The organism is Streptomyces sp. B1I3 (assembly GCF_030816615.1).
GTDB lineage: Bacteria > Actinomycetota > Actinomycetes > Streptomycetales > Streptomycetaceae > Streptomyces.
Window position 1 is genome coordinate 111,650 of sequence record NZ_JAUSYD010000001.1, and the last position, 114,183, is coordinate 225,832.

Annotated in this window: 93 protein-coding genes and 17 pseudogenes (1 of these 110 running past the window's edge); 53 read left to right on the forward strand and 57 right to left on the reverse strand. The window is 69.0% G+C overall.

The window, feature by feature from the left end; all coding sequences use genetic code 11:
• Both QFZ58_RS00625 and QFZ58_RS00630 read right to left on the reverse strand, forming a co-directional pair.
• On the reverse strand, positions 1 to 524 hold the 5' end (the start) of the coding sequence (locus QFZ58_RS00625; protein WP_307122891.1) for a Cmx/CmrA family chloramphenicol efflux MFS transporter. Its footprint begins 655 nt before the window's first position; the window shows 524 of its 1,179 coding nt (coding positions 1–524); the start codon lies at positions 522 to 524; its stop codon lies off the left edge, out of view.
• 367 nt (positions 525 to 891) lie between these two features.
• A complete protein-coding gene (locus QFZ58_RS00630; protein ID WP_307122892.1) occupies positions 892 to 1,428 on the reverse strand; it encodes a class I SAM-dependent methyltransferase in 537 nt (178 codons plus the stop codon).
• A gap of 73 nt (positions 1,429 to 1,501) precedes the next feature.
• Between QFZ58_RS00630 and QFZ58_RS34350 the strand changes: the two are divergent.
• Positions 1,502 to 1,606: pseudogene (locus QFZ58_RS34350) on the forward strand (transposase); the annotation flags it as partial.
• 24 nt (positions 1,607 to 1,630) lie between these two features.
• On the opposite strand, the gene QFZ58_RS00635 reads toward QFZ58_RS34350, so the two are convergent.
• Together QFZ58_RS00635 and QFZ58_RS00640 are read right to left on the reverse strand one after the other, a co-directional pair.
• Entirely contained in the window at positions 1,631 to 2,005 is a 375-nt protein-coding gene (locus QFZ58_RS00635) for an STAS domain-containing protein (RefSeq protein ID WP_307122893.1), read from the reverse strand.
• Positions 2,002 to 3,489 (reverse strand): PP2C family protein-serine/threonine phosphatase, encoded by a 1,488-nt coding sequence (locus QFZ58_RS00640; protein WP_307122894.1) that lies wholly within the window; start codon positions 3,487 to 3,489, stop codon positions 2,002 to 2,004. Before QFZ58_RS00640 ends, QFZ58_RS00635 begins: the two co-directional genes overlap by 4 nt.
• 449 nt (positions 3,490 to 3,938) lie before the next feature.
• Here QFZ58_RS00640 and QFZ58_RS34355 point away from each other — a divergent pair.
• A pseudogene (locus tag QFZ58_RS34355) lies at positions 3,939 to 4,123 on the forward strand (LysE family transporter); the annotation flags it as partial.
• A gap of 145 nt (positions 4,124 to 4,268) precedes the next feature.
• Here QFZ58_RS34355 and QFZ58_RS00645 read toward each other — a convergent pair.
• Positions 4,269 to 5,192, reverse strand: a complete 924-nt coding sequence (locus tag QFZ58_RS00645) for a hypothetical protein (RefSeq protein WP_307122895.1) — start codon at positions 5,190 to 5,192, stop codon at positions 4,269 to 4,271.
• A 399-nt stretch (positions 5,193 to 5,591) separates the two neighbouring features.
• Between QFZ58_RS00645 and QFZ58_RS34360 the strand changes: the two genes are divergently transcribed.
• Positions 5,592 to 5,990: a hypothetical protein gene (locus QFZ58_RS34360; RefSeq protein ID WP_373428501.1), complete on the forward strand. Its 399-nt coding sequence runs from the start codon at positions 5,592 to 5,594 to the stop codon at positions 5,988 to 5,990.
• Positions 5,991 to 6,395: 405 nt separating this feature from the next.
• Here the strand turns inward: QFZ58_RS34360 and QFZ58_RS00655 are convergent, their stop codons facing one another.
• The 10 genes from QFZ58_RS00655 to QFZ58_RS00700 are packed head-to-tail and all read right to left on the reverse strand — an operon-like array spanning position 6,396 to position 15,998.
• Positions 6,396 to 7,664: a sulfate adenylyltransferase subunit 1 gene (locus QFZ58_RS00655; protein ID WP_307122896.1), complete on the reverse strand. Its 1,269-nt coding sequence runs from the start codon at positions 7,662 to 7,664 to the stop codon at positions 6,396 to 6,398.
• On the reverse strand, positions 7,664 to 8,572 hold the full coding sequence (gene cysD, locus QFZ58_RS00660) for a sulfate adenylyltransferase subunit CysD (protein WP_307122897.1): 909 nt from the start codon (positions 8,570 to 8,572) through the stop codon (positions 7,664 to 7,666). Before cysD ends, QFZ58_RS00655 begins: the two co-directional genes overlap by 1 nt.
• Complete coding sequence (locus QFZ58_RS00665) at positions 8,569 to 9,084, reverse strand: adenylyl-sulfate kinase (RefSeq protein ID WP_307122898.1); 516 nt, start codon at positions 9,082 to 9,084, stop codon at positions 8,569 to 8,571. Before QFZ58_RS00665 ends, cysD begins: the two co-directional genes overlap by 4 nt.
• Positions 9,081 to 10,181: a [LysW]-lysine hydrolase gene (locus QFZ58_RS00670; RefSeq protein WP_307122899.1), complete on the reverse strand. Its 1,101-nt coding sequence runs from the start codon at positions 10,179 to 10,181 to the stop codon at positions 9,081 to 9,083. The genes QFZ58_RS00665 and QFZ58_RS00670 overlap by 4 nt, the downstream gene beginning before the upstream one ends.
• On the reverse strand, positions 10,178 to 11,110 hold the full coding sequence (locus tag QFZ58_RS00675; protein ID WP_307122900.1) for a [LysW]-aminoadipate kinase: 933 nt from the start codon (positions 11,108 to 11,110) through the stop codon (positions 10,178 to 10,180). The genes QFZ58_RS00670 and QFZ58_RS00675 overlap by 4 nt, the downstream gene beginning before the upstream one ends.
• A gap of 20 nt (positions 11,111 to 11,130) precedes the next feature.
• A complete protein-coding gene (gene argC / locus QFZ58_RS00680) occupies positions 11,131 to 12,153 on the reverse strand; it encodes an N-acetyl-gamma-glutamyl-phosphate reductase (RefSeq protein ID WP_307128733.1) in 1,023 nt (340 codons plus the stop codon).
• Positions 12,150 to 13,007, reverse strand: coding sequence for a RimK family alpha-L-glutamate ligase (locus tag QFZ58_RS00685; protein WP_307122901.1), 858 nt, complete (start codon positions 13,005 to 13,007; stop codon positions 12,150 to 12,152). The genes argC and QFZ58_RS00685 overlap by 4 nt, the downstream gene beginning before the upstream one ends.
• Entirely contained in the window at positions 13,004 to 14,335 is a 1,332-nt protein-coding gene (locus tag QFZ58_RS00690) for a DegT/DnrJ/EryC1/StrS aminotransferase family protein (RefSeq protein WP_307122902.1), read from the reverse strand. Before QFZ58_RS00690 ends, QFZ58_RS00685 begins: the two co-directional genes overlap by 4 nt.
• Positions 14,332 to 15,363 carry a BtrH N-terminal domain-containing protein gene (locus tag QFZ58_RS00695; protein ID WP_307122903.1) on the reverse strand — a complete coding sequence of 344 codons (1,032 nt, stop codon included), beginning with the start codon at positions 15,361 to 15,363 and terminating at the stop codon, positions 14,332 to 14,334. Before QFZ58_RS00695 ends, QFZ58_RS00690 begins: the two co-directional genes overlap by 4 nt.
• A complete protein-coding gene (locus QFZ58_RS00700; RefSeq protein WP_307122904.1) occupies positions 15,360 to 15,998 on the reverse strand; it encodes a hypothetical protein in 639 nt (212 codons plus the stop codon). The genes QFZ58_RS00695 and QFZ58_RS00700 overlap by 4 nt, the downstream gene beginning before the upstream one ends.
• A 305-nt stretch (positions 15,999 to 16,303) precedes the next feature.
• Here QFZ58_RS00700 and QFZ58_RS00705 point away from each other — a divergent pair, with 305 nt between their 5' ends.
• Both QFZ58_RS00705 and QFZ58_RS00710 read left to right on the forward strand, forming a co-directional pair.
• Complete coding sequence (locus QFZ58_RS00705; RefSeq protein WP_307122905.1) at positions 16,304 to 17,050, forward strand: sulfotransferase family protein; 747 nt, start codon at positions 16,304 to 16,306, stop codon at positions 17,048 to 17,050.
• A gap of 21 nt (positions 17,051 to 17,071) precedes the next feature.
• Positions 17,072 to 18,001, forward strand: a complete 930-nt coding sequence (locus tag QFZ58_RS00710; RefSeq protein WP_307122906.1) for an arginase family protein — start codon at positions 17,072 to 17,074, stop codon at positions 17,999 to 18,001.
• Between the two features lie 3 nt (positions 18,002 to 18,004).
• Here QFZ58_RS00710 and QFZ58_RS00715 read toward each other — a convergent pair whose 3' ends face one another.
• The 10 genes from QFZ58_RS00715 to QFZ58_RS00760 form a co-directional block, all read right to left on the reverse strand.
• Complete coding sequence (locus tag QFZ58_RS00715; protein ID WP_307122907.1) at positions 18,005 to 18,601, reverse strand: GNAT family N-acetyltransferase; 597 nt, start codon at positions 18,599 to 18,601, stop codon at positions 18,005 to 18,007.
• Positions 18,602 to 18,703: 102 nt separating this feature from the next.
• Positions 18,704 to 19,678, reverse strand: a complete 975-nt coding sequence (locus QFZ58_RS00720; protein WP_307122908.1) for an aspartyl/asparaginyl beta-hydroxylase domain-containing protein — start codon at positions 19,676 to 19,678, stop codon at positions 18,704 to 18,706.
• Complete coding sequence (locus tag QFZ58_RS00725) at positions 19,675 to 20,640, reverse strand: transketolase family protein (RefSeq protein WP_307122909.1); 966 nt, start codon at positions 20,638 to 20,640, stop codon at positions 19,675 to 19,677. The genes QFZ58_RS00720 and QFZ58_RS00725 overlap by 4 nt, the downstream gene beginning before the upstream one ends.
• Positions 20,637 to 21,470 (reverse strand): transketolase, encoded by an 834-nt coding sequence (locus QFZ58_RS00730; RefSeq protein WP_307122910.1) that lies wholly within the window; start codon positions 21,468 to 21,470, stop codon positions 20,637 to 20,639. Before QFZ58_RS00730 ends, QFZ58_RS00725 begins: the two co-directional genes overlap by 4 nt.
• A 17-nt stretch (positions 21,471 to 21,487) precedes the next feature.
• Positions 21,488 to 25,456, reverse strand: coding sequence for an amino acid adenylation domain-containing protein (locus QFZ58_RS00735; RefSeq protein ID WP_307122911.1), 3,969 nt, complete (start codon positions 25,454 to 25,456; stop codon positions 21,488 to 21,490).
• Positions 25,446 to 28,718, reverse strand: coding sequence for an amino acid adenylation domain-containing protein (locus QFZ58_RS00740; RefSeq protein WP_307122912.1), 3,273 nt, complete (start codon positions 28,716 to 28,718; stop codon positions 25,446 to 25,448). The genes QFZ58_RS00735 and QFZ58_RS00740 overlap by 11 nt, the downstream gene beginning before the upstream one ends.
• The gene (locus tag QFZ58_RS00745) at positions 28,715 to 33,649 is read right to left on the reverse strand and encodes a non-ribosomal peptide synthetase (protein ID WP_307122913.1); all 4,935 of its coding nucleotides are present in this window, start codon (positions 33,647 to 33,649) and stop codon (positions 28,715 to 28,717) included. The genes QFZ58_RS00740 and QFZ58_RS00745 overlap by 4 nt, the downstream gene beginning before the upstream one ends.
• 21 nt (positions 33,650 to 33,670) lie before the next feature.
• Positions 33,671 to 34,999 carry an MFS transporter gene (locus QFZ58_RS00750; RefSeq protein ID WP_307122914.1) on the reverse strand — a complete coding sequence of 443 codons (1,329 nt, stop codon included), beginning with the start codon at positions 34,997 to 34,999 and terminating at the stop codon, positions 33,671 to 33,673.
• Positions 34,996 to 35,160 carry a lysine biosynthesis protein LysW gene (locus tag QFZ58_RS00755; protein ID WP_307122915.1) on the reverse strand — a complete coding sequence of 55 codons (165 nt, stop codon included), beginning with the start codon at positions 35,158 to 35,160 and terminating at the stop codon, positions 34,996 to 34,998. Before QFZ58_RS00755 ends, QFZ58_RS00750 begins: the two co-directional genes overlap by 4 nt.
• 451 nt (positions 35,161 to 35,611) lie before the next feature.
• Complete coding sequence (locus tag QFZ58_RS00760; protein WP_307122916.1) at positions 35,612 to 35,863, reverse strand: hypothetical protein; 252 nt, start codon at positions 35,861 to 35,863, stop codon at positions 35,612 to 35,614.
• A 657-nt stretch (positions 35,864 to 36,520) separates the two neighbouring features.
• Between QFZ58_RS00760 and QFZ58_RS00765 the strand changes: the two genes are divergently transcribed.
• Complete coding sequence (locus QFZ58_RS00765) at positions 36,521 to 37,186, forward strand: response regulator transcription factor (RefSeq protein WP_307122917.1); 666 nt, start codon at positions 36,521 to 36,523, stop codon at positions 37,184 to 37,186.
• A gap of 132 nt (positions 37,187 to 37,318) precedes the next feature.
• Here the strand turns inward: QFZ58_RS00765 and QFZ58_RS00770 are convergent, their stop codons facing one another.
• Positions 37,319 to 37,642, reverse strand: coding sequence for a lantibiotic dehydratase (locus tag QFZ58_RS00770; RefSeq protein ID WP_307122918.1), 324 nt, complete (start codon positions 37,640 to 37,642; stop codon positions 37,319 to 37,321).
• Positions 37,643 to 37,922: 280 nt separating this feature from the next.
• Here QFZ58_RS00770 and QFZ58_RS00775 point away from each other — a divergent pair, with 280 nt between their 5' ends.
• The 3 genes from QFZ58_RS00775 to QFZ58_RS00785 all read left to right on the forward strand — a co-directional run bounded on the left by QFZ58_RS00775 (position 37,923) and on the right by QFZ58_RS00785 (position 39,207).
• Complete coding sequence (locus QFZ58_RS00775; protein ID WP_307122919.1) at positions 37,923 to 38,348, forward strand: hypothetical protein; 426 nt, start codon at positions 37,923 to 37,925, stop codon at positions 38,346 to 38,348.
• 38 nt (positions 38,349 to 38,386) lie between these two features.
• Positions 38,387 to 38,881 (forward strand): DinB family protein, encoded by a 495-nt coding sequence (locus QFZ58_RS00780; protein ID WP_373428644.1) that lies wholly within the window; start codon positions 38,387 to 38,389, stop codon positions 38,879 to 38,881.
• A gap of 179 nt (positions 38,882 to 39,060) precedes the next feature.
• Positions 39,061 to 39,207: a hypothetical protein gene (locus QFZ58_RS00785; protein ID WP_307122921.1), complete on the forward strand. Its 147-nt coding sequence runs from the start codon at positions 39,061 to 39,063 to the stop codon at positions 39,205 to 39,207.
• A 452-nt stretch (positions 39,208 to 39,659) separates the two neighbouring features.
• Here QFZ58_RS00785 and QFZ58_RS00790 read toward each other — a convergent pair whose 3' ends face one another.
• Positions 39,660 to 40,052: a DUF6281 family protein gene (locus QFZ58_RS00790; RefSeq protein WP_307122922.1), complete on the reverse strand. Its 393-nt coding sequence runs from the start codon at positions 40,050 to 40,052 to the stop codon at positions 39,660 to 39,662.
• A gap of 606 nt (positions 40,053 to 40,658) precedes the next feature.
• Here QFZ58_RS00790 and QFZ58_RS00795 point away from each other — a divergent pair.
• Both QFZ58_RS00795 and QFZ58_RS00800 read left to right on the forward strand, forming a co-directional pair.
• Positions 40,659 to 41,030 (forward strand): annotated as a pseudogene (locus QFZ58_RS00795) (ISAzo13 family transposase); the annotation flags it as partial.
• A gap of 308 nt (positions 41,031 to 41,338) precedes the next feature.
• A complete protein-coding gene (locus tag QFZ58_RS00800) occupies positions 41,339 to 41,902 on the forward strand; it encodes a dihydrofolate reductase family protein (protein ID WP_307122923.1) in 564 nt (187 codons plus the stop codon).
• Between the two features lie 22 nt (positions 41,903 to 41,924).
• On the opposite strand, the pseudogene QFZ58_RS00805 reads toward QFZ58_RS00800, so the two are convergent.
• Positions 41,925 to 42,200 (reverse strand): annotated as a pseudogene (locus QFZ58_RS00805) (IS5/IS1182 family transposase); the annotation flags it as partial.
• 14 nt (positions 42,201 to 42,214) lie between these two features.
• On the opposite strand from QFZ58_RS00805, the gene QFZ58_RS00810 reads away from it, so the two are divergent.
• Complete coding sequence (locus tag QFZ58_RS00810) at positions 42,215 to 42,436, forward strand: terminal protein Tpg-like protein (protein WP_307122924.1); 222 nt, start codon at positions 42,215 to 42,217, stop codon at positions 42,434 to 42,436.
• A gap of 592 nt (positions 42,437 to 43,028) precedes the next feature.
• A pseudogene (locus tag QFZ58_RS00815) lies at positions 43,029 to 45,052 on the forward strand (phosphocholine-specific phospholipase C).
• 174 nt (positions 45,053 to 45,226) lie between these two features.
• Here the strand turns inward: QFZ58_RS00815 and QFZ58_RS00820 are convergent.
• Complete coding sequence (locus QFZ58_RS00820) at positions 45,227 to 45,559, reverse strand: hypothetical protein (protein WP_307122925.1); 333 nt, start codon at positions 45,557 to 45,559, stop codon at positions 45,227 to 45,229.
• 284 nt (positions 45,560 to 45,843) lie between these two features.
• On the opposite strand from QFZ58_RS00820, the gene QFZ58_RS00825 reads away from it, so the two are divergent.
• Positions 45,844 to 46,260: a hypothetical protein gene (locus QFZ58_RS00825; protein ID WP_307122926.1), complete on the forward strand. Its 417-nt coding sequence runs from the start codon at positions 45,844 to 45,846 to the stop codon at positions 46,258 to 46,260.
• Between the two features lie 622 nt (positions 46,261 to 46,882).
• Positions 46,883 to 47,209 carry a hypothetical protein gene (locus QFZ58_RS00830; protein WP_307122927.1) on the forward strand — a complete coding sequence of 109 codons (327 nt, stop codon included), beginning with the start codon at positions 46,883 to 46,885 and terminating at the stop codon, positions 47,207 to 47,209.
• Positions 47,210 to 47,235: 26 nt separating this feature from the next.
• Here QFZ58_RS00830 and QFZ58_RS00835 read toward each other — a convergent pair whose 3' ends face one another.
• Positions 47,236 to 47,601: a hypothetical protein gene (locus tag QFZ58_RS00835; protein ID WP_307122928.1), complete on the reverse strand. Its 366-nt coding sequence runs from the start codon at positions 47,599 to 47,601 to the stop codon at positions 47,236 to 47,238.
• Positions 47,602 to 47,743: 142 nt separating this feature from the next.
• Complete coding sequence (locus QFZ58_RS00840) at positions 47,744 to 48,046, reverse strand: alpha-amylase (RefSeq protein ID WP_307122929.1); 303 nt, start codon at positions 48,044 to 48,046, stop codon at positions 47,744 to 47,746.
• Positions 48,047 to 48,458: 412 nt separating this feature from the next.
• Here QFZ58_RS00840 and QFZ58_RS00845 point away from each other — a divergent pair.
• From QFZ58_RS00845 to QFZ58_RS00855, 3 genes and pseudogenes are all read left to right on the forward strand, one after another.
• Positions 48,459 to 48,707: pseudogene (locus QFZ58_RS00845) on the forward strand (helicase-related protein); the annotation flags it as partial.
• Positions 48,708 to 48,879: 172 nt separating this feature from the next.
• Positions 48,880 to 49,782: a hypothetical protein gene (locus tag QFZ58_RS00850; RefSeq protein WP_307122930.1), complete on the forward strand. Its 903-nt coding sequence runs from the start codon at positions 48,880 to 48,882 to the stop codon at positions 49,780 to 49,782.
• A gap of 845 nt (positions 49,783 to 50,627) precedes the next feature.
• Positions 50,628 to 52,493, forward strand: coding sequence for an ABC transporter ATP-binding protein (locus tag QFZ58_RS00855; RefSeq protein WP_307128734.1), 1,866 nt, complete (start codon positions 50,628 to 50,630; stop codon positions 52,491 to 52,493).
• 761 nt (positions 52,494 to 53,254) lie between these two features.
• Here the strand turns inward: QFZ58_RS00855 and QFZ58_RS00860 are convergent.
• Complete coding sequence (locus QFZ58_RS00860) at positions 53,255 to 53,674, reverse strand: hypothetical protein (protein ID WP_307122931.1); 420 nt, start codon at positions 53,672 to 53,674, stop codon at positions 53,255 to 53,257.
• A gap of 104 nt (positions 53,675 to 53,778) precedes the next feature.
• Between QFZ58_RS00860 and QFZ58_RS00865 the strand changes: the two genes are divergently transcribed.
• Both QFZ58_RS00865 and QFZ58_RS00870 read left to right on the forward strand, forming a co-directional pair.
• Entirely contained in the window at positions 53,779 to 54,573 is a 795-nt protein-coding gene (locus QFZ58_RS00865; protein ID WP_307122932.1) for a hypothetical protein, read from the forward strand.
• A gap of 118 nt (positions 54,574 to 54,691) precedes the next feature.
• Entirely contained in the window at positions 54,692 to 55,054 is a 363-nt protein-coding gene (locus tag QFZ58_RS00870) for a hypothetical protein (protein ID WP_307122933.1), read from the forward strand.
• A gap of 51 nt (positions 55,055 to 55,105) precedes the next feature.
• Here QFZ58_RS00870 and QFZ58_RS00875 read toward each other — a convergent pair whose 3' ends face one another.
• The gene (locus QFZ58_RS00875) at positions 55,106 to 56,632 is read right to left on the reverse strand and encodes an RICIN domain-containing protein (RefSeq protein WP_307122934.1); all 1,527 of its coding nucleotides are present in this window, start codon (positions 56,630 to 56,632) and stop codon (positions 55,106 to 55,108) included.
• 924 nt (positions 56,633 to 57,556) lie between these two features.
• Between QFZ58_RS00875 and QFZ58_RS00880 the strand changes: the two genes are divergently transcribed.
• Positions 57,557 to 57,766 (forward strand): cold-shock protein, encoded by a 210-nt coding sequence (locus QFZ58_RS00880; RefSeq protein WP_307122935.1) that lies wholly within the window; start codon positions 57,557 to 57,559, stop codon positions 57,764 to 57,766.
• Between the two features lie 110 nt (positions 57,767 to 57,876).
• Here QFZ58_RS00880 and QFZ58_RS00885 read toward each other — a convergent pair.
• From QFZ58_RS00885 to QFZ58_RS00895, 3 genes and pseudogenes are all read right to left on the reverse strand, one after another.
• Positions 57,877 to 58,095 (reverse strand): annotated as a pseudogene (locus QFZ58_RS00885) (Tn3 family transposase); the annotation flags it as partial.
• A 41-nt stretch (positions 58,096 to 58,136) separates the two neighbouring features.
• Positions 58,137 to 58,640: a hypothetical protein gene (locus tag QFZ58_RS00890; protein WP_307122936.1), complete on the reverse strand. Its 504-nt coding sequence runs from the start codon at positions 58,638 to 58,640 to the stop codon at positions 58,137 to 58,139.
• A 94-nt stretch (positions 58,641 to 58,734) separates the two neighbouring features.
• Positions 58,735 to 59,064 (reverse strand): annotated as a pseudogene (locus tag QFZ58_RS00895) (transposase family protein); the annotation flags it as partial.
• Between the two features lie 463 nt (positions 59,065 to 59,527).
• Between QFZ58_RS00895 and QFZ58_RS00900 the strand changes: the two are divergent.
• Together QFZ58_RS00900 and QFZ58_RS00905 are read left to right on the forward strand one after the other, a co-directional pair.
• On the forward strand, positions 59,528 to 60,019 hold the full coding sequence (locus tag QFZ58_RS00900; RefSeq protein WP_307122937.1) for an RICIN domain-containing protein: 492 nt from the start codon (positions 59,528 to 59,530) through the stop codon (positions 60,017 to 60,019).
• A gap of 742 nt (positions 60,020 to 60,761) precedes the next feature.
• Entirely contained in the window at positions 60,762 to 61,565 is an 804-nt protein-coding gene (locus QFZ58_RS00905) for an NUDIX domain-containing protein (RefSeq protein WP_307128736.1), read from the forward strand.
• A gap of 619 nt (positions 61,566 to 62,184) precedes the next feature.
• Here the strand turns inward: QFZ58_RS00905 and QFZ58_RS00910 are convergent.
• Both QFZ58_RS00910 and QFZ58_RS00915 read right to left on the reverse strand, forming a co-directional pair.
• Positions 62,185 to 63,308: pseudogene (locus QFZ58_RS00910) on the reverse strand (IS630 family transposase).
• Between the two features lie 54 nt (positions 63,309 to 63,362).
• Positions 63,363 to 64,688, reverse strand: coding sequence for a hypothetical protein (locus tag QFZ58_RS00915; protein ID WP_307122938.1), 1,326 nt, complete (start codon positions 64,686 to 64,688; stop codon positions 63,363 to 63,365).
• Between the two features lie 578 nt (positions 64,689 to 65,266).
• Between QFZ58_RS00915 and QFZ58_RS00920 the strand changes: the two genes are divergently transcribed.
• Positions 65,267 to 66,142, forward strand: coding sequence for an IS5 family transposase (locus tag QFZ58_RS00920; protein ID WP_307122939.1), 876 nt, complete (start codon positions 65,267 to 65,269; stop codon positions 66,140 to 66,142).
• Between the two features lie 134 nt (positions 66,143 to 66,276).
• Here QFZ58_RS00920 and QFZ58_RS00925 read toward each other — a convergent pair whose 3' ends face one another.
• Positions 66,277 to 66,609 carry a DUF4288 domain-containing protein gene (locus tag QFZ58_RS00925; RefSeq protein ID WP_307122940.1) on the reverse strand — a complete coding sequence of 111 codons (333 nt, stop codon included), beginning with the start codon at positions 66,607 to 66,609 and terminating at the stop codon, positions 66,277 to 66,279.
• 130 nt (positions 66,610 to 66,739) lie between these two features.
• On the opposite strand from QFZ58_RS00925, the gene QFZ58_RS00930 reads away from it, so the two are divergent.
• On the forward strand, positions 66,740 to 67,264 hold the full coding sequence (locus QFZ58_RS00930; RefSeq protein ID WP_307122941.1) for an O-acetyl-ADP-ribose deacetylase: 525 nt from the start codon (positions 66,740 to 66,742) through the stop codon (positions 67,262 to 67,264).
• A gap of 306 nt (positions 67,265 to 67,570) precedes the next feature.
• Positions 67,571 to 68,005: a cupin domain-containing protein gene (locus QFZ58_RS00935; RefSeq protein ID WP_307122942.1), complete on the forward strand. Its 435-nt coding sequence runs from the start codon at positions 67,571 to 67,573 to the stop codon at positions 68,003 to 68,005.
• 105 nt (positions 68,006 to 68,110) lie between these two features.
• On the opposite strand, the pseudogene QFZ58_RS00940 reads toward QFZ58_RS00935, so the two are convergent.
• Positions 68,111 to 68,410 (reverse strand): annotated as a pseudogene (locus QFZ58_RS00940) (LysR family transcriptional regulator); the annotation flags it as partial.
• A 9-nt stretch (positions 68,411 to 68,419) separates the two neighbouring features.
• On the opposite strand from QFZ58_RS00940, the pseudogene QFZ58_RS00945 reads away from it, so the two are divergent.
• Positions 68,420 to 68,710, forward strand: a pseudogene (locus tag QFZ58_RS00945) (integrase core domain-containing protein); the annotation flags it as partial.
• 167 nt (positions 68,711 to 68,877) lie between these two features.
• The gene (locus QFZ58_RS00950; RefSeq protein WP_307122943.1) at positions 68,878 to 69,021 is read left to right on the forward strand and encodes a hypothetical protein; all 144 of its coding nucleotides are present in this window, start codon (positions 68,878 to 68,880) and stop codon (positions 69,019 to 69,021) included.
• A 304-nt stretch (positions 69,022 to 69,325) separates the two neighbouring features.
• Here the strand turns inward: QFZ58_RS00950 and QFZ58_RS00955 are convergent, their stop codons facing one another.
• Both QFZ58_RS00955 and QFZ58_RS00960 read right to left on the reverse strand, forming a co-directional pair.
• The gene (locus tag QFZ58_RS00955; protein WP_307122944.1) at positions 69,326 to 69,526 is read right to left on the reverse strand and encodes a cold-shock protein; all 201 of its coding nucleotides are present in this window, start codon (positions 69,524 to 69,526) and stop codon (positions 69,326 to 69,328) included.
• A 471-nt stretch (positions 69,527 to 69,997) separates the two neighbouring features.
• Positions 69,998 to 70,141 carry a hypothetical protein gene (locus tag QFZ58_RS00960; protein WP_307122945.1) on the reverse strand — a complete coding sequence of 48 codons (144 nt, stop codon included), beginning with the start codon at positions 70,139 to 70,141 and terminating at the stop codon, positions 69,998 to 70,000.
• 1,250 nt (positions 70,142 to 71,391) lie between these two features.
• Here QFZ58_RS00960 and QFZ58_RS00970 point away from each other — a divergent pair.
• Positions 71,392 to 71,832 (forward strand): hypothetical protein, encoded by a 441-nt coding sequence (locus QFZ58_RS00970; protein WP_307122946.1) that lies wholly within the window; start codon positions 71,392 to 71,394, stop codon positions 71,830 to 71,832.
• A 1,159-nt stretch (positions 71,833 to 72,991) separates the two neighbouring features.
• Entirely contained in the window at positions 72,992 to 73,906 is a 915-nt protein-coding gene (locus QFZ58_RS00975) for a MerR family transcriptional regulator (protein WP_307122947.1), read from the forward strand.
• A 275-nt stretch (positions 73,907 to 74,181) separates the two neighbouring features.
• Here QFZ58_RS00975 and QFZ58_RS00980 read toward each other — a convergent pair whose 3' ends face one another.
• Complete coding sequence (locus tag QFZ58_RS00980; protein ID WP_307122948.1) at positions 74,182 to 75,072, reverse strand: LysR family transcriptional regulator; 891 nt, start codon at positions 75,070 to 75,072, stop codon at positions 74,182 to 74,184.
• 100 nt (positions 75,073 to 75,172) lie between these two features.
• On the opposite strand from QFZ58_RS00980, the gene QFZ58_RS00985 reads away from it, so the two are divergent.
• From QFZ58_RS00985 to QFZ58_RS00995, 3 genes and pseudogenes are all read left to right on the forward strand, one after another.
• Positions 75,173 to 75,538 (forward strand): nuclear transport factor 2 family protein, encoded by a 366-nt coding sequence (locus QFZ58_RS00985; protein WP_307122949.1) that lies wholly within the window; start codon positions 75,173 to 75,175, stop codon positions 75,536 to 75,538.
• Positions 75,539 to 75,547: 9 nt separating this feature from the next.
• Positions 75,548 to 76,328: pseudogene (locus QFZ58_RS34365) on the forward strand (DUF4158 domain-containing protein); the annotation flags it as partial.
• A gap of 446 nt (positions 76,329 to 76,774) precedes the next feature.
• Positions 76,775 to 77,102: pseudogene (locus tag QFZ58_RS00995) on the forward strand (LLM class flavin-dependent oxidoreductase); the annotation flags it as partial.
• 145 nt (positions 77,103 to 77,247) lie between these two features.
• On the opposite strand, the gene QFZ58_RS01000 reads toward QFZ58_RS00995, so the two are convergent.
• Positions 77,248 to 78,090 carry an alpha/beta fold hydrolase gene (locus QFZ58_RS01000; RefSeq protein WP_307122951.1) on the reverse strand — a complete coding sequence of 281 codons (843 nt, stop codon included), beginning with the start codon at positions 78,088 to 78,090 and terminating at the stop codon, positions 77,248 to 77,250.
• A gap of 4 nt (positions 78,091 to 78,094) precedes the next feature.
• On the reverse strand, positions 78,095 to 78,712 hold the full coding sequence (locus QFZ58_RS01005) for a dihydrofolate reductase family protein (protein ID WP_307122952.1): 618 nt from the start codon (positions 78,710 to 78,712) through the stop codon (positions 78,095 to 78,097).
• 666 nt (positions 78,713 to 79,378) lie between these two features.
• Between QFZ58_RS01005 and QFZ58_RS01010 the strand changes: the two genes are divergently transcribed.
• The gene (locus QFZ58_RS01010; RefSeq protein ID WP_307122953.1) at positions 79,379 to 80,092 is read left to right on the forward strand and encodes a hypothetical protein; all 714 of its coding nucleotides are present in this window, start codon (positions 79,379 to 79,381) and stop codon (positions 80,090 to 80,092) included.
• A gap of 209 nt (positions 80,093 to 80,301) precedes the next feature.
• On the opposite strand, the pseudogene QFZ58_RS34370 reads toward QFZ58_RS01010, so the two are convergent.
• The 3 genes and pseudogenes from QFZ58_RS34370 to QFZ58_RS01020 all read right to left on the reverse strand — a co-directional run.
• A pseudogene (locus QFZ58_RS34370) lies at positions 80,302 to 80,439 on the reverse strand (transposase); the annotation flags it as partial.
• A gap of 87 nt (positions 80,440 to 80,526) precedes the next feature.
• Positions 80,527 to 80,910 (reverse strand): hypothetical protein, encoded by a 384-nt coding sequence (locus tag QFZ58_RS01015; protein ID WP_307122954.1) that lies wholly within the window; start codon positions 80,908 to 80,910, stop codon positions 80,527 to 80,529.
• A 121-nt stretch (positions 80,911 to 81,031) separates the two neighbouring features.
• Positions 81,032 to 81,532 (reverse strand): GNAT family N-acetyltransferase, encoded by a 501-nt coding sequence (locus QFZ58_RS01020; RefSeq protein WP_307122955.1) that lies wholly within the window; start codon positions 81,530 to 81,532, stop codon positions 81,032 to 81,034.
• A 750-nt stretch (positions 81,533 to 82,282) separates the two neighbouring features.
• Here QFZ58_RS01020 and QFZ58_RS01025 point away from each other — a divergent pair.
• Positions 82,283 to 84,469 carry an SdrD B-like domain-containing protein gene (locus QFZ58_RS01025; protein ID WP_307122956.1) on the forward strand — a complete coding sequence of 729 codons (2,187 nt, stop codon included), beginning with the start codon at positions 82,283 to 82,285 and terminating at the stop codon, positions 84,467 to 84,469.
• Between the two features lie 119 nt (positions 84,470 to 84,588).
• Here the strand turns inward: QFZ58_RS01025 and QFZ58_RS01030 are convergent, their stop codons facing one another.
• On the reverse strand, positions 84,589 to 85,821 hold the full coding sequence (locus tag QFZ58_RS01030) for a Dyp-type peroxidase (protein ID WP_307122957.1): 1,233 nt from the start codon (positions 85,819 to 85,821) through the stop codon (positions 84,589 to 84,591).
• Positions 85,822 to 86,022: 201 nt separating this feature from the next.
• On the opposite strand from QFZ58_RS01030, the gene QFZ58_RS01035 reads away from it, so the two are divergent.
• From QFZ58_RS01035 to QFZ58_RS01045, 3 genes are all read left to right on the forward strand, one after another.
• The gene (locus QFZ58_RS01035; protein ID WP_307122958.1) at positions 86,023 to 87,240 is read left to right on the forward strand and encodes a nitrous oxide reductase family maturation protein NosD; all 1,218 of its coding nucleotides are present in this window, start codon (positions 86,023 to 86,025) and stop codon (positions 87,238 to 87,240) included.
• The gene (locus QFZ58_RS01040; protein ID WP_307122959.1) at positions 87,237 to 87,995 is read left to right on the forward strand and encodes a hypothetical protein; all 759 of its coding nucleotides are present in this window, start codon (positions 87,237 to 87,239) and stop codon (positions 87,993 to 87,995) included. Before QFZ58_RS01035 ends, QFZ58_RS01040 begins: the two co-directional genes overlap by 4 nt.
• 330 nt (positions 87,996 to 88,325) lie before the next feature.
• Positions 88,326 to 88,766 carry a VOC family protein gene (locus QFZ58_RS01045; RefSeq protein ID WP_307122960.1) on the forward strand — a complete coding sequence of 147 codons (441 nt, stop codon included), beginning with the start codon at positions 88,326 to 88,328 and terminating at the stop codon, positions 88,764 to 88,766.
• A 48-nt stretch (positions 88,767 to 88,814) separates the two neighbouring features.
• Here the strand turns inward: QFZ58_RS01045 and QFZ58_RS01050 are convergent, their stop codons facing one another.
• Positions 88,815 to 89,114: a DoxX family protein gene (locus QFZ58_RS01050; RefSeq protein WP_307122961.1), complete on the reverse strand. Its 300-nt coding sequence runs from the start codon at positions 89,112 to 89,114 to the stop codon at positions 88,815 to 88,817.
• Between the two features lie 319 nt (positions 89,115 to 89,433).
• On the opposite strand from QFZ58_RS01050, the gene map reads away from it, so the two are divergent.
• Positions 89,434 to 90,216, forward strand: a complete 783-nt coding sequence (map, locus tag QFZ58_RS01055) for a type I methionyl aminopeptidase (RefSeq protein ID WP_307122962.1) — start codon at positions 89,434 to 89,436, stop codon at positions 90,214 to 90,216.
• A gap of 100 nt (positions 90,217 to 90,316) precedes the next feature.
• Positions 90,317 to 90,679, forward strand: a pseudogene (locus QFZ58_RS01060) (helix-turn-helix domain-containing protein); the annotation flags it as partial.
• On the opposite strand, the gene QFZ58_RS01065 reads toward QFZ58_RS01060, so the two are convergent.
• On the reverse strand, positions 90,573 to 91,181 hold the full coding sequence (locus tag QFZ58_RS01065) for a TetR/AcrR family transcriptional regulator (protein ID WP_307122963.1): 609 nt from the start codon (positions 91,179 to 91,181) through the stop codon (positions 90,573 to 90,575). The pseudogene QFZ58_RS01060 and the gene QFZ58_RS01065 overlap by 107 nt on opposite strands.
• Positions 91,182 to 91,598: 417 nt before the next feature.
• Between QFZ58_RS01065 and QFZ58_RS01075 the strand changes: the two genes are divergently transcribed.
• From QFZ58_RS01075 to QFZ58_RS01095, 5 genes and pseudogenes are all read left to right on the forward strand, one after another.
• A complete protein-coding gene (locus tag QFZ58_RS01075) occupies positions 91,599 to 91,775 on the forward strand; it encodes an ester cyclase (protein ID WP_307128737.1) in 177 nt (58 codons plus the stop codon).
• A gap of 92 nt (positions 91,776 to 91,867) precedes the next feature.
• The gene (locus tag QFZ58_RS01080) at positions 91,868 to 92,554 is read left to right on the forward strand and encodes an SDR family NAD(P)-dependent oxidoreductase (RefSeq protein ID WP_307122964.1); all 687 of its coding nucleotides are present in this window, start codon (positions 91,868 to 91,870) and stop codon (positions 92,552 to 92,554) included.
• 271 nt (positions 92,555 to 92,825) lie between these two features.
• Complete coding sequence (locus QFZ58_RS01085; RefSeq protein WP_307122965.1) at positions 92,826 to 93,110, forward strand: hypothetical protein; 285 nt, start codon at positions 92,826 to 92,828, stop codon at positions 93,108 to 93,110.
• Positions 93,111 to 93,471: 361 nt separating this feature from the next.
• Positions 93,472 to 95,196, forward strand: coding sequence for a SpoIIE family protein phosphatase (locus QFZ58_RS01090; RefSeq protein WP_307122966.1), 1,725 nt, complete (start codon positions 93,472 to 93,474; stop codon positions 95,194 to 95,196).
• 151 nt (positions 95,197 to 95,347) lie between these two features.
• Positions 95,348 to 95,473 (forward strand): annotated as a pseudogene (locus tag QFZ58_RS01095) (LysE family translocator); the annotation flags it as partial.
• A 171-nt stretch (positions 95,474 to 95,644) separates the two neighbouring features.
• Here QFZ58_RS01095 and QFZ58_RS01100 read toward each other — a convergent pair.
• The 3 genes from QFZ58_RS01100 to QFZ58_RS01110 form a co-directional block, all read right to left on the reverse strand.
• Complete coding sequence (locus QFZ58_RS01100; protein ID WP_307122967.1) at positions 95,645 to 96,997, reverse strand: hypothetical protein; 1,353 nt, start codon at positions 96,995 to 96,997, stop codon at positions 95,645 to 95,647.
• A 568-nt stretch (positions 96,998 to 97,565) separates the two neighbouring features.
• Entirely contained in the window at positions 97,566 to 100,163 is a 2,598-nt protein-coding gene (rph, locus tag QFZ58_RS01105) for a rifamycin-inactivating phosphotransferase (protein ID WP_307128738.1), read from the reverse strand.
• Between the two features lie 1,326 nt (positions 100,164 to 101,489).
• Positions 101,490 to 102,296: an SDR family oxidoreductase gene (locus tag QFZ58_RS01110; protein WP_307122968.1), complete on the reverse strand. Its 807-nt coding sequence runs from the start codon at positions 102,294 to 102,296 to the stop codon at positions 101,490 to 101,492.
• Between the two features lie 141 nt (positions 102,297 to 102,437).
• Between QFZ58_RS01110 and QFZ58_RS01115 the strand changes: the two genes are divergently transcribed.
• Entirely contained in the window at positions 102,438 to 103,019 is a 582-nt protein-coding gene (locus QFZ58_RS01115; RefSeq protein ID WP_307122969.1) for a TetR/AcrR family transcriptional regulator, read from the forward strand.
• 618 nt (positions 103,020 to 103,637) lie between these two features.
• Here the strand turns inward: QFZ58_RS01115 and QFZ58_RS01120 are convergent.
• Positions 103,638 to 104,558, reverse strand: a complete 921-nt coding sequence (locus tag QFZ58_RS01120) for an NAD(P)-dependent oxidoreductase (protein WP_307122970.1) — start codon at positions 104,556 to 104,558, stop codon at positions 103,638 to 103,640.
• A gap of 83 nt (positions 104,559 to 104,641) precedes the next feature.
• Here QFZ58_RS01120 and QFZ58_RS01125 point away from each other — a divergent pair, with 83 nt between their 5' ends.
• Complete coding sequence (locus QFZ58_RS01125; RefSeq protein WP_307122971.1) at positions 104,642 to 105,013, forward strand: helix-turn-helix domain-containing protein; 372 nt, start codon at positions 104,642 to 104,644, stop codon at positions 105,011 to 105,013.
• 496 nt (positions 105,014 to 105,509) lie between these two features.
• Here QFZ58_RS01125 and QFZ58_RS01130 read toward each other — a convergent pair whose 3' ends face one another.
• Positions 105,510 to 105,797, reverse strand: a complete 288-nt coding sequence (locus tag QFZ58_RS01130) for a hypothetical protein (protein ID WP_307122972.1) — start codon at positions 105,795 to 105,797, stop codon at positions 105,510 to 105,512.
• Between the two features lie 515 nt (positions 105,798 to 106,312).
• On the opposite strand from QFZ58_RS01130, the gene QFZ58_RS01135 reads away from it, so the two are divergent.
• The 3 genes from QFZ58_RS01135 to QFZ58_RS01145 all read left to right on the forward strand — a co-directional run bounded on the left by QFZ58_RS01135 (position 106,313) and on the right by QFZ58_RS01145 (position 108,399).
• Positions 106,313 to 106,762: a subtilase-type protease inhibitor gene (locus QFZ58_RS01135; RefSeq protein ID WP_307122973.1), complete on the forward strand. Its 450-nt coding sequence runs from the start codon at positions 106,313 to 106,315 to the stop codon at positions 106,760 to 106,762.
• A 275-nt stretch (positions 106,763 to 107,037) separates the two neighbouring features.
• Positions 107,038 to 107,301, forward strand: coding sequence for a hypothetical protein (locus QFZ58_RS01140; protein ID WP_307122974.1), 264 nt, complete (start codon positions 107,038 to 107,040; stop codon positions 107,299 to 107,301).
• A gap of 108 nt (positions 107,302 to 107,409) precedes the next feature.
• Positions 107,410 to 108,399 carry an ornithine cyclodeaminase family protein gene (locus tag QFZ58_RS01145; protein ID WP_307122975.1) on the forward strand — a complete coding sequence of 330 codons (990 nt, stop codon included), beginning with the start codon at positions 107,410 to 107,412 and terminating at the stop codon, positions 108,397 to 108,399.
• 472 nt (positions 108,400 to 108,871) lie between these two features.
• On the opposite strand, the gene QFZ58_RS01150 is transcribed toward QFZ58_RS01145, so the two are convergent.
• The gene (locus QFZ58_RS01150) at positions 108,872 to 109,531 is read right to left on the reverse strand and encodes a formylglycine-generating enzyme family protein (protein WP_307128739.1); all 660 of its coding nucleotides are present in this window, start codon (positions 109,529 to 109,531) and stop codon (positions 108,872 to 108,874) included.
• 1,403 nt (positions 109,532 to 110,934) lie between these two features.
• Between QFZ58_RS01150 and QFZ58_RS01155 the strand changes: the two genes are divergently transcribed.
• From QFZ58_RS01155 to QFZ58_RS01165, 3 genes and pseudogenes are all read left to right on the forward strand, one after another.
• Positions 110,935 to 112,365, forward strand: coding sequence for a non-reducing end alpha-L-arabinofuranosidase family hydrolase (locus QFZ58_RS01155; RefSeq protein WP_307122976.1), 1,431 nt, complete (start codon positions 110,935 to 110,937; stop codon positions 112,363 to 112,365).
• A gap of 222 nt (positions 112,366 to 112,587) precedes the next feature.
• A pseudogene (locus QFZ58_RS01160) lies at positions 112,588 to 113,189 on the forward strand (GNAT family N-acetyltransferase); the annotation flags it as partial.
• 165 nt (positions 113,190 to 113,354) lie between these two features.
• On the forward strand, positions 113,355 to 114,104 hold the full coding sequence (locus QFZ58_RS01165; RefSeq protein WP_307122977.1) for a hypothetical protein: 750 nt from the start codon (positions 113,355 to 113,357) through the stop codon (positions 114,102 to 114,104).
• Positions 114,105 to 114,183 lie beyond the last annotated feature (79 nt).

Genomic DNA, 114,183 nt, shown 5'->3' on the forward strand with positions numbered 1-114,183 from the left:
AGAATACCGAGAGCTGCAGGCACGCAGAGCGCGGCAACAGCCCAGAACGTGGCCCGCCAGCCAAGCAATGCGCCGAGTACCGACCCACCAGGGACACCGGCGATCGTGGCCACCGTCGTGCCCGACAGCAGCACGGCCAGAGCACGTCCCTTCTTGTGGGGTGGGACGAGCGTGGCGGCAGCTGTCAGAGCGACGGCAAGGAACCCTGCGTTCGCCAGCGCGGCGACGACCCGGGTAGCGAACAGGACCGGGAAGCTCGTGGTGACGGCGCCCACGGCGTGAGCCGCCGCGAAAGTGACGATGAACCCAAGAAGACTGAGGCGCCGGGACCAGTTGCGGGCAAGCGCGGCCACGAGCGGGGCGCCAACGATCATGCCGATAGCGAAGGCGGAGGTAAGCACCCCCGCTGTCCCGACGGTGACATCGAGATCTGACGCGATGTCCGGCAAGAGGCCGGCGAGCATGAACTCCGAGGTGCCCATGGCGAAAACGGCCATGGCAAGCAGATACAGCGGGAGAGGCATCGAGTGGCTCCGAGGTGAGGAGAAGCAGGAGAAGGTCATCTCGTCACCGCGGCCAACCCCAAGAGCATCCCGTCCCACCACAGAATGCGGCGCGACGACAGGGCTATGAGCTCAGTGGTACAGGGGGCTGACGGCGTGACCGAAAGCTCCCACCGTGTCTGACTCAGGACTCGACATGCCCCGCACGCTACCCGACTGATGTCAGTCGAGGCACCTCGGGTTCATCGGCATTGCACGGCATTGCACTGTGTAAGCAACGTCATGTCCCGCAACATCGCGTGCGGCCATGGAACACACCCCGATGCCCGAGCCGATGCGCCGCGCGGTCACCAGCTCGTGTCCGAGGCAGTCAAGCGCTGCCAGGAAGTCATGAGTTACGCCGGATCGGACGTCGCCAGGGACCGGAAGCGGATGACGCTGTACCGGGCCACGGACCCAGCGGGCACCAGGGACTGCGTGTCCGTGCTGATCGCCGCGTACTGCGAACCCCTCGGCGTTGACCCGGAGACCCTGCGGATACCTCCAGCTCAGGCAGCAGCACAGCCGCGGCGACGGGCCACAGGACCACGGCCTTGCCGGGTTGCGGCCCGAGAAAGGTCAGGCGTCCGCCCGGCGTCAGCGCGTCGTGCAGGTGGGTGGACGCCGCGACCATGTCGCCGAAGAACATCACGCCGCCGCGGCTGATGATGATGTCGAAGCCGGGCCCGGAGAAGGGATGGACCTGTGCCTCGCCCTGCTCGAAGGCGATGTCGGTGAGGTCCTCGGTGGCAGCCTCGCGGCGTGCCTGCTCCATCACGGCCGCGGACAGGTCGACGCCGAGAACTCGGCCGCGGTGGGCGCGGCGGGCGGCCACAGGCCCGAAGCCCGACACGCTGAACTTGACGGAGAAGTCATCACCGGCCATCGCCCGGAACCTGTCGAAGCTCGAGGACCTGCGTGTCGGGCCCGGGTGCTCGCCCACGCGCTCTTGCCCGAGTCACAAGGAACAGGGCGGCATGATCCGTAACTACATCATCTGGCGAAACCGCCACGCCGACGACCGGCGCCTGCGCGCCGTCGTCGACAGGGCAAACGTTGCTTGATACGGAACCGGCACCAGTAGTCGTTCACCAGCTGGCGGAGGTAGGCGGGCTGTCGGCGACGTCGGCGGTGGTGGCATGGACAGGCAGGAATGAGTCGACGCCGGTCATGCTGAGCATGCGCAGCATGCGGTCGGGGACGGCGGCGAGGCTGAGTGAGCCGCCTGCGGCCTGGGCTGCGTGCCAGATGCCGATGATGACGCTGAGGCCGGCGGAGTCGCAGAAGCCGACCTGTGCCAGGTCCAGGGCCAAGCGCGGGTGTCCTTGCTGAATGATCTCCAGAACCCCGGAGCGCAGGGTGGGCGCGGTCTGCACGTCCACGTCCCCGACAATCGTGGCGATCGCGAAGCCGGGACGGGGGTGCTGGACGGTCAGGTGAAGGGTGGGGGTCACGTCGGTCATGACTCCTGGCCGATGTGTTCGGGTGCGGCGGTGGTGTGGGCGGTGGCGGCGAGGCCGGTGCCGGGTGTGCTTTCGGTGTCAGGCACGGACAGGGCCAACACGGCCACGTCGTCGCCGGCTCCGTCGGGCAGTGAGGCCAGCAACGTGACGGTGTCCTCGACCAGGGTGGTGGCGCTGAGGGGGCAGGTGCGCTGGTGGAGGAAGCCGGTCAGGCCGTCGTCGCCGAGCATGGTGCCCTGGGTGGTGCGGGCTTCGGTCAGCCCGTCGGTGTAGAGGAACAGGCTTTCCCCGGGGGCCAGGGAGAAGGTGGCCTGGGCGAAGTGTGCCTGGGGAAACGCTCCGACGAGCATGCCGCCCTTGGGCCGGACCGCCTTCACCCATACCGCGCCGCTGTCGTCGGGGCGTACGTGGTAGGCCGGCGGATGACCGCCGGCGGCCACCGTGACAGTGAAGCCGCCGTCCTCCTGTGGTGACAGGAGGCCGAAGAGGGCGGTGCAAAAGCGGCTTCCTGCGGTGACGTCGGTGAGCAGGACGGTGTTGAGCGTGCTCAGGACGCTGACCGGGTCCGGGTCGATCTGTGCCGCGGCGCGCAGGGTGTGGCGGGCCAGTGCGGTGACGGTCGCCGCCTCGGGGCCCTTGCCGCACACGTCACCGAGGAAGAACGTCCACCGGTTGCCGTCAACGGGGAAGACGTCGTAGAAGTCGCCGCCCACATCGTGGATGGAGGCGGTGCGGTAGTGGCAGGCCAGCTCCAGCCCGGGTACCACGGGAAGCACCGGCGGCAGCAGGGTGCGCTGGAGGGTGGAGGCGAACGCGGCGATGGCGGCCTTGTCCTTCTCCGCCTGTTCCCGCGCCGCCCGTTCCAGATCGGCACGCGCTCGCTCCGTCTCGGCTTGACGGCTTTCCGCCTCCCGCCGCTCCTGCTCGTTGCGCAGGGCGCGAAACGCCGACAGCCGCAGCTCCATCTCGTCCAGCACAATCGCGGCGAGATCGGCCAGTGTGGCGGTGTCGTCCTCGGTGATGGCGCGCGGTTTGGTGTCCAGGACGTTGACCGTGCCCAGCCGGTGGCCGTCGGGGGTGATGATCGGTGCGGCGGCGTAGAAGCGCACACCCATCTCTCCGGCGACCAGCGGATTGTCCGCCGCCACGGGATCACGAAGGGTGTCGGGAATGACCAGCGCGTCATCGCGCAGAATTGCCGAGCCGCACAGGCCCGGATCACGGCCGATCTCTTTGACACCCTCCAGGCCGTGCGCGGCCTTGAACCAGATGCGGTCGGTGTCCACGATCGTGACCGTGGCCACGGGGACGTCGAACAGGCGGGCCGCCATCGCCGCTACCCGGTCGAACGCACCGTCGGGCGGGGTGTCGAGGATGTCGTAGCGGCGTACCGCCGCTATACGGGTCGCCTCCACATCTGGGTCCGGGACCAGCTCGGGGCGGCGCCCGGGAGCCGGGTCGGTGGCCGAGGCCTGCTGGGTCATCGGCTTTCCTCTCCGTCGATGGGCCGCCGCGAGCGGCACGAACCGATGCAGCCTAGATCGAGTACACGTCCCAACACCAATGTCGCACTGGGCACCACATGTGCGGCTGGGCGTTTCGTCCCGCCGCTTCATCCTGAATTGCCGGGTTGCGTATAGTTCATGCGCCACGCTATGCCGGGCGGACTCGGTCGAAAGTCTGCGGGGCATGAAGCTGATCATCGCGATGTGGATCAAGGCTTGTGACCGGTGCGGGCAGGGTTCGTAGTCGCGGCCCAGGCGTCGGTGGTCCATGAGCCCCCCGGGAGCCCAAGAGTCCACTCGACGGTGAAGCGGTGGGGAAACACGGTCAAACCGGGTTCAGCCGGCAGTCGAGTCCTGCACGCGGCCGCGGTGACCAGCACCCCGGGGAACAGTCCGACGGCGTCGATGACGATGCCCCGCTTGCGGCCGTGCTCGGGCGGGCGCCGGCGCAGGGGCGTCGCGCTGCACTGAGCACGGTTGTGGGCACTGTGTTGGGTGGCTACGTGCTCATCGTGGCCGCGGCTCTCGGTGTCGGGACGATCGTGGAACGCCCGGTTCCGGTCTTCACGGTCCTGAAGCCGGCCGGTGCCGCTACTTGGTGCATCTGGGTGTCGGAGTTCACCTCCGGGCGCGCCTTCATCACTGGGAGTCGGCTCATCGACTCTCAGTGATGAAGGGGTCAGGGCGCGGCCGTCACATCCCGAGACCGCAGCAGGTGTCGTTGCGCCGGGATGGTGTGAGGCACCTGACGCGGTACGTCACGGTGTTCCGTTGGCTCCGTTCGCGCAAGGGCCTCCACCGCCGAAGGTTCCGCCGGTTCCGCCGGCGCCGCCGTGGCGGAAGAGACCTGCGGTGGCGTCGCCGCCCGCGCCTCCGATGCCGCAGGCGCCATCGGCGCTGGCGCCCGACTTGGCGCCGCCGTTGCCCCCGTTGCCGCCCTTGCCGCCGTAGTTGGCGATGCCTCCGGAACTCAGGCCGCCGGCCCCGCCGATGCCTGCGGCGCCGCCCGGGTAAGCACCGACGGAACTGCCGTTGCCACCGTTACCGGCCTTTCCGCCCTTGCCGCCGCTGCCATTGCTGTTGATGCCGCCGGCACCGCCGTTCCCGCCCGCGCCGCCGCCGTGGCCGGTGCCGCCGTTGCCCGCGTTGCCGCCCGCACCACCGGTGGAGCCCCCGGCGCCGCCGAGTCCACCGACTCCGCCGGCCCCGGCGTCGGCACCGGAGTTACCGCCGGTACCACCGGCCCCGCCCGCACCACCCCGGGTGCCCGCACCGCCCGCACCGCCCGCTCCGCCCGCACCGTCAGGGCCGCCGGTGGCACCGGTGCCACCGTTGCCGCCCGCCGCACCGTTGGGGCCGGCGTTGCCGCCGAGAGCACCCGCCCCGCCGGAGCCACCGCCGAGACCGGTCCCGCCGTCGCCGCCCGCACCGCCGAGCCCGCCCTGGACACCGTTTCCCCCCGGACCACCCGCACCGCCGGCGCAGTCCCCGGATCCGGTCGCGGGGCCGCCCGCAGTGCCGGGATAACCGTTGGGATGGGCGGAGTTGCCGTTGGCGCCGGCGGTGCCCGCGGTGCCGGCGGTGCAGGCGAGGGCGGAGGCACCGGCGGGAGCGCCGAGGAAGAGTGCTGCGCCGGCGAAAAGTGTGGGGAGGGCGAGGAATGCTGTCTGTTTCCTGCTCATGACGGGGTTCCTCTGGGTTCAGGTGAAGCGGGGTCGATCCGAGACGCGGAATCAGGCCGACACGACACCGAGAAGGGAATAATTACTCCCCGAACAGTCTTCCGTGCCGCTTGGCCGTCCACCGCATTCAGGCTCCTACTATTGGACACACAGGTCCGGGAATTTGCACCGGCATGAGGAGTGCGATCTTCATCAATATTTACCCGAGGAGCGATACATCATCTGCACCAGACAAACTCCCTCGGGTTGCATGTTTGACCTGGACTCGCCGATTCGACCGCCAAGCACGCCCAAAAGGTCGCCATTTCTCAAATTTGCGTATCTGTAGGCGCTGAGCTGCAGGTTCTGTCAGGTTGCAGCAGCCGGAGGATATTTCTGGTCACCCGGGTCCCGGGCCCGATGGGCGTGCCGCGGCAGGTACGGCTGGGTGGCAACGGCACATTGCGGCGACTGCGCGTCATTCTTTGTTCGAATCGAAGTAGCCGAATCCAGGGATTTTCGACATTTTCGGCCACCCGTGATCGGCTGAAAATTGCGGACCCATGTATTTCCTTCGCGATCCCGCCAGGGGGTACCGAGGGCGAGAGCCGGATCGTCAGCACCGGCGGCGAGGCCCCGGAGCGGGGCGACATCGACTTGGCCGCCGAGTCCGCACTGCTCCACTTCTCCAACTCGCGCGACGCCGCGGTCCTGCGCAAGCGGGTGACAGCGGCCGGAATCACTGGTGTGGCTGGCGGGCTACCAAGCCCTGCTCCGGTGGCCGAAGAAGAGCGAGACCACCAGGCCCGTGGCCGCTGAACCGGCAACGCCCCCACCGCCTCCTCACCGACCTGGACGACACCGACGGCCGGCCTCCCCGACATCGCCCCGGCGTGCCGATGGACGGTGACGACATCGGTCGGTAGCTGGAGCGGCAGGAGCAGCCGGGCACCTGGGCGCAGCTCTCGGCCGAGCAGCAGGATGACGGTCTGAGGGAAACGCTGCCGAAACTGGCGGCATCGCTCCGCGCGCCAGCCAGGCTCGCGTGGCGGCGGGATAGCTGGACGGTGCCCTATGACCGAACTGCCCTACCTGCACGCCACCCGGGTCGCCTACGACACCGTTGCTGTCGACTACGCCAAGCTCGAGGCACTGATATGCGGGATCTTGGACAGCGCGGCCTCGACCGAATCCACAGGGGTTTCCCCGACCCGCGTCGGCGGATCAGCGCGGCAGTCCCTCCCGGCGGGCCATCCCCGCGCAGAGGACGTCGCCCGACTGGTCGTCGATGAGCAGCATCGCGCCGCCGCCGCGGTTCTCCTCGTACGCGTCCGGGGCGACGGGCTGTGCCGTGCGGACCCGGACGGTGCCGATGTCGTTGGTCCGGAGTTCAGACGGTCCCGGAGTGGCCGCCAAGGTGCCGATGTCGGTGAGGTCCACCAACTCGGTGACCATCGCCCTGACCACCCGGGTGCCGTGCCGCAGCAGGACCCGGGCACCGACGCTCAGCGGGCGCTCGGCGAGGTAACAGGCTGTCAGGGTGATTTCGTCCACCGGGCGGGGTGCCGCCTCGGCCGGGGCGATCAGGTCGCCGCGCGCCACATCGAGCTCGTCGGCGAGCAGAACGGTGACCGAGTCCCCCGCAACAGCGGTGTCCACCGGCCGGCCGAGCCGGTCCAGCCCGGTGATCGTGGTCCGGTGCTCGGCGGGCAGCACCACCACCTGCTGGCCGACCGTGAGGGTGCCGGACTCCAGACGTCCGGCGTATCCGCGGTAGTCGGGATGCTCGGGGGTGCGGGGCCGGATCACGTACTGCACCGGGAACCGAGCGGGTTCCGCCGTCTCCACGACCGGCACCTCCTCCAGGTGGTGGAGCAGAGTCGGTCCGTCGTACCAGGGCATCCGGTCCGAGCGGTTCACCACGTTGTCGCCGTGGACCGCGGAGATCGGAATGGCAACGGCCGACGCAACCCCGAGGCGGACGCACAGTGCGTCGAACTCCTCGGCCAGGTTGCGGTGAATCCGCTCGTCGTAACCCACCAGGTCCATCTTGTTGACCGCGAGCACCACCTCGGGGACGCCGAGCAGAGCGGTGACCGCCAGATGGCGGCGGGTCTGCTCGACCAGGCCTTTGCGGGCATCGACCAGGATCATGGCGAGCTGGGCCGTGGAGGCGCCGGTGACCATGTTCCGGGTGTACTGCACGTGGCCGGGGGTGTCCGCGAGGATGAAGCGGCGGCGCGCGGTTGCGAAGTACCGGTACGCCACGTCGATGGTGATGCCCTGCTCCCTCTCGTCGCGCAGCCCGTCGGTGAGCAGGGCGAGATCGGCGCCGTCGTGGCCGCGCCGGTGGCTGGCCTGTTCGACCGCCGCCCACTGGTCGGCGAAGATCGCCCGGCAGTCGTACAGCAGCCGCCCGACCAGCGTGGACTTCCCGTCGTCCACACTGCCGGCGGTGGCGAGCCTGAGTAGTCCGCCCTTGACGGTCGTCATCAGAAGTACCCCTCGCGTTTGCGGTCCTCCATGGCGGCGTCCCCGGCCCGGTCATCGGCACGGGTGGCTCCGCGCTCGGTGAGTTCGGAGGCGGCCACCTCCACGATCACTTCGTCGACGGTGCGGGCCGTCGACTCGACCGCCCCGGTGCAGGACATGTCCCCGACGGTGCGGTACCGGACCGTCCGCTCGGTCAGTTCCTCGCCCGCCCGCGGGCCGCCCCAGTCGCCGGGGGTGAGCCACATGCCGTCCCGGCGGAACACCTTGCGGCGGTGCGCGTAGTAGAGCTCGGGCAGTTCGATGCCCTCGCGGCCGATGTACTGCCACACGTCCAGCTCGGTCCAGTTGGAGAGAGGGAAGACCCGGAAGTGTTCGCCCGGACGGTGGCGGCCGTTGTAGAGCGCCCAGAGTTCGGGGCGCTGGCGGCGAGGATCCCACTGGCCGAACGCATCGCGTAGGGAGAACACGCGCTCCTTGGCGCGGGCCTTCTCCTCGTCGCGGCGCCCGCCGCCGAACACGGCGTCGTACCGACCGGCGGCGATGGCGTCCAGCAGGGGGCGCGTCTGGACCTGGTTGCGTGAACCGTCCGGGCGTTCCTGGAGGCGGCCGTCGGCCAGGTACTCGGGTACGGACGCGACGGTCAGGCGTATCCCGTGCTTCTCCACCACGCGGTCGCGGTGGGCCAGCACCTCCGGGAAGTTGTGGCCGGTGTCGACGTGCAACAAGCCGAACGGCAGAGGAGCGGGGGCGAAGGCCCGAAGCGCCAGATGGAGCATGACGATCGAGTCCTTGCCCCCGGAGAACAGCAGCACCGGACGTTCGCACTGGCCGACGGCCTCACGGAAGATGTGAACGGCCTCGGCCTCCAGCAGGTCGAGCCCCGTGCGCTCCACGGCGGTCCCGGTCATGCGAGTCCCCTCTCCCTCGGCAGGGCGTGCACCTGCGCCGCGGACTCGGCAGGAGGGCGGACACGGGTGTCCAGTACCAACTCGGCTTCCTCCGGCGGTTCGTAGGAGTCGTCAGCGCTCGTCAGCCCACTCAGCCCGCCACCCGCCTGGCGCGCGTGGAGTCCCTTGACGTCGCGTTCCGCACAGGCGTCGAGGGGGGTGGCGACGTGCACCTCGAGACGAGGGGTGCCGGCGGTCTCGTGAGCGGCGCGGACCTGTCGGCGCGTATCGGCGTGCGGGGCGATGACCGGCACGACCGCCGGCACACCGTTTCGCGTCAGGACATGGGCGAGCCAGCCGGTGCGGCGTACGTTGTCGACCCGGTCCTCGCGGCTGAAGCCGAGGCCGGGCGACAGATGCGCGCGGACCTCGTCCAGGCGGCGGCCGGGGCGCAGTCGCTCGGCGAGGGCGCGGGCGATGGCCGGCTTCCCGGCACTGGGTGGACCCGTCAGCCAGACGGTGGCACCGTTCACCGGACCACCCGCATCCTGGCCTTGGCAGGGCCCGGGGCGAGTTCGCGCAGGGCGGCGGTGAGCACCGCGATCCCGCGCAGGTAGTCAGCGATCATGATGTGCTCGTCGTCCGCGTGGTCGAGCCGGCTGTCGCCGGGGCCATAGGTGGCCATCGGCACGTCCCACACCTCGGCCAGGGTGTTCATGTCCGAGGTCGCGGTCTTGAGTTTCATGGTGGGCCTCGCGTGCTGGTCGCGGATCGCCACGGACAACGCCCGGACCACCTCGCTGCCGCGTCCGGCGCGGCAGGCGGCGACCGAGTTGACCACGGTCAGCTGCCCCTCCGGCAGCCGGGAGCGCAACGCCTTCACCAGCCCCTCGGAGTCGAATCCGGGCGGGGTGCGGATGCTGAACTCGGCCTTCGCTGCGACCAGGTCGCCGCTGAAAGAGCAGAGGGTTGCCCCGGGCTGGTCGAAGGAGCCGTGGTTCGCCTCCGGGCCCAGCAGGTCCAGCAACTCGTGCCAGGTCGCGGCGGCGAGTTCGGACGCCTTGGGCTCGGGGTTGCTGGGGTGGGTCGCCGGACGCTCGACCCGGTAGCGGAGGTCGAGCTTGCCCTTGTAGCCGAGGACCACCGTCGACCAGCCGCTCGGCTCGCCGACCACCACGTAGTCCGGTTCCGGCATCTCGGACCTGATCCGCATGGCGCCGCGGGAGCAGGGAGTCTCCTCCTCGACCGCGCCGACGACCACGATCCGGCCGGGGTAGTCGGCCAGTGAGGCGGCGGCGCAGATCATCGTGGCCAGTGGTCCCTTGGCATCCACCGCCCCGCGCCCGTAGAGCCTGCCGTCCTCCGAGCGCACCGGTATTTCGCCGGGTACGGTATCCAGATGCGAGATGAGCATCACCACCGGCCCGTCACCCGCGCCGATCTCGCCGATCACATTGCCGACGCGGTCGATGTATGCCTGGAATCCGAGTTCCTCGAGGGCTTGCACCAGGTAGTCGGCGAGCGCGGCCTCGTGATACGAGGGTGACGGGATCTCCAGCATCCTGCGCAGCATGCCGAGGGCGGTGGTCTCGCTGACCGAACCGTCCTGGCTCTGGTGTACGCGCTTCATCGGTTCACCTCTTCGTTGCTCCGGGGGGCGTCCAGGTTGCTCCGGGAGGCCCCCAGAGTGATCCGGGTCCCGGCTCCGGCGATCGCGGCGGAGACCGGGCGGGCGGCACGGCCGTCGGCGATCCGCACCTCGGGAACCCCCGCCAGCAGTGCCTCCCGTGCGGCGGCCAGCTTGATCGCGATCCCACCGCCCGTGTACGGCACCGGGCCGGACGCGGCCAGGGCGCACTCGGTCAGCACCGAGTTCTCGTCGCCCGGGTCGTCGAGCACGCCCGGCGCGCCGGTCAGCAGCAGCAGCGAGTGAGCGCCGAGGGCGGCCGCCACCGCGGCGGCGGCCCGGTCGGCGTTGACGTTGACGGGGTGTCCGTCCTCGTCGAGTGCGGGCGGGGAGAACACCGGTACGGTGCCGTCGGCGAGCAGCCGGCCGAGCACCGTGGTGGACACCTCGGTGATCCGACCGCTGTGGTCGTCCCGCACCACCACGGAGCGACCGTCCACCAGAGCTCGGAGGGTCCTCTTCCGCCTGGCGAGCAGGGTGGCACCGTCGAGGCCGGTGAGGCCCACGGCAAGGGCACCGGCCCCGTTGATCCGGGAGACCAGCCGGGGCTTGACGGCGCCGGCCAGTGCGAGCAGGACCACTTCCAGGGTGGCCGGATCGGTGTGGCGGGTGGTCACCCCGCCGGGGAACTCCAGGGTGCGCAACGGCACGCCGAGACGCTCCGCGAGCCGTTCGATCTCAGCGGAACCGCCGTGCACGAGAACGACCGGACGGCCGGTGCGGGCGTACTCGGCGATGTCGTCGGCCACTGCGTCGAGGTCGACCGCGGCATTGCCGCCGACCTTCACCACCAGCGGCGCGGCCGGGCTCTCGGGAGCGGTCGCGGGCTCGGGTGCCGACGGGCTCCCGTGCGGGTCCACGGGGCCGGGCACGGGTGCTCTCCTCGCAGAAGTCACGGGTGCAGCCCCGGGAAGCCTAGTCCGGTCCGCTCCGGCCATCCCATGCGCACGTTCATGGCCTGCACCGCGCCCCCGCCGCCTCCCTTGACCAGGTTGTCCAGCGCGCCGATCAGCAGGGCGTGCCGGCTTTCGGGCTCGACCGCGAAACCGACGTCGCAGAAGTTGGAGCCGGAGAGCAGTTTGGGTTCCGGGTAGCGATACCGGCCCCGCTTGTGCGCCACCACTCGGACGAACGGCTCGTCCACGTAGTGGCGCCGGTAGGCGGCCCGCAACGCGCGTTCGTCCACCCCGTCGGCCAGCGTGACCCGGCACAGCACCTGAACGCCCCGCACCGCCTCGACCCCGGTCGCCGTCATCCGCACCGGCAGACCGGTCGCCTGGGCGATCTCGGCCTCGTGGCGGTGACCATGGGGTGCGAACACCCTCATGGCACCGCTTCGCTCGGCATGCAGGTTCTCGGTGCCCGCCGAGATTCCGGAACCGCTCGAACCGGTCCTGGCGTCCACCGTCACCTCACCGGTGATCAGGCCGTCCGCCGCGGCCGGATGGAGGGCCAGGATGGCGGCCGTCGCCATGCAACCGGGCACACTGATCCGGTCCGCGCCGGTCAGCTCCTTGCGGTGCAGCTCGGGAATTCCCGGCGTGAAGGAACCCAGCTCACCGGGGGCGGTGTGGGCCACTCCGTAGTACGCCTCGAAGACCTCGGGGTCACGCAGCCGGAAATCCCCGGAGAGGTCGATGAGCAGGTCCGTGAGACCGGCGAAGCGGCCCAGCTGCCCCATGCTCTCCCGGTGCGGCACGGCCGTGAACAGCACGTCGCACCGGCCGAGCCGGTCCGGCTCGACGAAGGTCAGGTCCGTAAGGCCGCGCAGATTGGGGTGCGCACCGTCGACCCTCCGTCCGGCCAGACTCCGCGAGGTGGCCGCCACCAGCTCCACCTCCGGATGACCCAGCAGGATGCGGATCAGATCACCCCCGATGTATCCGGCTGCGCCGGCCACCGCGACCCGGGTCACCACGTCTTCCTCCCCAGCACCACGTCGATGAGCGCGTCCGCGACCGACACCTTCTCCCCCAGCGCCCGCTGGAGTCCGGAGAACTCCAGCCCTGCGTTGACCTCCAGCACCTGCGGCCTCCCGTCAGCGTCCTCGATCAAGTCGACTCCCGCTATCCGTGCTCCGACCGCCTCCGCCGCGGCGAGCGCCATTGGCCCGAACTCCTCGTTGTCCTCGCAGAGTTCGACGTGCGCGCCCCGTGCCACATTGGTTCGCCAGCCGTCCGAGCGGCGGTACACCGCGCCGATCACCTCACCGCCCGCGACACCCACCCGGATGTCCCTGCCCGGCTTCTCGACCAGCTCCTGGAGGTACACCACATGCGACTGCGGCGAGGGCAGCGCCGCGACGTACTCCAGCACCGCCTCCGCCGTCGCGCGGTCCGGAACCCTGGTGACCAGCCGTCCCCAGGAACCGACCAGCGGCTTGATGACGGCGGGCCCGCCCAGTTCCTCCCACGCGTCCAGCGCTGCTTGGGGGGTGAGCGCCAGCACCGTGCGCGGGGTGGGCAGACCGGCCCGGGCCAGCGCGACGCTGGTGCGCCACTTGTCCCCGCACAGGGCCGTCGCGGCGCCCGAGTTCACCACCTCGTGTCCGGCGGCCTCCAGCAGTTCGGCGCCGTAGCAGGCCCGTGCGTACGAGATCTCCCGGTTCAGCACGACCGGTCGCGGGCGCTCCCGATCGGGGTGCGCGAAGCCGTGCAGGGTACGGGTGTCGAGTTGGACGTACGGCACCGAGCGGCGCTCCAACGCATCGAAGAGGCGCTTCTCGTCCGCCCGTACCCGGGAGGCCAGCACCACGACCTGCGGCGTCATGAGGCGCCCGCCATCCGGGCCACGACGTCCAGGTTCGCCCACACCTTCTCGATTCCGTCGGCGTACCGCTGCAGCGCCTCACCGGCATCCGGGTTGAGGTGACGCTTCTGCAGGGTGAGCGAGTCCTCGATGATCGCGCGGGTGACAGGCAGGTCGCCGCACTCCGTCGGCGGGCCGTCGAGTGCCGCCCAGGGGTGACCGGAACCGAAGCCGACGCGGTCCTGGAAGACCTTCTGTTCGGAGAGCGGCATCAACTGGTAGCGGGAGACCGGCACGCCCTCGGCACGAAGCAGCCGGTGCACCGCGGCCCGGAACGCGCCGGGGGTCACTTCCCCGGGCATGCCGGCCGCCCGTGGGTCGAGGCGGAAGCGCAGGATGTGCCAGGCGTGCGTGCTGCCTTCGGCGACGGTCGGGACGACCAGGCCGGGCAGTCCGGTGAGGCGTTCCAGGAACGCCTCGACATTGCGGGTCCTGATGGCCTCGTACTCGTCGAAGCGGTCCAACTGGCTGAGTGTGAAAGCGGCCTGCACGGAGCTGAGCTTGTGGTTCCAGCCCAGGTTGTACGAGATGTAGTCGCGCTCGACGCCCGGCTCCATCACCTCGCCGAACTGCCGGCCCATCCGCGCCGTACGGGCGACCTCCTCGTCGTCCGTCACCAGCAGTCCGCCCTCGCCGCAGGTGGGCAGGTTCTTGGTGACCTGGAGGCTGAACACCCCCGCATGTCCCAGTCCACCGACCGCGCGGCCCCGGTAACGGGCGCCGTGGGCCTGCGCCGCGTCCTCCAGGACGGCCAGACCGTGACGGTCGGCGAGCTCGCCGATGGCGTCCATGTCGGCCGGGTGGCCGTGCAGGTGGACGGGGAGGATGGCAGCGGTACGGGGACCGATGGCAGCCCGTACGGCCTCCGGGTCCAGGGTGAAGGTGACCGGGTCGACGTCCGCGAAGACCGGTACCGCCATCTGGTGGACGGGGGCGAGCGCGCTGGCGATGAAGCTGAGTCCCGGCACGATCACCTCGTTGCCGGGACCGATGCCGAGGGCGGCCAGACCGAGCTGGAGCGCGGTCGTACCGTTGGACGTGCCCACGCACCAGCGGGTGCCGCAGCGGTCGGCCCACGCCTGCTCCAGGCGGCTGACAGGAGTCTGCCCATCGGCGTTGGAGACCAGCGACTCGCCGTCCAGGGTGTCCAGGACGGCCTTCCGGTCGGCATCCGTCACCACGGGCCAGGGCAGGCTGCGCATACCGCGCGGAACAGCGGGGCGACCGCCGAGCGCGGCCAGCTGCAGCACCTTGGCATCTGCGGGGGATTTGTCGTCGACACTGGTCACAGAGCCCTCCAGGCATCGTGTACCGCGGCCACCCCTCGGTGGTACGCCTCCTCGAGCCGGGAGGCGTGCCCGCGTAGTTCGGGAAGCGCGGCGAGCGGGTCGGGGTGTCCGTGGGCGGCACACAGCCGGACGCCGGTCCAGGCATGTGCCACCGCCTCCACCCGGCGGCCGGCCTCGCGCAGCTCCGGGATGTCGTGTTCGGCGCCCAGGCGGCGCAGCAGTTCCCCGTGGAGACCGGCCTGGGCCTGCATGCCCCAGCCGAACGGATAGGCGTCACGCAGCGCACCGGGATCACCGGTGGCGGCGCGTTCCCGGAGGTCGTTCAGGAAGAGGCGCAGGCCCGGCAATCCGGTCCAGTCGCCCGACGGACCGCGCTCGTCTCCCTCGGCGAACCGCTTCCCGTCGGTCTTCAGGGATTGCTCGAGGAGTTCGGGGCCGAGGGGTGGCAGCTGGTCCACGGTGACCGTGAGGTACCGGCGATCGATCCGCGAGTCGCTGAAGAACGCGTCCTGCTCGTCGCTGGGGTTCGCGGACTCCCAGGAGCGGCGGAAGGCCCCGGCGTCGATCACCCCTGAGAAGGCCGGAGGCATGGCGTCCGAAACGGTGACGGTGCCCGCCGCCAGGTCCACGTCGTGGACGACGATCAGGTGTGCGGCGTGCACGTCCCCGTAAGCCGGCCGGAACGGCAGGTGGAAGTTGTCCACGGCCGCGACGGGAAGCACACCCCGTCCGGTCAGCTCGGCCAGTTCGGCCAGCGGGTTCTCGTCGTCGACCGCGCGGTGCCAGCGCGAGGAGATGCCGTGGTAAGGGGCGATGCTGCGGGCCACGTCGTCGGGGTAGGCCCCGGCGAAGTAGAACTCCTCCGAGCGCACGTCGCCCGGACGGAAGCGGAACCCCCAGTGCAGGCCCAGCACATCGAGGGGTTCGCCCCCGGCGCGGGCGATGTTCTCGGCGAGGGCGGCCCACAGGCAGCTGATCACATCGCGGTACCAGAGGCCGGCAGCGGTGGGCAGGTGGGATGTGATCATCGGTCACCGTCCAGGGGAGCCGGGCTCACCGACTCCAGGGTGAGCGCCAGCACGTGCAGGGCGATGTGCTGCGGGAGGCGGATGCCGCGCAGGACCGCGGTGCGGGTGACCGGCACCCTCTGCGACCACAGCATCGCCGGTACGCCTCGCTGGACGTGGTGCGGATAGTGCATCACCGGTGTGCGGGCGGCCTCCTGCTCGCCGAACTGGGCCGAAGCGGCCCAGAAGTCCGAGACGCGCACGGCCTCGAAGTCGACCTCACCGTTCGCGAAGTGCAGTGCCAGCTCGGTCTCCACCCGTCGTTCGCCCGAGGCCAGCAGGTGGATCCAGTCGTATCGCCCCTCGGACAGCCGCAGGTACTGGCCCGCGCAGCGGATGTTGTCACCGTCCGCAGTGGTCTTCGGGAAGCGGTACGGCACGTCGCCGACGACGAGTTCACCACCCGGAGCGGGCAGGTGCTCGGCGGGGAAGGAGTTGCGCCAGACGTTGAACCGGCCCGCGCCGGTCTCCCCCGCCGCGGAGACGGCCCGGTTGTTCCAGTGCTCTTCCAACCGGACCGGCAGAAAGCGCTTGACGGCGTGCATCGCCGTCTCCTCGCCCTCACCGGCCGGACGTTCGATGGCCGAGGCTGTCACCCGATCTCCGTCCACGGTCGTCCTCCGCGCCCGGCCGGCCGGATCCAACCGCGGCGCCCTGATGCCAGCACGCTACGGGCCGGCCATGACGACCACGTCCGCTCGAATGAGGATCGTTGCGGGTCTCCCGCGTTGACGTCCGAAGCAGCGGGATCAACGCCACGACTACAGCCGTTGACGGCCGCGTAACGAGGACGACGACGAGGCGGCGGAACAGGGCCGCGACACTCCCACGGCCCGGTCCGGACCGCACTCGATGCCCCTACGATCGGCCGCACCGTCATCCCCACCAGGAAGGGCAGCCGATGACCGACCGAGAAACCCCCCGCATTCTCGCCCTGTGGAGCGCCCCGCGATCCCGCTCGACCGCCTTCCTCCGAATGATGGCCGAGCGGGGTGACTACACGGTGGTGCATGAGCCGTTCTCGCACGTCGTCGACTTCGGCAAGGCCGACGTCGCGGGACGGACGGTGCGCAGCGAGTCCGAACTGATCACCGCCCTGCGCGAACTGTCCGCGCGCACGCCGGTGTTCTTCAAGGACACGACCGACTTCCCTTACCCGGGGCTGCTCGCCGACACGGAGTTCCTCGCCGAGGCCGAGCACACGTTCATCATCCGGCACCCCCGGGAGATAGTCGCCTCGCACTACGCGCTCAACCCCGACCTCACCCGGGACGAGATCGGCGTCGCCCGGCTCGGCGAGATCTACGACGCGGTGGCGGCACGCACCGGCCGGTCCCCGGTGGTGGTGGACTCGGACGATCTGCTCGCCTCACCCGAGCCGACCGTGCGCGCGTACTGCACGGCCGTCGGCATCGGTTTCCGCCCGGAAGCGCTGAACTGGCAGCCGGGGCTCCGGGAGGAGTGGCGGTCCACCCGTGCCTGGCACGAGTCGACCAGCCGTACCAGCGGCTTCACCAAGGTCGCGTCCTCGTACTCGGACACCGTGGACAACAACCCGCTGCTGGCCGAGTTCGCCAACTACCATCTGCCCTACTACCTGGCGCTCAAGGCCGGCCGGATGCCGGTCCCGGAGGCCGGGAGCAACTGACGAGCCGATGGGGAGAGGCACGTGGCCGGAGAGATCGCACTGCTCGGTGTCCCGTCCTGCGCCGGGACGCACGGTCCCGGCCAGGAAAAGGCCCCTGCGGCCCTGCGGGACGCTGGCCTGATCGAACGGCTGACGGCGGCCGGGTGGAAGGTGGCGGACCACGGGGACCTGCCCGTGGTCCCGTTCCGCACCGACCCGGCACACCGCACCAGCCAGAACCTCGACCGGGTGGCGGAGGTCGTCGAGGCGGTGGCCGTCGCGGTGGGCGACATCCTCGACGAGGGTGCTCTCCCGCTGGTCGTGGGCGGCGACTGCACCATCACCCTGGGCGTGGTCGCGGCCCAAATCGCCCGGCATCCGTGGACCGGACTGCTGTACTTCGACGGTGACCTGGACCTCTCCGTGCCGGAGACCACCCGCTCCGGCATCCTGGACACGATGGTCCTCTCCCACCTGCTCGGCGAGGGGGCGCCCGAACTGTACGGGCTGGGACCGCGCACCCCGCTCCTGCCCGCCTCGGGGATCGTGGCCTTCGGTCACGATCCGGCGGAGCTGAACGCCTCGGGCCGTGAGCGGATGACACGGCATGGGCTGCGCGCCCACCCGTGTACGGAAGTCACGGCCCCCGGAGCGGACCCGGTCTCCGCGGCACGAGCGGCTCGCGAGGAGCTGGCCGCGGACCACGACCGATTCGTACTGCACTTCGATGTCGACGTCATCGACTCGGTGGACTTCCCGTTGGCCAACTTCCCGCACTTCAACGAGGGGCTGCCGCTGAACGTCGCACGGGACTGCCTCACCGAGTTCTGCTCCGCCCCGCAACTCGCCGGGCTGGTCGTCACCGAGGTCAACCCGGACCGCGATCCCGACGGCGCCATGGTCCGCATCCTGGTCGACGCGTTGGCAGAGGCACTCGGCGGTGCCCTCGACGCACGGGGGCGCCACGCCTGACCGTCAGTCCGCGCCCCGGTCCGCCGGCTGCAGCCGCAGCCGCATCACCGGGCGCTTCGGGGTGCGCCGGGCGACTTCCTCGAAGCCCTCGGCCACGAGCAGTCCGACCAGCCCGTGATACGCGGCGTCCGTCGGCACTGGGCCCAATGCCTCGTCGACCGGATACGCCTCGACCACGGCGGCACCCTGTCTCCGGGCGTGTTCGACCGCCGCCCGCACCAGCTCGCGGGCCACGCCCGTGCCCCGGTGGTGGGGGTGCACGTACAGGCAGACCAGCGACCACACCGCCGTGTCGTCCACCGGCTTGGTGACCGGGGAGCGGTCCAGTCGGGGGTACTCCCCGCGCGGTGCGACCGAGCACCATCCGGCTGGTTCACCGTTGCGGTGGACGACGAGTCCGGGCGCGCGCCCGCCGTCCACCAGTTCCTTCAGAGCCCGCCGGTTGCCCTCGCCCCACTGGGTACGCCGCTCCTGGGGCGTTTGCCGGAAGAACATGCACCAGCAGCCCTTGACCGATCCGCGCTGGCCGAGCAGTGTCTCGACGTCCTCCCAGTCGGCGGGTCCGGCCACCGTCGCGACCGCCTTCACTGGTTCCTCCACGGCTGCCTCCGCGCTTGGTTCCGCTGCCCGCCGGGCAGGCTACCGGATCCCGGCAGGGCCGTGTTCCGCGGCGGTGGACACGCCTCCGGGGGCCACCGCCACTCAGGAGGCCGGCGTCGCCACCCGCTCCAGGGGGAAACGCTGCTCGGGGACGATCGGGCCGCGCTGGAAGCCGAGCTGGGCCGCATAGAGGTCCTCCGGCACACCCCGGACCACCACCGTGGGCGCTCCGGTGTCGCCGAACTCCCAGGTGACGCCGGGTGGCTGGCCCACCACCGAAAGGGTGCTCTCCCCCACCCGCTCCAGCGCGCAGGTCGGCTCGCCGTTCAGGCTGACGGCCAGGCGCCCGTCCCGCGGGGCGAGCTCGGCGACCGCTCCGCCGACCAGCGCATCCAGTCCCTTCCCTCCGCCGAACAGGGGCATCAGTTGGTTCGGCAGCATGAAGCCGCCGGCGAAACGCTTCAGCGCGTCGTCGTCCCTGGACAGCGGCGGCCGGTACATCGAGATCCCCGTGCCCTCCTCGCGCCAGCGTGCGACCAGTTCGGGAGGGAAGAGTTCCAGGACGAAGTCGTTGACGAGCACGTCGATCACCAGGTGCACCCGGGTGACCTCGCTGTCGTTGCGCAGCCAGTGGCGCTTGGAGAAGTCCCCCCACCACAGCTCGCCCGGCTGCCAGCGCATCCGCTCGCCGTCGACGACCATCACCACGTCCGGGTGGGTCTGGATCGGCACGTGCAGCCGCACGGAGCCGAACTGGGGATTGCAGCCGGCGTCGTTGTGCTCACCGATGTCGGCGCCCGGTGGCAGGGTGAGCAGCCGGACCATCAGCTTGGGCACCTCCAGGCCGGTCAGCAGCTCGGCGATGTAGGGAGCGTGGTCGAGTGCCGGGGTGGGCAGGAAGGGTTCGAGCTGTGGGGCGGGACCGCTGCCGCCGCCCTGGGCGTAGAGGTCGACGCCTGTCCATTCGCCGTCGTGGTACGGGCCGGGCTGCGGGGCCTGGGGAAGCGCGCGTAGCCGGTCCAGGTCCTCCGCCAGCCGGGTGGGGTCGTAGCTGCGGGGCAGCCGAGCGGAAATCACAGGTCGTCAACTCCCTTGTAGAGCGCGAGAGCGGTCCGGTACACCCGCTCGTCGGTGATGCCGAAGTAGGCGAGCAGTTCCTCGTGGCTGCCCACCCGGTCGCAGAACCGGTCGGGCACACCGATCCGGCGGAGCGGCACGGGCCGGTGTTCGGCGAGCGCCTCGGCGACGGCACTGCCGAGGCCGCCGATGATGCTGTGGTCCTCGACGGTGATCACCCGGTCGGTGCGTTCGGCGGCGGCCACCAGTGCCTGGACGTCGAGCGGCTTGATGGTCGCCATGTCCAGGACGGTCGCGCCGAGGCCGTCGGCGGCGAGCCGGTCCGCGGCACCGAGAGCGGCGAGCACCGGATGCGGTCCGCAGGCCACCAGGGTCACGTCCCCGCCCTCGCGGAGGACCTCTGCCCGGCCGAGGGCGAACGGGCGGTCGACCGGGCCGACGGGCGCGGTGACACGTCGTCCGAGCCGCACGTAGCTGGGGCCGGAAAGCTCGGCCAGCAGCGGGACCAGCCGGGCGGCGGTGGCCGGGTCGCTGGGGACGACCACCGTCATGTTGGGCAGGGCCCGCATCACGGCGATGTCCTCCAGGGACTGGTGGGTGGGCCCGAAGTGTCCGCCCGAGAGTCCGCCGTGGGTGGCCGCGATGTGCACGGGAAGGTTGTTGTACGCGATGTCCACCTTGACCTGCTCGCCCGCGCGGAGGGCGGCGAAGGAGGCCATGGTGTGGGCGAACGGGATCTTACCGGCGGCGGCGAGGGCCGCGGCCGTGGTCATCATGGTGGCTTCGGCGATGCCCAGGTCCACGTAACGGTCGGGGTGGGCGGCGCCGAAGTCCTGTGCGATGCCGCCCATGTCGGAATCGCAGCACCAGATCCGGTGGTCCTGTCCGGCGTGCTCGGTGAGGGCCTGGCGGAACGCGTCCCGGCCCGTCGTCCCGGCGAGGTCCGGCGCTTCGGCGGTCATCGGTCCTTCCCCGTCCTCGAGGCGGCGGCGAGGGCCTTGAGGGCCCGGTGCCGGAGAGTGGGAGAGAGCAGCGCGTAGTGGCTCTTGGCGCGGTTCTCCAGGAACGGCACACCGCGCCCCTTGACGGTGTCCGCGAGCAGCACGGTGGGGACACCGGGATCTGCCGGCGGCTCCCGCAGGGCGGCGCTCAGCGCGCCCAGGTCATGCCCGTCGATCTCCACGGCCCGCCACCCGAAGGCGCGCCAGCGGTCGGTCAGGGCGCCGCGGTGCGAACTACCGTTGATCTGGAGGCGGTTGCGGTCCACCACGGCGGTCAGGTTGTCCAGGCCGAGTCCGGCGACCGCGTCCGCGGCTTCCCAGACGCTGCCTTCCTGGAGCTCACCGTCGCCGAGTAGGACGTATGTCCGATTGTCCCTGCCGTCGCTCCGTGCGGCTAGAGCCAGCCCGAGCCCCAGAGCGAGTCCGTGGCCGAGGGAGCCGGTGGGGAACTCGACACCGGGCACCGTCCGCAGCGGGTGGCCGCCCAGGCGGCTGCCGTTGCGGGCGTAGGTGTCCAGCTCCTCGACGGGCAGGAAACCACGCTCGGCGAGCACCGCGTACAGGCTGACCGCGGCGTGGCCCTTGCTGAGCACGAAGTAGTCGCGTCCGGGCCAGTCGGGCTCCTCCGGCCGGACCCGCAGCACGTCGAAGTAGAGCGCGGTGAGGATGTCCGCGGCGGACAGTGCTCCGCCGATGTGCGCCCCCTCGGGGCTCGCCGCCATCGCGACGATGTGCTGCCGCACGCGCAGCGCCCGCTCGGCGAGTGGATGGGCGGCCTGATCGGTCGTCACGGCGGCTTCTTCGATGGTCACTGGTCACTACCAGGGGTGTCGGGGTCGGTCGCCCGGGCCAGCAGGTCGGCGAGCTCGGGCACGTGCGGGGGTCGCATCATGGTGTAGTGGTCTCCGGGAACGTCGTGGATCTCCAGCGGCCGGCCGACCAGCCGCTGCCAGCCCCCGACCGGGCTCTGCGGCTCCTCGGCCGCGCGTACGACCGTCAGCGGGCCGTCCCACGGTTCCAGCGGATACCCGCGAACCGCCCGGACGTTCGCGTTGAACACCGCCATCAGCCTGGAGAGCTGGCCCGTCGCGGTGTCCGGGGGCAATACGTCCGCGGCGGCCGCCCGGGCCAGCAGCTCCTCGGTGAGCCGTTCCGGCGGCAACCCGCGGAGCGCGGCCGGGTCGATCTCCAGGCGCCGGTCGGCGGCCCGTCCCAGTTCCCAGCCGAACCAGGCGGCCAGGTCTGCCTCGTCGGCCTGTTCCAGACCGTTGTCGAGATTCGGCGGACCGCCGTCGAGCATGGTGAGCGAGCCCACCTCGCGCCCGGTCCCGTGCAGCCGCTGGGCGACGGCGTACGCGACCACACTGCCGACGCAGAAGCCGACGAGGTGGTACGGGCCCTCCGGCTGCACGCCGACGATGGCGTCCAGATAGTGCTCCACCGCCTCTTCCAGCGTGTCCACCGGGTGCTGCCCGGTGTCCAGACCGTAGGACTGCAGGCCGTACACCGGCTGGTCGTCCGGGAGGTGGCGGGTCAGATCGAGGTAGCTGAGCGCGTTGCCGACCGCGGGCGGCAGGCAGAACAGCGGTGGCCGGGAGCCGGCGGCCCGTATGGGCACGATCGGCGACCAGGCACCGGACCGACCGTCCCGCAGTTCGGCGGCCATCCGTTCGATGGTCGCCCCACCGGCGAAGAGCGAGGAGAGCGGCAGCTCGCGGCCGTGCTCGGCGGTCACCCGGGACAGCAGGCGTACGGCACGCAGCGAGGTTCCGCCCAGATCGAAGAAGTCGTCGGTGACGCCGATGGGACGGCGTCCCAGGACGTCCTCCCAAAGGGCCACCAGCGCCAGCTCCAGACCGTCCCGCGCAGTCACCTGTTCACTCTCGTCGGTGAGCACGCCGGGGTCGGGCAGCGCCTTGCGGTCCACCTTGCCGTTGGGCGACAGCGGGACCTCGTCCAGCCACACCACGGTCTCCGGCACCATGTACTCGGGCAGGGTGCGCCCCATCGCCGCTCGCAGCCGCGCGGTGTCGACCAGCTCCCGGTCGCCGGCGACGTAGGCGACCAGCCGCTGGTCCCGGGCGGCAGCGACCGCGTTGCGGACTCCGTCCACGGCGCGGGCCGCCGCCTCCACCTCACCGAGTTCGATCCGGAAACCCCGCAGCTTCACCTGGTCGTCCAGACGGCCGAGAAAGTCCAGCGCACCGTCCGGCCGCCACCGTGCCAGGTCGCCGGTGCGGTACATCCGGCCGCGGTGGAAGGGGTCCGTGACGAAACGACTGGCGGTGAGCTCGGGACGGTTGAGGTAGCCCTCCGCCACCTGTACACCGGCGATGCACAGCTCGCCGGGGACGCCGACCGGGGCCGGAGCACCGCGCTCGTCCAGCACGTACAGCCGGGTGTTGGCGATCGGGCGCCCGATCGGGACGGTCGGGCCTGGCTCCCCGGGACGGCACTGCCAGTGGCTGACGTCGACGGCCGCCTCGGTGGGACCGTACAGGTTGTGCAGGCCGCAGTTCTCGGTCTCGGCAAGGAAGCGGCGGGCCAGAGCGGCGGGCAGCGCCTCACCGCTGCACACCACCCGGCGCAGTGAGGTGAGGTCCCCGACCACCTCCGCCTCCAGGAACACCTCCAGCATGGAGGGGACGAAGTGCAGGGTGGTGACCCGCTCGGCACTGATCAGGCCGGCCAGGTAGCCCGGGTCCTTGTGGCCGTCGGGACGGGCCACCACCAACCGGGCACCGGTCATCAGCGGCCAGAGGAATTCCCAGACCGAGACGTCGAAGCTGTACGGCGTCTTCTGCAGCACGCTGTCGTCACTGTGCAGGTCGAAGCACTCCTGCATCCACAGCAGCCGGTTGACGATGCCCCGATGGCTGTTGGCCACCCCCTTGGGCGTTCCGGTGGAGCCCGAGGTGTAGATGACGTACGCGCTGTCGTCCGGCTCGTTGACCGGCTCGGGTCTTCCCTCCGGGTACGCTTCGAGGGCAGCGTCGTCCGCGTCCAGGTCCACGACCAGCCGCGCGGCCGAAGGCACCCTGTCGCGGGCGGCGGCATGGGTGAGCACCACTTCCGTCCCGGCGTCCTCGCACAGGAACGCGCGTCGCTCCTCCGGGTGGCCCGGGTCGAGCGGTACATAAGCGGCGCCCGCCTTGAGCACCGCGAGCAGCGCGACCACCAGCTCCGTCGAGCGGTGCAGGCAGAGGCCCACGCGGCCGCCGCGCCCCACGCCGAGCGCGCGCAGATGGCGGGCCAGGCGGTTGGCGCGCCCGTCCAACTCCCGGTAGGTCAGCTCGCTGCCCTCGAAGGACAGCGCCACGGCCTCGGGGGTCAGGTCCACCTGCCGGTGGATCAGCTCGTGCACGGCGCCCACGGGCGGATAGTCGGTGCCGGTGGCGTTCCACTCGTGCAGCAGCAGGCGGCGTTCGGCCGCGGGCAGCAGCGGGAGGTCCCCGACGGGTCCGGCCGGGTCCTCCACCACGGCCTGGAGGAGGGTGCGGAGCTGTGCGAGGAACCGGTCCACCCATGCCTCGTCGAAGAGGTCGGTGCGGTACTCGACCGCGAGGTCGATCCCGGCGGGGGTGTACGCGGCCGACATGTTGAGGTCGTACTTCACCTCGCTGCGCCGGGCGGGCAGCGGTTCGAAGCGCAGCGGACCTCGTGGGGCGGCGGGCGGCGGAGTGTTGTTGACCGCGAACATCACCTGGAACAGCGGGGCGAGTCCGGCAGACCGGTCGGGGTGGACCATCTGGACCATCTCCTCGAAGGAGAGGGCCTGGTGGTCGTACGCGCCCAGCGCCACCTCGCGGACATCACCCAGCAGTTCTTCGAAGGTCCGCTGCGGATCCACCCGGACCCGCAGCGGCAGGGTGTTGATGAAACAGCCGATCATCGGCTCGACATCGGCGCTGAGGCGTCCGGCCACCGGAGTGCCGACCACCAGGTCGGTGCGGCCGGTGTAGCGGTGCAGCAGCACGTCGAAGGCGGTCAGCAGGGTCATGAAGAGCGTGCTGCCGTGCAGCTCCGCCAGCTCGACCAGGTCTTCGGTGAGTCCGGCCGAAAGCCGCGCCGACCGCAGTGCTCCGGCCCCGCTCCCCGTGGCGGCGGCGGTACGCGGGTGGACGGCCGGGAGCTCCAGCACCGGCGGAGCGCCCTCCAGCGCGGTGCGCCAGTAGGCGCGTTCACGCTCACCGGAACCCTCGCCGGCCCGGCTGCGCAGGCGGCGGGCGAAGTCACCGTACTGCAGCGGCAGCGGCGGCAGCGAAGCAGGGCGTCCGACGACGAAGTCCGTGTACAGGGCCTCCAGTTCGAAGAGCAGCCGGCCCAGCGACCAGCCGTCCACCACGATGTGGTGCGCGGCCAGCGACAGCACATGTTCCGTCGGGCCGAGCCGCAGCAGCTCGGCGGTGAACGGCGGTCTCGTCGCCAGGTCGAACACCTGTCGGGAGGCACGGTCGATCGCCTCGTCCACCAGCCGCTCGGTGCCTGGCTCCCCGGTCAGGTCGTGCACAGCCAGCGGCAGCGGCCGCCGTGCGGGATGCACCCGCTGCACCGGCTCGCCGTCGACCAGGTGGAAGGTGGTACGCAGCACCTCGTGCCGGACGACGATCTCGTCCAGGGCGGCCCGCAGCATCTCCTGGTCGAGCGCGCCGCGGATCCGTACCGCGAGCGGCACGGTGTACGCGCAGCCACCGGGAGCGAGCCTGTCCACGAACCAGAGCCGACGCTGGGCCGGCGACGTGGGGTGGTCCCGGGGGGCCGGGTGGTCAGTCGCCATCGGGACGCACCGCTTCCGCATCGACCAGCTCGGCGAGCCCGGCCACGGTCGGGCACTCGAACACCGCCTTGAGCGGCAACGTGACCCCGAAGGCGTCGGCTATGCGCGAGACCAACTGCATGGCGAGCAGCGAGTGGCCGCCGATGGCGAAGAAGCCACTGTGCGCGCCGACCCGGTCGACGCCGAGCAGGTCGGCCATCAGCGCAGCCAGCCGCTGTTCGGTGCCGCTGCGGGGCTGCACCCACTCCTCCTCGACCGGTGCCTCCGGCTTCGGGAGCGCCGCCCAGTCGGTCTTGCCGTTGGCGGTGACCGGAATGGCGTCCACGAAGAGGTAGACGGCGGGCACGGCGGCGGCGGGGAGCCGCTTGCCGAGGTAGCCGCGCAGTTGAGCGGGGGTCGGGGCGGGTTCGGTGGCGGCCACCGCGTAGGCGGTCAGCAGGACATCCCCCTCCCCTACCGACCTGGCCGCGACGACCGCCCGGCGGACGCCCGGGTGCTTGGCGAGTACGGCCGCCACCTCGTCGGGTTCGATCCGCACACCGCGGATCTTCACCTGGCGGTCCTTGCGGCCCAAAATCTCCAGTGTGCCGTCCAGCCGGTAACGGCCCAGGTCACCGGTGTGATAGAGCAGGTCCTCAGGGTCGCCGGTGGCCTGGTTGGGCTGCCAGGCGGTGCGTGCGCCGGTCTCTTCCTCCTCGGAGGCGAGGTAGCCGAGGCTGCGGTACGGCGTGCGGAGGACGATCTCTCCGACCTCACCGATGCCGCAGCGGGTTCCGGACCCGTTCATCACCAGAGCCTGACCTCCGGGCAACGGACTGCCGACCGGCTGTACCCCGGCCGCCGGCTGCTCCGGGACGGTCCAGGAGCAGGCGGCGAGGGTCGTCTCGGTCGGCCCGTACAGATTGACCACCGCACTGCCCGGGCAGACCGCCCGCCAGCGCTCCACCAGCGCGTCCGTGAGCGGCTCGCCCGCGAAGAAGACCAGCCGCACAGCGGTGGGCCGGGGGCTTTCGGCAGGGCGCTCCGCGAGCCAGGCGGTGGCGAGTGCGGGCACCGTGTGCAGCGCGGTGATCCGCTCCTCCGCCAGCCAGCCGAGCAGTTCGCCCGGCAGCAGTTCGTCGCCCCGCTCAGGAACGCACAGGGTGGCGCCGGAGACCAGGGGAAGCAGCAGGTCCCGCAGCACGACGTCGAAGGAGAGCCCGGTGAGGAAGGCGGTCCGGTCACCGGCACCGACACCGAACGTGTCCCGTTGCCAGGTCAGGAAGTGGGCGAGTCCACCCTCACGGCCGAGGACGCCCTTGGGTACACCGGTCGTGCCGGAGGTGAAGAACAGGTACCCGGCCTCGTTGCCGTACGTCCGGCCCGGTTCGTGCGGTCCGAGGGCGCCGAGCGGCAGTCCGGTTTCCCGGGACACCTCGACGACGCCCACCCCGTCGCGGCGCAGCGGCGAGTCCTCGCCGTCCTCCGGCGCAGTGACCAGGACCACCCGGGTGGCCCCGGACCGGCTCAGGACGCTCTGCTGCCGCAGCCGGGGCAGCAGCGGGTCGACCGTGACCAGCACACCGCCACCCGCGAGTACTGCGAGCATCGCCGCGGCCAGCGCCGGGCTGCGGTGCCCGCAGACCGCGACCACGGGCCGCTCGGCGCTGTCCGGGTCCAGGGCGAGGGAGGTGCGGATGGCCTCCGCCCGCTCCCACAGCTCGGCGTAGCTCCAGCGCTGCCCGCCGCACTCCACGGCCGCCGCCTCGGGGGTGCGCAGCAGCTGCGCGTAGACCAATTCACGCACGGTGGGCTGGCGCTCGGCCTTCTGCGGCTCCGCCGGATCGGGCAGTACCCCCTCGCTCTCGGGGAGAATCAGCGAGTAGCGCGAGACCGCCGTGTCGGGGGCGGCGATGGCCTGCTCCAGCAGGCGGACGAGCTGGCCGAGGAGGTGCGCGATGCGCTCCGGACGGTAGAGCGCGGTCTGGAAGACGGCCTCCAGCATCAGCTCCTCACCCGTCTCCCGCGCATAGAGGGTGATCGGGAACTTGGCCGGCGGGCGGGAGAGCTCCAGGAACTCCAGGGGCAGCGGACCCAGCCGGTCCGTCGCCTCCACCGTGTTGGTGTGGTTGAACATGACCTGGAAGAGGGGGGTGTGGGCGGCGCTACGCTCCGGTCGCAGCTCCTCCACCAGATGCTCGAAGGGCAGCTCCTGGTGCTCGTACGCGGCGAGGGTGGAGCGGCTGACCCGCTCCACCAGGCCGCGGAAGGTCGGCTCTCCGCCGAGATCCGCGCGCAGGGCCAGCGTGTTGAGGAAGCAGCCGACGGAGCCGACGAGTTCCGGGCGCGAGCGGCCCGCGGTGGGCACGCCGACCACCACGTCGCCGGTGCCGGTCACCCGGCCGAGCAGCAGTTGGAACGCGGCAAGCACGATCATGAACGCGGAGGCGCCGGAGGAGGCGCCCAGCGCGCGCAGTCCGGTCAGCGTCTCGGGGGCGATGCGGGCCGAGCGCACCTCTCCGGCGTAACGCTCGGCGTCCGGCACCGGGCCGTCTTGGGGCAGCGCAAGCACCGGGGGTGCCCCGTGCAGCGCCTCACGCCAGTACGCCAGGTCCCCCGTGTGCTCTCCACCGTCCAGGCGGCGGCGCTGCCAGGAGGCGAAGTCCGCGTACTGCACCGGCGGTTCGCCCGGCTCGGGCGTGCGGCCGACGCTCAACTCTGCATAGAACTCGCCGAGTTCGCGCATCACCACACCCATCGACCAGCCGTCGACCACCGCATGGTGAGCCACCAGCAGCAGCACGTGCGAGTCGGCCGCCTCACGCAGCACCGCCGCGCGCAGCAGCGGGCCCTCGGTCAGGTCGAAGACGCGGAGCGTCTCGGCGGTGATCCACTCGTCCACCGGCCCGGTCCGCTCCGGGTCCAGGACGGGCAGCTCGACCTCGCCCGGCTCGGCGATGACCTGCACCGGCTCGCCGTCGGCCTCGTGGAAGGTGGTGCGCAGCACGTCGTGCCGGTTCACCACCATCCGCAGCGCCGCGGCCAGCGCGTCCAGGTCGAGGTCACCACTGATCCGGACCGCCAGCGGCACGTTGTAGGCCGGGTTCCCGGGGTCGAAGCGGTCGACGAACCACAGGCGGCGCTGTGCGTACGAGGCCGGAGCGGGGCCTTCGCCCGCCACCACGGGTATCCGGTCGGACGGGGATTCGGCTGCTTCGTCCTGGAGCAGGTCGAGCAGCCGCTCGCGCTCCTCCGCGGAGAGGCCGGAGAGGTTCTCGGTCATCGGGCGCTGCCTTTCGGGTCCACGGCGGACGAGGTTCGGGCGGCGTGCGCGGCGAGCATCGCCGCCTCGATGCGGGGGGTGAGCGCGGCCACGGTGGGGTGGTCGAACACCTCACGGAGCGGAATCTCCACTCCGAAGCTGGTGTCGATGTTCCACACCAGTTGCACCGCGGCGATCGAATTGCCACCCAGCTCGAAGAAGTTGTCGTGTACACCGAGCTCCGGTACGTGCAGAAGCTCGCACCAGAGTTCGGCGAGCGTACGCTCGCGGCGGTTGCGTGGCTGCACGATGGCACGGGCCGCCGTGAGGTCCGCCGCGGCGGGGGCCGGCAGAGAGCGGCGGTCGATCTTGCCGCTGGGGCTGAGCGGCAGGCTCTCCAGCAGGACGAAGGCGTCCGGCACCATGTGCGCCGGAAGCCGGTCCGCCAGGTGTGCGCGCAGTTCCGCCGCGGTGAGGGCTTCGTCCGCAGGGACCGCGTACCCGACCAGCCTGGGGTGCCCCGGGTTGTCCTGGCGCAGCAGCACTGCGGCGGCGAAGATCCCGGGGTGCTCGGTCAGCACCGCTTCGACCTCTCCCAGCTCGATCCGGAAACCGCGCAGCTTCACCTGGTCGTCGACCCGGCCGAGGAAGTCCAGTCGCCCGTCGGGCAGCAGTCTCACCAGGTCGCCGGTGCGGTAGATCCGCGCGTTCTCATCGGGCACGAACGGGTCGGCCAGGAACCGCTCCTCGGTCAGCTCCGGGCGCCCCAGGTAGCCGCGGGCCAGTCCGGCGCCGCCGATCCACAGTTCCCCCGGGATCCCGGTCGGCAGTAGCTGCTGCCGCCGGTCCAGCACATAGGCCCGCATGTTGCCCATCGGCCGTCCGATCGGCGGCGACCCTTCGTACGCGCCGGGGCCGCATTCCTCGGCGATCACCGTCACGGTGCCCTCGGTGGGCCCGTATCCGTTGATGAACCGTCGGCCGGGAACCGACCAGTCGTCGACCAGCCCTCCGGAGAACGCCTCACCGCCGACGAAGGCGATGCGCAGCGCCGGGAACTCCTGCCCGGGCAGCAGCTTCATCACCGCGGGCGGCATATCCATCACGGTGATGCCCTGCTCGGTCATGAAGCGGCTCAGCGCGCGCACCGAGAGCAGGGTCTCCTGCCGGGCGAGGCAGATCCGGGCGCCGCTGGTCAACGCTCCGAAGATCTCGAACGCCGAGACATCGAAGCTCAGCGAGGCGAACTGGAGAATCCGGTCGTGCGGGCCGAGGCCGAACATCTGCTGGACGTTGGCCATGAAGTTGCAGACCGACCGGTGTTCGATCAGCACCCCCTTGGGCCGTCCCGTGGAACCGGACGTGTAGATCACGTATGCGAGCCCCTCCGGCCCGGAGACCGGCGCCGGCCTGGTGGTGGGCATCCCGTCCCCTACCGGGTCGGTGTCCAGCTGGACCACCGCGGCCGAGGTCTGCGGCAACCGCTTGCGCACCGCGGACTGGGTCACCACGACGGGAGCCGCGCTATCAGCCAGCATGAAGGCGAGCCGATCAGCCGGGTAGGCCGGATCCAGCGGCACGTACGCGCCACCGGCCTTGAGCACCGCGAGAACCGCGACCACCAGCTCCGGCGAGCGCTCCAGACAGAGCCCGACCCGGGTCTCCCGGCCGACACCGAGCGCGCGCAGCCGGTGCGCCAGCGCATTGGCGCGGCCGTCCAGCTCCCCGTACGTCAGCGCGGCGCGGTCCTCGAACACCACCGCGACGGCGTCCGGGTCGGCGTCCACCCTGCGCTCGACCAACTCGTGCACGGTCGCCCCGTCCTCGAAGGGCCGCGCGGTGTCGTTCCAGGTGTGCACCTGGTCGCGGTACTCGTCCGGGCCCAGCAGCGGCAGCAGCGTGAACGGCCGGTCCGGCTCCGCCAGCACGCCGCCGAGCAGCGTCCGGAGTGTTCCGAGCGTCCTGCGGACGGTGGCCGGGGCGAACAGGTCGGACCGGTACTCGGCGGTGAGCCGCAAGCCGTTCCGGTACGGCGTGGCGGAGAAACTGAGGTCCGCCCGTGAGGTGCCGGCGTCCAACTCGGTGACGGTGGCGCTCAACCCGCCAAGGTCGAATTCCGCGCGGTGGGCGTCCTCGAGGGCGAACACCACCTGGTAGACCGGGTTCTGGTCGGCGGAGCGCCCGGCCGCGGCCAGTTCCACGATCCGCTCGAACGGCGTGTCCTGGTGCTCGAACGCACCCAGCACAACGCTACGGACCCGGTGCAGCAGATCGCGGAAGCCGGGCTCACCGGTCAGATCGGTGCGCAACGGAAGTGTGTTGATGAAGCAGCCGACCAGCGGTTCGGTACCGGGCGCGTTGCGGCCCGCCACCGGGCTGCCGATCACCACGTCCTCGTTACCGGTGATCCGGCTCAGATACGCCTGGCAGAGCGCTGCCAGGGCCATGAACAGGGTGACCCCCTCGGCCCGGCACAGTGCCCGCAACGAGTCCAGCGTCTCCGACCCGATGTCGATGGTCTCCCGGCCGCCCAGGTTGGTCGGCCGGGACGGGCGGACGAAGTCGGTGGGCAGTCCGAGGTCCTGCGGCGCGCCCTTCAGCGTGCTGCGCCAGTACTCCGCGTGGGGGCCCTCGGACGCCTCGTCCGCCGCGCGCTGAAGCTGCTCCGCGATGTCCGCGGGCTGGACGGCCAGGGGCGGCGCGGGTGCGCGTCCGGCGAGTATCGCCTCGTAGCAGTCGGCGAGGTCGCGACTGAACACGCCGAGCGACCAGCCGTCGAAGGCGATGTGATGGACGACGGCCAGCAGGACGTGCCGCTGGTCCCCTCGGCGCAGCAGGTCGAAGCGGATCAGTGGACCGGTCGTGAGGTCGAAGCGGTGCCGGGCGATGCGCTCCGCGCACCGAAGCTGCTCCTCGTCGTTCCCGACCTCGACCACAGGAAGATCGATCTCCGGTACGGCGCCGACGACCTGGAGCAGTGTCCCCGCCTCGACGACGAACCCGGTGCGCAGCGCCTCGTGGCGCTCCACCACCGCGCGCAGAGTCTGCCGCAACGCCTCTTCGTCGAGCGGACCGCGCAACTCGAAGGCGAGTGGCACGTTGTAGGTGGTGCCGGAGTCGTCCAACCCGTTCATCAGCCACATCCGCCGCTGGGACGGCGAGAGCGGCAGCAGCCCGGAACGGTCCCGGGTCCGGGGCCCCGGCCGTTCGAAGTCGCGCCGGGGCGCGGCGGCCACCGCACCGGCCAGCCCCCGGACGGTGGGCTCGGCGAACACCGCGATGAGCGGCAGTTCGACGGCGTGACGTTCGCGCAACCGTCCCGCCACCCTGACCGCTGACAGCGAGTTGCCGCCCAGCACGAAGAAGTCGTCCAGCGCGCCGACCCGGTCGACGCCCAGCACCTCCTCCCACAACTGCGCCAGTTCGGTTTCGACGCCCTCCGCCGGGGCCACGTACGCCCCGGCCAGCGCGTCACGGTCCTGGGCGGGGGCCGGCAGGGCCGACCGGTCCACCTTGCCGTTGCGGGTGAGCGGCAGCGCGTCCAGCGCCGTGAACGAGGTGGGGACCAGGTGTCCGGGAAGCCGTTCGGCAAGCCAGGAACGCAGTTCGGCTGCGGAGAGGGAGGCTCCGGGCCGGAACACCGGGTAGGCGGCCAGCCTCGGGTCGCCGGGGACGTCCTCGCGCAGGGCGGCCGCCGCGCCGGTCACCTGCGGATGGGCGCACAGGGTGGATTCGATCTCACCGAGTTCGATCCGGAAGCCGCGCAGCTTCACCTGGCCGTCGGTCCGGCCCACGAACCGCAGGCTGCCGTCCGGGTTCCGGACGGCGAGGTCTCCGGTGCGGTAGTACCGGCAGCCGTCGGGCCTCAGTGTGACGAAGCGCTCCGCGGTGAGTTCCGGCCGATTCAGGTATCCGCGTGCCAGGCCGGTGCCGCTGAGGAACAGCTCGCCCTCGGTGCCGTCGGGCACGTCCGAGCCCTGGTCGTCGAGCAGCCGGACCTTGATACCGCGGATCGGCCACCCGATGGACGGCTCGCGGTCCTCCGCGCCCGCAGGCACCTCGCCCGCGGTGGCGACGACGGTGCACTCGGTCGGACCGTAGTGGTTGACCAGTGTGAACGGCAGCCCCGCGGGCGGGTGGCGGTGCAGCCGGTCGCCGCCGGTGAGCAGATACCGGAGCCGGGTGCCGGTCGGCCACTCCTCGGCGATCACCAGTTCGGCCAGGGGCGTGGGAAGGAAGGAGACGGTTATCCCCGCCCCGGTCAGCCACTCCACCAGCTCCGCCGCCGAGCTGTGCCCCTCGACGGCCAGGTGCAGCTCGGCGCCGGTGGTGAGTGTCGGCCAGATCTCCCACACCGAGGCGTCGAACGCGGTGCCCGCGATCTGGGTCGTGCGGTCCGCCGAGGTCAGCCCGTACGTCTCCCGGTGCCAGGCGACCAGGTTGGACAGCCCCTCGTGCGGGATCTCCACGCCCTTGGGCAGGCCGGTGGAGCCGGACGTGTAGATGCAGTACGCGAGATCGGACCCGTCCGTGGGGACGGGGACGGGCCGCTCCTCCCCACCGTCCTCGTCATGCGGGATGTCGGTGGCGGGGCAGTCGAGGCCGGGCAGACCGGAGCGTACCTCCGGCTCGGTGAGCACCAAGCGGGCGCCGGCGTCCCCGATCAGGAACTCCAGCCGCTCGGCCGGATAGCCGGGGTCGACCGGGATGTATGCCGCGCCCGCCTGGAGCACGGCCAGCATCCCGACCACCATCTCGGGCGACCGGGTCGTGGCCAGCACGACACGGTCGCCCCGGGACACCCCCAGCCCCTGGAGCCGGACCGCCAGCGACTCGGCCCGGCGCATCAGCGTCCGATAGCTGAGGCGCCGTGTCCCCTGGACGACGGCGATCGCCTCGGGGTGGGCCTGAGCGACCCTCGACACCATCTCCTGCACCGGCAACGTGTTCACGGATTCCGCCTCTCGGTCCGTTCAGTGGTCGACGACCGTTTCCGCGTTCGGGTCGCCGGTCTTCTCCTTGTCCTCGCCGTCCGAGCCGTCGTCCGCCGCCTCGTCATCGGCAGCCGGAGGAAGTTCACGCATCGCGCGGATCGGGGAGAACACGATCCAGAGCGCCGAGGCGAAGATTCCTGCCGCACCCACGAACATCGCCGGACGCAGCCCGATCGAGTCGCCGAGCCAGCCGCCCAGCAGCGCGCCCAGCGGCACCACGCCCCAGGACACGAAGCGGTAGCTGGCATTCATCCGGCCCAGCATCGCGTGGGGCGTGATGGTCTGCCGCAGGCTCACGACCTGGATGTTGGCGACCATGGTGCCCGCCCCGCCGACGAAGAAGGAGAGCAGGAGAAGTCCCAGGACCACGGGTCGCGGACCGTCCGCGAGGGGCACCAGCACCGGCGCGGCGCAACCCGTCACCATCGCGAGCGTGACGGTGTTGCCGAGCCCGAGGCGCTCGGAGATCCGCTTGGCGACGAGCGAACCGACCAGGGAGCCGACCGCGCCGCCGCCCAGGATCAGACCGACCGTTCCGGGCGAGATGCCCATGTTCCGCGTGGCGTAGAGCAGGAAGACGGTCTCCAGCACCAGCCAGAACATGTTGTATGTGGCGGCCTCCAGCACACAGGCGCGCAGGACCCGGTTTCCGAAAGTGAAACGCAGTCCCTCGGCGATCTGCCGTCGTACCGGGATGGGCTCGGCGGGCCGTTCCGGAGCGGGTTCCCGCTTCCGGACCAGGGCGAGCCCTCCGGCCGAGATCGCGAACGCGACCGCGCTGACCAGGATCGCCGTCTGCGGCGTCAGCCAGCCCGCCAGCCAGCCCGCCAGTGCCGGACCGCCGACCTGTGCCGTCGATGCGCTGACCTGGAGTTTGCTGTTGCCCTCCATCAGGTCCTCGCGGTCCACCAGCGAAGGCAGATAGGACTGGTACGTCACTTCGAACAGGACCGTGAACACACCGACGGCGATGGCGACCGCGACCAGATAGCCGAGATTCAGCCTGTCCAGAGCGAACAGCAGGGGAATGAGGGAGAGCAGGGCGGCGCGGCAGAGCGTGCTCGCCAGCATCACCGGTCGTCGCCGGTAGCGGTCGGCCCAGACCCCGGCGAACAGCGTCAGCACCAGAAACGGAAGATACGATGCGGCGTTCAGCACGCCCATCGCCTTCGCGTCCACGTGCAGCGTGACCGCGGCAGTCAGCGGTACAGCCAGGAGCGTGATCTGACTGCCGAACTGGGCAACCGTGTCTCCGGCCCAGAAGACCGTGAAGTCACGGTTGCCCCAGAGGGAGCGATGCGCAGTCACTCGCCCCAGTCCTCCTCGACCTCGGGCGCGAGGGCGACCAGGACGGGGCCGACGGCGAGGACCTCGAGCTCGCTGGAACAGCCGGCGCAGTCGAGGATCTCGCCCTTCCTGGGATCAGCCGGGAGAGTCAGCCCCTCCTCGCACTCGGGACAGACGACCATGGGGACCTCCTGAAGCCGGTTCGGATGCGATGGCGCAGGCGCCATCGATGGCCGAAGCTACCCACTACGACCCAAGCGGTCGTCCGCGCCGCATTGACCTGGGTCGTGAGGCTGTTCAACGCTGCGCTTACCCCGGCTCCCAGCAGCGCGGACGACACACAGTCGTCCTCCGGTGTTCCACCTCGTCGTGCCACACCCTCGCTGCACACCGACTGATGCCTTGCCAGGTCGACGGACGAGAGGACGGGACTCCTGACAGATCCCTGTGGGGTCGAGCCCGGAGACCGTCGCACCGGAGGCCCCGCGAAGGGAGTCGACCCGGATCATCGATCCGCAGCCGATGCACCCGTCACTCAAGGAGACCGGCGCGTGAACGCCCTGTACGGCTGCTCCCGGCACGGGTCGTGGTGTATTTCATGCTCGCCCTGGTCGCGCTCGAGAACTCGTCCTGTCAGTCGGTGTGGGACAAACGCACCACCGGTCTCGACGAGATCAGCACGGTCCGGCCCTCCGCCTGCTCGCTGTCGCGGGCGCCCGCTGTCGGCCGGGCGGCGCCCCGCTGCGCCGCCTGGTCGAGATCCTGGCCGGCCGGCCCGGCCGGCCCGGCCGCCACGCGCGTACGGAGTGGATCCTTCTTCCGCGGTTTGCGGTCCGCGGCCCGCGGTCCACGGGTGTCACGGTGGACGGCACCCACCTTGGGCATTCTCCGATGAGGAGGCTATGGTCTGGCACCACCCCAAGCACGGCGGGCAACGGCTGGAGTTCGGCCTTCCCCTGCTGCGGACGGTCGCCATGGTCGGGTGCGGCACCCGACCCAGGTCGACGCGACCTTCGGACCGGACCATCGGTGAACTCGGCTACGCACACCGGCTGCTGCCCCGCCTGAACGCCTCGATGCCGCTGCCGGCCGACGCCTCCGACGTGCCGGACGCGGTTACGGACACCGGTGCCGCCTCCCTGTCGCGCCCGACCTGCAAACAGCGGCCGACGGTGCGCCCCCCGCTGCCGGACGGCTCCCGCCTGACCACCGTCCGCGCCGGAAAATACCAGGCGGAACGCGGTTGCGGGCGCCTGCCGAAGACACCGCGCAGGTTGCTGAAGGCCCGCGTCCGCGAGCGCGACAACGAGTACACGTTCACCGTCGGAAAGCATTCGAAAACACATTCCGGGCGCGCACCCTCCACTACGAGTGAGTCAGGGAGTGTGGGTAATGACGGGGCCAACGCCCCTGCGGAGCCACGACGTTGCACGTCACGGGCGTCATTTCCACGCAATGAACGGTAGTTCATAGATCAGTTACTGGTAGCGTGACGCGGCTGGACGAATGAAGGTGTCGCCATCCCCAACATAAGGATGAAAAATGCCCCTTCGAGTATTGGTCTGCAATGACCTGCCGATCGTTCTTGACGGGCTTCGCAGCCTCATTGAGGCCGAGCCGGACATGCTGGTCGTTGGAACCACCGACAGCGGCATGGAAGCGATCATGATGGCTCGCACCCAGCGGCCTGACGTGATTGTGACCGGTATGGAGCTCCAGGGCATCAACGGTACGGAGATGATCCGAAGACTTCTCCGCGAGCCTGAAGACGTACCGCACCGCGTCGTCGCGCTGGCCATGACCGACGACGACGAGACCTTCGCCAGCTTGCTGGATCTCGGCGTCAACGGCGTACTGGTGCGCGGCACCACCGGTCAGGAGCTGAGCTCCGCCATACGGTCCGCCGCCAAGGGTCAGACGACACTCGCTCCGCAGATCACCACCAGGCTGGTCGACTGGTATCGACGCGACAACCGCACCCCCAATGAGGCGCTACGGATACCGGTCGGAGAGATCACCGCCCGCGAGCGCCAGGTACTGACGCTTCTGGCACAGGGTCTCTCCACGGAGGAGGTCGCCGAGCAACTATCGATAGGAGTGACCACTGTGCGCACCCATCTCTATCGGCTGCGCTGCAAGCTCGATGTACGCGACCGCGTCCAACTGGTCTCGCTCGCCTACCGGGCCGGACTGGTCCAGTCAGCCTGACCGATGGGCGACGGGCAGGACGAGCCGGTCGCCCCGCACTCGGCAGAGGTTGTCGGCGGCCACCTTGCCGCGGGTCATACCTAAGGGTTGTCCCGCAATCCCCGGCGGGCGCACGACGACAGCTACGGCACCTCACCGCGTTGTCGGAACGCCCGAATACATCCAGTATGCGGACGTCCCTCCGCCTTGCGATGCACCGCATCTGACGCCGCGCGCTGGTCCACCAGGGATTACGGGACACCCCTTAGCCACCGGTGGGCCTGTGCGTTGACCCAGCCGGCTTCGTGACGTACGTCCCTGGCCGTAGGAGGCGTCCGCCCGGGACCGGGCACCGGGCCCGGTCCGGAGCGGGGCCACGCCGGCGAGGAGTCCGAAGGGCGGCGGCCGGCCCGTGATGCGCAGCACGTACCGGGTCAGCGAGACGGCGGCTCCGAAGAGTTGCTTGCGGCCGGGCACCGTCCAGCCGTCCAGCCGTCCAGCCGGTCGATCATGTCGGCCAACGAGGTGCTTGAGACCTCAACCGCCCCCCCCCCCCCGGAGCCACCATGCTGTGCCGTCGCGTCGGCGGTGACGGCGTGCGGCGCTTCGCCAGCGGAGCAGGACCTGTCCGATTGCGGCCGCTCCAGAGAGACCGTCAAACCCGTTGTCCTGGCTGATGGGCGCAGTACGGCTACCGCGCCAGCCACACGCGCCACTTCTGGGGACCTCGGCTGCGCATGCCCTGCACACCGGGCGAATGCCGATCGCGTTCGCGCCGGCGTCGAGGAAGGCCGGCGCACGCGAGACGCTCCGTGACATCTTCGCCACCACCGAACCGACGCTGACCACCGCCCGGGCATGCGGCCGGACACTGATCAGCGACAAGATCTGCTTCGGCCGCGCACTCGAGTCGCAGCCGGCCAACTCGAACTTCGGGCTGCCGCGTCAGGCGGCAAGGGCGAGACCGAGCGGGCCCGGATCACGGCTGTTCGAGCCGTTGTGGCAGGTCATCGAGTCGATCAACGAGCCCTTCACGGACCGGCTCGACCCAGCATCATGGCTGAACCCTCAGGGTGTGATCGTCCGCGTGCTCCAGCGAGTACTCGCGCTGGCCGCCGCCAGCTGGCCAAACGAGTACACCGGGCAACCTGTCATGCCATCGCTTGCTCCATACGACCACTGACATCCTCAACGATCACCTACGGTTTTTTCATGACGCCTATGGAGCCCCGCCCCGATCTTCGGCCCCCGGGCCTGAACGCCGACGAAAAGACGACCCTGCTGACCTTCCTGGACTACCTTCGCGAGGCCGTCCTCGCCAAGGCGGCCGGCGCCCCGGAGCCGGCGGTCCGCACGGCCGGCGTCCCTTCCGGAACCAGCCTGCTCCAGTTACTCAAGCACCTGACTGCCGTCGAACTCAACTGGTTCGTCTGGGCCTACACAGGCGCCGGCCGCGAGCCCTGGGAGGACGAGGGGGCGGTGTCCGCCGACGACACCGCGGCGGACTTGACGAACGCTTATCGCGAGGCGATCGCCCGGGCCAACGAGGTCGCCCTCGCCTGCACCGACCTGGACCGCCCCGGCGCCCGCTCGCTGCGCGAGACCCCGCCGCCGTCGATGCGCTGGGTGCTGGTCCACATGATCGAGGAGACCGCCCGGCACGCTGGTCACGCGGACATCCTGCGCGAGCAGATCGACGGCTCGATCGGGCGATGAGGCGAGTGCAGTCGGCAACGTGTCCCTCTGTCACCATCCGTAGGAATGGGGTCTACAGTGCTCAACATTTCCCCAGACGGGAGGATAACTGTGCGGTACGGATACGACGGCCGCGACGAGGACTGCACAGCATCGTAATAGCTGGCCTTACCACGCTGCCCTCGGGGTCGAAGGAAATCGTGTACGACCCCGCTAATCCAAAGCGCGCCGCCGAATTCCTTTCCCGTATGCCGGAAAACGTGAAGGGCAGGCGCAACCTCCTCATCGCCCTGCTGGCAGCGGCTTTGCTCTCGTTCGTTCCGACATTGATCGGCGCAGCGATGTGACCTTCGGTCCTCCAGGACGCACACGCCCGCTCCGATGCGCCACAATCGCCCCTCGGGCAGGCAGCCACCGCTTCCAGAGCGACAGCCCGGCCGCCCCTCTGGCGATGCTTGGCTTGCATTTCACCCAGCCAGGTCAGCGGCCAACAGGGCAAGCCGGACCGGCTGGTGGCATGCCGCCGCAGCATGCCACACACCGCCCACTCCAAGTGAGTCAGTTGTTCCCGTGTCATGCATTACGGATCACCGGACCCGCCCGCTCGACGAGGGGCGAAACGCGCAGATTGATCACGGCCGATACACCTCCTGGAACGCCCTCATAGCGGCTGTGCGCGTGCTGGCCCTGCCAGCTGAACAGCGAGGCTGTGAACCGGCCGTTACCTGGCTGCCCAGTCTGGTGCGCGGGGTTCGGTGTGGTGTCAGCTTTGGAACCACACCGAGCCCCGCGTTTCGGATCAGGAGCCGTCGATCAGTTTCTGCACCTCGGGCGGGAGCTCTGGGCCGGAGTGAACGGCGAAAAAAGTGGCTGTCTTCGGTGTGTCCCCGATGGCGATGGCGACCTTGGGAGAGATGCCGTCCACTTCGTAGGCAGTCTCCGTCATAACCGGCTCGCTCTCGTCGTGGCCGCCGGTGTCTTCGCAGGACGCTGGTTGGGTGGCGACGCCGAGCTTCTTCCCGAGTGTGAATTTCACGTTCGCCACGTCTTGATACGATCTGTCCTGGTAGGTGTACAAAGTGGCACAGGAGGCTTCAGCGCCACCGCCACCGCTGTCAGCCGTGCACGCGGCTACTGACATCACCATGGCCGCCGCCCCCAGCAAGCCAGCGGATCGCCCGGTCCGGCGCATACGTGTCCCCCTCAGTAGATGCTGCAAAGAAGAGGAGAGCCTCCTCTCTGCCGAGTGACCTCGCCATCACTCAGCACGGGAATGAGATCGTGCCCGTGGTGAGGCTCTCGTATTTCGACCTTCGACGTCGGCAACTCGGATCAGGTTCCCTTTGCCGCGTCGCTTCGGACCGAGATGTGATCTTGCAGCCTGGGCAGGCGGTAATGCGGTCAGCAGGGGCACCACCAAGGTGCTGTTCAGGTGCACACCCAACTGCACGGCCGGGGCGATCAGCCATCCGGCGAGAATCGGCGCAAGCGTCCACATGCACGCCGCGTCTGCACGGAACTCGCCGCACTCGCGGCAGCCGCCTGGCCCCACGCCGAAAACCTGTACAAGGACAGCCAGTTCGACTGGTCCGACTTCGGCGCCGGGCTTCTCGACGAGGCGCGCCCCGCCTTCCCGGAGCGATGTTCGGTGAGCTCACCGTTCCAGTGCACGAGATTTGCAAGAGCCGGCTTCCGTTCGCGTCCATGCCGGCCCTCCTCCTTTGCTGGCATGGGACCAGGCGATGGTGTTCGCCTCTGTGGTGAGAAATCGTTTTCTCCCGATGTTTCATCCTGGAAGGACGCCCTGCCCATGCACCGGCACCGCTTCCACTGCCACTGGAACTACACCCTCCACCCACAACACTCCGACACGACCGGCGCGGCCGAAGACCCGCGGCCGGCCGGGAGCCTGCCCTCGCAGTCCCGTGCTGGTGGTCTGCGTAGTCCGGAACTGACCGGCATGACGGGACGAGTGCTGGATGCACTCGTCGACCAGCTGTCCCGGAGACTTGATGAGCTACGTGAGCACGGGCGTTCCCGGCATCGAGGAGGAGACCGCATCCGGGCTCGCGGCGCCGGCGCCAAGGACAAACTGACCACCGCCGACAGAGTCCTGGCCACCGTGCTTTACCTGCGCAAACTCGGCACCCGAGACCTGATCGCCCAACTAGATGTTGATTCTTTGCGAGCCCTTAGGGCGTCGTCCCGCTGAACGAGACCGAACGATCCTGGCCTGCTCAGACTGATTCCGGAAGGGGACCGAAATGCTTGACGACACGCTCTTGCAGCAGTGCAACACCGCAGGTCAAGGTCACGCCGGGCCCGGTCTCACCGATAGGTGTACGTAGGGGGGTTCCGTTCCGTACGCAGCATCCGCTTGGCGTAGTGGTCAACCGGCCCTCGGTGTGGCCTGACCGATGACTTTTCCGCGCCGTGCTGGTCTGTATGCCGAATACCGACTCACGGGAGGCTGACGCCATGCGGAAACTGACCTTTGGCATGAACCTGAGCCTGGACGGCTACATCGCCGCGCCCGGCGACGACCTCGGCTGGAGCGTGCCGAGCGACGAGCTGTTCCAGTGGTGGTCCGACCGGGTGGGGGCGACGGGCCTGTCGCTGTATGGGCGCAAACTGTGGGAGACGATGAGCTCCCACTGGCCGACCGCCGACCAGCAGCCTGGCGCCACACCGGCGGATATCGAGTTCGCCCACCGCTGGCGGGACATGCCGAAGGTGGTGTTCTCCTCGACGACCAGCACGGTCGACTGGAACGCCCGCCTGGTCACCGGCGACGCGGTCACCGAGATCACCCGGCTCAAGGCCGAGGATGGCGGCCCCATGGACATCGGCGGCGCCACACTCGCCGCAGCGGCCATGCGGGCCGGCCTGATCGACGAGTACGTGCTGGCCACCGCACCGGTCTTGGTGGGCAGCGGCACGCCGTTCTTTACGGCCCTGGACAACTGGGTGAACCTGACCCTGGTGGAGACCCGGACGTTCCCCGACGGTGTGGTCCTGACCAGGTACGAGACCAAACGCTGAGAGGTCGTTTTCTCTCCATGTTTCATCCGGCAATAAGTGGTTGATCCCGCTTTTCGGGGTCATGCCAGGAGATGGTGTTCTCACCGGTGAGTCTGCGGGTCATGAGGTTGATCATCGCAAGGTGGATTATGGCTTCGGAGCGGTGTGGGTGTGCTTCGTGGACGCGGCCGAGGCGTCGGTGGTTCATCAGCCGGCCCAGCGTTCTCTCGACGGTCCATCATCGTGGCAGGACGGTGAATCCCCTCGTGGTGGGGTCGCGGCGGACGATGTGCATGTCGATGCCGAGGGTGGCGGTGTGGGAGGAAGTGCAAGGTGATCGGCCGAGCGTTCGCCTCCTTGGCCACCCGCCAGTTCCCGCCGCGAGAGGTGGCCCGTGAACTGTTCGCCGCTCGGGACGCCGGCGCGGGCGAGCAGCAGATGGTGATTCTCGCCCGCACGCTGGGGGATGCCTCCCTCCGCGACGGGGGCCGGCGCGGTCATGGCCTGCATATCGCCCTCTCTGACGTGGAGTTCGGCGACTTCTCGATCGGATGACGTCCTCGCCGCCGGGAATCCGTGAGGCAGGCGGCCGATCCCGCCGGCGAGGGCGTTCATCCCCGTGGCGCATCTCGCGTAAGCCCAGCATTGCGTCGTGCTTCTTGACTTCCTGCTGTTCACGCCAGTCCCACTCTACGCAGCCGACCCGGTCGCCCCGCGTGATGGCGGGAGGCTGCGTCGGACCACGGCGGATCGCACGGTGCAGCGTCGGAATCGACGGCGGTGCCGGATGATGAGTAAGACGTCGTGGAGTACAAGATTGGACGTTGGCCCAGCTCGATGCCGAGGTCACGGCCGAAGCTCAGCGGTTCCGCCACGGTCTGTTCGCCTCCTCGTCGCACTCGGCTTTCTGTCAGGAGTCAGCGGAGTCTGGGCTCGCGCTCATGGTTCTGATCTTTCGCACGTCCACGATGGCGGGGACACGCCCCCATTGGGCGAGGCTTAGGTGACGGGGTGCCATCTCCGCGCACCGGCGGGCCCGGGACCGTTCACCTGGGGATCATCCGCTGGTTCGACGGTGTCCCTCCGGCTCGTGCACCCTTGCGCGCAGCGTGTCTCAGGGGCACTTGCGACGACGAGGGCAGGGCGAATGACACCGATCAGCCGTAGGGGCTTCGTGGGACTCGGCGCCTCCGTGGCGGCCGGCATGACGCTGGGCGCGGGATCGCGTCCGGCCGTGGCGGCCGGCACCACCTCCACGGGCACGATCGAGGACGTGCGTCACGTGGTGATCCTGATGCAGGAGAACCGCAGTTTCGATCACTACTTCGGACGGCTGAAGGGCGTGCGCGGCTTCGACGACCGCAGCGGCATCACCCTCAAGGGCAACCGTTCCGTCTTCGACCAGCCCTACGGCACCGGAGGCCAGTACCCCTGGAAGCTGAGTGCGACCCCGGCCGCCGGCGGCCAGGACGGCGACATCCTGGCGCAGTGCAACGGCGATCTGCCGCACTCCTGGTCCTCCCAGCACTCCGCGTGGAACAAGGGCCGTATGGACAACTGGGTCTCCGGCGTCGGCAGCGTCCGCTCGCTCGGCTACCTTGACCGCTCGGACCTTCCCTTCCACTACGCGCTCGCCGACGCCTACACGGTGTGCGACGCCTACTTCTGCTCCACCCTCAGCGCCACCGGCCCCAACCGCACCTACCTGTGGAGCGGCAAGGTCGACGCCTCCAGCTACGACGGCGGCGACGAGTCGGGCCTGACGTGGCAGAACTACGCCCAGGCGCTGCAGGCGGCCGGAGTGACCTGGAAGGTCTACCAGAACGCCCAGGACAACTACGGGGACAACGGCTGCGCCTACTTCAAGACCTTCGCGACCGCCAAGGCCGGCGATCCGCTGTACGACCGGGGCATGTCCTCCGTCCCGAAGGTCACCGGCTCCACCCCGGACGACATAGCCGCCGCCATCAAAGCGGACGTTCTCGCGGGGACACTGCCGCAGGTCTCCTGGGTGGTCCCGAACCAGGCGTTCTCCGAGCACCCCTACGCCCCGCCCGGCGACGGCGCCCACTTCGTCGACCTGGTCTATCGGGCCCTCGCGGCGAGCCCGGACGTCTTCGACGCCACGGTCCTGTTCCTCAACTACGACGAGAACGACGGCTGCTTCGACCACGTGCCGCCTCCGGTACCGCCGGCCGGAACCGCAGGCGAATTCCTGAACGGCGTGCCGTACGGTTTCGGCTTCCGCGTCCCTATGACCGTCATCTCGCCGTGGACGCGCGGTGGCTGGGTCTCCTCGGAGGTCTTCGAGCACACGTCGGTCCTCCGTTTCCTGGAGACCTGGACGTCCGCTCTCGGCAAGCCGGCAGCCTGCCCCAACATCAGCGCCTGGCGGCGGAAGGTGAGTGGAGACCTGACCGGGGTCTTCGATTTCGCCCACCCGGTCCACGGCGCCGTCTCCCTCCCCGCGACGAGTGTCATCGGATCCTCGACGTGCGGCCCGCTGCCCAACCCCGTTCCGACAACCAACGACCTGCCCAAGCAGGAGTCCGGTAGCCGTCCGTCCCGGGCGCTGCCCTACCAGCCCAACGGGTACATGGACCGTCTGGAGTTCGGAGCCTCCGGGAAGATCCTCGCCTGGTTCACCATGGCGAACCAGGGCACGCCGGCCTCGCGGGCGGCCCACTTCTCCATCCACCCCAACGCCTACCGTGACACCACGCCGTGGCAGTACACGGTGGACGCCGGAGGCACCGCCACCGACTTCTTCAATATCGGCGCGGGCTCCGGAGACGGGAAGTACGACATCACCATGGTCGGCCCCAACCGTTTCCTGCGCCGCTTTCTGGGCGACGCCACCAAGGCGGGCAAGTCGCTGGAGGTCAGCCCCCGGTACGCCACGGAGCCCGGCACCGGCAAGCTCGCCCTCTACTTCAAGCTGGCCAACTCCGGCTCGGTCCCGGTGAAGTTCACCATCACCTCCAACCACTACCGCGCGGACGGCCCATGGACCTACACTGTCGCGGCCGGCTCCTCGATGGATATTTCTTCAACGCTGTCGCCTACCAGAACGGCTGGTACGACTTCACCGTCACGGTCGACTCCGACGCCACATGGTCCCGCAGGTTCACCGGCCACTTGGAGACCGGAGCTTCCAGCATCAGCGGCTGACTCCGGCCGGCACGGCGGCCGGCGAGGTGGGGCAGAGCGCGCGGTCGGTGTCGTCGGCGTCCAGCTGCCGGCGCAGCTTGGTCGCGGTCCGGTCGGCGGCGTGGGTCAGAACCGTGCGCCTGGACCGGGCAGATCGAACTCAGCATGTCCGCAGATCCAGGGCGGCGCCGCGGATCAGTGGTACCGGCAGTAGAGCTTGAGGCCGCCGTCCTTACCGGTACGCATGGCAAGGTGGGCGACGTCTTGGACGACCTTCAGCAACTCGTCGTCGGACAGGTACGTCTCGCCGTCGAACCTGAGCGTTCGGGTCCAGTGCGCGGCGAGTTCGCGCAGGGTGGTGGGGTCGACGGCGGCGAGCAGCCGGACCCTATTCTCCGGGACGGCGAACACCCCGACGCCGTCATTCCGGATGGGCTCGATATGGACGGGTCGGCGCTTCCTGCGGCGGGACCGCTCACAAAACGGCACCCTGCGGACCGGCGCACCGAGGAACTCGTCCGAACCCATGACCGCGTCGTCGGGGTCGAAGGACTGGGACGTCGACGAGGCGAGTTCCGGCCCGTGCCTCTTCAGTTATGTCGCGGCGGCGGGGCCAGGAAGAACACGATGTCGGCGGCCATGAGCCGATTCTGCCCGGAGCACGGCGCGCAACGACAGCCCGGAACGACACAGGGCAGGGGTGGACGGCCGGGCAGCCCCTCTCGTGGTCCTGCGGCTCGACCGGACTCTCGCTGAGGGCCAGGAACGAAACCAACCGCACCCGGCCCCCACCCGCCGCCTCCGCCCCCGCTGTGACGTCCTACGATGCGTCGGTCCTCCGGTGGATCCGGATCATCGAGCCCGAGGGCGTCGGCGTGCTGTCGCTGACGCACAACGCCGACGGCTACCTCGACGAGGGCGGCGCGGTCGCCACCTGGCCCGTGGAGGGCGGCCTCAGGGCGGCGTCCGCCGGGCTGGCGGAGCCTGGCGACAGCGTCCGCGTCCGGTGGGACGCCCGCGAGGACGGCGTCCTCGAACTGCCCGCCACGCTGGTTTCCGTACGCCGGGGCAGCGCGGCCGACCTCGCGGGCCTGGACCTCGACCTCAATGTGAACGAGCGGCGCGGCATCCCGTACTACGTGTCGGTCACCTACACCGACACCGGGCCGAAAGGCCTCTACACCGGCCAGGCCGACCACGTCCGCCTACTCACCGAGAGCGGTCGGTAGATACCGGGCAAGACCCCCCTTCCTCCTCGACACGAAGATCCCCGGCTGCCCGTCCGACTGGGTCGCCCGGATGGTCCCGCCGGGCGACAGCGTGACGGAGTGCAGCATTCACCTGGTGAGGGACGACGGCGACAAGCCGTTCGCGGTGGGTTTCGCGCAGGCGGGCCGGCCGGGACTGGTGGCCTGGCGGGCCCCCCTCCAATTGAGGCGATCCGGTCAGCCGGCCGACTGGCACCCGTCTCCGCGAGACGCACCACAGGGGAACGCCGTCTGACCGCATGCCGTCCTGACACCCAGAAGGGGCGGCGCCCGTCATGAGCACCACCCCTTCGACCGCGACCGTTCTGGCAGCCCTGACGACGCCCGACTTGGCAATGATGATCTCGCCGCGGGGGCGCCGGAGCACGAGCCCGGGTCCTCGACCTTCTTCCCCACCACCCGCAATCCGCCAACAGGAGCCCCGGGAGGTTGGCGAGCAGCGCCACCCCGTCCAGCAGCTTCCGCCGCCAGGATCCGCCCTCGGGCCTCGGATGGCGCACTCCAGCGTGCGGCTTCCCCCGGGCGTTGATGGAGTGATCATTGTTCATGTCCCTCCACAGTCTGGAGAAAAACGATGATGAGTATGCGTCAGGTTGTTGCGGCCACCGCGCTGGCCGCCGCTGCGGTGCTGGCCGGATCCGGCGTGGCCTCGGCCGGGGACGGCTCCGGAGACGGCATGGTCCAGAATGTGCTGACCGCGCGGTGCAACGACTTCACCACGCAGGAGGGCCTGATCAACCTCAACCAGGGCCCCGTGTGCGTCGACTTCGACTCCAACAACGCCGGCACCCAGAAGACCGACGACACGGACGATAACTACGGCGGCGAGATCACCGCCTCCTGTAACTCCTTCGTCAACCAGTACGGGCTGATCAACGTCAACCAGGGTCCGGTCTGTGTCGACTTCTGAACCCCTGCTGACGACACGGACGGGCCTCACACAGCGAGGATGCCCATCCGCCGGATGAGCTGCCGTTCGGCCTCGGTGTCCAGGTAGCCACCCTCTACACACGAGGCTGACTCCACTGCCCCGCCGCCACCGGCATGACGCAGGCGGCGGGGCTGCGGGAGGTGATGTTCTGGCTCGCCAAGGATGGCGGGGCCGGTCCGCTGGGCGCCAAGCGCGAGCGGCTGGAGATCGGTGGTGCGGTCTTGGACCTGTACGTCGGTGACATCGGTTGGAATGTCCACTCCATCGTCAGGGTCGGCAACACCGCTTCCGCGGACCTGAACCTGGACGACTTCCTCCAGGCGCGCGTCGGCCGCGGCCTCGTCGCCCCGACCGACCACCTCAGCCCTCATCCAGCCTTCACCCGCTGGATTCGTCCGCCACGGTCACGAGCGGGCGACGACTGGCGAAGTACTCCCGGCTTCACGCCCAGGTCGATACCACCCACCTGGGGCCGTCCCTTCGTTGCCGCCTCGTGCGAGCAGGGCTTGCGAACTACACCGCACGCGCGGCGGGCGAGGCCTGGGACCCTGCCGCGCAGAGGATGACGGCTCGGACCCCGTTGTCCATCGTGCCGTTGCCGGGGAAAGTCACCGTGTCACCCGGCCCGGCGGTCCGGCAGGGGACGGTACTGCCATCGCGGTACTCCACCGTCACGTACTGCGTGGCGTCGCAGGAGTTGGTGACGAATGTGTAGCGCCAACTCGTCGAGTACTGAACGCAAGGGGGAAGCAGATCCTCCTGCGCGGCCGCGCTGGCCCCGGCCACCTGCGAGAAACAGATGACTACCGTTGTCATCCCTGCTGCTACAACATGTGCTGTTGAACGGATGGAGAGAGACATCGGTTACAGCTCCTTCACTTTTCGAACGGTATGGAACCGAGAGTAGGGAGTGCCCTCGGTCGTTTAGCCGTTTTTCGCCAAGGTGCGCATGCTGGCGCTGTGTCGGGCCATGGAGGTGCGGGCAGAACTGATCCCCAGCTCAACCAACGCCTGGCGGGAGCGGCGAGCCCGCCAAAGGGATGCCGCCAGTACGGCGGTGCAGCGGCTCCCTCAGCAACCAGTGGCGGTGTCCCTGCAGGAGAGGGATGTGGCGCAGCCGCACCACCGGTGGATGAGCAGGTCGGCTGAAACGGTGCGAATTGCACCGGGGAAGTGTCCAGACCCCCTGGGGGACAGCGGACGGGACACCAGTCGCGGTGATTACCGGCTGTGTGGGGAACACAAACCGCTGCACCGCCGCCGCGTCCTGCACGAGTTCGTGACGGGAATCGCCGCGGACGACACCGTCGTGGAGAAGGGCTACCTGGCTTCGGTAAAAGTGCTGGGCGAGGGCGTCGACACGAAGAACTGCGACTCCGTCTACTTCGCAGAATTACGCGGCTCGATGCCCGACCTCGTCCAAACCGCCGGACGAGCACTGCGCACGCACCCCGGCGACGACACAACATCGTCCATGCCGTCCCGCCCACAACAAGGGTCCGCTCACGCGAGTTCAAGGACTGCGGTATCCGTCCTCTGTTCATGGAACCCGCCGCCTGACCGGGCGAGGGGGCTGAGTACGGCTACTCATGTGTGCCAGGACGCCGGCTGCCAGGCTCCGCAATATGGAAAGTGGCAGAGGGGCGCCGATGGCCCTGCATCTCTTCCTGGTCTGGGCGATAACAGCGGCTGCGGTACCGGCGCTCGCCTTCGGGCTGGTGGCGTCGGCCTGGGGCGGTGGTGCCGGCGCGACGGTGCCGGTCTTGTTGCTGGGGGTGCCACTGGTGGTTGGCCTGCTGGCCATGGCCGGCTCACCGGTGAGGACCGTTGTGCCGTTCTGTCGCTCCGCCCCGCAGCGGTTGGCCTGGGCGGTACTGGTCTTCGTCCTCGGTACGCTCGGGGTCCTGGTAGGTCTGGCCGCCTACGGTGGGAACGTTGACCTGGGGAACGGCAGTACCCGGATCGCGTTGACGGGGGTGCCGTACGTCGTGGCCGCGGCGTTTTTCGTGCCGAGCCGGTGGGTGCGACTGGGGGCGCTGACCGTGTTGGCGGCCGGGGTGGCCTACGGGGCCTTCGTCGGCCCGGCCCAGACGCAGCAGCGCCGGTACGAGGCGGAGGTCGCGCGGTACCGGGAGAAAGCGGAGCTGCTGTACCTGGGCGCTGCGCCGCCGGGCATGCAGGTGTCGCATGCCGAGCTCGGTCCTTCCACCTTCGTCGTCGACTACCGCCCCGCCCGGGAGGGGAACGAGTTCAGGTACGTGGGCCTCGTGGTGCGTTCGTCGTTCACGCCGACACTCCAATGCCCGGAACCCGTGCAGAGTGGCGTGACCTGCACGATGGGCGCGCACCGTGAGATGGTCATTGACCATGTCCTTCCCGGCGGTACCCGCGAGGTAACCGTTGTCCGCCGCTACCGGAACGCCGAGGTCGAGGTCACGAGCCAGACCGTTGACGAACCCGGGCTACGCCGTCTCCTGAACACGCTGCGCCCGCTGTCGGTCGCAGAGCTGGGGAAGCTGATGCGGGAGAAGAGGATCCACAACAAATCCTGAGACAAAGGCGCCCGGGACTCCGGCGCCCGGGACTCCGGCGCCCGCGACTCCGGCGCCCGCGACGGAACTCCCGCCCCGGGCGTCTGCCTACGGGACGAGACGTCCACGATCGGCAAGCCGCGCGAGAAGGTCTACTTCCTCAACCGCAACACTGTCCGGCCCGGCCGGGCCGCTCTCTCTGGCCAAGCCCGACAAGCTGCGGTCGACGGCCACCACGAAGATCACCCCTGGCCCGTACACCGTCACGATTCAGGTCAACGGCCGGCTCTTTCCCGCCGTGCCGTTCGGTCGTCGCGGCATGATCCGCGACCGGCCTTCTACCTGATCCGACCGTTCCGCACCAGGGCCGCGCCTCTTCCTCGCCACGGCCCGGTCAGTCATGCCCCACACCGGTACCCCAGCCACCCCGGCAATCCCCCGAAGGAGTGGCCCGACTGCGTCGAACACATTTCAATGCCCGCCGCCGCACCCTGCCCGCCCCAACGGCCCGATCAGAACGTGTGTTCACGAAATGAGCCGTTACGGAGCCCGTTCCGACGCGTTCTTGGAGCACCAGTACCCACTTCACCGCCCAGATGGAGGAACGTCATGAATCCCGCCCCCACCCCCGTGCATCAGCGCTCCGGAATCGAACGACGACCTGCCCTCGTGGCGGTGCGCCGTGTTGTCGACACCCGCTGCTCAGCACGTCCGGATACGCGGTGGGCGGCATGAGTGAGTCGACCGATGAAGCCGCCGAGACAGTCCCGGGGCCGCGCCCCACTCCCCTGCCGCCCGCCCCGCCGGCCGAGCCACCGCAAGCCGCGCCGGCCGCCGGAGCAGAGCAGCACTCCCCCGTCCCGGAGATGCGGTACGTGGACCTGACCGGCAGCCGCGAGGCGGCCGGCCGCTCCATCCGGATGCGTGACATGGCCCGGCGTCTGCCCCAGCTGGTCCGGCGTTCGCTGGCACTCGCCTGGCGCGTCGACCGGAGGGCCACCACCGGCCTCCTGCTGTGCCAGACGGTCGCCGGCGTCATGCAGGCCCTGGGCCTGATCGCGATCAGCGGCACCCTCACCGCACTGCTGACCAGCGGAGACGTCTACCAACGGCTCCTACAGGCATGGCCGTCCGTAGCCCTGCTGGCCACCGCCACCGGGGTGCGGGCACTGTTGGGGATCACCGTCAGCTGGCTCTCATCCCGGCTGGGCCCACTCATGTCGCGCGAGGCCGAGCAGATGCTGCTCACCGGCTGCGCCGAGGTGGAGCTCTCCGCCTACGACGACCCCGACTTCAACCGCGACCGCGAGGCCGCCGACCGCGGAGCACAGGTCACCGGCGACCTCATCGACGAGGGCCAGGACCTGATCGCCTCGGCCGCCTCCTTCCTCGCCGGGGCCGTCGTGCTGGCCGGGGTGAGCTGGGTGCTCCTTCCTCTCCTGGTAGCGGCCAGCCTGCCGCAGGCCCTCGCCCAGGTCAGCGCCGCCCGGGTCCGCTACCTGGCGAACCTCCGCAGCAACGGCGACAACCGCATGCTGACGGTGCTGCGTTGGCACATCTTCACCCGCGAGGCAGCCGACCAGATCCGCGCCGGCACCATGGCCGGCTTCCTGTCCGGCCGGTACCGGCAGACGGTTGCACGTATCAACCGCGAGGACCGGACCGCGGCCGACAAGGGCGCCCGCATGGCACTGGTCGGCGCGCTGTGCGGCGGCCTCGGATCGGCAGTCGTGTGGGCGGCGGTGGTGTGGCTGCTGGCCACCGGCCGCATCAGTGTCGGGGACGCCGGCACAGCTGTTTTCGCTCTGCAGACGGTGGGCCAGTCGGTGCGCGGGCTGGTCGCCGTCGGGGCCCGTGCCGTGCGTACCGGCCTCTACATGGACGACTGGACACGGTTCCTCGACCTGGCCGGCGGCTACACCATGCACCGCGGCGAGCACCGGCCGGCGCCACCGGCCGAGATCGAGATCAAGCAGGTCTCGCACCGCTACGCCGGGAAGGACCAGGACGCGCTGTCCGACGTCTCGCTCACACTGCGCCGAGGCGAGGTCACCGCACTGGTCGGCTTCAACGGATCGGGGAAGTCGACGCTGTCGAAGCTCGTCAGCGGCCTGTACCTGCCCACCGGCGGACAGGTGCTGTGGGACGGCGTCCCCACCGACGATGCCGACCCGCAGGCGCTGTGGCAGCAGGTGGCCTTGGTGCCGCAGGACTACGCGCACTGGCCGCTGACGGTGCGCGAGAACGTGACCCAGGGGCAGCCCACGGCCCGCGGTGACGCGGCGGTTCTCGAGGCCTGCGAGGCCGCCGACGCGGACGAGGTCGTCGACAAGCTCGGCGCCGGCCTGGACACGCTTCTCGCCCGCGAGTGGCTGAACGGGGAGGAGCTGAGCGGCGGCCAGTGGCAGCGCATCGCGCTCGCCCGGGCGTTCTTCCGCGAGGCCGGGCTCCTGGTCCTCGACGAGCCGACCGCGAATCTCGATCCCCGTGCCGAGTTCCGGATCTTCCAGCGGCTGCGGGACCTGGCCCGGGACCGGGTGGTTCTCCTGGTCACGCATCGCATCACCAACGTCGCCGTGGCCGACCGGATCGTGGTCCTAGACGAGGGCAGGATCGTGCAGGAGGGCACCTACAAGGACCTCGCCGGACAAGAGGGCGGCCTGTTCCGGCAGTTGCTGTCGTATCAGGTCACCTCGGAGCCGGACGGCGAAAGGCACGGGACCCGCGCATGAAGGGCCCCGACACCACTGCACAAGCTCCACCCGGGCTCACGGTACCGGCCACCCCGTACATCGTCGGCCCATCCACCAGTCCGTGGGCAGGACGCTACCTATGCGCAGCTGGCCGGTCAGCACGCGGGGCGGTGGAGCTGATGCCGCGTCGCGGAGAACGCCGTCCCCTTCCCGATGTCACCCCGCCTGTTTTGCCGGAGCCGCCCGTGGCTCGGGTGGGGGTACGCGAGATCGCGTGCCACGGTGGCGGCCGGACCGGGAGGCGCTGGGTCGATCCGTCGGGTTTCGCCTGTCGGGGGTTGGCGGCGGAGCTGGCCGACGTGTGGGTTGACTACCACCACAAGAACGCCTTGAGGGCACACGGTGCGTACCCCACTGCCGTGGTCTCCTTCGCTACGTTCGTCTCCGCGCACCTTCCCACGCTGGGCTCGACCCGGCCGAGATCCGCTTGGCGGATGATCGCTTCGATGTCCCGGCTCTGATATACGCGCGGGAACAGGACCAGCTCGCCCGCTTCTCCGAGCAGTCTGGGGGCCGTGGGACCACTCCCGTGCGCTGCTCTCCCTCATCAGCCATTGGGCCGAGCGCGCCCCGGGTGCCGGACCGGTTACGCCGTCGCCCCGAGGCGCCGCCCGGGGTGCGGAAGGCGAGTTACCAGGCGTTGGACGAGTTCACCAATATGGACCGGCAGGCCATGCAGTCGGCTGCGCACAACGATGTCCGCGCGCTGGAGGCCAGGCTGACGCGAGGTCAGCGGCTCCTTACGGCTGGAGCCGATCCACGTGAGGGGGGTTGGGGGGGAACTGCCGAACCTGGTGTGGGCTGCTCGGCACGGTCTGGCCCGGGTGGACGTCCTGCGGCAGCACCTGCCCGCACACGCGAAGCGCTGGCCGAAGCCGTTGCGCGACTTCATGGCTGAGGACCCCGGCTACCGCGGCTTCACCGGCCTGATGCGGATGCTGCACCGGCTGCTGTTCCCTCAGGAAATCGATCTGCACCCGTTCCGGGTTCTGCTGCTGCTCGCGATGCACGACTGCACGCCCGAGGAACTGCACATGGTCCAAGCGTCCGACGTGGAGTTCAACACGGAGGGGGTACGGATCGTCCAGGCGAAACACCGTGCCGAGCGCGTCCGCGCGGACTTCCACCTCATGGACCCGTCGTCCGTGCCGTCCCGCCACGGCGAGATGACCTTTGTGGGCCGAGGGCGGTGGGACGTGCCTGGCCTGCTGCGGCGCCTGATCCAGGTCAACGCGCTCACTCGGGAGACGTTCGGCTTCGAGCCGTGCTGTTCACCGCAGTGGAACACCGGCGCAGTCACGGCATGGAGCCCCGCCACGCACCGTTCAGTGATCCGGGCCGCCGCTTCACTCACTGGATTGCCGGGCACACCGGTCCCGGCGCGACCTTCCCCAAGGGCATCGCCGGTCCGCACGAGGTCCGGCGACTGCGCAAGACCGCCAGGACCACCAAGGTGGTGGCGCTCGGGGGCACACTGACCGATCTGGCCGGCGACGACCACAGCGTCCGCGTCTTCGGCACTCACTACGCCCACGGCACCACCGCCCACGTCCTGGCCGGCGCGGCGATGAACCGCGCGCAGAACAAGGTCTTCGAGAAGGTGACCCGTCAGCCGACCCTGGTGCTGCCCGACGTACAGACCAGGCTGGGCGACCCCGAAGTCGCCGCCGCGCTCGGTGTCACCCCCGCGCAGGGTGTCGACCTGCGCGGCGGAGAACTTGATATGGGGGTCAGCAACTGCAAGGACCCGCACGACTCGCCGCACAGCGTCCCGGGCAAGCTCTGCCACGTCGCCCCCGCCATGTGCATGGCCTGCGGCAACGCGGTCGTCTTCGTCTCCCAGCTGCCGCAGCAGCTCCTGCTGCACGACCACATCGAACACATGCGCCGCGTCCTTGCGCCACCCACCTGGGAGGCCGTATGGGGACGCCAGTCGCGCAGCCTTGCTGCGGTGTTCGCGGAATGCGCAGACCACCTGCCCGCCGTCCGCAAGCTCATCGCGGAGCGTGCGCTGACCTTGAACCTGCCGCTGGGCATGCGAACGGAGTATGACCGGTGACTCTGCCCGCCCCCTCTCCAGCGCTTAGGTCAGCGACGTTCGCAGACGACGAGCCGGTCTATGCCCGTCTGCCCGGACGAGTCACACACGAGGTGATGCCCGTGTTCGGCCGAAAGTCGTGCAGGAGCAGTCACCCGAAGCGCGGGCCGTCCTGGGCTTCCTCGGCTCCTTCATCCAGACCGCCCAGACATCAGCCGATACGCAGGCCCATACCGCCCACGCCAGTTCGGTGTCCGAGGCGGCGTCCAAAGGCATGCAGGCGTCGAGTCCGACGGTGACGGAGCACAGCGACCTCAAGAAGAACGAGGACCTGGAGGACAAGCCGAAGAAGAGTGACTACACCAAGGCACCCCAGGCCCCGGATACACCCCAAGCTCCAGCGGCCTCCGCGGCTCCCACGGCCGCCGCCGAGGTCCCAAAGACCCTGGGGGAAACCAAGAAGGCCAAGGCGACCACCGAGGACCCCACCGGTCCTCAATAGGTTCCGGCCTCCGAGGGGACAGGGGCATGACCGCCCCTGCCCCCTCGTGCATTACACGGGGAACAACTGCCACCGCCGGCCTGGGTGGTCGCCCTCCGCCCCGTGCTGCTTGACCACCGCGCAGGCATTGGTGTCGACCCGCAGCAGCAGAGCGCTGTTGCCGTTCGCGATCTCATACACCCGCGGGGTGCCGGTCACAGGACCCATCGGAATCAACCGCCACTGCTGATGGCGTGCGTCATCACCCTCATAGGCGCGCTGGACGACCGCCGCCCCGGCCGCCTCCCCCGCTCCGGCGACTTCCAGGACCTTGCCGCTGCGCACGTTCTCGATCCGGTACAGGACCTCGCCGTCCACCTGGCCCGCCACGACCAGCCGCCACCGCTGGTGATCCCTGGCGGCGGTGAGAGCCTGCTGGACCTCCGCCCCGTCCTTGGTGGACTCACGCACCACCCCCATCCGCAGCCTGCTACGGACGTTGCCCCAGGAGACCACCGTGCCCGACTCCGGCAGCCCGGCCATCGGTGCCACCGTGATCTTCCGAATACGGTGGCCGTCGAACTCGGCGATGTAGAGGGCGTCGACACAGTCCACAGCGAGCCCCAACGGGTGGTTCAGCTGGGCCGAGACGACCGGGCCGCCGTCACCGCCGGAGCCCGCGGTACCTGTGCCGGCGACCGTGCTGATCTTCCCGTCCGCTGCGACCTTTCTCACCCGGTGGTTCTGGTAATCGGCGATGTACAGGGTGCCGGCGCTGTCCACGACCATCCCCAAGGGCATGTTCAGCCGGGCGGCGGTGGCGGGGCCACCGTCACCACCGAAGTCCGCGGCGCCCGTGCCGGCGACCGTGCTGATCTTCCCATCGGCCCCGACCTTCCGCACCCGGTGGTTCTTGTAGTCGGCGACATAGAGGACACCGGCGCTGTCCACCGCCACTCCGTGCGGGAGGTGCAGTTGGGCCGACACCGCCGGGCCGCCGTCTCCCCCGAAGGTCGCGCTCCCGGTTCCCGCGACCGTGCTGATCTTCCCGTCGGCTGCGATCTTCCGCACCCGGTGGTTGTTGTAGTCGGCGACGTAGAGGACACCGGCGCTGTCCACCGCGACCCCGTAGGGGCTGTTCAGCCGGGCGGCGGTGGCGGGGCCGCCGTCACCACCGAAGTCCGCGGCGCCCGTGCCGGCGACCGTGCTGATCTTCCCATCGGCCCCGACCTTCCGCACCCGGTGGTTACCGGCATCGGCGATGTAGAGGTTGCCCGCACTGTCCAGCGCAATTTCACGCGGGCAGTTCAGCTGGGCCGAGACGGCCAGGCCGCCGTCTCCCCCGAATGCCGCGTCCCCGGTTCCCGCGACCGTGCTGATCTTCCCGTCGGTCGTCACCTTCCGGACTCGGTGGTTGTTGTAGTCGGAGATGTAGAGGGTGCCGGTGCTGTCCATCGCGATCGAGTGCGGGCGGTTCAACTGGGCCGAACCGGCAGGCTTCTTGCCCTCCTTGAAGCCCGCGTCCCCAGTCCCCGCGACCGTGCTGATCGCAGGGGCGGAGTGCTCGCCACCTGTGGCTGCCGCTTGAGCAGTGCTCATGGTCATCCCTTCACCGTTCACCGCTACATGCGGTAATCGGTTGATTCCAGCAAGTCACACGGATGGCGGCATGGCAAGATCACTAACGAGTGGTCCTTGCGCGGCACGTTGACGGCACATCGCACGCGCTCAGTGGCCTAGCTCCGCGGGCGCCCCGACGCGGAACCGCTCGGCCGCGGCAGCGCGGTGAAGCGGATCGACGCGTTCCGGTAGCCGGCGGTCGGTGAGGAGTTCGAGTTCGAGCGGGGATGCTGCCGGCCTGCAGTTCGGCGGACAGGTTCATCAGCTCTGCCGCGTTCCTCGTCAGTCTCTTGAGCTCGTGCACGGTGAAGATGACCGGAGTATCGGGGGCGGCCCGTTTGCGTGGAACGGCCCCTGAGCCCGGTGCATCACATCCGTCACCTCCACCGCGGCACGTCCCGCGCGACGGCGCCGTCAGCGCGCTGGCCGGTAAAGGCTTGCCCAGCACCGAGGCACCTGCCTACGCCAGCCGGTCAGAGCGGCATTCGATGAAAGGCCCACGCTCCGCCTTCGCCGCGTACCGCTGGCAGGCCAGAAGATGGTGGATAACCCGCGGCCGACGGGACAGAGGCCGTTGCCCCTTGCAGCCGCCGAGGTCAGGGCGAGCCGCCTCCGACAGGTTGCCGGCAGTCCGGGCGGCTGGGTGCGCGGACAGTCGCGGTGGTCGGCGACGCGGGCCTCCACCGCCCGGCCGAGGCCCTGTCCAAGAGGAAGGCGGCCTGAGACTTCGATCCCGTCGAATGCCAGCGAATCCCTGAACGATGACGGCCTGCACGACCAGCACCACAACCGTCATCGCATATACCCGGTCAAGATCGGTCAACAGGGTTGCGGGACCTGGCGCAGGGGGAGGACCCGTCCGCGCCGGGGTGACCGCCTCGGGCCTACAGAAAGGTTACGAAGATGCCTCAGCGCGGGACTGTGAAGTCGTTTGACGCAGAGACGGGGTCCGGTTACATCTCTGTCGATAGTGGCGGCCCGGACGTGTACGTGGACTCCTCGGCGGTCCAGAGCCGCGATGGGTCCCGAAGCCTGGAGGAGAATCAGCGAGTTGAGTTCGAAATCACCCAGGGCAGCAACGGCCCCCAGGCACAAGCGGTGCGCTCCCTCTGACACCTTGATGGCCAAGCCCACGCCAAGGAGCCGTCCTTGAGCTAGGTCCTCCCCGGTCCCGGCGCCTCACCGGCAACGATCCGACTCCCGGGGAGGGAGACGAGGTCCGCCTACTCCTCGTCGTCCTCGTCGAGTCCGGCCGCGTCCGGGCCGCGCAGCGGCCTGAGCCCCCCGCCGGCCGGGGTGGAGGCAGTGAAGCTGTAGCGGCCGAGCACGTTGACGCTCTTGTGCTTGAGCGGAGAGAGCCGGGCGATGTCCTCGTCCCGGAGCTCGTCCCCCTCTACACGCAGCTGCGCGACGGCGCCGATATACCGGGTGGCCCAGAGGATCGCTTATGTCCCGCTTCGGCGCCGGGCCGTGAGGCGCTCGCTCAGCACATCTCGGCGGTCACCGTGGTGTCGGGGAGAGTGACGTCCAGGTAGTCCGCGTTGGGGTAGTCCGGCTGTGCCCTGATGCCACGGATGGCGAAGTTGTAGGTGCCGTGCTCCTGGCAGTTGAAGCGCAGCACTTCACGGAGCTCTGACACCGAGGCAAGCCCGATACGCCTCTCCTCGATGACCTCATCACCCTTGAGGATTTCCATCCCTCCGAACCACTGGCAACGCGACTCGTGCCAGCCGTTGAGGAGACTCCACACCAGGCATTTCACCTCCAGGCTGCCGTGAACACCGGAGTAGCTGTCGAGGCACATACGCCATTCGACTGCGGTCTTGTCGCTGGTGCTGCGCGTGTCCTGCGGCTCGGTGCATACCTCGACCCTCGGGGCCGCCTTGGCTGCGGCGGCCGAGGCGGACGGGCTGCCGCTGAGCAGGGTGCCGAGGAGGGCGGCACCGCTGAGTGTGGCCGCCAGTTGGAAACGCGTAGTGATCTTCATGACCTGTAGAACGACACCCCACGCAAGACGACACGTAAGACACAGGCATCCGGTCAGTCTTTGCCAGTAACGAATCACGGCGTTGTGTGATCGTTCAGATGGTGCGGTCGTACCCGAGCTGGAGCAGGACGAGAGCTGCGGCGGCGATCTTGGTGATGCGGCTGGGGTCGAGGCTGACTCTGCGCAGGGCCTTGAAGGTGGTCTTGAGTAGGGAGTTGGCGCGCTCGCAGACGCCGTGGATGCCGCGGATGACCTTGTTGTAGGTCCGCTGGGCCTCGGTCAGCTCGCCTCCGGCGGGCTTTTTGAAGGGGTGGCGGAAGCCGTCGCCGGCGTTCTCGTAGCCGAGGTCGACCAGGGCCGGCATGTCCAACTCGGCGGCTAGGCGGTTGAGGGCGTCGATCAGGCCGTGGTGGCGGGCACAGCTCGGCGGTGGACCGCTTCACATCGAGCACGGCGGTGTACGTGACACTGGTCGGCACGTGAGGCCCCCTCGGTCAGAGCAATCAGTCGCAAGATCGTTCCTGCCAGGGGCCTTACGCCTGCCCGGACTTGGGGACACCGCGGACCGCGCGACACGCCTCGTGCTCATGGGCGGTGGCCGACGGGTGCTGAGAACAGATCACTGGAGGAGGTACGGACCAAATGTCGTGGCATATTATAGCTTTTTTGTAGCTAACACGCATGAGTTAAGGAGTTCTCCGGATACAGCGGGGTATGTCTGGTGCGCGCTGGTGCTGTTCCTGCACACAGTGCTGGTCATCTGGACGGAAAGGGACCTCATGCGTAGCCGAAATCCCCGCTCCAGTCATGCGCGTTGTGTACGGCTCTGTCTGCTGCCTGTCGTTGCGGCAGCAGCGCTCCTCGCCTCCACGACACCAAGTCAAGCCGTGGGCGTCGCCGACGTCCGGCACCAGGAGATCATCAACAGGGCGGACGGCGGGCGGCTGAGCGCCTGGGATGATGTCGCCGCACCGGGTGTCCCCGCAGGGATCATCCGGGAGCCCAACGCTGACTACGAGAGCCGGACCAGCACCCAGTGGGAGCTGGAAGAGCAGGGGGACGGCTCCTGGCTGGTGCGCAATGAGAAGAACACGACCGTGTGTCTCCAGCCCGAATCGGAGCCGAAGCCCAACGTCAGGGTGGTTCTGAAACCCTGCACCGGTGACCGCAACCAGACGTGGCAGATCGTCGCCGAGGAGACGGACTTGGACCCGCGAGTGGGCCCGACCGGCTGGTGGAGCCTCAGGCCCACGACAAACCCCAAGCTAGCCGTCGCCCCACAGAGGGTTGGCTTCGCCTTCAGCGACGTCCGGCTGTTCCGCGCTACCAACAGCGCGGACCGGCTGTGGCACCACAAGCCCGCCGATAAGAGCTGGTAGACGTTTTACCAGGCGGCTGGTGGCAGCGGTAACCGCCGCCACCAGCCGCCGTCGCGGGGCGTGTGGCACAGCAGTACTGTCTGTCGCAAGATCGTTGCCATCAGGGGCCTTACGCCTGCCCGAACTTGGGGATCGCGCGGGCCGCAGTGCCAGCATCGCAGTCACAGCAAGCGACGGGCGCTTACTGGGAAAGGCTCGGTGTGTGACCCGCCGCCCTGACGAAGGCTTGTAGACGGCGGTTCAGGTGGAGAGGCACGCGCTGCACACAGCTCCCGCCGTCGGTACCTTTTGGCCTCGGTCGGCGAATGCAGCAGTCGAGGGCTCCACAACGCCCAACTGCTCACCCGCACCAACGGCGTCCACGTGCCGGGGTTTGAAAGTCACGAATGGGCAACGGTTACCGGCTGTTCCTGAGATAGGCATCCGCTTGGGTCGCGATGGATCGTCCTTGTGTCCTGTCTGAGTGTTTGTGAGACAGGAGGGGGTCTGAGACATGCGAACTGTTCATAAGGGCGGCGGCCGCACGAGGGACGACTCCAGCCTCGAGGCGGCCCTGTGGCGGGAGCTCGCCGAGGAGGCGCCAGGCCTGGAACCCACCGATCTGGCGCCGTTCGCCGTGGAGGAGGCAGCAAGCGTCGACGGCCTTGCGGTCCCCGTCCAGGTCTACGCCGGCCGCTGGCACGGTGACCCCGACACGGTGCATCTCCGCGAAGGCGTCCTGCTGAAGTGGTGCACCGCTGACATGCTCGACCGAAGCCGCCTGAGTCCCGGACTGAGGGAACTGATCCGCCGCCACGCGGCCGAGCACCCCGCAGCGGACGGCCCGCCGGACGGCGCCCGTCCACTGCCCGGCGAAGCCCCGGCCGGGACCGAATTCCACATCGTCGGTGTCCACCTCCACCTCCAGGTCGAGCATGGCCGGATCCTCCTCGGCCTGCGCCACCCTGACTCTGCCTTCGCGCCGAGCACCTGGCACTTCCTGGCCGGCCACTGCGAGCGGGAAGCTGCGATCGCCTGCCTGGTGCGGGAAGCGAAGGAAGAAGCAGGCCTCACCATCGCGCCCGAGGACGTCGAGCTCGTACACACGGTTCACCTCGTCGACTCCCCAGGTGCCGGCCTAGGATCGGGCTCGTCTTCCAGGCCCGATCCTGGGCCGGCACCCCGGAAGTACTGGAGCCTGACCGGTGTGTGGGATGGCGGTGGTGGAAGCCGCAGGACCGCTCGGGCTGCTGTACGGCGGGGCCAGTGTGCTGAGGTGGTGCTTGCTACCTGGCCGGGTCTTTTCGACCGGCGAAGGTCTGGTGCGAGCCCCCCTCACACGATGCCTCGCAGAGCAGCACGGTCATCGGCCGGCAACCGGCCCGTGTACCGGTGCCGACGCGACGCACGAGCCAGCAGCAATCGAGCTACAGGTTCCCACAGGCCATCAGGCACGAAATCAGCAGACACACGACAGGTCCTGCCGCCGTCACAAACAACTGCGAAGCTACAGAAGCGCACTCTCGTGAGCTGCCCTGTCAGCCCGCAGGGGCGTCCAGTTGTGTAGCGAGGCGGGCCTTGCCGAAGCGATTGAGCCAGGTACGGAAGTCCATGACACCGGGGTGGGCCCGGCGCAGGGGGCGAGGTCACTGTCGTAGGAGGTGGCATGCGCCCAGATGAAGACCTTCGCAACGTCAGGACCGTGCTCCGAACGATGATGCCCATAGGAGTGCTCCTTGACGGGTCAAGGGATGATGGTCAGTTGGGCGGCACCAAGTGCGGGTGCCTAGCGCCACAAAGGCAGGAAGTGGACGGCACGGTCGACACCGACCAGTAAGTCGAGACGGACTACGCCCGGAAGGGCGCCCAGTCACCACGAGAGCGTGGCCTTGTAGGGGACGCCCTTGAGTGCAACGGGAGGCCAATGGCGAACTCGGGGCCCTCTCAGACGTCCAGACCTTGCCTGCGAGCCGTCCAACGATCTTGGCGCAGCAGGACGGCCGACAGCCGAAGATTCCCGCCTCTCCCCCAGAGCGTGTGCCGGAAGTGGAGCCCGCCGAGGTGGAGATCCTCTATGTGACTAGAGTCAGATGCATGGCAACACCAGTACTGCAAGCAGTTGAGGCGAACGGGACGACCTGGGACGACCCGTCTGAGGAACAGCTGCACGACCTGCTAGTGCCGTATCAAGCAACGTTTGCCCTGTTGACGACAGCTCGTAGACGCCGGTCGCTGGTGTGGCGGTTTCGCCAGATGATGTAGCGGCGGATCATGCTCCCCTGCTCCTTGTGGTCGGTGCCGTCGAGGGTGAAGTAGCGCAGGGCGGTGAACTGGGCTTCGATGCGATTGAGCCAGGAGCTGTTAGTGGGGTGTAGGCGATCTCGACGTTGTGCGCCGCGGCCCAGATTCCAACGCGTTGGCATCTCTTGGTGGTCAGGTGCGGGGCGAAGTTGTCGCAGACGATCGCGATCCGAACCGTCGAGGGATAGAGCGTGCGGAGGTAGCGGCAGAACTCCAGAAACTGGGTGCGGCGCTTGATCGGCTTGATGTGGCCGTAGAGCTTGTTCTTGGCCAGGTCCAGGGCGGCGAACAGGTGTCGCACTCCGCCGTAGCGGTTGTAGGTTGCCCGGCGCCGTCGGCGCGGTTCGCGGTCGGCGTCCTTGTGATTGCCGCCGCGTTCAGCCCATTGCCGGCCCGGGTGCGGCATCAGGTTGAGCGGGCCGAACTCGTCCAAGCAAAAGACGACGTTGGGCTCACCGCCCTCAGGCATGACCTCTCCGTCGGCGATCGCGTAGAGGTGCTCAACGCGGGCCTTCTTGGCCGCGTAGTCGGGGTCGCTAGACGTCTTCCAGGTCTTCAAGCGTTGGAAGGAGACGCCTTCCTCGCGGAGCATGATGCGCAGGCCCTCGTGGCTGATGCCGCCGACTACCCCCTCGGCGACCAGGAAGTCCGCCAGCTTAGTCAGACTCCAGGTCGAGAACGGCAAATCATGCTCAATCGGCTTGGACTTGGCAATCTTCTTAATCTCGCGCCGCTCGGCCAGCGTGAAGGTCCTGGGCCGGCCACCCCTGTATTTGGGGTAGAGCGAGTCGAAGCCGTCGGTATTGAAGTTGTGGATCACGTCCCGAACCCGGTCGTCACTGGCAAGTGACACCGCAGCGATCCTCGCTACCGGCACCCCCTGTGCGGACAGCAACACCATCTGGGCCCGCCGCCAGGTCACCACCGACCCGGTGCCTCTGCGGGTTATCCGCAGTAACCGCGTGCGCTCATCGTCATCGATCTCTCGAACCCGTACACGCTCTGACATCTACACAGGATCTCGCTCGCCACTGTGCCAGGTCCAAGAGCAGAACGGTTCCGACTACCCCCACCGACTGGCTGCCCGGAGATCGGCGATAGAGGGCATGCTGTCCATCGCTTCTTCTGCACGTCCGTGTTTGATGAGGAGCGCGGCCACCTCCCACGCCTCCACGTCGGCATCTGCCCGGAGCAGGCCGAGAGCCTCGTCGACGCGTCCTGACTGCTCCAGGATCCACGCGGTGCTGGATGTCAGTCCGTACACGTCCGCCGGTAGGGTCTTGGCGTAGGCGAGGGCTTCCTCGTACCGGCCTGCCTCGCCCAGCAGCCCTATCCGGTTCGTGTGGAACCAGGACGGGTGCTCGTCGATGTACTCGGCATCGCGCTCGTCGAGGATGGCCAGGGCGTCATCGAAACGCCCGGCCTCGGAAAGAAGATGGATGACGCTTTCGAGAAGGCAGGCATCGTGGTGGTCGAACGTAGGTCGTCCCACCTCGACGGCCTCCGCGATCCGACCCTGCCGCCCCAGCAGCTCGATCAATGGCCAGCGGAAGCGATCCCACTCGTCAGCCGCGATGAAACGTCGCAGGAGGGTCTCGGCCTCGTCGGCCTGACCGCGGTCTTCGAGTGCCCTGGCGTAGTACGGCAAGCCGACATGCGAGTGCTCCCCGATGCCCAGCTCGCACAGTTCGTCCATGTGCCCATTGCGCTGGCAGAGTTCGGCATAGGCGGTGAGCGTGTTCTGGACCAGGAAGTGACCGGCGGCTATATCTGCCCTGAGTACCCGGACGGCCTCGTCGACGCGGCCCGCGCGTTCCAGGACCTGCGCCTGCAGGTCCTGCGCATTACTGGCATCGAGGTTCCATCGTTCCTCACCGCGGGCGGTGCGGGCCCGCTCGGCCTTCGGTGCGAGCAGTTCAAGTACCAGCTCGTCCCGGTTCTGTCCCTCGGTCAGCTCGACCAGGGTGGACAGGAGCCATCCCCGGTCCAAATGCGGGGTCAGCACAGCGATCGCTTCATCCACCTGTCCCGCCTTGACCAGCAGCTCCGCGAAGTTGCGGCACACGGGCTCCGACGCCAGATCCGTATCGTCCGGGCGGCCCCAGTCCAGCGCCTGCTGTACCCGTCCCGCCTGCAGCATGATGTCGGCAGCCGCCCAGCGTGCTGGCTCCCAGCCAACCTCGACAAACGGTTCCAACACGCTCAGAGCCCGCTCGAACTCCGCCATCTTGCCCAGCTCGCGCGCTGCCGCCCTCGCGCAGGACCACGCTCCCCTTGAAGCCGCCCGGACCAGTAGTTCCACGTGCCCCTGCTCTACCAACAGGTCCACCAACACGGGCGGGTATCCACCGAGACCCCGTGACTGCCACTTAAGATCATCAATATTCACGGGCTGAGCGTACGGCCGCCCACTGACAAACCAGCGGCACCATACTTCGGTCGCTGAGCTAGCCGATCGTCGACAACGCGCCTCCCTCTATCCGCTTCGACGCTCCTCAACTGCACCGCGTTGACTGGCGCGCAGCGAGTCGTCCATCGCGACAAGGCAAACGTTGCCTGATACGGCACTAGCTGACATGAGTCTCGGATCGCGATTTGTCGTCGTGCGGCGGCTTGATCTGGAGCCCGCCGATCAGCACTACATGCAGGTCTATCTCAATGACGATCTGAGCTATCAGGTAGAATACCGCGAGGGAGGGCCGGACAAGCACTTCCAGACATGGGTACCTCGCAAGCACGAGGTCTTCGCAGTGGAACCTGTGGCTGAGGTGCTCCAGGGCTGGGCCTGCGGGCGACCCGGTTGGCGTGAGACTCTTTCCTGGGTCCCGTGGTCACCTGCAGAGTCATGCGCCCGTCACCACCCCCTCACAGTCACTCGTTGATGGCTGCAACCAGAACAGTCGCTTCGTAGCGGACGGCTAGGCCGTGTATCGAAAGTTGATCTTGGGCTGTGGATGATCACGGTTCATGGGCCGGGGAGATCTCACGGACGAGCAGTGGGCGGTGCTGGAGCCGTTGTTGCCGAGGGGGGCGAAGGCGGGCCGGCCGCCCGTCTGGCCTCGGCGGCGGCTCATCGATGGCATACGGTTTCGGGTCCGCACCGGTGTTCCGTGGCGGGACGTGCCCGTCGAGTACGGACCTTGGGGCCGGGTCTACGACGTGTTCCGCCGGTGGCAGCGGAACGGCACCTGGCACCGGATCCTGACCCGGCTCCAGTCCCTGGCCGACGCAAGAGGCGCGATCACGTGGGACCTGAGCGTCGACTCCACGGTGTGCCGTGCCCATCAGCATGCGGCCGGGGCCCGCACGCGAGGTGACCTTCAGAAGGAACCACCGGGCGGCATCTTCACCGAGCCGGAGGACCACGCGTTGGGCCGGTCGCGCGGCGGGTTCACCACCAAGCTCCACCTGGCTGTCGAGCAGGGCCAGAAACCCATGTCAATCGTGGTGACCGCCGGACAGCGCGGGGACTCACCGCAGTTCGAACCGGTGCTGGAGAAGGTCCGTGTGCCCCGCCTCGGGCCGGGCCGGCCACGCGTTCGTCCCGATCGCGTGCGGGCGGACAAGGCGTACGCCTCCCGCAGAATCCGCGCCTACCTGCGTCACCGTGGGATCCGCTGCACCATCCCGGACGAGGCCGATCAGGCTCGCAACCGCCAGAAGCTCGGCTCCCGCGGTGGCCGGCCACCGCGCTTCGACCCAGTCGACTACCGCGAGCGTCACGCGGTCGAGTGCGGGATCAACCGCCTCAAGAGGCACCGTGCTGTCGCCACGCGATACGACAAGCTCGCCGTCCGATACGAGGCGACCGTCCTCGTCGCAGCCATCAACGAGTGGCTGTGACCCTCACCGTCACATGGTGGGATCCACGTTCCACATCTCCGGCAGATCGCTGCCGTAGAGGACAAAGACGAAAGGTGGGGCAGTCGAACGGCGGCGACCATGCCCTGTTGCCGGGCCGAGCACCGTGAACGACATCACTCACTGATCTGAGTGTGTGCTGGTCCCGAGTCGTAGCGGTTGAGAAACTCCTCCGCCGGGAGGTCGAGCGCATGCAGTTGGGAGAACACCTCCGTACCTGCGACCACCTCCTCGTCGCCGTCGGAGATCCTGTACGCCTGCACCATGTCGAAGACTTCGAGGTCGCTCTCCTCGGCGTACTCGGCCGACTCCCGCTCGGCCAGTTCGATGGCCTCGTCGAGGGACCGTGCCCGGAACAGCACGACACGCTCCTCGTAGGGACGATTTTCCCAGGTCAGCCACCTGTAGAAAGTTCTGGCGCTGTACCACGCCTTCGGCTCTTGCTTCATTGCCGGCTCGTCATCCCCTCGCGCCAAACCGTGATCGTCGCAAAGAAAGATCTACTTTCGCAACAGGCCCTAGTTTGTCGTACCTCGTGGCCACTCGTGGGTGACCGGCGACGAGGTGCAGGATGGCCGCATGAAGACACAACCGACGATCACCCTCGTACACGGGGACATCACCGAGCAGCACGCCGACGTCCTGGTCAACGCCGCCAACTCCTCCCTCCTCGGCGGCGGTGGGGTGGACGGCGCGATCCACCGGCGCGGTGGGCCCGAGATCCTTGCTGCCTGCCGGGGCCTGCGGGCCTCGCACTACGGCAAGGGACTGCCGACCGGGCAGGCCGTGGCAACGACGGCCGGCCGTCTGCACGCGGAGCACGTCGTCCACACGGTGGGCCCGGTCTGGTCGCGCACGGAGGACCGTTCCGCGTTGCTGGCCTCCTGCTACCGGGAATCCCTGCGGGTGGCATCGGAACTGGGCGCTCGGACGATTGCCTTTCCGGCTATCTCGACGGGCATCTACGGCTGGCCGCTCGACGACGGGGCCCGGATCGCCGTACGTACGGTCCGTGAGGCCGCGCACTCTCCGATCACCGAGGTCCGGTTCGTGCTGTTGGACGAGGAGGCGTACGCCCGCTTCGACGAGGCGCTGACGGTCTAGGCAGGGCCCGTGCACGCCCACGAACCGCGTATCTCCTGCCCAAGGGGCAACGAGGGGATCACGCACATTGCAAGGACACCCGGCCACGGAAGTCACCCTTCAGCGAGCACAGCAAAGCACACGTCATGACGACGCACTCAGCGTGGTCACCAGCGGGCAAGGCGACGGGCTACCCACCGGCGGGGACTTGATCACGCTCTGACCGCCGCTCTGCGCACAGCCCTGAACCGGCCTGACCGAATTCAAGACTGCCGTGCGCGCAAGTCGCTGCCACCCCAGGACGGCGTCCTGGGTCAGGATGCACGTATGGGTGATACCTCCCCCCTGGTGCAGCACCTCGGACTCGAGCCGCACGCCGAGGGCGGCTGGTTCCGGCGGACCTGGCAGACCGGGCCGGCAGCCGTCCCGGCCAAGTCCCGCCGGCCCCGACCCTTCGCGACCGGCATCTACTACCTCCTCCACCCCGGCGAGACCTCCCGCTGGCACCGGGTACGTTCGGACGAATTGTGGCTCTGGCACCTGGGCGGGCCCCTCACCCTGCGCCTCGGCGGCACCGGAACCACGCCCGGCAAGAAAGTCACTGCCGCCATGCTGGGGCCCGACATCGAAAAAGGACAGCAGCCGCAACTTCTCGTGCCGGGCGACGTCTGGCAGACCGCGACACCGGCCGGTGACGAACCGACCCTGGTGTCCTGCGTCGTCGCTCCCGGCTTCGACCCCCACGACTTGGAAATCCTGTGATCCCCCAGCACCCCTCCCCAGGCTCCGTCGCCGTACGCCGTCCTGGAGGACCTCCTGCTGGTCGCCGACGACGCCGTCCTGGTCCAGGAGACGTCGATCATCGCCGGCGGCAGTGATCACCAGGTCTTCGACGTAGCCGATGGCGATTCGTCCGGTCTCGGCTTGTGCACGCACGACCAGCTCGGCCTGGTGGGCAGCCTTCAGCAGGGCTTGGGCCCGCGGGAGGAACCTCTGGCCGGCCGGAGTGAGCCGGGTGCCTCGGGGTGCGCGGTCCAGCAGCCGTGCGCCGAGGTACTTCTCGAGCCGTTGGATCTGGCGGCTCAGCGCCGGTTGGGCCACGTGCAAGTCGGCGGCGGCCCGACCGAAGGGCTGGTGCGCCGCCACCACGGTGAAGTAGCGCACCAGGGCCTCACGAGCAGGGACTTCGCCCAAGCCTGCAGGTCAGCAGGGGTTCGGCAAAGCATGAGCGTGGTCGGGGCCAGCGCGGACAACGCACTCACCGAGTCCTTCAACGCGACTTTCAAGCGCGAGACCCTGCAAGGACGGAAGAGCTGGCCGACCGAGCGCGAGGCCCGACTCGACGCCTTCAGATGGCTCCACCGCTACAACACCCGCCGCCGACACTCCCGCCTCGGACAACGATCACCGATCGCCTTCGAAAACACCTTCCACCACACACCAACTACGCTGGCACAAGCCGCATAACCCGTGTTCAGGATTCGGGGCCAAGGCCCGTCTTCCGGCTTGGCGGCGTCGGCAAGACTTTTGACGGTGCGGTGCGTCATGTGGAGTTGGCGGCCGATGAAACGGCTGCTGTGGCCGGCTTCCAGCATCGCGTGGACCGTGGCATGTCTGGCCCGGACGCGGTTGGCATGGGTCGCTCTTCCAGGGCGAAGCCGATCCACGACGGATGGTGCGGGAACGTCCGCGTCCTCCTCGACCGGTTCGGGGGCCAGGACACGCAAGCACTGGCGGTGGCGGGCAACAGCTCGCTCGGCGGCCTCGCTGCGACCTGAACCGCCCCCGGCGCCCCGGCCGAAGCGCCTTCGGCGAATAACGGAGCACGGTCCCGGCAGATCACCTCAATGCCCGGCCGCTTCGCCAGCCACTCGGCCAGGCTGGGCGCCTCCCGGTCAGCTAACAGGTCGACCGGCCGACGGGGCTCGCAGTCGACCGGCACAGTGCCGTAGACACGGCTGTGTGGCGTACTCATCGACGCCCACCACCCGCGGGGCCGGCATATCTCGCTCGGCCAACAGCTCGTCCAGTCGCAGCACCCCGACGGGCGGTTCGCTTCACGCTGCGTGACACGGGTCTGCTTCAGAGGCTTCGGACTCCGATGGCTTTGGGGCCTTGTGATCCTTGAGTGATCTGGAATTCGACTCTCTGGCCTACTTCCAGCTTCTTGTCTCCGAGGTTTTGGATGTCGTTGTAGTGGACGGGGAGGTCCGCCCCTTCGTCCTGTGAGATGATTCCGATGCCTTTTTCTGCGTCAAGCGCCTTCACTGTGCCGTGAGTCATAGTTCTATCTTCCGTGCGGGTACTGGGCTTGTGGTTTGTTCCAGGTTGCACGTTGACCTTCCCCAGGGCGCAAAGTGGACAAACCCGGGCAACCCTTAAATGCTCCATCGTCTGCTATTCCCCCCCCCGATGTTCCACGCCTGTGGCCACCGCCACGCTGACGCGGCCCGGCCGCCGTGGCGAGTGCCTATAGGAGGTCGACCAGCTCCACCAGCGGCGTGGCCGGCCCGGCTGGGCGTGACCACCGCGGTGGCCCGGCTGGACCGAGGACAGCGCCAGGGGGCGGCGCCGGAGGACGGCGATGGCGGGGATTAGCGTGAGCGGGACGACGGCGGCCGGAACTGTGACCCCGAGGGAGGATACAAGGGCGCGGCCGGCGATCCAGGAGCCGACGGCGGGTGCCGAGATTGAACGCAGACACGGTCAGCGCCGACCCCAGCGCGTAGGGGGCCCTGCCCGCGAAGCGGCCCCTCAGGGAGGACAGCACCGGGTTGGCCCGAGCCCGAACAATCCCCGCAGGCCCACCAGCACGATCGTGGACACAGCCTGGCCCGACAGCACGCACAGTGCCAGCAGCGGGAGCGTGGCCACCGCCGGGGCCACGATCGTCGTCATATACGGAAGCCTGCCCCCGACGGCCTTCCACGAGGAAGCCCACCGGGGCGCCGACGCGGAAGCCGGCCAGGACCAGCGGCACCAGGTCGGCCGCCAGATGAGTTGGGGTCGGGTAACGGTGGGGAGATGTCGGTGTACGTCGCCAGCACACCGTTGGCGGTGTTGCGCAGGCGGCCAGTGCCACCCACAGGCGCCCCGAGTGCAGAGCGGACAGCTCGGAGCGGATCGAGATTGACTCGCCCCCGAGCCCGTCATGCGGAGACGCCGGTCCTCTCGAGCTCGCCTACCGGCCCCTGGACCCGCCCATGGCCGCCCAAACGCCCCCTCCCTGACCATGTGCACCCGGAGTCCGGCACCGCCGACGAAGACCGGCTCAGACTCCTCGCCGGCTTGGCCGCCACCCACCTCGAGGAAGCCGATCCCACCAGCGCGGAACGCTGAACCCGGGACGTGACCGGAGACCGTTAAGACCATAGGGAAGCGAGGCAGCATGATCGCCGCTACACCATCTGGCGAAACCGCCACGCCGACGACCGGCACATGCGCACCGTCGTCGACAGGGCAAGCGTTGCCTGACACGGCGCTGGATCTGGTCCTTGCCGCCTTGCCATTCGTCTCCGCCGGCCCCAGCTCCGCCAATTCCTTGATCGCCCTGCGCACGTACGACCGACCGTCCGCCTCCTGCTCCGTGATCCCGGCGGTCAGCACCTGCGGAATCCCGCCCGCGTCTTGTCCGGGGCGCTGGCGGGCTTCGAGCACGTGGCCATGGCGTCACACGTGCGGGGCGGTCGGCCGGCGCCCCCTCGCCGGAACCAAACGCGGCGAGGGGGCGGCTTTGCAGCACGAACAGGTTGCCCTGAACACCAGCCGGTCCGGATGCCACTTGCGTCCCGGTTGCCGGAACCGACGCTCCGCCTTCGGCTGCAGCGGCTCAATCAGCGCCCGCAATGCGTCGGCTGGTCTCGGGACGTGGCGGCGCGTTCGGTCGCTGCCAGGGTGGTGTAGTTCATCGTAAAGCGACCGCCCAGGAAGTCGATCGCGCCCCCGACCGCGTCCAGTATCTCGGCCGGCTGGTCGGGACGGAGTTGGGTGAGGCTGCCGGTGGTGGGTAACAGATCCTAGGGCTGCTGCCAGTCGGACCGCCCAGGCCCTTGGTCCAGCACGTGATCGGGTTCTACAGGAGGCGGATCTCGCCCGGTTGCCGAGGCCCTGGTGCGCGGGGTGGCGGCTGGGCAGGCTAGTTTGCTCGGATGAGTCTTCTTGATGATGTGGCCGAGCGCGACGGCTGGCGATGCTGGGTGTGCGACGAACCGGTCGACCCCGACATGTCAGTGAACGACCCGCGGGGGCCGAGCGTTGACAGCCGGACCGCCGACCGGAAGGCCAAGGTCCTCGAGCGGCTCGCGCACCGCGGGTGCAACACCCGCAAGGGCGCGGTCAAGGTGGTCATCGCCTGGCCGGACCGCCTGTACGTGGTCGACCCCGCGCCGCTGATCACCGTTGCCGAAAGACTGGAGCGCAAGGGGGGCCGCGAGATGGTGGGCCGTTGTCCGAACAGGCAGGATGCCCAAGAGGCGGCGGATTGGCTGGTGGACCGGTTCTCCCGGCTGGTACCGGGGCTGCCGGTGACCGCCGGCATCGAGGCCGGTGGCGGCCAGTTCCTCGTCACGCTGGCCGCCGGCCGCCGCTGACCCGGGTCACAGCGCACACCGGCGTCGAGCTGAACCGTTGGGACCGGTCCAACCATCCCTCAAGCCCGACGCCGCCCGCAACACGCTCTCCCCCGCCTCCCCGTCCGGTCGGCCGGCGCCACGCCGTCACCGAGCACCACGATGACCAAAGCGCAGGTGGTCGCAGACCAGACGCAGCGGCGGTTCTTCCAGCACGGGCGACTTGGTGGCCATTGGCCTCAGGGCGATCGGAGCGGCCTTCGTTCCCCATGGATCGGGAGGTGCTCCCGGCGCGGAGGGCGGGGCGGAGCGCAGGCGGCGGAGCGGAACGGGCCAGACGTGCAAGCCGCAGGTGAGCGCGTCGCCGCACGCGACGCACAAGACCTCGAACGCGACATCCAAGCCCGGGTCGCAGACTGGAACGACCACCCACGGCTGGACCAAAACCGCCGCCGAAATCCTCCACAAGGTCGCCACCCGCTGTCGGCGAATCTCTGACTCAGGTCGCCGGCTAAAAGGTTCGGTTCGCGGCCCGGCGGGGTTACGCATGCGGCCTGCGCCTCGCTACGGCGATCATCCGGGTGGGATCGAAGGAAAAGGGACGGACCGCGCAGATCCGGTTTCCCCGGAACCGGATCAACTCGGCGCCTCAACCTTCGAACCGGCTCCCTCCTGCCGGGAAGTGTGTTGGCTCCGGCAGGGATCCTGACGCCTGTCCGGTTCCGTCTGATCCAAGCCACACAACATCGAGCAGCCGTCACCACCTGATCCGACACGGGCCTCGTCCGCCGTCAGGCTTCGACGCCACCGCCTCCCTTGCCTCCGTGATCAGGACTGATGCCGACACCGGGCCGACCGCAGCTCCGCAGTGCAGGCCTGCCTCGTGGGCCGGCTCGCCACCACCCTGACGTACACCCACCGCTACCAGGCCCCTGCCTTGTCACCCCTTGACACCAACGTTGGGAACACCGGATCGGCCTACTCCACAGTGCGGCGCACTCCTCGGCTGGGCCGGGAGCTTCGTTCCCACCTGATCAATCTGCGGCCTGATCGAAGGCAAGGAGGCGCATGCTGTCGGCGCTGGCGGTGGCGAGGGAACTGAGCAGTCATCTGGGGGACTTACGGAATGTCGACTGAGGCGCTTGAGTCTCCAGCGGCTGGAGGGTCCAGAATCTCGCCCATGGACGACGACGAACGCCCCGACGTGCTCACCATCGGCCAGCTCGCGCACCGCACCGGACTTCCGGTGCGTACCCTGCGCTTCTGGTCGGACGAGGGAGCGGTGCCACCCGTGGCCCGCTCCGCGACCGGTTACCGGCTGTACGACGCCGAGTCCGTAGCCCGTGTCGAGCTGGTCCGCACCCTGCGGGAGCTGGGCCTCGGGCTCGACGACGTGTGCCGGGTGCTGACCGGTCGGACCACGGTCGCCGAGGTCGCCAACACGCACGTGGCCGCGCTCGACGCGCAGATCCGCTCGCTCAAGGTGAGCAGGGCCGTCCTGTCCACCGTGGCGACACGTGGTTCCACCGCTGAGGAGACAGCACTGATGAATCGGTTGGCGCGGCTTTCCGCCGCCGAACGCAGGACAATTATCGACGAGTTCAAGGAGGAGGTGTTCGGAGGTCTCGACGTCGAACCGCGCCTGCGCGACCGCCTGCGCACCTTCAGCATCGAATTGCCCGACGATCCCGCACCTGAGCAGGTCGACGCCTGGATAGAACTGGCCGAACTGGTGCGGGACCCCGGCTTTCGCACCCGGTTGCGCACATGGATGGAGCTCAACACGCCCGCACCGGGGCAGCGTCGTCCCCCCGGGGCGTCCATCTGGTGGGCCAGGCAGGTCGTGCAGACCGTCACGGAGGTCAGAAAACGCGGGGCCGCCCCCGGGGGACCGGAAGTGGCCGAGGTGCTGTCCGAGCTGTTCGGCGACGCCGATCGGACCGCCGTGCTGCGCAGCCTGGAGGCCGGGATCGAGGCAGGGGCGGAGCGCTATCGCAGGCTTGTCGCCCGCGTGCGCGGGCAGTATTCGGCGCCCGACGCGACCGAGGAGCTGGAGTGGCTGGCGCGGGCCCTGCGCGCCGCAGATCAAAACTGACCGGCCGTATTGTGCTTGTGTGCCATCCCGTGAGTTCCCCTGAGGTCAGCTGAGTCCCGCTCCCTGTGGCCAGGGGTTCTTCCTCCCCGTCGAGATCTTCGGGCTCGATGAGCAGACCGCGATGCGCTACGCGGGCTCCGCACGCACCTGCTGGCACAGCCCGCCGGGGTCGCCCCTGCGGGTTGAGCGCGAACCCACGAGTCCATCTCCTGAAATCGAAGCATTCTGTTGTGAGTTCTGCGCTCATACCCATATCGGATGTCGAAGGGTTATTGCTACCAAGGGTCAGGCTTGGTGAATGCTCGCCGACTGTGCACAATCAACTCACGCACCGCAGGGCTATGCGTTCTCTTCCAGATCAGGGCGAGAAGGGCGGGTGTTTCGACATCGTCGATGGTGCGGGCCGCGAGCCGGTCGCGATGGTTCGCGGTCATCGAGTCGCTGAGGATGGCGACACCGAGTCCGCGGGCAGCGAGATCGACAATGGCATCCGCGGCGCTGGCTTGCGCCGCGATCGCGGGTCTGAGGCCCTGTGCGGCGCAAGCACGATCGAACACTGTGCGCAGGCCGGTGCCAGGGGGCATGCACACGATCGGGTGGGCGACCACGTCGCGCAGAGTAACTCGCCGCTGTTTCGCCAAGGCGTGCCCTGCCGGAACTGCCACGACGAGCCGCTCACTAATGATTGTCAACGCCTCCAGCCCGTCGGGGGTGGCGGTTGCGGTCCCCATAAGAGCCAGGTCGACGGTGCCGGCGCGCACCCCCTCGACGAGCCGGTCGGAATTGTCCTCCAGCAGTGAAATCTCCACCCCGGGGTGCGCCCGGTGAAACACAGAAAGCGCGTCGAACAGTGGCGTGAGGGTGCAGCCTATGACCATCCCGACCACGAGCCGACCCCGAATCAGGTCGGCCACCTCACCCACCGCTTGGCCCACCGCCCCAGCCGCGGCGAGCGCCGCGCGGGCGTGTTCGAGCGCGGCCTGTCCGGCGACGGTAAGGGTGGCAGTGCGCGCCGACCGGTCAAACAGCTCGGCACCGAGTTCACGTTCCAACTGGCGGATCTGGGCACTGACGCCGGACTGGCTGATGTGCACCCGCTCGGCGGCGCGAGTGAAGCTCTGCTCCTCAGCCACCGCGATGAAGTATTCCAGCTGCCTCAGCTCCATGACTGAAAATTCTAGCTTCTAGTAGATCCATCTGTTGGACTTCTGATTCAGGGGCGAGCACGCTAGGAAGCACCGAAGCCACGACGTCAGGAGGAAACTCATGCCGGAGTACGAGAAGGCCATGCGCCCCGAAGACATCACCCGCTTGTTCGTTGAACGATCTAACGCCGGTGACGCGGCTGGGGTCGCCGCACTCTACGAAGAGGATGCAGTGATGGCCTACCCGCCCGGCGACCAGACGGTGGGCCGGGAAGCGATCCGTGCGCTATGGGAGAAGGTGCTGTCCAACCGCCCTCGCTTCGAGTTGGAACAACCACTGCCGACCCTGCTCAGCGGCGGCATCGCCCTCACCTCGACCCCGCCGAAGGACGGGGCCGGTGCCCGGGCGCAGGTCGTCCGGCGCCAGCCTGACGGAAGCTGGTTGCGCCTGCTCGACCAGCCCGAGTTCGTCCCGCTCCCCCGCTGAGCCCCGCCCTTCCTGGACGGCGTCGACCGGGAACTGGTCGCCCTGCGGATACGACCCATCATCAGCTGGGCTATGCCCTCCAGATGTGCACGGTCCGCTATGTCGGGCTGTTGCTGGAGGACCCCATCGCGGCGCCGTGGCCAGTGGTCGGCCACCTGGCCGCGCAGCTCGGGATCGAGAAACCGTCGTGCGTGAAGCGGTACGCCGAGCGGCTGAAGGCGGCGTTCGAGCACGCGTGGGATCCGGGGCGCCTACGGGTAGCACCCGTACGACAATCCGGAGTGGTCGACCAGGCTGTGGGCCGGCTGCGCCGGAGCCGGATGCTGGCTGCCGGGTGTCTCGGTGCCGGCCCGGCAGGTGCTGCCCGAGGTCCGCGGAATCGCGGAGAAGCCGATGCACGTCGCCGTGGCCGGGGCGGCGCACCGCGCTATCCCGTCCCCGTCGGCGGCCCTGGTGGCCACCCTGTGCGTGCCGGACGGCAGCCGGTACTCGGAGCTGGAGCGGCTGCACCGGCCGCCGAACCGGACGACGGGCACGGCCTTCGCTCGGTCCCTGGAGCGGGTCGACGAGATCGGCGCGTTCCACCTGGCCCGTTGAAGCTGCCGCAGATCCCGCCGAACCGGCTCCCGGCGCCGGCCCGGTACGGGCTGAGGTCCAGGTCCGCGAGCCTGGAGCAGGCTGCGGAGCCCCAGCGCACGGCGATGTTCACCACCGTGATGCGCCACTGGAGACCAAGGCGATCGACGAGGCGCTGGATCTGTTCTCCGTGCTGATGGTGACGAAGCTGATGAAGGACCTTCCCTCCTCCCTGGTGTCCCTCCTGGTCTCGGAGGCGTGCAACATCGGCTTGACCCCGGTGGCCCGCCAATACCCCCGCCGCGGCCGCTCAGTCCTGCGGGCGCCAGGACGGGCCAAGACGCCGGTCGCCTCGTGCGGCCTGCGCACCGAAGTCCCGCTCGGGTTCGGGCGCAAGGCGGTTGATGTGCCCGTGCCGGCAGCGCGTCGAGGGTTGCGCAGACCTGGCTGTGACGGGGACGGGTTCTGTTGTGTCCTGTCGGGTCGGCGATCCCGCGTGCGGCCGGCGTCGAGGATGTTCGCGGCCTCTGCGGCATGGGCGCTGTCCAGGACGATCAGCCCGCCGTCGAACACCTCGGGACCCACCGCAGCTGTCGGCCGGTGCCCGGCGCCCCACCTCCCCGCACGCCGCACACCTGGAAAACGAAGGACCGCTCGAGCATGACCGACCCAATCCGCGGCACCCGCCACGGCTCCGCCCCCGCCGCCCTGTCCGTGCTGGACTCCGCCATGACCGGCACCGGCCGGACCGCTGTGGAGGCGCTGGCCGGCAGCATCGAACTCACACGGCTCGCCGACCGGCGCGGCTTCACCCGCTACTGGGTGAACGAGCACCACGCCAGGCCCCGGCGTCTCGGCCTCCAGCCCGCCCGTCCTGCTGTCCTTGTCCCGGCTCACCGCGGAGACCAGCAGGCTGCGGCTCGGCGCGGGCGGGATCATGCTGCCCAACCATTCGCCACTGGTCGTCGCCGAACAGTTCGGCCTGCTGTGGTGCTCCAGCCGTAGGTCATGGTCTTGCTGGTGGGATCGTGTGGTCGGCATCCCGACGTGCCGCTCGCGGGCGCACGGCCGGATCGAGCCTCCGACGTCCCACTGTCGAGTGGAGGCCGGACCCGCGTGGCACCCGCCCTCGTCTATCCGAGCGTGAGCATCGCCTCGGTCACCTCGCCGACCGCCGTATCGGGGATCGCGGTGGCGGCCTCCTCGAGGACGAGCAGCCGTGCCCCGGGGATCTCGCGCGCGATCGCCTCACCGTTACCGACGGGGAAGAACCGGTCGCGGCGGCCGTGGACGACGAGCGTGGGGACCTCGATCTCGGGCAGGCGCTCGCGCCAGCGGGGTGTGCAGTCGAGCCTGGAGAACACCATGCCCATCTGGTTGGCCATCTGGACCGGTGGTGCGGTGCCGGGCGTGCGGTCCCAGATGCGCGCAGCGATAGCGCGCGCGGCGACGGGATCTTCGCCGAGGATCTCCGCGCCGGCGGCGGCGAAATCCGCAACTGCCTCGCGGTCGGTCCAATCGGGCATCGGCCGCCCGAACAGCCGGCTCATCGTCGCCCGGTCGTGGTCGGGGAGGTCGTCGTCGGGCGGGCCAGGGGCAACCGCGCGGGTGCCGACCAGGGTGAGCGCCGAGAACGCGCCCGGGTGGTCGAGCACGGCCACCTGCGCGACCATCCCTGCGACGCCGATCCCCGCGATGTGCGCAGGCCCCCCGCCGAGCACGCCAGCGAGGGCCGCCGCGTCGGCGGCGAGGCCGCGCAGGGTGTAGGCGGGCGCCTCCGGATCCTTCGTCGTCGACTGCCCGCTGTCGCGCAGGTCGTAGCGCACCACACAGCGCCCACCAGCGGCGAGGCGCTCGCAGAGCGCATCGGGCCAGGACAGCATGGTCGTCCCGCCCACGAGCAGGACGAGTGGCGCGTCGTCGTCACCGAACGACTGGATGCCCAAGGCGATTTCATTGGCGTTGACAGTGGTCATCGGTTCACCGGAGAACGTCGTAGGTCAGGTGCGTCGCGGTCGATGTCGAGAGCACGCTCCGCTGCACCAACGTGCGCGGCGCTCCGCCGGTGAACAGTGGTGTCCCGGCGCCCAGCACGATGGGCGCGAGGTGCAGCGTCAGCGCGTCGACCAGCCCGGCGTCGAGCGCCGAGCCGATCGTGGCGCCGCCGCCCATGAGGATGACGTCGAGGTCCTTGCCGCTGTCCGCCGACGCCGCCTCGGCACGCTCGCGCGCGGTGGTGACGGCGTCGGGCAGACCGGTCGTGACGAACGTCCAGTCGAGGTTGGTTGTCCGCACCGACTCCGGCGGCGAGTTCGTCACGACGACGAACGCGGGGGTGCCGACCTCGCCCGCGCCGTAGCCGGACGTGTCGTCCCAGCCTTCAGGCCCGTCGACCACGTCGAAGAGGTGGCGGCCGAGGACGACGGCACCCGAACGGGCAGTCCCCTCGCGCAGGAACCGGCGGTCGTCGGGGTCGTCGGAGAACGCCCACGTGTGCAGGGCCTCGCCGCCGGTGCCCAGGCCGTTGTCCGGGCCGGGGTCGGGTCCGGTGACGAAGCCGTCGAGAGAGACCGAGATGTCAGCGATGATTCGAGTCATACCAGGGCAGACCCGATCCGCCGCCCGAACTCATCGCTCACGGACGAGCGTATGGCGGATGCGAACTCGATGGCACGCCGCGACAGCACGCCGCACGAGACGGCACGTCGGGCGTACAGCGGACGATGCCCCCGAGTGCCTCGAAGACGCATATGCACAGGCCGAGGGATGTGGCCTCTTTGGTGCTCGAAATGGCGCTCGGAACGGCCAGGTGAGGGGTTGCGGCCGCGCTGCCGTGATGAGTACGACGTTCGACGTGTGGGGCGCGGCCACAACCACTTGGAGCGCTCAGTACAGGCCAGCTGATCGACGGGTACGGCCACCGCTGATCATCGGTGCGTGAATACCGACGATCTTGCGTTGGTCGCGGGTCACAGCGTGGACCCTGCCTGCTGGCAGCCCGCACGGCTCCGCGCCCACGGTGTGCACGCCGTGCACACCGCGTATCTTGAGGGCCGGTCCATCGCCACCCTCCCTCGTTCTCGGCAGCTGTTGACGCACGGGACACGGGCGTGTGCGGTGCAGGCTCGGGCGATGGTGCCGGTGTGCTTTCCCTCGTGCATCGCCGCGTCCGCCGCGCGCAGCAGGACCGGACCAGGCCGAAGCCGTCGCGGACAGCACGGATCGCACCACACAATCGCACCACACAAGGGGACACCAGACACCATGGGCAAACAGCGCATCACCGTCTGTCTGCCGCCCGTCCGCCCCGACGGGCTGAAGAAGGCGATCGGGCAGGCCATGGCCCCCTTCTATTACGACCGTGAGGACCGTCCCCATCCGGACTGGGTGGGCGAGTGGAGCTACTGGTTCGTCTCCGGAGCAGGCTGTCTCTTCGACGTCATGCCCGGCCACGAGGACGACCCCCGGCTCGTGCGGTACGACGACTGGACCGCACCCGAGGACCTGCCGCCCTTCCGCTGTCACGGCGGCCCGCGCGCCATCCTCGACCTCGACACGGCCCGCGCCACCGTGGCCCGCCGGGCGGGCGGCACCTGGACGGCGTACCACACCTTCGCCGACCGCTACCCGCCCGTGCTGCCCTTCCACCACTTCGCCGAGCGGGCCAGGCCCCTGGAGCCCGAACATGCCAGGGAGGCGGCAGTGGCTTCCTTCCGTTCACAGCCCTTGATCCAGGCGATCGAGGCCGATCCCTTCCTGGAAGCGCGGTTCACCTCCGACCCCGCCCTCCACTTCGACGAGGACCTGGAGACCCACGTCGCCCGCCATGTAGCCGCCGTGCTCTCCACCCCCGCCCTGCTCACCCTCGACGGGCGGTGGGTGGAGGGAGGCGGCCCCGACTACGAGCAGATGTTCAACGCCTACCTGGACGGCCTGCCTGGCGACACAATGGTCGTGCGGGTCCTCTACCACTCGTGACGGACCAGAAGTGGGCCACGGCCCAGTTGTGTTGACCCGCAGCATTGTTCACTCGGCTGATCGGGGGCTGGCCTCCGAGTGAGGTGTGGCAGCGATGGTGGTTGTAGGTGTGGAGGAAGTCCGCACCGCCGCGTCCGCCCGAACCTGTGCTTCCCGGAGCATCCGCTCGAAGGGGCCGTCCTTGGCCCATCGACGGAGCGGGTGTGGAGCGTGGCCCAGGATCCGGACCGCTGTGGCACGTCCCGCCAGGCCGTGCCCGACCGGAACTTCCAGACGATCCCGTTCAGGAGCGTCCGGTCATCCAGCCGCTCCCGCTCCCGCTCCGAACGTGGGAGCAGAGGGCGGACGAACTCCCATTCGGTTCCGACGGTTCATGGCGCTGTATCAGACAACCATGATCCACTGATCGAGATCACACAGATACTGACCCCCGCCTACGGCAGCGGTGCATGCATCGACTGCGATCCGTGCCCGGCGAGATAGAGCTTCATGGCGCACTCATCTTCTGCCTCGATGAACACGTGTTGCCCCCAGTGAGCACTGAGACGGTGCGCGACATCGACCAGCCGGCGCCGTTCCTCCGGCGAGTATGCAGGAAACCGGACCCAACCTCGTTCGGCGATGGCGTTGCCGAGATCGCTGAACAACACCACCCGCGCGCGCTGCTCTTCCTCCTCGGTCAGCGGCGTAGAGCCGCCTTCCGCGGGCTGCACACGGACGTCGTACAGGTCTCGGATCACTGGCTTCTCACGATTCGTGGCGGCTGTTTCGGAGAGACTGTCGACGCAGCCGGTGGCCGCATCTGCCGGACTGTCCAAGCGTCTCTCCTCGCCGGAATGCCACGCCCCACGACCTACGGCACTCGGACGCCACGGCTCTCACCGAGGCCACTTCGACGACAGCTCCTGGTCGCGGCCATCAACGAATGGCTTTGACCACTCATGCAGCGCGCTGCATGCACACCAGCCGATCCCGCTCCTCCCATGACTGGGTGACGGCGAAGCCGAGTCGTTCGTACAGGGCAATGTCCCCGGTCCGCCACTCCCACACCGACAGCCGGACGGTGTCCACGCCGTTCTCCGCAGCATGAGCGAGCGCGGCGCCGAGCAAGGCGGACGCAATGCCCCGGCCACGGAACTCAGGATCGGTCCAGAGCCTCTTGATCTCCGACTGCCCATCGGTCAGGGAGGTCACTACCAGACAGCCCACAGTGGCGTCCCCCAGGAGAGCCACCAACACGACGTCGCCGGCGAATGCGATCCGAGGGCCGGTGATCTCTGCCCGGTAGCGATCCGGCAGCCCGTCCACATCGGTAACCGGTTCGCCTTTCTCAGCCTCGGTCCGCAAATGGTAGGCCGCCAGCAAGGCAGCCAGACCGCCTTCGATCGAGGGAGTCCGGTCTGGCCAGCGGACTATGGCAACCTCGCGGCGATCAGTCATGACATCAGCATCACACGACAGAGACCGCGCTCCACGCGAGCCCCGGAGGAGCGCTTCCGACACGCAGGCCGTGTCGGCCTGGCCGCCGAACCGGTAGTCGGAAGCGGCTCCGTGTGCCCCGCCAGAGCCAGCCGAGATCCAGCGGTCGCCGGGCACTTCTCCGCCAAGGAGATCCGGCTCCACGGGTTCGGAGTGAAGACCCTGCGCAATGGCACCCTACGCGGACACGCTTGTTTCCGCGGACTCCGTGACCTGGTGTGAGGACGCCCGCTACTCCGCCCCGCTGCACGGCCGACCCCGCAAAAAGGCGCTGACTGTCCCAACTGGGCGATCCGCTTGCACCGGCGCGCCGGTCCGGCAACACCTCTCACCTGTCGCCTGCCCCCTCCGGAGGAACAGCACTTCCACACCGCCCCCACTACCACCGGCTTCCGGTTGGCCCCGGCCCCGGCAGTCCCAAGTCCCTCCCCTCGCCCGCAGGCAGTTCCCGTGCCCTCCCAAGCAGCGCGTTTCCGACTGCGCCCCCGAGGCGCTCGCCGAGAACGTCCACGCACGTGATCGACCCAGACCGTGAAGAACAAGCGTCAGCGGATCAGGCCGCCCGCCCGGCACTTGTACGCTACGCATTCATTTGACTACTCTGCGCTATGGGCGATGACCTCCTCCCTGGTCAGCGTGACCTCCGGCTGCCCTGACACTGGCGTAGTTCCCGGTCGTCGTCCCACACTTCCGACGAGCATGAGGGTGCAAGTGATCAGGAAGACAAAGTGGTTGGGGACGCTGGCCCTGGCCTGTGCGCTCACGGTGACGGGGTCTCCGGGCCCCGCAGGTGCCGCGCCGGGCGAGGGCAAGCTGACCATCAACCTTCTGCGGGACTTCGCCGCCAAGGGCGACCGGAACCCGAACATCCAGGTACCGCACGGACCGGGGACGGTCAGGCTCTGCGAGCGGCGCAACCGCCCGTGCCGCACCTACCCGATCGGGGCCGACGGCACCGTCGAGATCGATACCACCACGTGGACCGGGTCCCCGGGCCGGTACAGCGTCGAACTGCTCGACTGGGCCGACAAGTACGACCCCGCCACCGGGCAGGGCTTCCTCCATCCGTCCCTCGCCGGGCCGGGGCTCTCGTCGCACCTCGGCTTCGTCGACCTGAGGAACGGCAAGGACGCCACCCTCGACTTCGGGGTGTGGAACCCGGATGACTACTGCCAGGACAACCCCGATCTGGCCACACCCTGCCAGCAGGCCGCGACCAAGCCCGGCGGCAAGACCCTGGTCTCCTTCCCCTACACCTCCCGTGGCGACACCCAGGGCAACTCCAACAACCCCACGGCGCTCGCCAACGGGACCCAGACCGGCACCGCCTACGGCGTGGCGTACCGCAAGAAGGACCGGCGCATCTTCACCGGCGCGTACGCAAAGCGGCACGGCGACTACGGCCCCGGTGGTCCGGGCGCCATCTACGTGACGGATCGGGGCACCGGTGCGACCACCCTCTTCGCCACCGTGCCGAACGCCGGCACCACCGCCCACAACCAAGCGGACCGCATCGACGCTGACTTCGCAGCTGTGGTGGGACAGGAGTCGCTCGGCGACATCGAGATCTCGGGCGACGGCTCCCGGCTCTACGTCGTCAACATGAACGACCGCAGCCTCTACACCTACGACGCCACGCAGCCCACTGTCGCGGCGCCCGTCGGCGCTCCGCTGCCCATCCCCGCCACCGCGTGCACCCCGGCGGCCGACTGGCGGCCGATGGGCCTGGGCATGCGCGACGGGGTCCTGTACGTGGGCGGCGTCTGTTCCGCCCAGAGCAGCCAGAACGTCAACCAGCTGCGGGCCGTGGTCTGGAAGTTCAACCCGGCCACCGGGACATTCGGCGCCGCGCCCGTCGTCGACGAGCCGCTGGACTTCCCCCGCGATCCCGCCGTCGACCCCACCCCGGGCAACTGGAAGCCGTGGACCAAGGACGACCTGACGCAGTTCCCCGACGGCGGCAACACGCAGTGGGCCTACCCGCAGCCGATGCTCAGCGACATCGAGATCGAGCGCGACGGTTCGCTGATCCTGGGCTTCCGTGACCGCATGGGCGACCAGTCCGGGCTGGCAATCCCCAACGCCAACCCGGCCAAGGCCAACGTCATCGAGAGCATCGCGACCGGCGGCGACCTCTACAGGGTCTGCCGCACGATCACCGGCGCGTACGAGTGGGAGGGCGGCGCGGCCTGCCCGCGCACCGGCAGCGAGTTCTACAAGGGTGACGAGTGGTTCACGGGAGGCAGCCACCTGGAGACCGTGCAGGGCGCCCTGGCACTGCCGCTCGGTGGGGACCGCGTGGCCGCCACCGTGATGGACCCGGTCCGGACGGTCAATTCCACCGGTGCCGGCTTCTTCGACCGCTGGCAGGGTGACCGCGGTGCCGACCCGTCGCAGCAGGGGCTCGGCCTCTCCTACGCAGACGACGGCGGCTTCGGCAAGGCCAACGGCCTCGGCGACCTGGAGCTGCTCTGTGACGAGCCGCCGGTCCAGATCGGCAGCCGGGTGTGGCTCGACAAGGCCGACGGCACCCAGAGTTATGACGAGACCGCGGGCATCCCCGGTGTGACGGTGATCCTGCGCGACGCGACGGGTCAGGAGATCGCGCGCAAGAAGACCGACGCCAAGGGCGAGTACTACTTCGACCACCGCGACGGCCTGCGCCCCAACACCCAGTACACACTGGAGTTCGACAAGTCGACGGTCCAACCGACCGCCGACTACGAGGCGGAGGAACTCGAGTGGACCCCGAACACCGGCCCCAACCCGGCGACCAACTCCGACGCGGAGCCGGACGGCGGTGATCCCCAGGCGGACACCGCTACGGCGGACGTCACCACCGGCCCACCCGGCACGATCGACCACGACATCGACGCGGGTCTATGGGTCGCCAGCTGACCTCATGGCCTCGGACCGGTACGGCCTCATGACCGCTTGACGCCACACCGCACCGCACCGACAGACCGGGAGGAACCCGACTACGGGTTCCTCCCGGCGCTGATTCGAAGGCCCGTCCGTCAGGCGAACAGCGAAGAGCCCAGAGGGCGTAGCGCCGAGAACCCGGGCAGCACCAGGTAGGTACCGGAAGCTGTCGCCGTGGCGAAGGCGGACAGCTCGTCGCCGTCGTCCAGCCGCCGCTGGGTCTCCACGTACGTCCGCAGCTCCCGCTGGAAGGCGATGAACAGCAGGCCCTGATCGTCCGGCCCGTTGGAGAAGCTGTAGCCCCGGCGCAGCATCAGTCCGCTCCCGGTCGCCGCCGGATGGGCCCGCCGGACATGGGACATCAGCGGGACCAGGTACCTGCCGTCCGGCGTCTTCGCTCCGAGGTCGACGGCCGCTGCCGGCCCGCCGCCGCTGAGCGGCGCCGCGTCGGACCTCCGTCGGCCGACGACCCGTTCCTGCCGCGTGACGTCCTGGGCGAGGAAGCCCGCCACGTCCAGGCGCAGCCTTCGGACTACGGCGACGGTGGCTCCGCGGACCCGCTCAGGCCCGGCCAGCCAGACCTCCCGGGCCAGATCCCGCTCCGTACGCGGGACGGATACGCCGTCGAGGAACCCCAGCAGGTTGCGCACGGGACCGGGTTCGCGGACGGGCGGCCGGAAGCCGTCCTGGGACCAGCGCGGTAGCGCCGACCTCTCGCCGAGCCAACTCGTCAGGAGCCGCTCGGCATGTGCCACCACCTGCGGATCCGCGGCGCAGATCTGTACCATCAGGTCCCCCTGACGTGCGAGGTCCGGCACGGCCTTGTCGAGCGCTTCCGGCAGCCCTGCCGCCCCGGGCAGCCGGCCGTCCACCGCCGCGACCAGGCGCGGGCCGACTCCGACCGTGACACTGAGATCCCCCGGCGGGAGCCCACCCAGTTCTTCGCCGGCACCCCCGCAGACATCCAGCACCCGCCGGCCGAGATCGGACAACAGTGCGGCTGGGTAGCGCACTTCGCCGGCGCCACGGTCCGCCGCACCGCCGGGGGGTGTCAGGTCGAAGACCGTCAGGACCGTGTACTGCTGCGGCTGCGCAGGACGGTCCACTCCCGCCTGCCTCGGCCCCTCGGGTGCTACGGCCGCAGCGGCCGCCGCCCCGGTGACGCCCGTGACTGCCTCCGGAGCACGAGCGGCCGGGCGCCGGTCCCTGCCCGCGACCGCCCACCCCGCCGCCGCGGCCGGTACCGCGACCGCGAGTCCGCCCAGGAGCCGGCGTCGGTACAGCGGCGACGGTTGCGGATCCATCGAGGCGTCACAATGAGTGTCCACGCGAACACTTTAAGGTAGCGATCAACTCCGCCAGCAACCGGAAGGACCCTCGTGATGCCACTCGTCCGCCGCCGATGCGGCGGCCGTCGCCGCTTCGTCCCGGCCGCCGTCGTGACTGCCACCGCGCTGCTGTGTGCAGGCTGTTGGGCTTCGCCGACGGATCCGCCGTCGGCCAAGAACACCGCTCCCGCGACCATCCGGGTGCCGTCTCAGGCAGCCACCATCAACACCGCGCTCGATCGGGCGCGGCCGGGCGACCTCGTGCTGGTCTCGCCCGGCGTCTACCACGAGAGCGTACGGATCCGCACCGAACGAGTGAACCTGCGCGGCACCGACCGGGGCAGAGTGGTCATCGACGGCCAGGGCCGACGCGCCAACGGCGTGATGGTCACCGCTCCCGGCGTCTCGGTCGAGAACCTGACCGTCCGCAACCACCTCCTCAACGGCGTGCTCGTCACCGGCATGAGCGACGGCAACGGCGGCCTCGCCAGGGGCAGTGACGGCTATCGGCACCTCGACCCGGCCAAGTTCCCCCCGCTGAAGGGCTTTCGGGTGCGCTACGTCACCGCTCACGCGAACGGCCTCTACGGCATCTACGCGTTCAACGCCCAGCACGGCGTCCTGGAACACAACCACGCTTCGGGCAGCGCCGACTCCGGGCTCTACGTCGGCCAGTGCAAGCCCTGTCACATCCTCGTCCGCGACAACGTCGCCGAGCACAATGCCATCGGCTACGAGGGGACCAACGCCAGTGGGCCGATCTGGGTGCTGCGCAACCGCTTCGCCGGAAACCGGGTGGGGCTGACGGTCAACTCCGACTACCAGGAGGCCTACGTCCCCCAGCAGGGCGGCACCGTCGCCGGGAACCTGATCGCCGACAACGCGGACCCGGCCACCCCCGAACAGGCCGACGGCGCCTTCGGTATCGGCATCGGCATCGCCGGCGGGCAGGGCAACGAACTCCTCCACAACCGGATCACCGGCAACCCCCGGGCAGGCGTCGTACTCGCCTCCAACGAGGACCTCGCCCCGACGGAGAACCGGCTCCGCGAGAACACGCTCACCGGCAACGGCGTGGACATCGCCTACCGCGCCTCCGTACGAGCGCCCGGGCGCGGGAACTGCCTGGACGGCAACACCCTGAGCACCACCCTGCCCGGCAACCTGGAGTCCATCGCCACCTGCCCGCACGGCCATCCCGAGGCCGCCGGCCAGTCCCCGCGCACCGACCCCGCGCCTCCCGGCATCCCCTTCCTGGACGTCCCTCCGCCGCCGGCCCAGCCCTCGCTGCCGGACGCCGCGACCGCGCCGTCCTCCCCCGCCGACGGACTGCCCGGCCCCGTCGATCCCGGCGGGGTGCCTCTGCCCGGCCCCGATCTGTTCGCCGACCGCAGCCGGCCGACGACCCCAGCCCGATGACTCGCGCCCCCCGCCGGCCCGCCCGGTCCGCCCTCCTGCTGGCCGCACTGCTCGCCTCGGCGGCCTGCACCGGGCCGGCCACCGACCGGCCCGCCGACGACAAGGCGGCACTGACGGAGCAGCAGGCCGAGCTCCTTGCTCTGACCCGGTTCACCAACTACCGCAGCGCCGCCGGAACCGTCACTGCCACCATCCCGGTGCAGGGCCGGACCCTCCGGCTCGACGGCCGGCTCGACTGGCGCGTGCACACCGGCTACGCCGAACTGCGCGACGAGACCCCTGGAGCCGCCACCCGCTGGCGCCACCTGCTCCGCTGGAACCGCGGCACGGTCTCGGCCCGCTTCAACTGGACCGGCCCGCGCCCCGACGAACCCCCGGCCGACGGCTGGAGCGAGCGCCGCCTGGAACCCCGCTCGGCCACCGTGGACAGCACCCTGCTCCTGCTGCTCTCGCTCGGCTCCGACCGGCCCGAGAACGCCCAGCTCCTCGTTCGCAGCAGCGCACGTTTCCTCGGACACGAGAAGATCTCCGGGGTCCCGGTCACGGTCTTCTCCGGCCCCGGCACCGCCGATGCGCCCGGCTCCACAGCGCAGTCCGCACCCGGGACTCCGGGCCGCACCCGCTACTGGATCGACGCCGACGGCGGCCTGCGCCGCTTCGCCGCGCGCCTGGGAGGCTCCGGCACCTGGATGACCGCCGACATCTCCCGACAGCCACCGTCACCCCCCACCCCCTCGGCCTCCGCCGCCCCATGACCACTTCACCGAGCCGCCGGGAGCAATCTGGGACCGATGCCCCCCCCGGCGCCCTTCGGGGCTCCCCCACACCGCCCGAGGCCGAGGCCGCGAAACGGGCTGCCGTGGCGTTCGGTGCGCACGCTGATGTCGCCGACCACTGCCCCACACCGGGAGGCGACGCTGCGCCCCGGTCCAACTCGTCTCCGCAGAAGAGGGCCGGGGCGCCGGTTTGCCTACCCACGAATTTTCGGAGTTCGGGGGTCTGCGGATGTCGAGAACGTGCCACCGGCACCGTCCCAGGGACATCAGCGGCCATCACGGCCGCACGAGGAAGAAGGAGAAACCGGCATGGCTGTTCTGCGGATGGACAACGTCGGCATCGTCGTCGAGGACCTCGACGCCGCCATCGCGTTCTTCTTGGAACTCGGTATGGAGCTGGAGGGCAGGACGGAGGTCGAGGGCCCCGTCGCCGACCGGTGCACCGGACTCGACGGCGTCCACTGTGACATCGCGATGGTCCGGACCCCGGACGGTCACGGCCGACTCGAGCTGGCGAGGTACCGCAGCCCCGCGGTGATCAGCGCCGGGCCGCGCACCCGGCCGCACAACATCCTGGGTACGCACCGCGTCATGTTCGCCGTCGACGACATCGAGGACACCGTTGCCCGCCTGCGCCCTCACGGCGCCGAACTCGTCGGCGGGATCGCCCGGTTCGAGGACAGCTATCTACTCTGCTACGTCCGCGGCCCCGAGGGCATCATCGTCGGACTGGCCGAGCAACTGAACTGAGCAACCGGGCCCTGATGCAGCTGCTGCGCGGCATTCCGCCGGTCCGGTTCACCGCGCGACGGCGAGGACGAGAGCCGTAGTGGCCAAAGTCAGATAGCCGCCAGGAAAAGCGATGTCGTCATGGACGCGAGCGCGGATGTGTGCGGCGATGGCGCCGATGAGGAACAGGACCAGCCCGGTCGCGGCGATAACACCGGTGACCGGGACACCCATGAGACCGAGGAGGAGACCGGCGGTTCCTGCGGCCTTGAGCGCAGCGAGCCACGGGAGCCAGGTCTGCGGGAAGAAGTCCACCGTCGACGCGACCGCGCCGACACTCACACTCGAGCCGGGGCCGGCTCCGGGCATCCGCCTGGACAGCACCGTCGACCCACGCCGACCTGGGCGACGTGCGGGGGGTCGGCGGACCACCGAGGCCGACGCCGTCCACAAGTGGCCGACGTGGGCGTCGGTCGGGATGGAAGGTGGTCTCCAAAAGGCCCACCGATGCTTGCAAGCCGTCGGTGAGGCGCCGGGAAGAGGTCAAGGTCCGCGAGACGAGCGACGCGATTGTCGGCGCGGTCACCGGAACCCTCGCTGACAAGCGGCTGCCGGACCAGGGCACCCCAATTCTAATACCGGTATAGTATGGACGGTATAGTTATTGGCATCGCGAGAAGGACGCCGCATGATCGAGATCCTGAACCACACCCGCCTGACCCGAGCAAGAGACACAGGCGCCCTGGTTGCCGGCATCCTGCAGACGTTGAAGGGCCGTAGCACGATCGGCACGAACCTTCTGGACATCGACCGGTGGACCAAGGCCATGATCATCGAGGCGGGAGCCACGTCCTGTTACGTCGACTACGCGCCGTCCTTCGGACGCGGCCCGTTCGGCCACTACATCTGCACGGCCGTAAACGACGCGGTGCTCCACGGAAGGCCGCACAACTACACGCTCGCCGACGGTGATCTGCTGACACTCGACCTCGCTGTCTCCAAGGCCGGGGTCGCCGCAGACGCCGCCATCAGCTTCATCGTGGGTGACACAAAGCCCCCGGAGAGCGTCGCGATGATCAGCGCAACTGAACGCGCGCTGGCGGCGGCGATCGCCGCCGCCGGGCCCGGGGCCCGCATCGGTGACATCTCTCATGCCATCGGCACGGTTCTCAGCGAGGCGGGCTACCCCATCAACACCGAGTTCGGCGGTCATGGCATCGGATCAACGATGCACCAGGACCCGCACGTACCGAACACCGGACGGCCTGGCCGTGGATACAAACTGCGCCCCGGGCTACTACTGGCACTGGAGCCGTGGGTCATGGCGGACACCGCGCAACTCGTCACCGATGCCGACGGGTGGACACTCCGAAGCGCGACAGGCTGCCGCGCAGCACACAGCGAGCACACGATCGCCATCACCGACGACGGAGCCGAAATCCTCACCTTGCCGGAGCAGACGCAGCCCTGAGGCCGGAGCTCCGTGTTGCCTTGCTCGAAGTGCCCCGCACCTTCCCGCCACGAGGCGGGGCAAGCCGACCGGGGATCTCGGCCTCCACGAGACCGGGACGACACCGATGCGCTGGCTGGCCGCCCGGCGACTGCAGCTCGCGCGGCAATTGCTGGAGCGCACTGACGAGCCGGTGGGCATGATCGCCGCACGGGCGGGTTTCGACACAGGGACTGCGATGCACCAGCACCTCAGGGAGGCGTTGGGCGTGTCACCGCGCGCGTACCGCAATACGTTCCGGGGAACGGAGCGAGCGCTACACGCGCGGCGTCGGTCGCTCCCCCGAGATGGCCGAGACACGCGCGCCCGGGCGGGTCTCAGGAAAGCGGCCAGTTGCGCAGGGCGGCGTCGGCCATCTCCTGGAGTTCGTCACGGCCGACACCGCTCGCTGCTTGTACGGCGATGCCGTAGGCGAAGGTGGTGAGGCAGCGGGCCAGTAGCCCCGGATCGGTCTCGGAGGGCAGGTCGCCGTCGTCGACGGCTCGCCTGAACCGTTCTCGGACGCAGGAGTAGCCGTCGTTGCGCCAGGCGACGAGCAGGTCACGGGTTTCCTGTCCGGAGTTGCTGGTGGCCAGGGCGCCCTGGACGCCCAGACACCCGTGGGGGTGGGCCGGGCGGGTGGTGGTTCGAACGGTGCCGGCCAGGATTGCGGCGGCGACGCCGAGGGCGGTCGGCTCCTCCAGAGCCCGGGCCAGGTATGCGCTCGGGCCTTCGGTGTAACGCTCCAGAGCCTTGCGGAACAACTCCTCCTTGTTGCCGAAGGCTGCGTACATGCTGGTGGTGGAGATGCCCATCGCGCCGGTCAGGTTGGCCAGGCTGGCTCCCTCGTAGCCGTGCTCCCAGAAGACCAGCATGGCGCGCTCGAGAGCTTCGTCGGCGTCGAATCCTCGCGGTCGGCCGATGGGGCCGTTCTGTTTGGTCTGCACCACCGCAGCCTACCTCTTCCGCAATGATCGATGCGGAAGTGCTACCGTTCGACTTCCGTAGCGATCGCTGCGGAATTTCGAGGAGGTCGTGCGCATGGGGCTAAACGGGGCTACTGGAGGGGAAGACCGCTCTCGTCACCGCGGGCGGCGCCGGGGTCGTCCTGGCGGGTGCCGTCCGACTGGCGGCCGAGGGCACACACGTGTTCATCACCGGTTCGAGCCGGTACGTCGACGGCGGCTCGGCTCAGGCCTGAGAGGCGCCCCCATGACCTGATCAACAGTGGGCCGGTTCGGCGGACAGCTTCCTCGGCAATGATCGGCCCGGCGATGCCGTAGAGGGCGTCGCGTCTCCTCTGCATCCGGTCACGGCGGCGATCCCTGACCCACAGAAGGGAACCGCCCTTCGACGGTCACCGCCTGGCTGCCCGTCCGGTGAACACGGGTACCCCGGTGACGGAATGGCTCGGCGTGGCTCCCACCGGCGCCTTGTTCAAGATCGTCGAGTACGCCATCCATCAGGTCCACAACGGACGGTTCGCACACGTGACCGCCCTGCACGATGCCGGCGCACTTCTCCGGCAGCTGACCGGCTGACCCCCGGAATCACGGCCGACACGGCCAAGAACAGTCCGGACATCACCAACGGCCCATTCACCATTCGGGCCACATGACCTGCGAGGATACGCATGACCATCACACTGATCACCGGGGCCAACAAGGGCATCGGTTTCGAGACAGCCAGACAGCTTGCGGCGTTGGGCCACGTTGTCTACATCGGTGCTCGCGACGTCGGCCGAGGTGAGAAGGCCGCAGCGACGCTTGGCGCACGCTTCGTGCAGCTCGACGTGACCGATGACGCATCGGTGAGCAGCGCGCTGGCGGCGATCGACTCGGCCGAGGGCCGGCTCGACGTCCTGGTGAACAACGCAGGCGTCCTGGGGCACGGAGCGACCGACGGCCCCACGGCTCTCCGGGCCTTTGACACCAACGCGGTGGGAGTCGTGCGCGTCACGGAGGCGGCGCTTCCCCTGCTGCGCAAGTCCTCGAACCCCACAGTGGTCACCGTCTCGAGCAGTGCCGGGTCGTTCTGGGCAGTGACCAATCCTGACCGGCCAGAGTTCAACCTGCCGTTGGCGCTCTACTCGGCGTCCAAGTCCGCAGCCACCATGCTCACGGTCCAGTACGCCAAGTCCCAGCCGGGCATCAAGTTCAACGCAGTCGAGCCCGGCACGACCGCGACCGACCTGACCGCGGCGTTCGGGGTCGGAAGGGCACCGGAGGAGAGCGCCAGGGTCGTCGTGCGTCTCGCTACCCTCGACGCGGACGGTCCGACGGGAACTTTCCAGGACGAAAACGGGGAAGTGCCCTGGTAGCCCTGCGGGGATGGTCGGGGAGCCCACCTGGGCTACCGCCCAACCATTCCCACAGGCCCTTTCGCCGCACCCACCGCGATCACGTCGCAGCATCCGTCCCACTCCGGCCACGGTGAGCACTTGGCACGTTCCTGCAAGTCCCGGACGCTGAGTAGCGTTAGGCCAAGTCGCGGATCTCCCGTCCGTGCTCGACGGCCCATGCCCGCTCGGCCGGCCGGTCACGTCGGTCTCGCGCGTAGTCAATGCGGCCTCTGCGGTTGCGGCCGGCTTCATGCTCGCCGCCGCGTACGCCGCCATCCGCAGCCTCCGGCTGACGATCGGCGTGCACTTCGGCTGGAACTTCGCCGGGGCTGGCATCTTCGGTACCGAGGTCTCCGGCAACGGCGCCGGCCAGGGGCTCCTGGGTGTCTCGACGTCAGGCCCGGAGTTGCTCACCGGCGGGCAACTTCGGGCCGGAAGCCGGCCTGTACCCGGTGAGCCTGGGGTGCTGCTGCCCCTGGTGTTCCTGCGGCTCGATCACCGGCGCGGGGACGTCATGCCTTTCGGTTCCCGGTGAGACGCGGGCATCGAATCCGCCGCTCAACCGCCCCGGTGATCGATCGTCGGCGTGTCCCGGAGCCGCGGCACCGACTCGATGTCACGGTCATGGACCTTCCGCTCGCGATACTGCTCCTCGTGGCGTCGCTCGTGCCGGCGTTCCACGGCAACGGCACAGCGTCATCACCGAGGCGAGCCGGGTGAGCACCAACCGGATCGCGGTACTCTCCGGGCCGTATCCGACCAGCGAGATCATGGCCGGACAACCGGCCGCCGCGTGCACATGGATGCCCGGCGGGTGATTCTCTCCTGCAGCGGCCGACGCATGCGGGTGCCTTTCCTGGGAAACTTGGGGAGGTCTGCTTTTGCTGAGGAGGGTCATGAACGTAACCGGTTCCGGCGCGGAGGTTCCCACGTCCGGTCACCAGCGGTGTTCTGGCGCTTCGCTCGGTACGACGTGGGAGGACGTGCAGGCGCCTGTCATAGCCGTCGACGGTGACGGCCTGATCGTCTCGGCCAATGACGCGGCCCGAAGCATGCTGGGCCGAAGTCGCGAAGAACTCGTCGGGCAGGATTCCCACGACCTGCTGCACCGCGACAGTCACGGGCACGCCCCACCCCGCACCCGCTGTGCGCTGAGGAACGCGCTTCTCGCCGGGAGAACCCAACACGGTGAGTCGGAGTGGTTCGCCCGCGGAGACGGCACCCTTGTCCGGCTGGCCTGGCTCGTCGCACCCTGCTCACCCGAATCGGGGAAGGCGGGCGCGCTGGTGCTGCTGTACGCGTTGGATTCAAGCGTATCGGGCGAGGACCGCGGTGCGGTCCCAGCACCGCTGACGGAGCTGGACCGCTTGGCCCTGCTGGCGGAGACGACCACCCAGCTGACGTCAACCTTGGACGTGGACGAGGCGCTGCGCCGGCTGGCGGCCCTGACCGTGCCCCGGCTCGCGGACTGGGCGGTGATCGACCTGCTCACAGAACGGGACGAGGTGCGGCGCGCTCTGGTGATGGAGCACAAGGGCGGAACGCTGATCGAGCGGGAGGACCTGCAGGGGCCCATGCCCCCCGTGCCGGAGGAGTCCCCGATGCCTCTGTCCCGCGCTCTGCGCGGCGCCGCGTCCTCTCTCGCCGGCCCTGCCACCTATCAGGGCTCGCCTGATTCAGGGATCGCGGTCGAGCAGCGTCGTCTGTTCACCGAGACGGGCATGCACTCCGCCATCATCGCGCCCGTTCGGGGTCTGCGTGACATGCTCGGAGCACTGACCCTGGGACGTGCCCAGCGTCCTGACGCCTTCACTGCCGACGACCTGCCGCTGCTGGAGGACATCACCCGCCGGGCGGGCCTGGCGCTGGACAACGCGCGTCTGTACCAGCGCCAGCGGAAGGTCGCCGAAACCATGCAGCGCCACCTGCTGCCCCAGCTCCCCGTCGTGCCCGGGGTGGAAATGACGGCGCGGTACGTACCCGCTCCGCACGCCTCCTCCGTCGGCGGTGACTGGTACGACGCCTTCGCCCTGACCGACAGCACCCACGCCTTGGCCATAGGTGACGTCGTCGGACACGATCTCGACGCCGCGGCAGGCATGGCGCAGGTCCGTAACATGCTGCGGGCCTTCGCCTGGTCCCGGCCCGAGGCGACGTCCAGCGCCGTGGTCACCCAGCTCGACGAAGCCGTGAAACACATAGCCGAGGTCCCTATGGTGACCATGATTCTGGCCACGCTCGCCCTCGGCGACAACGATCTGTGGCGACTTTGCTGGACGAACGCCGGCCACCCTCCCCCACTGCTGGTCAGCCACGACGGCCAGGCCCGCTACCTGACCGACGCCCACGGCCTTCTGCTCGGCACCGGAGTCAGTACGCCCCGTCCCGATGCCGTCACGGTCCTGCCGCCCGGCGCGACCGTCCTCTTCTACACCGACGGCCTGGTCGAGTCCCCGCACCGCTCCATCGACCATGGACTGGACCGGTTGCGTCGCCACGCGGCCTCTCTCGCCCATCGCCCTTTGGACTCCTTCTGCGACCTGCTGCTGAAACAGGTCCGCCCCGGCGACAACGACGACGACGTCGCCATGCTGGCGCTGCGCACGCCCACTCACGCATAGGCCGGCGACCACGAAGAGCGCGTACTGCGGCACCGGTGCGTGCGGGCGGCGAAGGTCCGCTTGCGGTAATCAAAGCGATGTCGGAAAAGGCTCACTGCTCGCCCCGACCCACCGTGCGGCCGGGGTCGGGTCGCGTTTCCATGGATGTCCTTCCCGGATGCTGTTGCTCGGGCTGGTCTTCAACATCATCGCGGTGGCCTGCGACAGCATCTGGGGACTGACCGCGGCAACCGGACGGGACTGGTTCGCCCGCTCACCTCAGCGGCTCTCTCTGGTCCCGGCGCATCCGCGACACTGCGACATGGCGCTCACCGGCGGCGCTCCGGTTCCCGTCCTCGGCCGCAGCAGCACATGGCGACCGAAGAGGTTCAGGCACCGTGCGCTGTCCCCGGCCGTGCGGGCCGGGAACGGCGCGCCTCCGTTCGGCCGCTCCGTCCGGCCTCTGCGCTCAGCCGCCGGACGGGATGTCCGCGTAATCCTTGAAGAGCAGCGACACCGCGTGGCGATCGGAGGGCCAGTTCGGCACCGCGAGGGTTTCGGTCACTCCTCCGGCCCCGCGCATCGTCTGCGTGACCGCGATCGACCCTCGCGCCTGTGCATCGGCCGGAAGCGAGAGGTCGGTGGCGGTGACGAACGGGCCGCGGTCGAAGGGCGGGAGCGCCGCATCCAGGTGACTGACTCCGTCACATCCCTTGTCGAACGCGAACAGGCCTATTATCTGGCGGAGTTGCGGCGAGACAGCCGGGTTGAGGACGTCGCTCCCGCCGATCCTGAGCCGGTCATCGTCCGCCGTGCCGACCCGCCACTCGCGGGCCCGGACGACGGTGAGTGCCGTCTGACCGGTACACGTGTCGATGGAGTCCGCGACGCCACCCGGCGGTGAGACGAGCAGCCGCACGAAGTGGTCGCTGCGCTCGAACGGTTCGAAGTAGAAGTGGCTGGTGCGCTCGCCGGAGCGGATGAAAGCCAATTCGTAGTGTCCGCGTCCGCTGACGCCGAGCCGGCCGAAGGCGCCGTCCGCGCCGGTCCGCACGACCTGCTGAGGGAGGAGGCCGACCCGTGCACCGGTGGCCGGGTCGAGCCTCCACACCTCGAGGCGGCCCGCAAGCCCCTTGTTCTGCGGGAAGTGCACAGCACGGCCGGCGATCTCGACGGTGGCGGGCGGCTCGGGCAGGACCCGGGTGGTCAGGGGCGGCCTGCCCCGGAGGAACGCGTAGATGTGGGCGAAGCTCTCGGCGGACGTGGCGCTCTCCGTGTGCCCCGCCTGTGGCTCGTGGACATTGAGGGCACCGCCGATCACCCCGTTCGGCTGGAGACTGCTCCAGATGGCGAGGGTGGGCACGCCACCGGGCAGCTCTGCCGCCGTGCGGCCGTCCAGGTTCACGTACTTGGCGACGTCCGCGGCCCGCTCCGGCACGGAGAGATACGTGTGCAGCACACGTGTCCCGCGTGAATGAGCCAGAATGTCCACCTTCTGAGCGCCGGTGCGGGCCCGGACGGTGTCGACCAGTTCCTCCAGCCCCGTGATCGCGTGGTCGTCGGTCGCGAGGGAGGTGTCGTACTCGTGGATGTACAGCAGGTCATCGGCATAGCCGTTGCTGGAGAACCGCTTGGCCTGGGACTGCCACTGCTGGGCCGAGCCATCCTGGCCGTGCACGAAGATCACAGGGTTGACCGTGGCACGGGGCGCGCTCGCGGCCTGCGTCGTCGGGGCCGACAGGGCGGCCAGCGTTCCGAAGAGTGTCACAAACAATGCGAGCAGCGTGGTCCGGCCCATACGGGCCGACTGGGAACCAGTCATCGTGTCCTCCGAGTTGCCGTCGTCAGAGAGTGCTCCGGGATCGGCTCACAACGATTCAAGCGGGTGCTCGGGGTGGGGGAATCAGCGAAATCACCGGCCCCGAGGTCGATTCCCGCGAATAGGGACCGGGTCTTTCGGTCCTGACTGATCGGCGGCCGGGGGCCTGCCGTCGACGACGTCGGGGCTGGACCGGATTCGGTACGGAGTGGCCACCGATGGAGTGACGGCGAGGCTTGCCGCAAGGCCGTGGTGCCGGTCCGGTCAGGCCGGACCGGCACCACGGCGGTCTGTGTGCGTTTCCGGGATCAGCCGGTGTGCTTGCGGAGTCCGGCGGTGCTCAGGGTGTGTTCGCCGGGGCCGAGGCGCACGGGCGCGCAGCCGGGCAGTTCGGCGGTGCCGGAGCACCCCGGCGGGACGGTGGCCACCGCCGGGGATAACGTCAATCTGGGCGGCGATTCTGACGGGTCGTGTCCGCGTGCGCGTTGCGAGCGGTGGTCGTGTGGGTGATCATCAACTGCTCGGGATCGTCCAGCCGGAAGCTACGGACGCGGCTTCTCGGTGTGGTCGGTCACGGCAGTATTTCGACGTACCCCTCGGTTCCGTGTACGCGGATCCGCTGCCCGTCCCGGATCAACCGGGTGGCCTGCTCCACGCCGACGACGGCCGGCAAGCCGTACTCCCGGGCGATCACTGCGCCATGGGTCATCAGGCCGCCCACCTCCGTCACCAGGCCCGCGATGGCGACGAACAGCGGTGACCAGCTGGGGTCCGTGAAGGTCGTGACCAGGATGTCGCCCGCTTCCAGATCGGCCTCTGCCATGTCAAGGATGACGCGGGCTCTTCCCTCGATGGTCCCGGCGGAAACCGGTAGGCCGATCAGGGCACCGGCCGGCACGTCGGCGCGCCGGTACGCCCCGGTGACGGCCTCACCATCCGATGTGAGCACCCGGGGCGGTGTGAGCGCGTGGTACGACCGGAACGTCTCCTTGCGCAGCCGGATGAGCTGGTCATCCACCTGGTTCGAGCGCACGACGTCGTGGAGTTCCTGGAACGTGAGGTAGAAGATGTCCTCCTTCTCCGGAAGCACGTTGGCCTGCACGAGGCGCTCGGCCTCCTGCAACAGGGCCTGCTTGTAGATGAAGTAGCGGTTGATGACGCCGTACTTCGGGTACTCCCGGTATCCGATGAAGGTTCTGACCCGGTCGATCATCCGCTTGGTCTCGTCGGCTTTCTGGTCTCCGTCCGGCAGGTCCCGCAAGCGTGACAGCACGTCCTGTTCCTTCTTCTGCGCCTTCTGCAGCCCTTGCTCGAAGCGCCGCTTCGCGGCGCCCGGCTCGAAGATCCTGACATTGTCGAGGATCACGGGCACGAGCGTGGTGGGGCGCTCACGCCAACGTGGCCTCGTGATGTCGATCTCGCCGACGCAACGCATGCCGTACCGGTCGAGGTAGGCCTCTATGGCGTCGCGCGCTTCGGTCCCGCCCGCCGGCTTCGCCAGCTCGTCCAGGAAGCCCTCGTCCTCGACGTTCTGCAGGAACGCCACCACCTCCGGCAGCGGGCGGATCACGTCCGCGACGTCGAGCAGCGCGAGTCCCATCTCCGACGTGACGTTGTCGGGGGCGGACAGCGTCAGCGTGTCAGCCGCGTTCTTCTCCCCCAGCCACTCCTGCAGCTTGTCGTTGAGCCACCACGTGGCCTCCATCCCCGCCATGACCACCTGAAGGTTCAGCGGATCACTGAGGACTCGCTTGTGCTCCTCGAAGGCCTCCAGTAGGTAGTCGAACAGTGCCGGTCCGGTCTTCGTCCGGATGTCACGCTCCAGGGCGGCGACGGACATCTGGCTTCGTTCGACCAGTTCGGTGACGATGGCCGGATCGGTCTCGATCGGGGCCGCCGGACCGCCGGCCGACGGCCGGCCGGGACCCGCGTCCGGGAGCGACGGAACGAAACCGTCGCGGTCGAGAACGGTCTCCAGCGCGTCCCGGACCAGCGGATCGCCTCTCCCCATGGCGTCCAGGAGGCCGGTGCGGCTCGCGGGTGAGGCCAGGCGCCGGGTGACGTCGACGAAGAGCCTTCCACCGGCCTCGTGCATCGCCACCATGGCCGTCAGCTGCCACATGGAAAGCCCCAGGGGCTTCATGGGATCGGTCATCATCTGCCCATGGCCGACGGAGACGTAGACGTGATTCTCCTGGTCGCCGGTCTCGGGGACGGGGAACAGCGTCGTGATCGGCCGGCTCTGAACAATCTGGAAACTGTCATCGACCAGACACCATTCGATGTCCTGCGGGCGGCCGAAGTGCGCTTCGATCCGCCGCCCGAGCTGCACGAGCTGCACGACCTGCGCATCCGTCAGCGCCGGCTGCTCCTGCCGCTGCGAGTCGATCGCCACTTCCTGCGTACCACCGGCCGGCAGGGCGTGAACGGCCCGCTGTTTGGCGGCGATCGCCTTGGCGACGACTGCGCCGTCTCGCACCTTGAAGACGTCCGGGTTCACCAGGCCGGAGACCAGAGCCTCGCCGAGGCCGAAGCCGGCGTCCACGGTGGCGACCTTCCGGTTGCCCGTGACGGGGTCTGCCGTGAACAGGATGCCGGCCGCATGCGGGAAGACCATCCGCTGCACGACCACGGCCATGTGGACCGTACGGTGGTCGATGCCGTTCCGCCGACGGTAGGTTACGGCCCGCTCGGTGAACAGCGAGGCCCAGCACCGGCTGACGTGCTGGAGGATCGCCGTCGGCCCCACGACGTTGAGATACGTGTCCTGCTGGCCGGCGAAGGAGGCCGTCGGCAGGTCCTCTGCTGTCGCGCTGGATCGTACGGCGTAGGCGGCTTGCTCGCCGAGCCGGGCGAGCGCGCGGGTGATCGCCACCGCGAGATCGCCCGGAATGGCGATCCCTTCGATGGTCCGACGAATCTGCGCGCTGAGTGTGTGGATCGCCTCCTGGTCGTCCGGGTCCAAGCGCGACAGTTGATCGAGCCGGTCGTCGATCGACGGCGCTTTCGCCACGATCCGCCGGAAGGCGTCCGTAGTCACGCAGAAGCCACCCGGTACGCGGATCCCTTCGATCCGCGACAGCCCGCCCAGGTGCGCGCCCTTGCCACCGACGGCCGCGACCTGCATCTCGTCAACTTCTTGAAGATCGAACACGTACTGTCCGGTCATCGCGATACCTCCGAGGCATCCGTGCTCCGTCGCACTGCGGTGGCCGATCGAATCATCGGTGCCTCCAGCTCTGTCGAACCCCTTGTCGGGCACGTCCTCATACCTGGTTGCCTTTCCTCTGACGAGTCGGGCGGGGCGCGCCGCGCACCTCCGCCCCGAACACCCGCAACCGCACTGCCGGTCCCACTGGTTCGACGTGACCGCCTCACCCGTACGTCGACAACTGGGACACGCACGTCGTGCCCTCAATCCACGGGTTGTGGCCTCGGCCGACAATTCTGCGACGCGACCCGGGTCTTGCCGCAAGCCCCCCGGCGCGCTATACGTTGGTAGTGGCGGGGAGAGTTTTTTCTTGCCTTTGCCTCCTGACGTCCGCTGGAATTCCTTCTGGCGTCCGCCGGACATGACAAGCCTCCCGCGAAGCCGTGGCGCGTACGGGTAGGCGGCGTTGGCAGGCAGATGTCCCGTCAGCCCAAGGACCCACGGATGCCAGACGTTAGGCCGGCGCGGCAAGTAGCCGGGGCCCGGGCGGTGGCGTGGCCGGAAGCGGAGCCTGTCCTTTTGATGAGCCATCAGCGGTCGACTTGATGAGGCGATCCGCTGACCGATACCCCCGAAGGCTTGCGGTATCGCGCATGGGAACTGGCCGCATGAATACGCGTTCGCGGGCCGACTCGACGACGGGTGGAAATGGTGGGAGGCCGCCATCGAAGAAGCACAGAAAGGTCGCTGGATCCGTGACGCCGTAGAACGGCAAGTGCTCAAGGACATCGGCGCCGCCACAAACCCTCTCCACGGTGGACGGATGGCCCCGTTCACGGAGGACTCGTGGGACGTACGCATCGGGAGGATTGGGAACTGGGCACGGGTGCTGCGGCTCACGGCCCGGTCAGGCGGCTGGGTGCTCCAACCGATGACTGGACACAACCCGCTGAACCCCGCCGGCATGACCGAACTGCTGTCCGGCATCCACGCCGTCGGCGAGCAACGGGAAGAACGGATGGAGCAGTTCCTGACGGGCGCACTGTTCCGGAAGACGAGATTGCGAAAGCCGAGGTTTTCCTGCCCGGGCCAGGATCCATCGAGGACCTTGAGCTCTTCTTCTACGGCTGAGGGACAATCTCTCCACTGTCAGCGCCGCATCCGGTGCGGATGGCGGCGAAGTGAGAAGCAGCCTGGTGGGCAGCAGCGAACTTGTCCGTTCGTACGGCCAGGCCGCGCCGCTGCTGCAGCCGGTTGACGCATCGCTCAACAGCATTCCGCTGTTTGCACACACCTCAGCTTCGAAGACGGGCGGGGGGACGGTGGAGAAATTCATTCCGCTTATCACGTCGGCTGCGAAGCGGTGCTCGACGGGGTGAGGACCTTACGGGTGACGAGTGCGGCGATGGCAGCGACCAGGGTGCGCGGCCGACGCGGCAGCAGATGTGCGGCCAGGGCGTTGCCGAGTCCGGGGGTGACGTAGCCGCGGTCGCGCTCGAGCGCGCGCAGAGCGGCGCGTACGACCGGCTCCGGCGTGGTCATCGAGCCGTTGACGGCTGCCTTGCGGGTGCCGATGGCATCGAAGAAGGGGGTGTCGACCGGGCCGGGGCACAGAGTGAGCACGCGAATGCCACGTCCACGGTACTCCTGGCGCAGGGCGAGCCCGAAGTTCAGCACGAAGCCCTTGGCCGCACTGTAGACGGCGAAGTACGGGGAGGGCTGGAAGGCCGCGGTGGAAGCGACGTTCAGGATCGCACCCTTCCCGCGCTCCAGCATGTCGGGGAGCAGTGCGTGGGTGAGGTCGACGAGTGTGACGACGTTGACCATCAACTGGTCGTGGTCACGGTCGGCGGCTATGTCCTCGAAGCGACCGCATGTACCGAACCCGGCATTGTTGACCAGCAGGTCGACGCTCAGGCCACGAGCGGCGAGCCGGTCGGCGATCCGCCAGGCCGCATCGGGCTCGGCGAGGTCCTGGACCATCACGTGGGCGCGGATGCCGTGCTCCGCGGTCAGGCGCTCGGCGAGTGCGGTGAGCCTGCCTTCGGAACGCGCCACCAGGACCAGGTCGTGCCCGCGAGCGGCGAGCTGTGCGGCGAACTCCGCGCCGAGTCCGGATGAGGCACCGGTGACGAGCGCTGCAGTGTGCACGGGAAATCTCCTTAACTCGACGAACAACCGAGACAGGATCGTACTCGATTACGAGTTAATTGCAACAGCCTTGATGCAGTTACATTGGAGTTGGTGCAGCGGTGTATCGTTTTGGTGGGTCAGCAAGGAGTGGGAGGCGCCATGAGTGAGACAGCGGCACGGCCGTTGCGGGCGGACGCGGAGCGCAGTGTGCGCGCGATTCTGGAGGCGGCCGAACGCGTGCTCGCTGCGGACCCCGGCGCGTCGATGGAGCAGATCGCGACCGCGGCGGGGGTCGCCAGGACGACGATTCACCGGCGGTTCACCCATCGGCAGGCACTGATCGAGGCCCTGGCGTCGTCAGCCGCCCGCCAACTCGCCCAAGCCGTGGAGGACGGCCGGCCGGACACCGCCCCTCCCTTGGTGGCGCTGCACCGCATCACGGCCAATGTGCTCGAGGTGAAGAGCGCCTGGGCATTCGCCTTGGAACTGCCGGCCGATCCCGACAGCGAAGCAGCCGCCCTCCACCAGGCCATCGATCGACGTTGCATCACAGTGCTGGAACGGGCCCGGGCGGACAAGCTCATCGATGAGGCGGCCGACCTCCACTGGGTACGGCGGGTCTACTACGCGCTCCTCGGGGAGTCACTGCGCGGGAACCCTGACGACACCGGCATCGACACGGACACCCTTGCCGCCCGCATCATCGACACCCTGCTGCACGGCGCCGGACCGCGCGCCTGAGCACCGCGGCAGGCGCGAGCGGTCGCTCCGGATCGCCGCGTTCGAACCGGCACCGACCCGACGTTCCGGCGGTCCCGGCGTGACAGCAGTTTTGTGAGCACGGGGTGTGCGCCAATCCGTACATCCCTCCCAGCTGCTGCCGTCCGGCGTGACAGCCTCGACGAACCCCACAGCGCTGTCCAGGAAGGACACCGTGAGCGCCGGTGTTCCTGTGTTCTGGACGAAGTCCGCCCGGCTGCACAGTCCGGCGTCGGCGAAGTCCGTCACCTGCCAGCCTTCGCCAACGCCTCCGTGTCTTCCACGCCCGTGAACCCGGCTGCCCGCATGAGTGGGTGCAGTTCCCCCGTGGACCGGGTCGTCAAACGGATGCCTCTGACAACAGGACGGCTCGTGGCGACGTCGGCAAGGGAAGCCGCGGGGACGGCCCTGGGGGCCATCCCCCTCACAGTGGTGGGACCCGCAGAGCCGTGTGACTCGCGCGCGGTCCCCCTGCCGGCGGAACCGAAGGTGCGGCCCGTCCGGTCGCGTCGTCGGCGCCGGTCACGATCCGGGACCGCGTCACGATCCGGGACCGCGTCCCGTGCCGGGAGGACACCGCGGCCCCTGGCCCGCGTCCCGTCAGCGCGGCTCTCGGATGCTGTCGATGATGCGAGTCCAGTTGTCGCCGCCGTGTCCGTCCTTGATCGCCTGCCGATAGTGGGCCTGCACGGCCAGTGGGAGCGCGAGGTCGAGGCCGAGTGACGTGCTGGTCTCGACGATGTGGTCGGCCGTCGCACCCATCATGGTGACTGTGCTGAGGTCGCCGGGATGCTTTCCGGCATCAAGCGCGGCGCCGGGGTTCTCTTCACCGGCCCTGATGATGTCGCCAATCGAGTCGGCGGACGAGAGTAACTCCGGCAGCGCTTCCTTGGCCCCTATTCCTGCGGCGCCCAGCATTGCAGTGGCCTGCATCAGCCCGGACAGGGTGGTGAGGAACACCGCGAGTTGGGCTTGATACATCATCTGGGCGAGCCCCGGGTCCACGCCCAGATACCTTGGTGTTCCGAGCAGCGCCAACGTCGCAAGGTGGCTCTCCATCGCCTCGTAGCGGCCGCTGTAGTAGACATAGGCTGCCTCTGTGCCGACCATCGGCGCGGGGACCATGACACCTCCGGTGAGGAAGGCGGCGTCGTGGCCCGCTGCCCAGGCGGCTGCCTCGCGTGTGCGGTCGGGAGTATCCGAGCTCAGGTTGACGAGTGTCCGGCCGGCGAGCGATTCGGTGGCGCTGTCGAGGACGTCGTACATCGCCTGGTAGTCGGTGAGGCTGAGGATCACAAGGTCACTCGCCTCGACTGCCTCGCTGGGTGTCGCTGCGAGCGTTGCTCCGTCGGTCACGACGCCGTCGGCCCGGCCGGCGGTGCGGTTCCAGACGGTGACCGGGTGGCCGGTGGCGAGGAGGGCGCGTGTCATCGCCTGGCCCATCGGGCCAAGCCCGATCACGGCGACAGGGCTCTTCTGCCTGGTGGTGAGGTCGGTGGTGAGGTTCTGTTGTCCGTTCACCCCTCCATACTCGGAGAGCCCCGCTACTCTCGGAAGTACCCACTATTTTCTGCGGTACTTACCTTTTCGTAAGGGGATCAGTGATGGCCAAGGCGCCGAGGCGCGGGCCCTACATCTGCGGCATCGACGCTGCTCTCGACGTGCTGAGCGGCAAGTGGAAGGGACTGATCCTCTGGGAACTTGATGCCCACCGCGTACGCCGCTTCGCTGAGCTCCGTCGCGGGCTGCCGGGAGTGAGCGAGAAGATGCTGACGCAGCACCTGCGCGAGATGGAGGCGGACGGTCTCCTGCTCCGGAAGGTGTATGCCGAGGTGCCGCCGCGGGTGGAGTACTCCCTGACTGAGCACGGGCGCATGCTCAATCAAGCTCTCGGACCGCTCGGCGCCTGGGGAGCTGAGCGGATACGTCGCGAAGGCCACGAAACGGTCGGCGTAGCCGAGACCGCACACGGCTGACGGCCTGGCGCAGGTCGGCATGTGCTGTCCTGACGGTTCGGCTGTCGAGCACTCACCGCACGGCTGTGAGGTCAGAGACCGGACCGGCGATCGCCAGATGGGTATCGTCGTCGCACTCGCGACGTCCGATGGACCGCTGAACGGATTGACCACTGCTTGACCACTGCGTGTGCTCGGCGCTGGCGTGCTTGAGCTGCTCTGCCCTGAGATCGGCTGCTTGCAGGCTTGCTCCCACGAGCTGGTCGGTCAGACGCCGAACTCCTGCGGCGTCTCCCGCCACTGCGAGCCCGTCTCGGGCCGTCATATCACGCCCTCGAACTGCCGCAGCCGCTCAGGGCACGGCTCGTACTGGCCGATGGACAGTTACAGCCCCGTGCAATTCCGTTCAGGAACAAGCCAGTTGCTCTCTGGCGACGCAAGAAGATCTACCCTCCCGAGCTGCGCCGTACGGGAGCAGCCTGGAACTGCCACCGCCCGCCATCGAGTCGAACTGAGCTCAGCCGAGACCACGATGAGCGACCCACAACGCCCCGGCACGGCTGGCAGCTTCGGCGATCAGGGCCGCCAATTCGGGTTTTTCGGGGACAGGGAAAGAGACGTACGCGCCCCGACCACCGCCGACCGGTCGGCCATAGGCCTTTACGGCGAGATGACCGTCCGGGAGAAGCCGGACATTGAGTGTGGTCAGCGTGAACACTTCACCGCGCCGAATGTCCGTCCAGCGGAGCGCCTGCGGGATCGTGACATTGATCGCCAGTGCGCTCACTTCCAGGTCGCTGCTCATGGACGGATGATCTCACGCGAGTCGCCGCAGGCGGCCTCCACCAGTGGGCGCCCGGCCCTGCGCGGGCATCGGCGCCACGGGCGGCCTGAGGACCACCCGGGCTCGTCGAAGGCGGCCAAGTACCTGAGGCGCCAGGAGTCGGGGTGCGTATCCGTATGCAGCCCACGTTGTCCCTGAGCGCCCTGCCGGATGCGTGGGAAGCGGTGGCCCCGCTCTCACCACGGCTGCCCATCCCGCTGCAGCGCTGTTTTCCGGCCGAAGCCAACTTTTTCACGCAGGAGCCATAGAAACGTTTTTGCAGGTCAGATGGTAGTTCGCGGTTGTACCACCTAGTTCGGTCCACATGCCGGACTCCGTACGAGAGGCTCGCGCACCTGTTCCGAGCTGGCCGAACGGCCATTCGGTAGGCAGGCGTGGAGCGGGTCGGGCCAGAAAGCACTGATCGATGTGCGCTCACTGCCTGCAAGCAGCAGACTCCCCACCGCAATCACCCCCCGAGTGAAGGAGATGCACACATGCGTTACCACCTCGTCAGGACCGGCGCGATCACCACGTTGACCACACTCCTGATGACCGGTACCGCCGCCATGGGCGTCGCACACGCCCGGCCTGCTCAGCCCGCCGGTCTCTATGCCCCGTCGGCGCTCGTCCTCTCGGTCGGCGAGGGCAGTGGCAGTGCCACGTCGGTCACGGTCCAGCGCGCTGTCACCCTGAGCTGTGCGCCCCGCCCCAGCGGCACTCACCCCTCGCCCGCCGATGCGTGTGCGGAACTGCGCGCGGTGAACGGCGAGTTCGCCCAGTTGACCACACCGCTGCCGCAGGGAAGCTGCACACGCCAGTGGGACCCCGTTGTCCTCAATGCCACCGGTGTGTGGCAGGGCCGCAATGTCTCCTGGTCGGCCACCTTCGGCAACGCGTGTGAAATGCAGGCAAGTCTGTCCGCGGGACCGGTCTTCGCCTTCTGACCGAGCACTCCGCCGCGCGGTCGACACCCTGCCCCGGCCGGTCGGACCAACCCTGGCGCGCCTCGCCGTTCCGTTCCTGCTTTTCGCCCGACCGGCGGCCTGTGCGTAGGCAGCGAGGGCGTAGGAGTCGCTGACCCACCCGCCTGTAGGCGACGGGTGGGTCAGCCCGTGCTGGCGGCACAACCTGGTTGAACTCCCACGGCTGCTGGGAGATGCCCGAGCAGGCGTCGGCTCCCCCGCCGCTATGGGGCCGGTCACCGTCGACCGTCCAGAAGGTGAGCCGTGCGACACTTTCGTCCGACTACGCCGAAGACGCCCCGGGTTCTGTGCCGGCCACGACCAGCCATGATCGCCCGATTGCCGTGCGCGGCTGGATTTTCATCGCGCGTCCGCAAACCTCCGAGCCGGCCGTCGCGGGCGGCTCGGTCGGCAGGCAGGCAGCTGCGAGGGCCGGCCTCGCAGAAGTCGAGCCGGATTCCGGCAACGGGAAGCACACCTCTGCCGGATACACGCTGACGTACTCAGGTGTGTATGGATGAATGCGTCCAAGAGGACGGCGTGTCACTGCGGGGACGATGGGACCTGCGGGTCAACTCTTCGGCTGAGCGGCCTTTGGCCGGATGACCGTGATCGGGAGGTTGGGCCGCATGCTCGTTCTCGGACGCTCGCAGGTCGAGACCCTGCTCAAGATGGATGCGCTGATCGACGCCCTGGCCGCGGCGATGGCCGATTTGAGTGCGGGCCGTGCCTCGGCACCGGACCGTGTCGCCGCACGGGTGCCCGAGCGCGACGGATTTCTGGCTGCCATGCCCGGCTTCGTACCGTCGGCCGGGGTACTCATGAGCAAGCTGGTCTCCCTTTTCCCGCACAACGCCGGAACGCTGCTGCCGACCCACCAAGCGCTGATCGTGGTGTTCGATCCGGACACCGGCAAGCCTGTGGCGCTGCTGGACGGTACGGCCATCACCGCGGCGCGGACCGGCGCCTGCTCCGCGCTGTCCGCACAGTTGCTGGCCCGTGAGGACGCCACCGTGCTGGCGGTCCTGGGTACAGGCGTACAGGCCCGGTCTCACGCTCGGGCGATGTGCCGGGTTCGCCCCATCACGCAGGTCCGGGTGGCAGGCCGAGATGTGGCGAAGGCGGCTGCCCTGGCCGAGGAACTGAAATCCGTGCTGGAGGCCGATGTCCGGGTGGCGTCCACCTACGCCGAGGCGCTTGACGGCGCGGATATTGCCGCTGCGACCACCCACGCCGTCGAACCCGTGGTCCGTCGCCCATGGCTGACACCGGGGGTGCACATCACCTCTGTGGGGTACAACCCGGCCGGACGCGAGGTCGACGCCGCCACGATCGCCTCGGCACTGGTGTGCGTCGAATCACGGCAGGCCGTACTCGCCCCGTTCCCCGCAGGCAGCAACGACCTACTGATCCCGATCCGCGACGGCCTCATCACGGCGGATCACGTACACGCCGAGCTGGGCGAACTCATCACCGCCACCAGACCCGGACGCACCTCGCCGGATCAGATCACCCTCTACAAGTCGGTCGGCGTGGCAGTCCAGGATGCCGCCGCTGCGGCCCTTGTCGTCACCGCCGCCCGAGAGCAGGCAATGGGCGAGGAGATCACGCTACGGTGATGCCGGAGTTCGGAGTGCCTGATCCCCCACCCTTGCCGTCGCCAGCAGCCAGAGGCGGCGGCGGTCCGAATGGAGCGCCCGGCGTGAAGTGAAAGAGGACACCGCAGGGCGCGGCAAGCCGCACGACTACGAGCCAGGCGACTCCCGCTGTCCCCTACCGGCAACCGCACATCTCCGCGGACGATCTCATGACCGCCGCCCAGGACCCTGTTCGGCGAGGACATCCGCGGGAGGCAAGAGGGGGCACGCCTTATCCTCCATGGCTCCCGGGACGGCATCCCCACATCTCCCGGAAGCCGTGGCACCACAAGCCGATCCGGCCCACCCGCTCGCGGTCAGCGTGATACCGCGCTTGAACCCTTCGAACGGTAACGGCGCCAACTGATACGTCTCGCGTCAACGCAAAAAGGGCGGGTGTCCCCACTTCGGAGCCGGTCTCCCCCACTTGGCTGAGCGTTTCGGGACGAGACTGTTATGGCCGAGACAGTGGTGTGGAGCGCGCGATGCGGAATCCAACGTCGTCGATCCGGAAGGTCGGGTGGCTCCGCCGTCGCACCGACGCCCGGCAGCTCCAGTGCTCGTCGGCCCATCCACCACCGCGGAGCACCCGGTAGGTGCCATACACCTCGGCGTCGTAGACGTCCCAACACCAGTCCCACACATTGCCCAGCATGTCGTACAGGCCCCATGCGTTGGGCAGCCTGCCGCCGACAGCACGAATTCGCCCTTCAGAGTTGCCTTGGTACCAGGCGACCTCGTCGAGTTGGCCGTACCGCGCGCCGGTGCTCCCCGCACGACAGGCGTACTCCCATTCGGCCTCGGTCGGCAGCCGGTACCCGTCTGCGGAAGTGTCCCATTCGGCTGTCTCGTCGGCGAAGCACAGGTCATACACGGGCGTCAGCCGTTCGCGCCGGGACAAGGCGTTACAGAACTGGACCGCGTCCCACCACGAGACTCCCTCAACCGGCAGCCGCTCGCCTTGGGTGCTACTCGGCCGTCGGCCGGTGATCAGTGCGTACCAAGACTGAGTGACCGGGAATGCCGACATCTGAAACGGTGCGACCTCGACCGGCCAACTGCTCTGCGTCCGCCGGTCCGACAGCGTCAGCCGTCCCCCTGGGACGGCGACCATCTCGTTTTCTTCCCCCGCGTCCACAATGGCCCACCCTACCGGCGTTTCCCCCCGCTCTGCCGCTCTCTGTGAGGAACCCGAGGAGGCAGCGGAGCAGTTGTCGGACCAGCGCCGGCACCTCCGTCCGCTCAGCGGTGGGGCCAGATCAACTTCATCCATCGCAAACCACTTGTCGTCCGCGCAAGGAAGCGCGCACAAACAGCAAACAGCACGCTCTTCTCGTGGATGGACAATGCGTGCTCCCGTTCCTGCCCCGGCTGCGCTCACGCCGACCGATGAGAACTCCCCCATCCTGCGGGCCCTGCCCGATGGCGAAGCAGGCACTGGATCTCCAACCCGCCAGCCGACTTACCGGCCCGGGATTTGGTCCACCTCACGAGGCTGCGTTGGCGCATCAGGTACGACTACCACGAACTGAAGACCACCCTCGGACTCGACCACTCCGAGGGTCGCTCATTCACGGTCGGCACCGCCCCGTCACCCTCGTCGCCGCCGCCCAACTTCCTGACGGCACAGCGGTCCTGCTCAAAAGTACACGTCAGGGCTGACCCTCCATCAGGCGCCGGCCCTCCTCCAACCCTGTCAGCCCCCTGAACCGGCGCCCGCCCCACATGCCGACAACCCACCCCATGGCACCCCATGGCGTACCTACGACACCACCTGACGCAGCCCGCCAGGCCCCTTCCCTCGGGATCGTCCGACGCGGGCAAGAAAGTTCGGGGGTCGTTCGGAAATTGGATGACACGAGATGGAGAAGTTACCGGTCGCATCCCTACCCTCGCCACGACCTCCATGCGATCAGCCAACCAAGCATCGATCTGACCTGCACACTTTCAATTTCCGGCGTGCGAATGTTTCGACGCTTCTCGCGATTCATGCGAGAGGTATTGACGCCCTTCACCAACTCCCTATCATTCAGGTTGCTCGACACTTCGACCTTTGTTCGAGATTACGAACACTTCGAAGTCGCTCCACTCGCACGCCAAGGCACCTCCGGGTCACGCCCGACGAAACGCCGAGCAGAAAGGAGTACACCGAACGTGCGTATGTCATGTTCGCATCATGGCTTCTCCGTAGTCGCGTGCCGGCGGCTGACACCGGCCTGGCCGTCGACGCGCTCTCTCCACTGACGGGAGCTTCCCGCAGCGCGCCCGTTCCCGCTCGGGAGCCGGATCGCGCCGCCGACGGGGAGTCCACGATCCCGGTTGATCCGACAGCACTTCGCAGTGCGTTCCGCAGCGCTCCGAGGGCCCCCGGCGCCCCTTCGGGAGGGCCCGCAGGGCCGGGAAGCCACAAGCAGTCAGCCGTGGTGCCCACGGACCGCTTCGGACCGCACCACATCGACAGTCCGGACAGCCTCTGACGAGGAACCGGAACCGCTACTCGAGGTTTGGAAAGTCTCCATGCGCAGAGGAAGTTTCAGTCGCAGGCATCTGTCTGTGGTGCTCGCCGCCGCGGTTGCGGCCATGGTCACGCTGGCGGCGATGCTCGTCGCCAACCCGGCTCAGGCGGCCACCAGTGGCGCCTTGCGCGGTGTTGGTTCGAGCCGGTGTCTCGATGTGCCGGACGCCAGCCAGACCAATGGCACATACCTGCAGATCTACGACTGCTGGGGCGGAACCAACCAGCAATGGACGTTGACGGACAGCAACCAGCTGACCGTGTACGGCAGTCAGTGCCTGGATGTCCCGGGCCACGCCACCGCGGTCGGTACCCGGGTGCAGATCTGGGCCTGTTCCGGCGGTGCGAATCAGCAGTGGCGGGTGAACTCCGACGGCACGATCGTCGGAGTTGAATCCGGGCTGTGCCTGAACGTCACGGGCTCCGGTACGGCCAATGGCGCGGCGGTGGAGATCCGGACGTGCAATGGCGGCAGCAGCCAGAAGTGGACCGGCCTGTCAGGGACGTCGACCCCGCCGACGGGCGGCACGTGTGCTCTTCCGTCGACGTACCGGTGGACGTCCACGGGTGCCTTGGCGCAGCCGGCGAACGGATGGGCCGCACTGAAGGACTTCACCAGCGTGGTGTACAACGGCAAGCACCTGGTCTACGCGTCGAATGTCTCAGGGTCGTCGTACGGTTCGATGATGTTCAGTCCCTTCACGAACTGGTCGGACATGGCATCGGCCGGCCAGACCGGGATGAACCAGGCCGCGGTGGCGCCCACACTGTTCTACTTCGCACCCAAGAACATATGGGTGCTGGCGTACCAATGGGGTGCGTCTGCCTTCGTCTACCGCACGTCGAGCGACCCCACCAACCCCAACGGCTGGTCCTCGCCCCAGCCGCTGTTCACCGGCAGCATCTCCGGCTCCGGCACCGGCCCGATCGACCAGACCCTGATCGCCGACAGCCAGAACATGTACCTGTTCTTCGCCGGTGACAACGGCAAGATCTACCGGGCGAGCATGCCGATCGGGAACTTCCCGGGCAGCTTCGGCTCGTCGTACACGACGATCATGAGCGACTCGACGAACAACCTGTTCGAGGGGGTGCAGGTCTACAAGGTGCAGGGCCAGAACCAGTACCTCATGATCGTTGAGGCGATGGGCGCGAATGGGCGCTACTTCCGCTCGTTCACGGCCCCCAGCCTGAGCGGTTCGTGGACCCCGCAAGCGAGCAGCGAAAACAGCCCCTTCGCGGGCAAGGCCAACAGCGGTGCCACTTGGACCAACGACATCAGCCACGGTGACCTGGTCCGCAACAACCCCGACCAGACCATGACCGTCGACCCCTGCAACCTGCAGTTCCTCTACCAGGGCAAGTCCCCCACCGCAGGCGGCCCCTACGACCAACTGCCATGGCGGCCGGGCGTCCTCACCCTGCAGCGCTGACCCGCCTGCTCCACGGTGTTCGGGATGTGGTTCGGTTAGCCGACGCTCGGACGAGCGGTCAACGGCGCCGGCAAGTCAACCAGCTGACCGACACTCACCACCTTGAGGGACCCCAGCCCTGCGTGGCTGGGGTCCCGGTCATGCTGCGGAAAACGAGTGTGTTGTCCGTTCGTCACGGCCTACGCTCGCTGACCCGTGTACGACATGACGGGAGGTCTTGCCATGAGCGTGAACAGCGACGATGGCCCTGCATCGCTGGGACAGCTGCCCGGCTACTTCTTCCGGCCGTATCGCGGAGACGAAGACCGCGGTGCGATGACCAGCGTTCGCCTGGGCTGTGCAGGACGGGATGGGATCGAATCGACCATCACTCGGTCGTGGAGCAACTCCCGACGGCAGCCGGGATCGCCGAAGCCTCAGCCGAGCTGGTCAATCCGTCCGCCAGCCAGGTCTTGGTGGAGCACAATGCTCGCGTCATCGGTTACTCCACGATCAGGTGGTGGCCGGAGCGGAACGGGACATGGCTCTACCTGCACCGTGGCTCCCTGTTGCCCGAGCACCGCGGCAAGGGCGTCGGTTCAGGGATGCTCAGTCGGGCCGAGAACCGTATCCGCCGGCACGTGCAGCAGCACGGAACCGCGGAGACGCCCGTGCTCGGCGCGAACGCCATGGCCTCCGAGGATGATGCAACGGGCCTGCTGCTTGAAGCCGGGTACCGGCGTGTCTTCAGCCTGGTGGAACTTGAACTGGCCGATCTCCGACGGCTACCCGGGCACAACGGTCATCTGGCGGTCGGCATCGGAGCGGGTGCTGTCAAGCCCACGTGACAACCCGGCAGACGATCACCCTCGTCGCGTACTGGAGGCATGGCCAGTGCTGTGACCACATAGGGGGACCGCGTCCGAGTTCCGTCTGCCGGCTCTGCGGGGGCGGCGCCAGTCCTGCGACCATCATGACGAAGACGGAAGACGCCGCAGAGGGGGAGCAGGATGATTTCTGAGCCGGAGATGGCGGGAGAGCTCGAAGGGGTGGCAACCCGTGAGGTCATGGGCGGCTTCGACCGAGAGTTGGTGCGGGACGCTCGTCCGCAAAGGCCGTGGCTGTGGGCGGCGGGCGGGGTGGTGACGGCGTCGGCTCTCTGGGCGGCGGCGCTGTTCCTCTACGGAGGAGGTGACCCGAAGCCGGACATGCATGGGTACCGGTTGGACCAAGACCCCTGCCCCTCCCTACGCCTGAAGTCGATCGGGGCGGCGATCGCACCGAGAGAGCCCACCGCCAAGGTCGAATCACGGTTGTTGCACCATGCCGTCCTCGATCGGATCTCGTGCTTCATTCCTCTTCGCCCCCGGGTCGCGGCGGAGCGGGCGGGGGACGGCTGGTCCATCGACTACACCGTCGGAATCACGGTGGCGCTGCACAAGAAGACCGACCCCGGCGCCGAATTCGAGGCGCTGCGACGGGTGACTGATCTCGGCGTCGACCCCGAAGCAAAGCTGGAGACGGTTCCGGACCTCGGCGACGTGGCGTATCTACTGTCCCGGGATGACGGAAACTCTGAACTGCGGGTACTGGAGGGCGGAGCGGTGTTCTCGCTGAACCTTTCCGCTTTCACGCAATACCAGAGCGACGAGCACACCGTGGACGAGGCCGGTGATGGACCGGACACCCCAGACGTGTCCCCCTACCGGTCGGCCATGATCAGCGATATGCGTGATCTCATGGCAGGCCTCAAGCACTGAGCTCGAATTCCGGACCGGCGACCGTGGACCGGTATGTCACCAGACCCTGTGATCATTAACGGTCACCGCAGTGTCCGAC

Bases quoted from the DNA above. Each gene is read 5' to 3' on its own strand.
- QFZ58_RS00630 (WP_307122892.1), bottom strand. From the start codon at position 1,428: ATGGCCGGTGATGACTTCTCCGTCAAGTTCAGCGTGTCGGGCTTCGGG.
- QFZ58_RS00635 (WP_307122893.1), bottom strand. From the start codon at position 2,005: ATGACCGACGTGACCCCCACCCTTCACCTGACCGTCCAGCACCCCCGT.
- QFZ58_RS00640 (WP_307122894.1), bottom strand. From the start codon at position 3,489: ATGACCCAGCAGGCCTCGGCCACCGACCCGGCTCCCGGGCGCCGCCCC.
- QFZ58_RS00645 (WP_307122895.1), bottom strand. From the start codon at position 5,192: ATGAGCAGGAAACAGACAGCATTCCTCGCCCTCCCCACACTTTTCGCC.
- QFZ58_RS34360 (WP_373428501.1), top strand. From the start codon at position 5,592: ATGGGCGTGCCGCGGCAGGTACGGCTGGGTGGCAACGGCACATTGCGG.
- QFZ58_RS00655 (WP_307122896.1), bottom strand. From the start codon at position 7,664: ATGACGACCGTCAAGGGCGGACTACTCAGGCTCGCCACCGCCGGCAGT.
- cysD (WP_307122897.1), bottom strand. From the start codon at position 8,572: ATGACCGGGACCGCCGTGGAGCGCACGGGGCTCGACCTGCTGGAGGCC.
- QFZ58_RS00670 (WP_307122899.1), bottom strand. From the start codon at position 10,181: ATGAAGCGCGTACACCAGAGCCAGGACGGTTCGGTCAGCGAGACCACC.
- QFZ58_RS00685 (WP_307122901.1), bottom strand. From the start codon at position 13,007: ATGACGCCGCAGGTCGTGGTGCTGGCCTCCCGGGTACGGGCGGACGAG.
- QFZ58_RS00695 (WP_307122903.1), bottom strand. From the start codon at position 15,363: ATGATCACATCCCACCTGCCCACCGCTGCCGGCCTCTGGTACCGCGAT.
- QFZ58_RS00705 (WP_307122905.1), top strand. From the start codon at position 16,304: ATGACCGACCGAGAAACCCCCCGCATTCTCGCCCTGTGGAGCGCCCCG.
- QFZ58_RS00725 (WP_307122909.1), bottom strand. From the start codon at position 20,640: ATGACCGCCGAAGCGCCGGACCTCGCCGGGACGACGGGCCGGGACGCG.
- QFZ58_RS00735 (WP_307122911.1), bottom strand. From the start codon at position 25,456: ATGGCGACTGACCACCCGGCCCCCCGGGACCACCCCACGTCGCCGGCC.
- QFZ58_RS00740 (WP_307122912.1), bottom strand. From the start codon at position 28,718: ATGACCGAGAACCTCTCCGGCCTCTCCGCGGAGGAGCGCGAGCGGCTG.
- QFZ58_RS00755 (WP_307122915.1), bottom strand. From the start codon at position 35,160: ATGGTCGTCTGTCCCGAGTGCGAGGAGGGGCTGACTCTCCCGGCTGAT.
- QFZ58_RS00760 (WP_307122916.1), bottom strand. From the start codon at position 35,863: ATGCCCAAGGTGGGTGCCGTCCACCGTGACACCCGTGGACCGCGGGCC.
- QFZ58_RS00765 (WP_307122917.1), top strand. From the start codon at position 36,521: ATGCCCCTTCGAGTATTGGTCTGCAATGACCTGCCGATCGTTCTTGAC.
- QFZ58_RS00775 (WP_307122919.1), top strand. From the start codon at position 37,923: ATGCCGATCGCGTTCGCGCCGGCGTCGAGGAAGGCCGGCGCACGCGAG.
- QFZ58_RS00780 (WP_373428644.1), top strand. From the start codon at position 38,387: ATGGAGCCCCGCCCCGATCTTCGGCCCCCGGGCCTGAACGCCGACGAA.
- QFZ58_RS00790 (WP_307122922.1), bottom strand. From the start codon at position 40,052: ATGCGCCGGACCGGGCGATCCGCTGGCTTGCTGGGGGCGGCGGCCATG.
- QFZ58_RS00800 (WP_307122923.1), top strand. From the start codon at position 41,339: ATGCGGAAACTGACCTTTGGCATGAACCTGAGCCTGGACGGCTACATC.
- QFZ58_RS00820 (WP_307122925.1), bottom strand. From the start codon at position 45,559: ATGGGTTCGGACGAGTTCCTCGGTGCGCCGGTCCGCAGGGTGCCGTTT.
- QFZ58_RS00830 (WP_307122927.1), top strand. From the start codon at position 46,883: ATGCGTCAGGTTGTTGCGGCCACCGCGCTGGCCGCCGCTGCGGTGCTG.
- QFZ58_RS00835 (WP_307122928.1), bottom strand. From the start codon at position 47,601: ATGAGGGCTGAGGTGGTCGGTCGGGGCGACGAGGCCGCGGCCGACGCG.
- QFZ58_RS00840 (WP_307122929.1), bottom strand. From the start codon at position 48,046: ATGACAACGGTAGTCATCTGTTTCTCGCAGGTGGCCGGGGCCAGCGCG.
- QFZ58_RS00850 (WP_307122930.1), top strand. From the start codon at position 48,880: ATGGCCCTGCATCTCTTCCTGGTCTGGGCGATAACAGCGGCTGCGGTA.
- QFZ58_RS00855 (WP_307128734.1), top strand. From the start codon at position 50,628: ATGCGGTACGTGGACCTGACCGGCAGCCGCGAGGCGGCCGGCCGCTCC.
- QFZ58_RS00875 (WP_307122934.1), bottom strand. From the start codon at position 56,632: ATGAGCACTGCTCAAGCGGCAGCCACAGGTGGCGAGCACTCCGCCCCT.
- QFZ58_RS00880 (WP_307122935.1), top strand. From the start codon at position 57,557: ATGCCTCAGCGCGGGACTGTGAAGTCGTTTGACGCAGAGACGGGGTCC.
- QFZ58_RS00890 (WP_307122936.1), bottom strand. From the start codon at position 58,640: ATGAAGATCACTACGCGTTTCCAACTGGCGGCCACACTCAGCGGTGCC.
- QFZ58_RS00905 (WP_307128736.1), top strand. From the start codon at position 60,762: ATGCTCGACCGAAGCCGCCTGAGTCCCGGACTGAGGGAACTGATCCGC.
- QFZ58_RS00920 (WP_307122939.1), top strand. From the start codon at position 65,267: ATGGGCCGGGGAGATCTCACGGACGAGCAGTGGGCGGTGCTGGAGCCG.
- QFZ58_RS00925 (WP_307122940.1), bottom strand. From the start codon at position 66,609: ATGAAGCAAGAGCCGAAGGCGTGGTACAGCGCCAGAACTTTCTACAGG.
- QFZ58_RS00930 (WP_307122941.1), top strand. From the start codon at position 66,740: ATGAAGACACAACCGACGATCACCCTCGTACACGGGGACATCACCGAG.
- QFZ58_RS00935 (WP_307122942.1), top strand. From the start codon at position 67,571: ATGGGTGATACCTCCCCCCTGGTGCAGCACCTCGGACTCGAGCCGCAC.
- QFZ58_RS00950 (WP_307122943.1), top strand. From the start codon at position 68,878: ATGGGTCGCTCTTCCAGGGCGAAGCCGATCCACGACGGATGGTGCGGG.
- QFZ58_RS00955 (WP_307122944.1), bottom strand. From the start codon at position 69,526: ATGACTCACGGCACAGTGAAGGCGCTTGACGCAGAAAAAGGCATCGGA.
- QFZ58_RS00960 (WP_307122945.1), bottom strand. From the start codon at position 70,141: ATGACGACGATCGTGGCCCCGGCGGTGGCCACGCTCCCGCTGCTGGCA.
- QFZ58_RS00970 (WP_307122946.1), top strand. From the start codon at position 71,392: ATGAGTCTTCTTGATGATGTGGCCGAGCGCGACGGCTGGCGATGCTGG.
- QFZ58_RS00975 (WP_307122947.1), top strand. From the start codon at position 72,992: ATGGACGACGACGAACGCCCCGACGTGCTCACCATCGGCCAGCTCGCG.
- QFZ58_RS00980 (WP_307122948.1), bottom strand. From the start codon at position 75,072: ATGGAGCTGAGGCAGCTGGAATACTTCATCGCGGTGGCTGAGGAGCAG.
- QFZ58_RS00985 (WP_307122949.1), top strand. From the start codon at position 75,173: ATGCCGGAGTACGAGAAGGCCATGCGCCCCGAAGACATCACCCGCTTG.
- QFZ58_RS01000 (WP_307122951.1), bottom strand. From the start codon at position 78,090: ATGACCACTGTCAACGCCAATGAAATCGCCTTGGGCATCCAGTCGTTC.
- QFZ58_RS01005 (WP_307122952.1), bottom strand. From the start codon at position 78,712: ATGACTCGAATCATCGCTGACATCTCGGTCTCTCTCGACGGCTTCGTC.
- QFZ58_RS01010 (WP_307122953.1), top strand. From the start codon at position 79,379: ATGGGCAAACAGCGCATCACCGTCTGTCTGCCGCCCGTCCGCCCCGAC.
- QFZ58_RS01020 (WP_307122955.1), bottom strand. From the start codon at position 81,532: ATGACTGATCGCCGCGAGGTTGCCATAGTCCGCTGGCCAGACCGGACT.
- QFZ58_RS01040 (WP_307122959.1), top strand. From the start codon at position 87,237: ATGACTCGCGCCCCCCGCCGGCCCGCCCGGTCCGCCCTCCTGCTGGCC.
- QFZ58_RS01045 (WP_307122960.1), top strand. From the start codon at position 88,326: ATGGCTGTTCTGCGGATGGACAACGTCGGCATCGTCGTCGAGGACCTC.
- QFZ58_RS01050 (WP_307122961.1), bottom strand. From the start codon at position 89,114: ATGCCCGGAGCCGGCCCCGGCTCGAGTGTGAGTGTCGGCGCGGTCGCG.
- map (WP_307122962.1), top strand. From the start codon at position 89,434: ATGATCGAGATCCTGAACCACACCCGCCTGACCCGAGCAAGAGACACA.
- QFZ58_RS01080 (WP_307122964.1), top strand. From the start codon at position 91,868: ATGACCATCACACTGATCACCGGGGCCAACAAGGGCATCGGTTTCGAG.
- QFZ58_RS01085 (WP_307122965.1), top strand. From the start codon at position 92,826: ATGCTCGCCGCCGCGTACGCCGCCATCCGCAGCCTCCGGCTGACGATC.
- QFZ58_RS01090 (WP_307122966.1), top strand. From the start codon at position 93,472: ATGAACGTAACCGGTTCCGGCGCGGAGGTTCCCACGTCCGGTCACCAG.
- QFZ58_RS01100 (WP_307122967.1), bottom strand. From the start codon at position 96,997: ATGACTGGTTCCCAGTCGGCCCGTATGGGCCGGACCACGCTGCTCGCA.
- rph (WP_307128738.1), bottom strand. From the start codon at position 100,163: ATGACCGGACAGTACGTGTTCGATCTTCAAGAAGTTGACGAGATGCAG.
- QFZ58_RS01115 (WP_307122969.1), top strand. From the start codon at position 102,438: ATGAGTGAGACAGCGGCACGGCCGTTGCGGGCGGACGCGGAGCGCAGT.
- QFZ58_RS01125 (WP_307122971.1), top strand. From the start codon at position 104,642: ATGGCCAAGGCGCCGAGGCGCGGGCCCTACATCTGCGGCATCGACGCT.
- QFZ58_RS01130 (WP_307122972.1), bottom strand. From the start codon at position 105,797: ATGAGCAGCGACCTGGAAGTGAGCGCACTGGCGATCAATGTCACGATC.
- QFZ58_RS01135 (WP_307122973.1), top strand. From the start codon at position 106,313: ATGCGTTACCACCTCGTCAGGACCGGCGCGATCACCACGTTGACCACA.
- QFZ58_RS01145 (WP_307122975.1), top strand. From the start codon at position 107,410: ATGCTCGTTCTCGGACGCTCGCAGGTCGAGACCCTGCTCAAGATGGAT.
- QFZ58_RS01150 (WP_307128739.1), bottom strand. From the start codon at position 109,531: ATGGTCGCCGTCCCAGGGGGACGGCTGACGCTGTCGGACCGGCGGACG.
- QFZ58_RS01155 (WP_307122976.1), top strand. From the start codon at position 110,935: ATGCGCAGAGGAAGTTTCAGTCGCAGGCATCTGTCTGTGGTGCTCGCC.
- QFZ58_RS01165 (WP_307122977.1), top strand. From the start codon at position 113,355: ATGATTTCTGAGCCGGAGATGGCGGGAGAGCTCGAAGGGGTGGCAACC.